We start from the raw sequence: 111,976 nt of genomic DNA, 5'->3' as shown, positions 1-111,976 counted from the left end.
CGCTTCCCTGGGCCCAGGCCGCGCGACGATCCTTGGTGTCGAGCGCGAGAACCAGGGCGCTGTTGAGCTCATAGAGCCCCCAGGCCAAGCCCGCCGCGCGCAATGCCGATTGCTGCGCCGTCTGGACCAGGCCGCGCAGGCTCAGGTGAGGCTCGGAAACCGGCACCTCGATGTCGCGCCCCGCGGCGGCACGCACACAAGCCGCGCGGTCGAAGGAGACATGTCCGCGGCAGGCCAGCGGGCGCACGGGATGGACGATGCAGACGCCGCGCAGGACGAATGGGCATGGCTGGCGCAGTGCCATCCGCTGACGCTCGCCAAGCCCCTTGGTGGCCCGGTTGGCCTGCGCGATGCGCTTGGGCAGGTTGATGGCGGCCCCCGCCGGTGTGGCGTGGATGAGGCCGATATAGTGCGCCAGCAGAAAGATCTCCGGCGCGGTGGCGGTCACGCGCAGCTTGCAGCACGATGGACAGCCGCGGTGGCAAGCCGGCTGCGGCAGGCCCTCGGTCTGAATGGCGATATTGGCGTCGAAAAGCTCGAATGACCGCGCTGTCAATCGGTCGATCAGCACATCGGGCGCGGCGCCGGCGGCGAGGATGCCGACGAAGCCGTCATGCAGGGTCCGGAAAAAATCGAAGGGGCCCATGGGCATGTCCTCGGGAGTTCAGCCCGCGCGGATCAGCGTCCAGCACGTCCGCAGCAACGTCTAGCGCCTCGTCATAGAATTGATCAAGTCTCCATAATGAGAAAGAATCTGAGTTGCTTCTGCCGTGTGGCGCTGACAATGGTTGTTGACTGTCCAATTTAAGACGCGGGTGTCGTGAAGCATACATGCCTGTAGCATAGCGGTCGGTTTCGGGCGCAGCGGCACGACGGGCGGCTACAGGACCAGCAGGCCGATGGAGGCGGCGGCCATGACGGCGGTGGCCAGCCACCCGATCACCAGCATGGGGCGCGGCAGGGTGAGCCGGCCCATGACGCGCGGGTTCATGGCGATCACCATCATCACCGCCATCAGCGGCGCGGCGAGCACGCCGTTGACCACCGCGCTCCAGTAGAGCGCCTTGACCGGATCGAGGGAGGTGAAGTTCAGGGCGGCGCCGCCGAGCGTGGCGGCGGCGATGATGGCATAGAAGGCCTTGGCCTCGCGCGGGCGGCGGCCGAGCCCCTCCGGCCAGTCGAACAGTTCGCTGACCCCGTAGGCCGCCGAGCCGGCCAGAACGGGCACCGCGAGCATGCCGGTGGCGATGATCCCGGTGGCGAACAGGACAAAGGTGAAGGGGCCGGCGATGGGGCGCAACGCCTCCGCGGCCTGCGCGGAGGTCTGGATGTCGGTGACGCCGTTGGCGTTCAGCGTGGCGGCCGTGGCGAGCAGGATGAACAGGGCGACGAGATTGGAAAAGCCCATCCCGACCAAGGTGTCCATGCGGATGCGGAACAGCTCCGGGCCGGCGCTGCGCGGCGTGATGCAGAGCGCCTTCACCTGGCGCCGGCGCAGCTCCTCCACCTCCTGTCCCGCCTGCCAGAAGAACAGATAGGGGCTGATGGTGGTGCCCAGCACGGCCACGAGCGCCATGGCATGGTCGCCATCGAAGGCGATGCGCGGGACAAAGGTGTTGGCGAGCGCCAGAGGCCAGTCCACATGGGCGGCGAAGACGACGGCGACATAGGCGAACAGCGACAGCGTGGCCCATTTGAGCACCCGCGCATAGCGAGCGTAGCTCATGAAGGTTTCGAGCAGCACGCACACCAGTGCGAACAGCATCACATAGAGCAGTTCCGGGCCGCCGATGAGCAGGCCCAGCGCCGCCGCCATCGCTCCCAGGTCCGCACCCAGATTGATCACGTTGGCCACAAGCAGCAGCAGGATGACCACGCGCAGCAGCCAGGGGGAATAGTGCCGGCGCAGGTTGCGGGCGATGCCCCGCCCCGTCACGCAGCCGATGCGCGCGCTCACCGCCTGGATGACCGCCATGAGCGGGAAGCTGAACAGCAGCGTCCAGGCGAACGCATAGCCGAACTGGGCGCCGACCTGGCTGTAGGTGGCGATGCCGCTCGGGTCGTCGTCGGCCGCCCCGGTCACGAGACCGGGGCCGAGGCGGGATACCGTGAGCGTCTTCAGGCGCTGCCATGCCGAGGGCGCCGTCCTCCCCTCGACCGGAGCGGTGGCGCTGTCCTTCAGATCCGTCATGGCCTCACCATTGGGCACGATTGCTATGCGTTTTTGCGGCGCGATCATCCCGCCTGCCGCCATGATGGCAAGTGGAATGTCGGCGACATCCCTCATTCCCCGCCGACGGTGGCCTCGGGGTGAGGAAAACCTGCCGGTGCTAAGGGGCTTTCGAAGGCGTCTCCGCCATCACTGTCCCGTCGGGCCGGGCACCCGCGTCGATGCGCGCCACTTCCTCCAGGCTGCCCAGGTCGATGACCGATATGTAATTGTCGGGGGTGCAGGAGATGTAGGCCCGGTTTCCCTTGGCGTCGATCATCATGCCCGCGCCGTGGCCGATCCTGAGGCGCTTCACTTCCTGGCGGGACTTGGCGTCGTAGACCAGCAGGTCCCCCGTGCGGATGGAGACCACGAGGACGCGCTGGCCGTCCGGCGTGAACTTCAGGCGGTGCAGGCCGGGGACATGAGCCTCGATCGTCGCGGCGGGCGCCTTGGCGACGAGGTCGATGATGCGGACGGCGCCGCGCGGCGTGGCGGCCCACAGCTCGCGGCCGTCCGGAGACACGTCGAAACCCTCCGCGCCCGTTTCGCTGGGCACCAGCGTCTGCACCCATTCCATGCGCGGCCTGGCCACGGCCGGCACCACGCCGGAGGGGGGAATGCGCTGCGGAAGCTCCTGGAATTCCAGCAGGCTGACGGTGCCGGAATCCACGTTGGTGGTGTAGATGCGCCGCGCATCCTGCGAGACGTGGATCATGTGGGTGACGTCCTGGCCGGTCCCGATGGTCCAGTCGACCCTACGGGCTTCGGGGTCGTAGCGGGCCACCGCCTTGGCGCCCTGGGCGGTGAACCACAGCTTGCCGTCCACATAGGCCAGCCCGTGGGGCCCGAGGAACGGGCCGGTGTCGATGGAAGGCAGGACCTTCCTCGCGTCCAGGTCGATCACGTCGATCTGGTGCAAAAGCCCGGCGCCGGTATTGGACACATAGGCCGTCCTGCCGTCGGCCGACACCGTCACCTCGTGCGGGTCCGGCCCCACGGGGAAGCGCGCCGCCACCTGGAGGCTGCCGGGATCGACCATGGCGAGGGTATGGTCGGACTTGGAGATCGCCAGCAGCCAGCGCTGGGATGTCTGCGCCCGCGCTGGGGAAGGGGGCGAGAGCAGGACAAGGAGGCCCGCGCACAAAGCGGCGGCGGCCATGCGATCAATCATCCGTCTCCTCCATCCGCCGCGCCGCGATTGGCGCAGGCGGCCATGGTCGCGGTGCCGCCCTTTCGCGATCCGCGTCAACCTATCGCTTGGCGCCGACGCCGGCGTGGCCTCCGGCGCTGTCGGCCGAGGGATCACGCCAATGTGAAAGCCTCGTGCACGGCGGATTGCAATGCGCCGCCCAGGACGGCGCCGCCGCCCGCCACATGGATGCGATCGCCGAGCACGGCTGCGCCCACCGCGTGCCGTGGCGTCGGCATCGGGGCATGCTGCTGCCAAGTGTCGGTCTTCGGGTCGTAGCTCTCGGTCTGGCCGAACACTTTGGCCTGCTGCGGCACGCCACGGGTCAGGATGCCGGCTTCGCCGCCCATGGCGAACAGGCGTTCCCGATAGACCACCAGCCCGTGGCCGGAGCGGGTGGTCGGCATGGGCGCGCGCGCCTCCCAGGTATCGCGCTCGGCCAGGTACACGTGGTGGAGGTCGGTGTTGTATTCGAAGGTGTTGAAGCGCCCGCCGATGACGTGGATGACGCCGTCGTAAGCGACGCAGCCCACATGGTCGCGCGCTCCGGGGAGTGCTTTCCGCATCGTCCATTGGTCCGCCTGCGGATCATAGACCTCATGCCAGCCGACGCTCGCCCGTTCGGCGGTGGGCGCGCCGGCACCGCCGATCAGATGGATCCGCCCCGCCAGCACGACCGCCGCTGCCGCGCCGCGTGGCCGTGACAGGGGCGCGATCACGCTCCATCGGTCCGTGGCGACGTCATAGGCATAGGCGTTGGTGTCGGGATTGCGGTTCTGCTCGATGAAGCCGCCGAAGGCATAGACCCGGCCGGCATGGGCTGCGACGGCCACGTGATTGGCGCCGCGCGGCAGAGGGGCGGCATCGAGCCAGAGGTCCGTGCCAGGATCGTAGACATGATGATAGGCGCGGTCGACGCGTCCCTCGCCATAGCCGCCGATGATGTGCATGCGGCCGGCCCAGGCCGTGGCCCAGGCCATTTCGCTGCGCGGCAGCGGCAAGGGGGCGAGCGTGGTCCAGCGCCCCTCGGGGCCTTTCGGCGCGGGGCTGTCGAAAACCCGCTGCGCCTCCTGCGCCGGCTCAAGGTGATGCACGAAGCCGCCCCCCTGAAGCCGCGAATAGGGCGCGGGCGAGGGCGGGGCTTCCTTGAGCGGCGGCGGGCCGGGCTGCTGCGCGAATGCGCCTGGCCCCAGAGCGGCGACTGCCAGTCCGGTGGCGAGAAGGGCACGGCGATCCACGACGACCTCCCGGATGCGCGCAGCGCGGGCAGGAGGCATGAAACCGGCTTCAGCCGGCGGATGCAAGAGGCGCCCGGCAACGGCCTCTGATCAGCCCGCAGGGCGGCGGAACCTGCAAAGGGTGGCTGAGCGGCCGGTTATCGATGCCCCCACGTACCGATCACGCACCGATGCGGGAGAGTTGAGGAATATTCTGAGCAATATAGCCCTTCCCGGCGGCATCCGGATGCCATGCCCTACCAAATCGGTACCCGGCTCATCTCCGGTGTTGCCATTTCGGATCTGAAATCTCTCTCGGAGAGTGCTAAAGTGTGCCAGTTCACGGTGTAACGAAACCGATTTGTGGATCAGCCGGGCCAACCGACGACACCAGATCGCGGGGGAGAGCGTGGGCGAAGTTTCGGAGAGCCGCAAGAGTGAAGGCGTGTCGCCGGATGTCGGCGGCACGCGTTCGGGCCTTGGCTCCTGCGAGGTCTATCTGCTCTGCCGGGAGTATGCGCGCATCCGCAGCATGAGCGCGGAGGACCGCGCCGCGCTCAGAGCCCTCGTCGCCGCCGTGAGGGACTGCGCCCGGCCGAAGCGGCTCTGACCGCCCTCCGGGCGCCGCCCGGCGGGCCTGCTCGCTTGGATCATCCGGCGAGCGCTTCCAGCTTCGCCGCCAGGGCTTTCGGAATGCTTACGCCCTCGCGCGCCGTGCGCACCCGCGCCGCCGCCCGGCGCATGCCCGGCAGGCGGGCGCCCTCCTGGCCGGTGATGGCGGCGAACAGATGGGCGAGCCGCGCGCCCGCCTCCGGCCCTGCCAGCGGACCCGGATCGATGGCGATGAAGAACTGGCCGGTGCGCGGCGAGCCGCCCGCATTGTCGGCGAAGGAGGAGGCGTCGATGGAGAGGTTGGCGCCGGTGAGCCAGGCGGCGAACATCTCCACGATCAGCGCCATGCCGGCGCCCTTGTGGCCGCCGGACGGCACCATGGTTCCGCCCGCCAGCGCCGCCTTGGGATCGGTGGTGGGAGCGCCGTCCTTGTCCAGCGCCCAGCCCAGCGGAATGGCCTCGCCGCGCTGGTCGTGCACCACGATCTCGCTCTTGGCAATGACGCTGGACGACTGGTCCAGCACCAGCGGGTCCGCGCCCGCCTGGGGTACGGCGAAGGCGATGGGGTTGGTGCCGAATACCGGCTTCGTGCCGCCCATCGGGGCGATGGAGGCCGGGGCGTTGACGAAGCCGAGCGCCATCAGGCCGGCCTTGGCGATGCGCTCCACATGGTAGCCGACGACGCCGCAATTGTACGAGTTCGTCACCGCCAGCGCCGCGATGCCTTGCGTGCGCGCCGCCTCGAATAGGGCCGGCAGGCCGATGTCGATGGCCGGATGGGCGAAGCCGTCCGCCGCGTCCACCCGCACCAGGCCGGGACGGGGCCGGGTGAGCGTGGGCAACGCCTTGCCGTCGATCTTGCCCACGCTGGCGTGGGCGCAATAGGTGGGCAGGCGGGCGAGGCCGTGGCTGTGCACGCCCTCCGCCTCCGCCGCCACCACGGATGCGGTGACGGAATGTGCATTGTCGAGGCTGAGCCCGCTCGCCACCAGCGCGGCGAAGGTGAGGTCCTCCACCTGCTGGAGCGAGAGGGTGACCATGGGGACAGGAGACGGCGCGCTCATGCCGCCACCCCGGTCTTCGCGGGGGCCGCCTTCGCTCCGGTTCTGGCCGAGCCAGCCTTGCCGCAATTCACCTTGGTGCTGGCGGCGGCCGCAAGCTCCGGCGCGCCATAGAGCGTGCGGGCCGCCTCCGGCGTCACCAGGCCTTCGGCGAGATCGTCCGCCAGCTTGGCGCGGTCACGCTCCCGCGGGTCGCCATAGCCGCCGCCGCCGGAGGTGGCGATGGTGACGAGATCGCCCGCCGCCAGCGGGATGCCGGAAACCTTGGAATTGAGGCTTTCCGTGCGGCCGTCCTTATGGGTCACGGTGGTGCTGGAGAGCGAGCCGGGGAGGCCGCCCTTGATGCCGTAGGGCGGGAAGCGGAAGCGCTCGAAATTGGTCGAAAGCGAGCCTTCCCCCGCCTCCAGGCGGAACTCGCGCACCAGCCCGAGGCCGCCGCGGTGGGCGCCCGCGCCGCCACTGTCCGGCAGCAGGCCGTAGCGGGTGAACAGCACCGGATACTTGGCCTCCACCATCTCGATGGGGGCGTTGGTGTTGTTGTGCAGCCCGCAGGACAGGGCGCTGGCGCCATCGCCGCCCGCATGGCCGCCCCAGCCGCCGACCTCGATGTCGAAATAGACCTGCCGCCGCGCGTTCGGACGCACGATGGACAGGGCATAGACATAGGAGATGGCGTAATAGGCCGCCGGAATCCGCTCCGGCATGATTTGCGCCAGCGCGCCGAATACGCAGGTGGCGATGCGGTGGTTCACCACCATGCGGCCGGCCACGGGCGCGGGGAATTGCGCATTCACCACGCTGCCCTTGGGCAGGTTCACGCGCACCGGCCGGTAGCAGCCGGAATTGGCCGGGATGTCGGAGCCGAGCGCCGCCAGCAGCGCATAATAGACCGCCGAGCAGGTCATGGCCGGGGTATTGTTCACCGGCCCGCGCACCTGCGGGCTGGAGCCGGCGAAATCGAGCGAGATGGTGTCGCCCACCTTGGTGATCGCGATCTCAAGACGGATGGGCGTCTCGGACTGGCCGTCGTCGTCCACCGTCTCCACGAAGGAGGCGGTGCCGTCCGGCAGCGCCGCGATGGCCGCGCGCATCATGCGCTCGGAGCCGTCGAGGATGGCGGACATGGCGGCGGCGAGGTTGGCGTTGCCGTACTTCTTCGCGATCCGTGACACCGCCCGCGCGCCGATGCCCAGCGCCGCGATCTGGGCGTTGAGGTCGCCCCGCGTCTCGTCCGGCTGGCGCACGTTGTAGAGCAGCATCTCGAACACGCCGGCGTTCAGCGTGCCCTGGTCCACGAGGCGCAGCGGCGGGATGCGGATACCCTCGTGGAACACTTCAGTCGCGGCGGCATAATAGGAGCCGGCGGCGCCGCCGCCCACGTCCACATGGTGGCAGAGGGTGCCGACGATACCGACCCGCTCGCCGTCCACGAACACCGGGCGGAAGGTCTGGATGTCGGGCAGATGCTGACCGCCGGCATAGGGGTCGTTGGTCACGATCACGTCGCCGTCGTTCCAGCTGTCCAGCGGGATGTACTGCTCCAGGATGGTCTTGAGGCAGTCCGACATGGAGTTGAGATGCACCGGGATGCGCGCGGACTGGGCGATGTTGCGCCCCTGCGCATCAAACACGGCGGTGGAGAAATCGAGGATCTCGCGCACCACCGTGGAGCGGCTGGTGCGCCAGATGGTGATGCTCATTTCCTCGGCGGCAGCGACCAGGGCATTGCGGATCACTTCCAGGCGGACAGGATCGATGGGGCTCATGACGGTGGCTCCTTGCGGGCTCAGTGGGTGGCCGCGCGTTCGGCGATCAGGGCGCCGGAGGCGTGGGAGCGGATGGTCCAGCCGGCCGGCAGATAGGTGGCGGTGTAGGTTTCCTCGATGACGGCCGGGCCGGGCACGCTGGCCCCCGTCACCGCCGCGCGCGGCCACACCTTGGTGTCGACGAAGCCGCCCCGCCCATAGACGGGCCGGGTCGCGGGCGCGCCCGCCACAGCCGTGCCGGAGGGCGCCGGGGTGGGCTTGGCGAGGCGGCCGATGGCGGTGAGGCGCAGCGCCACCACCTCCACGGGCACGCTCGGCTCGTCATAGGAGAAGCGCTGCTTGTGCAGGGCATGGAAGGCGTCGGTCGCCGCCGCCACGCCCTTCGGCGACAGGTCCACCGTGGCCAGCGGCACGCGCAGGTCGAAGGCCTGGCCCGCATAGCGCAGGTCCACCGCCCATTCGAAGGCGCAGTTCTCTGGCCGCACGCCATCCTCGGCGAGCAGGCGGTTGGCCTCGGCGGCGAGGTTCTGCGCCTTCTGCGCCAGGGCCGGCGCCAGTTCGCTGAACAGGCCGATCTGGGTGGCCGACAGGTCGTGGGTGATGTCCGACCACAGGATGCCCCAGGCGGAGAGCGTGGAGGCGTGGGCCGGGAAGATCACCTTGCGCATGCCCAGTTCCTCGGCCACCTCGCAGGCATGCACGCCGCCGGCGCCGCCGAAGGAGAGCAAAGCGAAATCCTCCGGGTCCATGCCCTTCTCGAACAAAGAGAGGCGGATGGCGGTGGCGAGGCTCGAATTGGTGACGGCGATGACGCCCGCCGCCGTCGCCTCAGGCGACAGGGACAGCTTGCCAGCCACGTCTTCCGCCGCCTTCGCCGCCGCTGCGCGGTCCAGGCCCATCTTGCCGCCCATGAAGCTGGAGCCGTCGAGGCGGCCCAGCAGCAGGTTGGCGTCGGTGACGGTGAGCCGCTCGCCGCTGCGCCCGTAGCAGGCCGGTCCGGGCTCGGCGCCGGCGCTGTGCGGGCCAATGCGCAGGCGCCCGCCGTCGTCCACCCAGGCGATGGAGCCGCCGCCGGCGCCGATGGTGCGCATCTCGATCATCGGCAGGCGCACCGGCAGGCCGTCCACCTCGCCCTCATTGACCATGGAGACCGCGCCGTCATGCACCACGGAGACGTCGAAGGAGGTGCCGCCCATATCCACGGCGACGAGGTTCGGCTCGTCCAGCTCGGCGGAGAGCCGCTTGGCGGCGGCAGCGCCGCCCGAGGGGCCGGAGAGCAGCAGGCGGGCGGGTTCGCGCCCGGCCTTGGCGAGGCCCGAGACGCCGCCGTTGGACTGCACCAGATAGACCTGGGTCTGCGGCACCTCCTCCTTCAGCTTGCCGGCGAGGCGGTCCGTATAGGTCTGCACCACCGGCACCAGCAGCGCGTTCAGCACCGTGGTGGACATGCGCTCGTATTCGCGCAGCTCCGGCGAGATGTCGCTGGAGAGTGACACGGCGACGCCGGGCAGAAGCTCGCGCAGAATCTCGCCGGCGCGGCGTTCATGGGCCGGATTGGCGTAGGCGTGCAGGAAGCACACCGCCACCGACTTGACGTTCGCCTCGCGCAGCTTGCCGGCCAGGAAGGCCACCTGCCGGTCGTCCATGGGAGTGACGATGCGCCCGTCCGCGCCCATGCGCTCGGGCACGCCGAAGCACAGGCGGCGCTTTACCAGCGGCGCCTGGGGCGAGGCGGTGATGGCATAGACGTCGGTGCGGCCGTGGCGGCCGATCTGCATCACGTCCTCGAAGCCGGCGGTGGTCACCACGGCGCCCAAGGGCAGCTTGCGCTCCAGCACGGCATTGGTGGCGATGGTGGTGCCGTGCAGCAGGTATTGCACCTGATCCAGCGAGAAGCCGAAGCGTGCGCTGGCCTCGCGGATGCCGGTCAGGAGGCCGATGGACGGATCGGACGGCGTGCTCGGGGTCTTCATCTGGTGGATCTCGCCGGTGGCGGCATCCAGGATCTCGATGTCCGTGAAGGTGCCGCCGATATCGACGGCGATGCGGATGGGCGCTGCGGAGGTCATGATGGGTCTCAACGTCCGGGGATCAGAGAAGGCCTTCGGCGGCGAGGCCGTCCACGAGGCCGCGGAAGGCGGTGCGGATCAGCGCGTATTGCGCGCCGACCACGGTGATGTCGGCGCCGTGCGCCTTGCCGAAGGCGCGCTCCGGCGCGGTCCAGGCGGGCAGCACCCAGGGCTTGCCGGCGGCCTTGGCGGCCGCGCCGATGCGGGCGATGTCCTTCTGGTCGCTCTCGCTGAAGGTGTAGCGGGGATTGCCCGCCGCCATGGACAGGTCGGTGGGGCCGGCGAACAGGCCGTCCACCGTGGGCAGCGCGGCGATGGCTTCCACCTCGTTCAGCGCCTCGCGGCTCTCGATCATCGGCCAGCACTTGGTGCGGGCGTTCTGGTCGGCACTGAAGCTGTCGCCCACGGGGCCGTAGCCCATGGTGCGGCCGCCCGCATAGGAGCGCACGCCGAGCGGGGGATATTTGGTGGCGGCGGTCACCTGCTTGGCGTGCGCCAGGGTGCCGATGTGCGGGATGATGATGGCGTCGGCGCCGAAATCCAGCGCCTGTTGGATCGGTTCGGTCAGCGGGCCGAGCACCTTGGCATACACCTTGATGCCGAGCGCCCGGCAGAACGGGATGACGCGGTCGAGATCGTCGAGATTGAAGGTGCCGTGCTCGACGTCGAGCACCACCGCCGTGAAGCCGGCGTCGCGGGCGATCTCGATGTGCGGGAAGGACGGCGAGGAGAGCCAGAAGGCGAACTGGGCCATGGACGCAGTCATGTGGGAACTCCGGGCGAGGGGTGAGCTTCCCCGTTCCCGCGCGGGGGCGCGGGTCGGGCAAGGCGGTCGTGGCAAAGGGCAGACGGGGCGGCGTCAGCCGCGGGCAGAGGGGCCGTGCGGTCCGGCTGGGATCATGCGGCTCCCTTCGGTCCGGTCATTTCACGAAGGTCGGTCATTTGACGAACGTCGGTCATTTGACGAACGTCTTGGCGAGGCCGGCGGTGCGGTCCACGATCACCACCACGGCGAGGGTGAGGAACACCAGCAGCACGGAGAGCGCGGCTACCATGGGGTCGGCCTGCTGCTCCACATGGTGATACATGGCCACCGGCAGCGTGGAGATGCGCGGGCCGGTCATGAACAGCGACAGCACCACCTCGTCGAACGAGACCAGGAAGCAGAGCGCGGCGGTGGACACCATGCCCGAGCGCATCATCGGCAGCGTCACCCGGAAGAACACGGTGAGCGGCGGCGCACCGAGGGTGGAGGCGGCTTCCTCCACCGGGATCGGCAAGGTGGCGAGCGCGGTGGAGAGCACCCGCACCGCATAGGGCAAAGTGACGATGAGATGCGCGGCCACCAGCCCCTGGAAGGTGCCCAGCAGGCCGAGCGGGGCGAACACCAGCAGGATGGCGAGGCCGAGCACGATGGTGGGCAGCAGCAGCGGCGCGGTGAACAGGCTGCCCAGCGCCTCCGCGCCCGGCGGCTTCAGCCGCACCAGCGCATAGGCCGCCGGCAGGCCGATCAGCAGCGACAGCACCGTGACCACCAGCGCCAAAGCGATGCTGACCGAGAAGGCCGCCGTCATCTGCTTGTCGGCGAAGATGGCGCCGTACCACTTCACGCTCCAGCTCGACGGCGGGAAGGCCATGTAGGCATCGCCGCTGAACGAGATGGGCAGCACCACCAGGAGCGGCGCCAGCAGGAAGATGAACATCACCAGCGCGGACGCCTTCAGCGCCGGGGAGATGGGGCGTTCGTCCATGGTCCGGCCTCCGTCAGGCGATGCGGCGCAAGGCGCGGGTGTAGAGGGCGAGCGCGGCGCCGAACAGCACCAGCACGATCATCGACAGCGTCGCCGCCACCGGCCAGTTCAGCGTCACGATGGCCTGGTCGTAGATCTCGGTGGCCAGCAGGAACACGCGGCCGCCGCTCAGCAGCTTCGGCGTGACGAAGGAGGAGATGGCGAGCACGAAGCAGAGCAGGCAGCCGAGCGCCATGCCCGGCGCGGTGAGCGGCACCACCACGCGCCAGAAGGTCTTCCACGGCGTCGCGCCCAGCGTCAGCGCCGCTTCTTCGAAGCGCGGGTCGAGCCGCCCGAAGCCGGAGAGCAACGCCAGGATCATGTAGGGCATCAGGATCTCGGTGAGCCCGATCACCACGCCGGTCAGGTTGAACATCAGCCGCGGCGGGGTGATGCCCAGAAAGAGCAGCGCGTTGGCGATCAGCCCCTGGCTGGAGAGGATGGCGATCCAGCCATAGGTGCGCACCACGGCGGAGGTGAGCAGCGGCGCGATGACCAGCACCAGCAGGATGGTGCGCCACAGCCCGGTGGAGCGGTGCAGGTAGAGGGCGATGGGATAGGAGGCAACGAGCGTCAGCAGGGTGATGAACAGGCTCACCCCGACGCTGTTGGCGATGAGGTCCAGCGTGAAGCTGTCGCTCAGCACGGTTGCCCAGGTGGCGGTCGAGACCGTGTCGATGAGCGCGCCGGTGGCCTGCGTCTCCTTGAACGACATGCGCAGCAGGTTCACCACCGGCCACAGGAAGCCGACGGCGTTCACCAGCGCGATGGGCAGGAGCAGCAGCATGACCACGCCGGTCGGGCCGATGCGCCGCGCGCTGCGGGCGGGGAGGGCGATGGCGCTCATGACGCGGTGTAGACGAAGGTGTCCTGGGGCCGCCAGGACAGGGTGACCGGGGTGCCGGGCGCGTGCACGGTCTCGCCGCCGCGCGTCGCCGCCTCGGTCTTCATCAGCACGCCGCCGGCCTCCACCTCATATTCGAGGATGTCGCCGGCGAAGGTGGCGCGGGCGACCGTGCCGGAGAGCTGGTGGAGGTCGCCGCCCGCCGGCGCGGCGCCGGCGGAAAGGACGATGCGATGCGGGCGCACCATCACTTCCACCGGGCCGGTGAAGCCGGGAGCGGCGACCTTCACGCCGGCCGCCTCGGCGATCCCCCCCGAGGCGGTGCCGGCCAGGCGGTTGATGCGGCCGACGAAGCCCGCCACGAAGGCGGTCTTGGGATGCTCGTAGATCTCCAGTGGGGTGCCCACCTGCTCCAGCCGGCCGTGGTTCATCACCACCACCTTGTCGCAGATGGTCAGGGCTTCCATCTGGTCGTGGGTCACGAAGATGGCGGTGATGCCGAGCCGCTTCTGGATGTCGCGGATCTCGTTGCGCATCTCGTCGCGCAGCTTGGCGTCGAGGTTCGACAACGGCTCGTCCAGCAGCAGGATGGAGGGCCGCACCACCAAGGCGCGGGCCAGCGCCACGCGCTGCTGCTGGCCGCCGGACAGCTCGGACGGGCGGTGATGCTCCTTGCCGGTGAGGCGCACCATGGCGATGGCCTCGCGCACGCGGGCCGCGGCGTCGGCCTTGGCGACCTTGCGCATCTCCAGACCGAAGGCGACGTTCCTCGCCACGTCCATGTGCGGGAACAGGGCATAGGACTGGAACACCAGCCCCATGTCGCGGCGATAGGGCGGCACCTCGGTGATCTCGCGCCCGTTCACCACGATGTGGCCGGACGAGGAGGGCACGAGGCCGGCGATCATCCGCAGCGAGGTGGTCTTGCCGCAGCCGGACGGGCCGAGGAAGGCGACGAGCTCGCCCTTGGCCACGTCGAGATTGAAATCGTCCACGGCCACGAACGGGCCGTAGCGGCGGGTGAGGCCGCGCAGGGAGAGGAAACCCTCCCCCTGCTTCAGGCCCGCCATCTCGTCGGGTGCGGTGCGGATCATGCCCGGTCCGCCTTCAGCGGCTCGCCGGGACGACGCGGCGGCGCCACTGCTCGCCGATGGCGTCGCGCACCTTGGCGAGCGCGATCCAGTCCACCGGGATCACCTTGTCCATGAACTTCACCGCCGTGCGGTCCAGCGCGTCCTGGGAGATCGGCGCCTTGGCATTGGTGGGAGCGTAGAACATGCTCTCGGTGAAGGCCTTCTGCGCCTCCGGACCGAGGGCGTAGTTGACGAAGGTCTTGGCCGCGTCGCCGCCGGGGCCGTTGGCGATGAGGTTGATGGTGTTGATCTGGAACACCGTGCCTTCCTGCGGGATGGTGGCCTTGAGCTTGCCGCCGGAGGTCTGGTTGTTGACCTGGGCGCGGGCGTTCCAGCCGGCGCCGACCGAGGCCTGGCCGGTGACGATGGGCGCGTAGACTTCCGGCTTGGGTTCCCAGGTCTGGATGTTCGGGGCGATCTCCACCATGGCGGCGATGCCCTTGCTCACGTCCTTCAGATAGTCGGTGCCGCCGTTGGCCTTGTTGAGGATGATGACCAGCGACAGGCCTTGGATGTCGGGCATGCCGGGGATCACCACCTTGCCCTGGTAGGTCTTGTCGGCCATGGCCATCCAGGACTTCGGCGCCTCTTTCACGGCGTCGGAATTGTACAGCATGACGAGGTTGTCGAAGGTCACGGCCACGCCCGCCACGTCCGGGATGCGGGCGGTGGGATAGAGGTCCTTGACGTTCGGGGCGTTGGCCTCGTCGATCTTGGTGAACAGGCTCTCGTCGGTGCCGGCCTTGGAGACCGACACGTCCATGATGACCACGTCCGCCTGCGGCGCGGCCTTCTGGGCGCGCAGGTTGCCGAGCATGGCGGCGGAGCTGTTCACCGGGAAATAGGTGACCTTGATGTCCGGGTGGGCCTTCATGAAGGGCTCCACCACCGCCTTGGTGTAGCGCTCCTGGAACAGGCCTGAATAGGCCATGAGGGTGACGGTGCTCTCGGCCGCCGCCGCCTGGGTCAGCAGGCCGAGTGCGAGGGCGGCGGCCCCGAGCTTCACGGTATTGCGCTTCACGGCACCGAACTTCAGTTCATGCGTCATCTGGTTCCCCTCTGGAAAGGTTGGCCGGGCCGGTGGTCCGGCCTCGGTCGCGGTGACGTTGGGCGCTAAAAATCAGGGCGCGAGCTTGGCTTCCACCAGCGCGCGGGCGCCGGTGATGTCCGGCAGCTTCTCGCCGGCGGCGAGGCGGGCCAGCAGCTTGATCTCGTTCTCCTGCATCTGGATGGCGCGGGCGGCGACGGCGGGGGCGTGGGCGGGCTTGAGCACCACCACGCCGCTCTCGTCACACAGCACGGCGTCGCCCGGCTCGATGGTCTGGCCGCCGACGCTCACCGGCACGTTCATCGCGCCTTCGAGGCCGAGCAGCTTGGTGGTGATGGGCGAGGGGCCCCGGCACCACATGGGCATGTCCACCTTCACGATTTCGGAGAAATCGGTGGCCGGGCCGTCGATCACGCCCGCCTTCACGCCGGCGCTCTTCATGGCGTTGGTGATGACGCCGCCCCAGCAGGCGTGCTTGTCGTCGCCGCAGCGCTCGATCACCACCACGTCGCCGGGGCGCACATAAGCGGTGAGATAGTGCAGCAGGGTGGAATCCGCGTGCGGGATGCGCAGCGTGACGGCGGTGCCGGCGACGCGCTTGCCGGGCAGGACGGCGCGGATCTCGCGATCCACGAAGCCGGAATGCAGCACATGCCCGATGGTGGCGACCTCGCACTTCTCAAGCTCGGTCACGAGCTCCGGCGAGATCTGGTCGGGCATGGGTTTGACGATGAACATGATTGCGCTTCCGCTCAGCCGAGGACGTGGTGGTTGGCGACCGGCACGTTCGCGCGCGCCTTGTCGGTATAGGCGAAGTCGAGCTTGCCGGTGGTGATGCCGACGCCGTCCGAACACTGGGCGGTGATGTGGCCCCACGGATCGATGACCATGGAATGGCCCCAGCACCACTTCTTGCCGCCGGCATGCGAACCGGTCTGGCCGACCGCGAGGAACCAGGTCTGGGTCTCGATGGCGCGGGCGCGCGCCAGCACTTCCCAGTGGTCCTTGCCGGTCATCAGCGTGAAGGCGGCGGGCAGGACGATCACGTCCGCACCCTTATCGCGCAGCTTGCGGAACAGCTCGGGGAAGCGGATGTCGTAGCAAATGGCGCAGCCGACCGTCTTGCCGCCGAGCTCATAGGTGACCACGTCCTCGCCGCGCGAGACGGTGTCGCTCTCGCGATAGACGGTGCCGCCGGTGATCTCCACGTCGAACAGGTGGATCTTGCGGTAGCGGGCCAGTTCCTCGCCGTCGGGGCCGAACACGACGGTGGTGTTGTAGAAGGAGTTGCCGTCCCGCTCCGCCACGCTGCCGGCGTGGATCGCCACCTTCAGCTTCTTCGCCAGGCCCTTCATTAGCTGGTAGGAGGCACCGTCCGGGAAGGTCTCGGCGGCGTCCTGCGCCTGGGCCGGGGTGTCGCCCATGAAGGCGTAGTATTCCGGCAGGACCACGAGGTCGGGCTTCTCCTCCATCACGGCCTGTTCGATCAGGGCGGCGGCGGTGGCGAGATTTGCCGCCTTGTCACCCTGCGTATTCATCTGGACGAGCGATACCTTCACGTCGGGTCTCCTGCCGTTGGCTTCAGGGAGCAGACCAGACCTATTCACGCCGGACAAACGCGAAATAATTGTCCGCCGTAACAAGAAATGCTTATGACAGCGGCATGGGCGCCGGGTGCCTATTTTGTGTGCGATGCAATGCGGATCTGGTTGCGGCGCGACTTGGGCGACCCCTGGAGGGCAGCCTTCTCCTCCGCCTTGGCGACATCCGCCGCCATGCGGGCGATCAGCGCCGGCAGGGAACTGCCCGGCTCCTCGCGATAGACCGCATGCAGGTGCAACGGCGGCAGGTCGGCCTCCACGTCGAGCCGCATCAGCTCGCCCCGCTCCACCATGTCGCGGGCGACGCCGGTGGGCAGAACGGCAACGCCCATGCCGTCGCGGGCAAGGCGGGTGATGGTGGCGAGCGAATTGGAATTGAGGATGCGCACCAGGTTGAGGTTGGCATCGAGCCCGGCCGCCTCCATCAGGCGCAGCACGTTCTGGTGCGGCTGCGAGCCCTTGGAGAAGGCGAAGATGGGGTTGGCCACGATGTCCATGAGCGACAGCCGGCGGCCGTGCAGCCCAAGGTGCGGTGCAGCGAACCAGTGGCACTGATAGGTGCACAGATCGATGTTGCGGCATTCCGGCGCCAGCACCGGCCCGGCGATCAGCGCCAGATTGAGCTGCCCGTCCAGCAGCAGGCGGGACACATTGAGGCTGTTATCCACCGTCAGGTCGAGATCGACATCCGGATAGGTTGTCTTCACCGCCTCGATCAACTGCGGCAGCCAGGCATAGACGATGGAATCGATGGTGCCGATGGCGATCCGGCCGCGCAGGTGGTGGGCGTCGCTGACGCCGAGCCGCAGCTCCTCGGTCAGGCGGACGATGGTCTCCGCCTGCCCCAGGGCGCGTTCTCCCTGGGGGGTGAGGCTGACGTTGCGCAGGTCGCGCTCGAACAGCCGCACCCCGAGATCGCGCTCCAATGTGGCGATGCGGTTGGAGACGGCGGCCTGGGTGGTGCAGAGCTTCTCCGCCGCGCTGGAAAAGCTGCGCAGGCGGGCGACCCAGACGAAGGTTTCGAGAAAGCGGACGTTCATGGGCGCAAGGCACTCGGGACAGGCTCGCGGCGGCAAGCCGAGGCGGGATCATGGGCCGCGCCGCGCCCATCTGCAATGCATGCAATCTGGATACAATCCACCAGCACCGCTGCATCCAAAAAGTGCTGCATGGCCGGGGTTGCGGACTTGAGCCCTCCCGCCGTGCGTGCCATGCAAAAGGCTGGGAATCCGGAGCGGCGGCATGGAGCAGATGGGCGAACGGGCAGGCGCGATCTACCGCGCGCTACGCCGTGCCATCCTGGAGCAGGCCCTGGAGCCCGGCACCAAGCTGCCGGAGGATACCATCGGCGAGCAGTTCGGCGCCAGCCGCACCGTGGTGCGCCGGGCGCTGGAGCAACTCTCCAGCGAGGAATTGGTGGACATCCGGCCCAATCGCGGCGCGGCGGTGGCCAAGCCCACGCCGGCGGAAGCCCGCGACCTGTTCAGCGTGCGCCAGGACATCGAGCAGCTGGTGGTGCGCCGGGTGTGCGGCAAGCTCACGCCCGAGCACGTGGCACGGCTGGAAGAGCAGATCGCCAATGAGGAGCGCGCCCAGCAGGAGGGGCGGCAGGACTACATCCGCTATGCCGCCGAATTCCATGTGATCCTGGCGGAGATGACCGGCAGCCCGCTGCTCCACCGCTACATGCGCCTGCTGGTGGGGCGCAGCGCCCTGGTGCTCGGCCTCTACGGTCGGCCGCAATGGTCCAACTGCTCGGTGCACGAGCACCGCGACCTGCTGCGCGCCCTGGTGGAAGGTGATCTGGAGCGGGTGAGCGGCATGATGCACACCCACCTCGACGCGGTTCTGTCCCGCGCCCTCGTCACCGTCTCGGAGGATGGCGAGCGCGGCATCCGCGAGATCCTCGCCCCCTACGCCCAGGTGTCCGCCGAGGCCTGAGCCCAGCCGCGTCAACCGCGCCGGGAGGCGGGCGGCACGCGCACATCCGGCGGGCGGCGATCCTTCATGGCGGCCGCGTCGTCATATTCTGCGTCATTCTCGGCCAAGGGGGCTTTCAGCGGCGGGCGGGATGGGCTCGGCCGGTCGTGCAGCACCGCGTCCACATTGGCGGGATCGACGACGAGCGGGTTCTGGTCGAGCGTGCGGGGATCGCGGGTCATGGGGCCTCCTGGCAGGCATCCGTCTTGCGCCTCTGCTGGGATAACCGACCGCAGTGGCGCTTCGTTCCAGCCCTGCGCCTGGCCTCCCGCCCGGACCGCTTGATCCGCGCGGCAGGGGGCTTAATCTCGTATTATGGATTCAAAGCTCGCCGGACGGCTCGACTTCACCCTTTCCGCGCCCACCCAGCCCACCTTGCCGGCGGGGCATCACCAGCTCGGCCTGTTCGCGGAACGCGACGCGCTGCTGGTGGTGCCGGAGGGCATCGATCCGGCGCGGCCGACGCCGCTGGTGGTGCTGTTCCACGGCGGCGGCGGCAGCGCGCAGAAAATCCTGCCCATGCTGGAGGCCCATGCGCAGCAGAACGGCTTCCTGCTGCTGGTGCCGCAGTCGCTGTATCCCACCTGGGACATCGTCATCGCCGGCAACGGCCCGGACCGCGAGCGGCTGGAGCTTGCGCTGGCGGAGGTGGCCTCGCGCTTCACCATCGACCCCGGCCACATCGCCTTCGCCGGCCATTCGGACGGCGGCAGCTATGCCCTCTCGCTGGGGCTGACCAACGGGCAGTTCGTCACCCATTTGATCATTTCTTCCGCCGGCTTCATGTCGGTGCAGCATCAGGAGGGGGCGCCGCGGGTGTTCATCTCGCACGGCATCAATGACGAGCAGATCCCGATCGGGCGCAGCGGACGCGCCCATTCCGACCTGCTGAAGCGGGCGGGCTATGACGTGACCTATGTGGAATACAACGGCCCGCACGCCTACCAGCCGCCGGTGGTGGCGCTGGCGGTGAATTTCTTCCTGGAGGATCTCTACGCCCCGCAGGGCGCCTGAGCGGCACGGGCGCCGCGGCGCCCGTGCCTTGGCCGAGGATGGCGGGTCGGGCTCAGCCGACGAGGGCGGCGTCGAGCGTGATCTCGGCCTTGAGCAGCTTGGACACCGGGCAGCCGGCCTTGGCCTTGCCGGCCAGTTCCTGGAAGGCGGCGTCGTCCGTGCCGGGCACGGTGGCCCGCAGCGTGAGATGCACGGCGGTGATGGCGAAGCCGTCCGCCTGCTTCTCCAGCGTCACCTCGGCGGTGGTCTCCATGTGGCTGGCGGTCAGCCCGGCCTCGCCCAGGATGAGCGAGAGCGCCATGGTGAAGCAGCCGGCATGGGCAGCGCCGATCAGCTCTTCCGGATTGGTGCCGGGCTTGCCCTCGAAGCGGCTGGCAAAGCCATAGGGGTAGGCATTGAGCGCGCCGCTCCTGGTGGAGATGGCGCCCTTGCCGTCCTTGATGCCGCCTTCCCAAACCGCCGAGCCTTGGGTCTTCATGGAATGCTCCTGATCTGATGGTCGTGGCCGTGGGCGCAGGCCCCAGGGGCCGGCGCATGCGCGGCCGGGAGACAACGCCGGAGGCGTACATCCGGCCGCATCGCCCCGCCGCCATTCTCCGCCGCAGCCATGGGCCGGCATGCGGCCGTGCGCGATTGCGGACCGATGCGGCCAAACTTAGCACGGAGATGATGACGCTTGCGCTGGCGCAACCCATGGTCGCACGACCGGGGTAGGATTAAAGGATATTACGGCCTGTCCGACCGAGGGAGTGAGACCATGCTGCGTGCCCTGTCCCGTTCGCGCGCGGCTGCCGCCGCTTGCGCCTTGGCCCTGTCCGCTCCGGCGGCGCAGGCCTGCACCTCCTTCATCCTGCGGGCGGCGGACGAAGGGGTGGTCTATGGCCGGACCATGGAGTTCGGCCTGCCGCTGCAATCGCAGCTCGCCGTCATTCCGCGCAAGCTGGCCATGGCCGGCACCGGGCCGGACGGCACGGCGGGCGGCGGCCTCGCCTGGACCAGCAAATACGGCGCGGCAGGCGCCAATGCGCTCGGCCTGCCGGTGCTGGTGGACGGCATGAACGAGGCGGGCCTCGCCGGCGGCCTGCTCTATCTGCCGGGGCTGGCGCAGTTCCAGCAGGTCGGCCCGTCCGAGGCGCGCAATTCCATCGCCTCCTTCGAGCTGCTGACCTATGCGCTGACCAATTTCGCCAGCGTGGCGGAAGTGAAGGCGGCACTGCCGAAGATCAAGGTCAGCCAGGCGCCCCAGGCGGCGTTCAAGGGCGTGGTGCCGGTGCACATGACGCTGCACGACGCCACCGGGGCGAGCCTGGTGGTGGAATATATCGGCGGCGAGTTGCAGATGCGGGACAATCCGCTGGGCGTGCTCACCAACGCCCCGGCGTTCGACTGGCACACCGCCAATCTCGGCAATTATCTGACCCTCTCGGCCTATGATCCCAAGCCGCTCCAGATCGGCTCGCTGACCATCGCCCCGCCCAGCACGGGCAGCGGCGCGCCGGGCCTGCCGGGGCAGATGTCCTCGCCCGCCCGCTTCGTGCGCGCCTTCATGTACTCAAGGGCCGCGCCGACCCTGCCCACGAGCACGGACGCGGTGGGCAACGCGTTCCACATCCTCAATAATTTCGATATCGCGCCGGGCATCATCCGCACCTCGGCGGATGCCACGGCGGGTGGCGGGGTGGCCGGCATCGAGACCACGGAATGGAGCGCGGTGTCCGACACCAAGACCAAGCGCTATTATCTGCGCACCTACGCGGACAGCCAGTCGCGGATGATCGACCTCACCAAGGCCGACCTCGACGCCACCGCCATCCGCACCATCCCCATCGACAAGCCCGGCGCGGTGGTCGATCTGAGCCGCTGATCAGGAGCGGGGTATTTCCGCGCCGGCCGGTGATCCGGCGGGCGCGGCGTGGCGTAGAACGGACTGCCGGTCAGGGCGTGTCGCGCCGGCGGGGAGGGGCTTAAGGCCGCTCCTTGCCGGCGCGATGTCCTTCAGCGCCCGGTCCAGGCCGGCGGGCGCTTCTCGCTGAAGGCGGCGATGCCTTCCTTGAAATCGGCGCTGCCATAGACCAGCCGGATCAGGTCCTCGTCCGCCGGCGCCGGGTCGGTGGCGAGGCGCCGCAGCGCCTCATTGGTGGCCCGCAGGGTCAAGGGCGCGTGCCCCTTGAGGCGTGCGCACAGGCCGGCGAGGTGGGCTTCCAGCGCATCCGCGGCCACCACTTCCACATAGCCGGCGGGCATCGCTTCCGCCGCCGGCATCTCCGCCAGCAGCAGCATGCGCTTGACCATGCCGACGCCCAGCGTCGCCGACAGCCGGCGCAGATTGGCGGCGGAGAGGCCGTTGCCCAGCGTGCGGGCGATGGGCACGCCGAAGCGGGTGCCGGGCGTGGCGAGGCGCAGGTCGCAGGCATTGGCGATCGCGAAGCCCCCGCCCACCGCCCAGCCTTCCACCACCGCCAGCGTCGGCACCGGAATGGCTTCCAGCGCCGCCACATAGGTCTCCACATTGGCCTCGTAGGCCACCGCGTCGTCGGCGGTGAAGGCACGGAACTGCTCGATGTCGGTGCCGGCGACGAAGGCCTTGCCGCCGGCGCCGCGCAGCACCACAACGCGGATCTCCCCGGCGCGGCGGGCGATCTCGCGGGCGGCGGCGTAGAGCTCCTCATACATCCGCCAGGTCATGGCGTTGCGCGCCGCCGGGCGGTCGAACAGGATGGTGGCCACGCCGTCGGCGATGGCGAGGCGGGTGGTGCCGGCGTCGGCGGGGGCAGCGGTCATCGGGTGTCCTCAGCCGAGGCGGCGCAGTTCGCGCCGCAGGATCTTGCCCGTGGCCGTCATGGGCAGGGCATCGGTGAAGGAGACATAGCGGGGATATTCGTGCCCCGAAAGCCGCGTGCGCACATGCTGCTGGATCTCGGCGGCCAGCGCATCGGAGCCCAGGTGCCCGGGCTTCAGCACCACCCAGGCCTTGATCGCCTCGGTGCGCACCGGGTCCGGCACGCCGACCACGCCCACCATGGCCACGGCGGGATGGCGCAGGATGCAGTCCTCGATCTCGCCGGGCCCGATGCGGTAGCCGGCCGAGGTGATGACGTCGTCCGACCGGCTCACATACCAGAGGTAGCCGTCCGCATCCTGCACGCCCAGGTCGCCGGTGAGCAGGAAGTCACCGACGAACTTGTCGGCGGTGGCGTCCGCATTGTTCCAATATTCCAGCATCATCACCGGGTCGGGCCGGCGCACGGCGATATGGCCCTCGGTGCCGGAGGGCACCTCCTGCCCGTCCTCGTCCACGATGCGCACGTCATGGCCGGGGATCGCCTTGCCCATGGAGCCGGGGCGGATGGGGAAGAAATTGGAATTGGACCCCACCACCAAATTGCATTCGGTCTGGCCGTAGATCTCGCGCGCCTCGACGCCGAGCCGCTCCTGGACGAAGGCGCCCAGTTCCGCGCCCAGCGTCTCGCCGCCGGTGAGCAGCGAGCGCAGCTGGAGGCCGGGATGGCGCACGTCGGCCTGGCGCAGCAGCTTCAGCGCGGTGGGCGGCAGGAAGACGTTGCGCACCCTGTGGTGCGCCATCAGCGCCATGGCGGCGTCGGGATCGAACTTCTTCGCCCGGTGTGCCAGCACGGGCACGCCGAGATAGAGGGTGGGGAACAGCACGTCGAACAGGCCGCCGATCCAGGCCCAGTCGGCCGGGGTCCAGTGCAGGTCGCCCGGCTGCGGCATGCCCTGGTGGACGAACTGTACGCAGGGCAGGTGGCCGAGCAGCACGCGGTGGCCGTGCAGCGCGCCCTTGGGATGGCCGGTGGTGCCGGAGGTGAAGATGATGATGCCGGGATCGTCCGGTCCCGTGTCCACCGGCGTGAAGGCGTCGGAGGCCCGCGCCATGGCGGCGTCGAAGGAGATGGCGCGTGGGTCGCCCTGGTCGGGGCCGATGACGAAGACATGGGTCAGGTCCGGCACCTCGGCGCGCACCCGGTCGAGCTTCTCCAGCCCGGCGAGGTCGGTGACCAGCGCCCGGGCGCCGGAATTGGCGAGGCGGTAGGAGCGGGCCTCGTCGCCGAACAGCGTGAACAGCGGCACCGAGACGAAGCCGGCCTTGAAGGCGGCGAGATGGGCGATGGCGGTTTCCGGCGCCTGCGGCAGGAACACCGCCACCCGGTCGCCACGCTCCAGCCCGCAGGCCACCAGCACATTGGCGAAGCGGTTGGTCAGGGCCTTCAGGTGGTCGAAGGAATAAGTGGCGACGCCGCCGGCCTCCTCCACGAACACCAGGGCCGGCTTGCCGGAGCCGTCCGCATGGGCGTCGACGCAGGCGACCCCCATGTTGAAGCGCTCGGGGATGGTCCAGCGGAAGGCGCGGACGAGGTCGTCATAGCGCGCGGCCTCAGGCAGCATAGGCGTTGTCCTCCGGCGCCGTCTGGCGGGCGCTCATCGTTCGGTCCGCGCGCTGCTTTGGCAAGCAGCGTCATCCGGCCCGTCCGCCGCCGGACGTTGATCGCCCGCGCGGCTAAAAATCAGAAACGATCGAACGTTTTTTTAATGCGGAGGTCAAGCCGACGCCGCGTTGCCGCGCCCGTCAATAATCGCCGTGGTTGCGTCGCCGTGCGCGGATCCTGGCCGGCTCCGGACCTAGGCCCGCGCCGGCCTTCGCCTCAGGCCACCAGCCCGAGGGCGCTGGCGGCCTGGGCGCGGATGGCGGAGATGTTGGCGCGATAGCCCTCGATGCCGCCCTTGAACACCGCCGAGCCGGCCACCAGAACGTCGGCGCCGGCCTTCACGCACAGTTCGCCGGTGGCCGGGTTCACGCCGCCGTCCACTTCCAGGCGGATGCCGCGCCCGCGGATCATGTCGCGGATGCGCTCGATCTTCGGCAGCACGTCCGGGATGAAGGCCTGCCCGCCGAAGCCGGGGTTGACCGTCATCACGCAGACCAGGTCGAGCTTGTCGAGCACGTAGGAGAGGACGCTCTCCGGCGTCGCCGGATTGAGCGCGACGCCCGCCTTCTTGCCGAGGCCGCGGATCACCTGGAGGCAGCGGTCGAGATGCTGGGTGGCTTCCGCCTGCACGGTGATGATGTCCGCGCCCGCCGCCGCGAAGGCTTCGAGATAGGGCTCCACCGGCGAGATCATCAGGTGCACGTCGAACGGCTTGTCGGTGTATTTGCGCAGCGACTTGATGATGTCCGGGCCGAACGTGATGTTGGGCACGAAGTGCCCGTCCATCACGTCGAGATGGATGTAGTCGGCGCCCGCCGCCGCCACGTCGCGCACTTCCTCGCCCAGGCGGGAGAAGTCCGAGGCGAGGATCGAAGGGGCGATGAGGGGACCGTTCATCGTAAGGCTCCATTCAAGACGGGTTGGACATGGGGGTCCGCCCCGCCCGGCGGACGTCGGATCAGTAGTAGCCGGCGATGTGCGCCACTTCCTCGCGCGAGCCGAACACCAGCGGGATGCGCTGGTGGATGTGCTTGGGCTCGATGTCGAGGATGCGCGTGGTGCCGTCGGTGGCCGCCCCGCCCGCCTGCTCGGTGACGAAGGCGACCGGGTTGGCCTCGTAGATCAGGCGCAGGCGGCCGTCCGCATAGCCCTTCCGGCTGTCGCCGGGATAGAGATAGACGCCGCCGCGGGTGAAGATGCGGAAGGCGTCGGCCACCAGCGAACCGACCCAGCGCATGTTGAAGTCTTTAGCCCGCGGGCCGTCCTTGCCGGCGAGGCAGTCGTCGATATAGGCCTGCGTGGGCTTGGCCCAGTGGCGCACGTTCGACTGGTTGATGCCGTATTCCTTGGTGGCGGCGGGGATCTCCACCCGCGCGCGGGCCAGGATGAAGGTGGAGGTGTCGTGGTCGAACACGAACACCTGCGTGCCCTCGCCCAGCGAGGACACCAGCACGGTGGCCGGGCCGTAGATCAGGAAGCCGGCGGCCACCTGGGCGGAGCCCTTCTGCAGCAGCGCGGCGGCCGGGTCTGGATGCTGCTCCAAATCGTAGGGCAGGATCGAGAAGATGGTGCCGATGGAGACGTTGGTGTCGATGTTGGAGGAGCCGTCCAGCGGGTCCACCGCCACCACCACCCGGCCGTGCGGGTCGAGCGGGATCGGCGTCTCGCTCTCCTCGGAGGCCATGAAGGCCACCGGCGCGCGCCCGAGCGCGTCCACCAGCTCTTCCTCGGCGATCACGTCCAGTTCCTTCTGGGCATCGCCGCCGGCATTGGCTTCCTCGCCGCGCACCTTGCCGAAATCCTCGGCCAGCGGGCCACGGGCCACCAGTTCCGCGATGGCGACCCCGGCTTCCGCCAGCCGTTCCACCGTCGCCGCCACGGCGCACCGCAGCGGGTCGGCACCGGCCCAGTCGTCAAGGAAGGCCTGAAGGGTCACCTCGGTCACCGCGTCTCTCCTCATTACCCATACGGACGGCGTTCTTATGGCCCAAGCGGCGCCGTCCGTCACGCCCGGCGCGGCATAAAGTGGTGTCCGGGCGCCGCCGGGGCAAGCCGGACGGATGCCGGGCGGGGCCTTCAGCGGGTGCGGACGATGTCCACCCCCACGTCGCCGAACACGCCGGTGATGGGCGCGCCGGGCTTGTGGACGGCGATGCGCACCTGGTCCACGGCGGGGAAATGGTCCAGCAGGCGGGTGGCGATGCGTTCCGCCACCGTCTCGATCAGATTGACCGGATCGTCCTCCACCACGGCTTTGATGTGCTCATAGACCTCCTGGTAAGAGACGGTGAGGGCGGCATTGTCCGCCCAGGCCGCGGGGCGGGTATCGAGCCACCAGTCCGCATCCACCACGAAGCGCTGGCCCAGGGTCCGCTCCTCCGCATGCACGCCGTGGCGGGCGAAGAACGGTACGGCGCGCAGGAACAGCCGGTCGGTGTGCGGGCGGCGCGGCGCGGCCTCGGCCTCGGCGGCCTCCTGCGGCGTGGGGTGGGGCGTTTCGGGATCGACGGAGGACATGGACGGTCTCGGGAGGGCGGTCTCGGGGAACGGGCGAGGGGCGGGGGAACGGCGCGGGATCAGCCGCGCAGCCGCACCTCGACGGCGACGGGCGGGGGCAGATGCGGCACGCGGGGCGGGCAGCCCTCGCGGATGAGTTCGGGCAGGAAGGCGGCGGGGTTGATGCCGCGGGCGCGGTGCAGCCCGGCATAGCTCAGGGTGGGGCCGGGCTGGACGGTGGTGACGGCCGCGCCCTCGGGCCGCAGCATCACGTCGATGTCGAAGATGCCGGACAGGCCGGGAACCGCCTTCACCACGGCGGCCGCCAGGGCCTGGAGCGTGCCCTCCGCGTCCGGCCGGGCACCGACGGTGAAGCCGAGCAGCCGGCCGTCGTCGGAGAGGTGGCGGATGTTGACCGCGAGCAGCGTGACGCCGTCCGGCCGCGCCAGCACCGACAGGCTGGCCGGCGTGCCGCCGGCGCCGGGGGTGGCGCGCGGAATGCGCCCGCCCGCCAGGGCCTGGGCCAGCCGCTCGGGCGTGGTGGCGACGGCGAGCGCTTCGGCGCTGCCGCCGATCACGTGCGCGGCGGCGGCCCGCAGGCCGTCCAGCAGCGCCGGCAGGCGGGCGGGGTCCTGCGAGACCGGCCACACCAGATGGGCCTCCCGCGCCAGGTCGCGCCAGATCGTCCAGGGATCGGCCCCCTCCGCCACCGGGGTGGAAAGCCCGACGGGCGTGGCCAGCCGGTCATCGAAGGCGAGCACCACGGTGACACCGGGCACCGCCTCCAGGTCGGCGGCCAGCGCGTCGCGCAGCAGCAGTGCCTCGGCCACGGCATCGGCCGGCAGGGGCTGTCCCCGCAAGCCGCCCGAAGTGAGGAACTCGCACAGGAAAACGCGCATCGATCCCCTTCCGGTGCATCCGGGCCCGCAGGCGCCACGCCCACTATAGCGCGACGGGGCGGGGGGGGCGTCGAGACGCCGGACCGTGCCGCCCGGGTGCCTAGAGCGAGATCCGATCAGAGTGAATCAATCTGCTCGGGAAATCGGCCTCTAACACTTTGATAGAGAACGTTTTACCGTTCAAATGGCGATGCCATTTGAACGGAACGTGCCTAGACCGCCATGTCCACCGTCTCCAGCCCCAGCCAGCCGCGCACCTCGGCGAGGCGGCGGCCGAGCTGGTCCTCGGCGGCCGCCGCCGTGGGGCCGCTCGCGTGCACCGTGCAGATCGGCGCGCCGGCCTTGATGGCGGTGCCCGGCGCCGGGCGGTCGGTGGCGGTCGCCGGCCACTGGCCGTCGGGAATCACCACGGCGTCGGCGGCATAGAGCACGGCGCAGGCGCGATGCTCCTTCGGCGCCGGCAGGGTGTCGGGCATGCGCCCGCCACAGGCGGCGAGGTGCAGGGCGAGCAGCGGCGGCAGCGGCTCGCAGTCGAAGATGTCCAGCATGGCGCTGAGGCGCGGCGTCACCTCCACCAGCCACCAGCCGTCGGCGCCGACCACCAGGTCCACGGAGACGAGGCCCACCAGCCCGCAGGCGGTGGCGATGTCGCGGCCGGCGGCGGTGATGGCGGCGGCGTGGCGGGTGGGCAGGGCCACCGGCCCGACCATGCCGCCATAGCGGTAGGGATGGGCGGCGTCGGGCGCGTGCCACTGCCGGCAGGCGCCCACCACCACGGCCTGCCGGCCGTTGGCCAGCAGCAGCAGGGAATAGATCTCGCCGGTCACCTCCTGCTGGAGGTAGAAGCCGGGCGGCGGCGGGGCGAGGTCGCCGGCGGCGCGGCGGCGGATGTGGCCGCCGCCCGAGCCGCCGATCTTCTTCTCCAGCACCGGGCGGGCGGCGAAGCCGGCGTCGGGCGCATTGAGCGTCGCCTCGGGAAACGGCACCTGGAGCGTGCCGCACAGGGCGGCCAGCGCCAGCGGGTCCTTCAGCACCTGCATCGTGGCGGTGCCATTGCCCAGGATGGGGTTGCGCGCGGCGATGCGCGCCATCAGCGCCGGATCGTCCTCCAGCCCGCCGCCCAGCACCACCGGCAGGCCGGCGGGGGCGAGATTGGTGAGGGCCGCGATCAGGTCGTCGCCGTCGAAGGCGTGGCCGTTGGCCCGGTGCACGCGCACGCAGCGCGCCGCCTTGGCGCAGGTGTCCAGATTGGCGAACAGGTCGAGGGACAGAGGCGACAGCCCGGCCCGCGCCGCGCTGGCGACGAACGGACGGGCACACAAGGCGATAATGGCGAGATCCATGAAATGTCGGTCCATCAATGCCCGGAGCGCCGCAGCACGGCCCTCCGGGGCTGAGGAACAAGAACGGCCGACTTCCGGCCGATGCGATCACGCGGACAGGCGGACCCCCTGGCGATCCGATCCCGTGCGCCCGCGACGGGCGGGCGAGGCGCTACGGCCGGCCAGGGCCAAGGACGGGCACAGGAGGCCCAAGGGAAGGAGGCCCATTGCATGGCATGCCGAGGCGGAACGGCAGGGCCGGGCCTCGCATGCCATGCGCGCACCTCCGTGACGGGAAGCGGATCGACGGGGTGCACACGGCAGGATGCCCTGTCCTGTGTCCGGTCCCCATACGCGGCAGAGCGCCATAATGGCGAAAGCAGCATACCGGAGGTGGCGGCCCGGCAAAAGAACCCTCCCGTGCGGCGCAGCAAAGCGGGTGCGCCGCACGCGGATGGCGCGCCCGCCGGCGCGGTCCTCAGGCGCCCAGCGCGCTTTTCAGCCGGGCGGCGTGGGCGGCGAGCACGTCGCCATTCTCCATCTCGCTGGCCGGCGGCTTCATGGCGACGCCGGCGTGGCGGGGGATGACGTGGACGTGCAGGTGGAACACCACCTGGCCGCCGGCCTCCTCGTTGAACTGCTGCACGGTGATGCCGTCGGCCTCGAACGCGGTCTTGGCCGCCTGCGCCACTTTCTGCGCCACCTTGGCCACATGGGCGAGGTCGTCGGGAGCGATGTCGAGGATGTTGCGCGCCGGCGCCTTGGGGATCACCAGCGCGTGGCCGGGGGCGCGGGGCATGATGTCGAGGAACACCAAGGCGCGGTCGTCCTCATAGACCTTATGCGCCGGCAACTCGCCACGCAGGATCTTGGCGAACACGTTGGTGGTGTCGTAGGCGGGCGTCGCGCTCATGGTCGTCTCCTCTTTGCGCAGAGCGCATCGCAGGCAGGAGGGCGGCGGTCAAGATGCCGGTCTGCCGCGCCCCGGCCGGTGTTCCGCGTTCCGCGCTCGGGCCCGTGGCTCTGCTGTCCCTGGCCCTGCTGTCCCGGGCTATTCCTGGCGCTGGCCCCGGCCTTGCTGCTGGCGCTGGCCCTGCTGCTGGCCCTGGCCCGGGCGGGCGGCCTGGAAGAAGTCGCGGGCGACAGCCGTGTTCCGGGCGATGGAGCCGGTGGAGAGCATGGGGGCCACCGCCTGGGAATCGAGGCCGGCGGCGAGGCGCACGTAATCGTCCGTGGGGCAGAGGTTGCGGCCGCAGTCGAAGCCGACCCAGCCGATGCCGGGCACATGGGCCTCGGCCCATTCGCGGAATGCCGCCGGCGCCTCCAGCGCCGCATAGCCGGACACCTGCCGGGCGGGGACGCGCAGGGCGCGGGCGGCGCTGACGAAGACGTGGGCGAGCTCGGCGGAGGTGCCCTTGCCGGCGGCCAGCGCCTTCGCGGCCGGGGCGGCTGCGGCGTCGGGCGCCGCCGGCACTTCCGCGACGCCCTTGTGGATCGCCACCATCAACGCGTGCAGCCGGCCCAGAGGTTCGCTCACGTCCTTGGCGATCCGCGCCGCCAAGGCGGCGATGGCGGCGTCCGGCTCGGCCAGGCTCGTCTGCCGCAGGAACAGCGAGGGCGGGAAGCGCTCGGCCCCTCCCGCCACCACGCCGGTGGTGTCCTGGGTGTCCACGTCGCCTTCCGCGATCACCGTGATGGCGTCGATGGCGCCTTCCACCGAGAAGGTGTGGACGATGTTGCCGAAGGCGTCCTCCTCGGCCATCAGCCGGCAGTCGGGCGTTACGTCGAGCGCCCAGCGCAGCACGTGCTGGCCCACATGGCTGCGCGGCGTCAGCCGGAGCGTCGCGATGGCGTGCCGGGCGACCGGCTCGAACCGATGCGTGATCTCATGCCGCACGCGAACCCGCATCCCCGTCCCCCTGACCCTGGCCCGCCGCTGCCACCGCGCCGGCGGCCGAACACTAGAACATCCCGAGCCCATGCCGGTTGCAAGCCGGCCGGCCCCGCCTCACGTCAGGTACTGCTCGGTGATCTCGTTGCCCAGCTTGTAGTTGTTGAGAATGAAATCGCTGATGAATTCGTGCAGCCCGGCCTGGAAGATGTCCTCGATGGAATGGTTGGACAGCTTGGCCAGGGTCGAGCGGGCGAGGCGCTGCGCGGGCCCCTGCCGGCCGTAGGCGCCGCCGATGTCGTCCAGGCTGCGCGACACGTTGTCGTAGCAGGCGGCGAGCGAGCGCGGCATCTGCCGGTTCAGGATCAGCAGGTCGGCCACCAGCCACGGTTTCACGCTGTCGCGATAGACCCAGTGGAAGGCGGTGAGCGCGGACACCGAGCGCAGGATGGAGGCCCACTGGAAATAGTCCAGCGGCCCGCCCACGTGCTCCTTCTCCGGCAGCAGCACGTGATATTTCACGTCGAGGATGCGCGCGGTGTTGTCGGCCCGTTCCACATGGGCGCCGACGCGGGAGAACCAGTAGGCGTCGTTGCGCAGCATGGTGCGGAAGGTGGCGCCGTCGAAGCGCAGCGAGGTCTCCTTCACGAAGGCGAGGAAGCGCGCCAGTTCCTCGCGGGTCATCACCTTGTCCGGGAAGGCGCGCAGCTCGATCCAGGCGGAATTGATCACGTCCCACATCTCGGAGGTGAGCGCGGTCCGCACCGAGCGGGCATTGGTGCGCGCCACTTCGAAGCAGTTGCGGATGGAGGAAGAATTCTCCGGATCGAAGGCCAGGAAGGAGACCACATTTTCCTCGGTGGCGTTCTCCACCGGGCCGTGGCGGGCGACGAAGCCTTCCACGCAGCCGGCGGTGAGCACCGCCGAACTCCACTCATTGGTGGAGCCGCCGTAGGTGACCGGCGTGTAGGCGAGGCGCTGCGCCACGTCGAGGATGCGCGCGAGGCAGTCGGCGCGTTCCACGTAGCGGCTCAGCCAGTAGAGATTGTCGGCAGTACGGGAGAGCATGAGCAGCCCATCTCACAGGAACGAAGCGAGCGGCGCCGGGGCGGTGCCGCGACTGTCAAACCGCAGCGTCGGCCCGATGCGCCGCGGGCGCAAGCGGGCCGGCGCCGTCTAGGCGTCGAGAACCCAGGTGTCCTTGGTGCCGCCGCCCTGGCTGGAGTTCACCACCAGGGAGCCCTCCTTCATGGCGACGCGGGTGAGGCCGCCGGGCACGATCCGCACCTTGTCCGAACCGGAGAGGACGAACGGCCGCAGGTCCACGTGGCGGGGCGCGACGCCCTCGTCCACCAGGGTGGGGCAGGTGGACAGGGCCAGCGTCGGCTGGGCGATGAAATTGGCCGGATCGTGCTTGAGCTTGGCGCGGAAGGCCTCGATCTGCGCCTTGTCGGACTTCGGACCCACCAGCATGCCGTAGCCGCCGGAGCCGTGGACTTCCTTGACCACCAGCTCTTCCAGATGCTCCAGCACGTATTTCAGGTGGTCCGGCTCGCGGCAGCGCCAGGTGGGCACGTTGGCCAGCAGCGGTTCCTCGCCGAGGTAGAATTTGATGATCTCGGGCATGTAGCTGTAGACGGCCTTGTCGTCCGCGACCCCGGTGCCCACCGCATTGGTCAGCGTGACGTTGCCGGCCTTGTAGGCGCTCATCAGCCCCGGCACGCCGAGCACGCTGTCGGGGCGGAAGGCGAGGGGATCGAGGAAGTCGTCGTCGAGGCGGCGGTAGATCACGTCCACGCGCTTCGGCCCCTCGGTCGTGCGCATGTAGACGATATTGTCCTTCACGAAGAGGTCGCGCCCCTCCACCAGGTCCACGCCCAGCTTGTCGGCGAGGAAGGAGTGTTCGTAATAGGCCGAATTGTAGATGCCGGGGGTGAGGATGGCGACGTTCGGCTCATGCGCGCCATTGGGCGAGAGCGAGCGCAGCGTCGCCAGCAGGTCGTCGGCGTAATTCTCCACCGGGGCCACCCGGTGCAGCGAGAACAACTCGGGGAACAGCCGCAGCATGATCTCCCGGTTCTCCAGCATGTAGGACACGCCGGACGGGGTGCGGGCATTGTCCTCCAGCACGTAGAAGGTGTCGGGGTCGGTGCGCACGATGTCGATGCCGGCGATGTGCACGTAGAGATCGTGCGGCACCGCCTGGCCGTTCATCTCCGGCCGGAAGGCGGGGTTCTGGTAGACCAGTTCCTCCGGCACGATGCCGGCGCGCAGCACCTCGCGCTTGGAATAGACGTCCTTGATATAGAGGTTCAGCGCCTTGACGCGCTGCTCCAGCCCCTTGGCGAGGCGCGTCCATTCGTCCTTGGTGATGATCCGCGGAACGATATCGAACGGGATCAGCCGTTCCTGCGCGTTCTGCTCGCCATAGACGGCAAAGGTGATGCCGATGCGGCGGAAGATGAATTCCGCCTCCTTGCGCCGATGGTCCAGCACGTCGTGCGGAACATTGGTCAACCAACGGTTCAGCGTTTCATAGGCTTTACGGACGCTGCCGTCGTCACTGGACATCTCGTCGAACGCACGCGCCATCGGGACTGCCACTCCGGTTCGTTTCAGCCTATGTACAAACATCGTGCCAAGGAAGGGCTAACGCGGTGTCGCGTTCCTTATCCCAACGCAATGATGAATGGTTTGAACAAAACATGGGCAATGCCAGACGGTATGGCGCTGCCACGGGCAGGAGAGTGGACCATGACAGAGGCACTCGGCACGCGATCGATCACCTCGGCCTTGCTGGTGATCGGCGACGAGATCCTGTCGGGACGGACGAAGGACAAGAACATCGGCCACATCGCCGAGCGGCTCACCGAGGTCGGTGCCGACCTGCGCGAAGTCCGGGTGGTGTCCGACGTGGAAGAGGACATCGTGGATGCTCTCAACGCGCTGCGCCACCGATACACCTACGTGTTCACCACGGGCGGCATCGGGCCGACCCATGATGACATCACCGCTGACGCGGTTGCAAAGGCATTCGGCGTATCCATCGATGTGGATCCCCGCGCCCGCGCCATGCTGCTGGAATTCATCGCCGAGAAGGACATGAACGAGGCCCGGCTGCGCATGGCCCGCATCCCGGCCGGGGCCGACCTCATCGTCAATCCCGTCTCCAAGGCGCCGGGCTTCCGGATCGGCAACGTCATCGTCATGGCCGGCGTGCCGCGCATCATGCAGGCGATGCTGGAGGCGGTGCTCCCCACGCTGGACACCGGGCCGAAGATGCTGTCGGAGACCGTGCTCGCCAATGCGCGCGAGGGCGACATCGCCGCCCCGCTGCGGGCCATCGCCGAGCGGTTCCCCGGCGTGTCCATCGGCTCCTATCCTTTCCTGTCCGACACCGGCCCCAACACCAACCTCGTGGTGCGCTCGCGCGATCCCGCCTTGCTGCTGGAGGCGCGCGACGCGGTGGCGGCCATGGTCGCGGGCTTCCAGCGGGCCGGGTGAGGTTCTCCCAGACGACAGGCATGCGCGGAAGGCATGGGCCTGCCCGCCCGCATGCGTTTTGGCGTGCTGCGGTGCAGGGCGATCGTGCTACGCCTTGAGACGAAGCAGGAGCACAGGCGTATGGCGGAACTGAAATTCGGTGTCGGTCAGCCCCACAAGCGCGTGGAGGACGCCGCCCTGCTGACGGGCGGCGGCCGCTATGTGGGCGATGCGGCGGCGGCCAGCGATGCCTATGCCGGCTTCGTCGTGCGCTCGCCTTATGCCCATGCCCGCTTCAGCTTCGGCAATCTCGACGCGGTGCAGGCCATGCCCGGCGTGCGGCTGGTGCTGACCGCCGACGACCTCGACGGGTTCGGCGTCATGCCGCTGGCCGCCGTCATCACCGTGGTGGGCGAGGATCGCCTCGCGGTGCCGCCCCATCCCATGCTGGCGCCGGGCACCGCGCGCCATGTGGGCGACCCCGTCGCCTATGTGGTCGCCGACACGCTGGACCAGGCGCGCGACGCCGCCGAGGCGCTGGAGATCGACTGGGAGGCGCTGCCGGCGGTGGCCAACCTCGGCGCCGCGGCGGCCGAGGGCGCGCCCCTGGTGTGGGACGAGCGCCCCGGCAACATCGCCTTCACATCCGAGTTCGGCGACGATGACGCCACCAAGGCGGCGTTCGCCTCCGCCCGCCACGTGGTGCGCCTCACCCTCGTCAACAACCGCATCGTCACCAATTACATGGAGACGCGCGGCGTGCTGGCGGAGGTGGAGGAGGGCGGCCGCATCCGCCTGACGCTGGGCAGCCAGGGCAGCCATCTGCTGCGCAACGCCATCGCCGACAAGGTGCTGAAGTGGGACCGCGAGGAGTTGCGCGTGGTCACGCCCGACGTGGGCGGCGGCTTCGGCACCAAGATGTTCCCGTTCTGCGAATATCCGCTGACCGCGCTGGCCGCCCGCCGGCTCGGCCATGCGGTGGCCTGGATCGGCGACCGCAGCGAGCATTTCCAGGGCGACAGCCAGGGCCGCGACAACATCACCGAGGTGGCGCTGGCGCTGGACGCGGACGGGCGCTTCCTCGGCCTTGAGGTGGACACGCTCGCCAACATGGGCGCCTACCTCTCCTATTACGGCCCCTATGTGCCGTGGGGCGGCGCCTCCATGCTGCCGGGCGTCTACAAGATCGGCGCCTTCCACGCGCGGGTGCGCGGCGTCTATTCCCATTCCGCGCCGGTGGATGCCTATCGCGGCGCCGGCCGGCCGGAGGCGGCCTATGTGATCGAGCGCGCGGTCGATGCCGCCGCGCGCCAGACCGGCATCGCGCCGGAGGACCTGCGCCGGCGCAACTTCATCACGCCGCAGGAGATGCCGTTCCGCACCCGGACCGGCCGGCTCTATGACAGCGGCGAGTTCGACGGCCACATGACGCGGGCGCTGGCGGTGGCGGACCAGGCCGGCTTCCCGGCGCGCGCCGCCAGGGCGGGGGCGGCCGGCAAGCTGCGCGGCTTCGGCTTCGCCTGCTATATCGAGGCCTGCGGCGGCGGCGGGGCGGAGCCGGCCTTCCTCACCCTGGGCACCGACGGGCGTGTCACGGTGAAGATCGGCAGCCAGTCGAGCGGGCAGGGGCACCAGACCGCCTATGCCCAGCTGGTCGCCGCCGAGCTGCAACTGCCGCTCGACCAGGTGCGGGTGCTCCAGGGCGATACCGACGACCTGCCCAGCGGCTCGGGCACCGGCGGCTCGCGCTCCATCCCCATCGGCGGGGCGGCGGTGGCGGGGGCCGCGCGCAAGATGGGCGAGGCGCTGAAGCGGCTCGGCGCCGACGCGCTGGAGACCGACCCGGCGGATCTGGAATTCAGCGATGGCGCTTTGGTGGTGGCGGGCACCGACCGCAAGCTGACCCTGGCCGAGCTGGCCAGCCTGCCGGCGGCGACGCCCGAGCACCTGAATGCCACCGACGCCTTCGCGGCACCCGAGGCGACCTATCCGAACGGCACCCACGCCTGCGAGGTGGAGATCGACCCGGACACCGGGGCGGTGGAGATCGTGCGCTACGTGGTGGTGGACGATTTCGGCATGACGCTGAACCCGCTGCTGCTGGCCGGGCAGGTGCACGGCGGCATCGCGCAAGGGGTGGGCCAGGCGCTGCTGGAGCGCACCGTCTATGACGCGGAGGGCCAGCTCCTGACCGCCAGCTTCATGGACTATGCCCTGCCGCGCGCCGCCGACCTGCCGGACATCCATTTCGAGACCCGCAACGTGCCCTGCCGCACCAATCCGCTGGGCGTGAAGGGGGCCGGCGAGGCCGGGGCCATCGGCTCCTGCCCGGCGGTGATGAATGCGGTGGTGGACGCGCTGTGGCGGGGCTGCGGCATCGGCCATATGGACATGCCGGCCACCCCGCTGGCGGTGTTCGAGGCCATCGCCGCGGTGCGCCGTTCCGCCTGAGGCTTTCCGGGCCGGGCGCGGCCGATGCCGCGCCCGGTTTCCTTGAGGAAACCCTGCGTCAGGCGGGAATCTGTTCTTGGAACTACAATCCGTGGTTGGCCGTGCTGCCTTCCGCCATCACGCTTGCGCGAGGCGCAAGACGTGACCATGGCCGCTGTCATCTTCCCACCTTAGAACGAGACTGGTTCCAACCGACTCGCAGGAGTTGTCGATGCGCTTTGCCTTGCTTGCCGCCGTCCTCGTCCCCCTCGCCGCGACCGCCGTCGTGGCCCAGACCAATGTCATCAAGGACCGCCAGGCGATCATGAAGGACATCGGCGACCAGACGAAGGTGGCAGGCGCCATGGTCAAGGGCGAGGCGCCCTACGACGCCGCCAAGGCCGCGGCGATCTTCAAGACCTATACGGACGGGGCCGCCAAGTTCGGCGCGCTGTTCACCGAGGGCTCCAACGTCGGGGAGACCAAGGCCGCCCCGGCGATCTGGAGCGACCGCGCCGGTTTCGACGCCGCGCTCGCCAAGTTCAAGGCCGACGTCGCCGCCAATGTGGACAAGGTCGGCACCGAGGCCGGCTTCAAGGCCGCCATGGCCGCGGTGGGCGAGGATTGCGCCGCCTGCCATCGCGCCTACAAGCTGCGCTGAGGCCGGCTTCCTCCTCGCGTTTCACGGGCCGGCCGGAGGGATCCCCTCCGGCCGGCTTTTTCATGCCCGCTCAGAGCCTTGTGGCGATCACCCAGGCGATGGCCGCCGCCGCCAGGAACAGCCCGGCCGCCAGCGCGGCGCTGGCCATGCGCGGGGCGGGCAGGCCGGCAGGCAGGCGCTTCATGCCGGTGACCATGGGGCGCACTAGGTCGTGCCGCTTGACCGCCGCATAGGCCAGCACCGCCAGCACGTGCAGCCCCACCAGCGCCAGGATCAGGTTGAAGTTGAACACGTGCCAGCCGCTGATGCGGTCGCTCCAGGCCGAGCCGACGAACTTCGCCAGCGGCCCCTCGGCCATCACCTCGTCGTTCGAGAACAGGCCGCTGCCGGCCTGGAACAGCAGCAGCGCCAGCATCACCAGCACCATCCAGCCGCCGGCGGCATTGTGGCCGATCTCGGTGTCGGGCCCGCGCCGGGTGAAATGCGCCAGGTGCCGCAGCGCCTCCAGCGGGCTCGCCAGGAAGCGGGCGAAGCGCGCCGTGTCGCTGCCGAGGAAGCCCCAGGCGAGACGGAACAGCAGCAGCGCGAGGATGGCGTAGCCCACCCGGAAGTGCCAGTCGATCAGGCCCAGCTCGGCGGTGGCATAGGCGCCCGCCACCAGGAGCACGAGGCTCCAGTGGAACAGGCGCGTGGGCGCGTCCCAGACCTTCACCCACCGCGACGGCGTGCCCGACATGCGCAGAATCCCTTGTGTTGATGGCTTTCGCACTTTGCGCAGCGGATCGGGCAAGCCAACCGACAATCCCGTGAAAAGCCGCGGCCCTGCACAGGTCTCGCCGCGCCCGGCTTGCGCGGGTGCGTGCGCTCGTCTAGAGCACGACTGCGCCCCCGCTCCGGAGGAACGGCCATGAAAATTACAGTATTTCATGACGTTAAGGCAGGTTTGCGGGCGGTGCCCGGAAACCGCGCGCGGGCATCGGGGCGGCCATGACCCGCGGCGATCCGCCCGATCCGCGCGATGCCACCCACGCCCCGGACGCGCGCGAGCTGTTCCTCGGCTTCCTGCGCATCGCGGTGTCCGGCTTCGGCGGCACGCTGCCGTTCGCGCGGCGGGAGATGGTCGAGCAGCGCAAGTGGCTCACCGCGCGCGAGTTCACCGACATCCTGGCGATCTGCCAGCTGATGCCCGGCCCCAACATCTGCAACATGTCCTTCTGCATCGGCGCGCGGTTCGCCGGACTGCCCGGCGTGGTGGCCTCCTTCGTCGGCCTCGTCACCGTGCCCTGCATCATCGGCATCTCGCTCACCTGGGTCTATCTCACCTACGGCCAGTTCCCCGCCGTCTCCGGCATGTTGCGGGGCATCTCGGCGGGGGCGGTAGGGCTGTTCATCGCGCTCGGCATCAAGATGGCGTGGGTGGAGCGCAGGAGCCCGTTCATGCTGATCTTCGCCGCCCTCGCCTTCGTCGGCGCCGGGCTGCTCGGCCTGCCGCTGGTGGCGGTGATCCTCGGGCTTGCGCCCTTCTCCATCCTGGCGTCCTGGCGGTGGGCGAAATGACCGGGCGCGGCTCGCTGACCGACGTGGTCGTGCAGTTCTTCCTGATCTCCTTCCTCGCCATCGGCGGGGCCAATGCGGTCATCCCCGAGCTGCACCGCATGGCGGTGGAGAACCATCGCTGGATGACCGACACCACGTTCGCCGACCTGTTCGCCATCGCCCAGGTGACGCCGGGGCCGAACGTGCTGCTGGTCACGCTGATCGGCTGGTACGTGGCGGGCATTCCCGGCGCCATCGGCGCCACGCTCGCCATGTGCGTGCCGGCCGGGGCGATGGCCTTCGCCATGAGCCGGGTGTCGCACCGCTTCCGCGACGCGCCGCTGCGCATCGCCATCCAGCGCGGCCTGTCGGCGCTGACCATCGGCGTGGTGCTGGCCAGCGCCTGGATCCTGATGCAGGCCTCCGACGTGAACTGGCTGTGCTACGCCGTCACCGCCGTTTCCGTGGCCGGCTCGCTGGCCACGCGCTGGCATCCGCTGTGGTGGATCGGCTTCGGCGCGGCGCTGGGCGCGGCCGGGCTGCTGTAACGGGTGTTGTCCTAAATCAAGGGAAGCGACGTAAGGTTAGTTAGGGTGCCACGATCATTGGAGGCGCACGATGCTCTATAATATCAAGAACCTGTTCGTTGCCCTGTCGTCCGAGACCGAATCGCCCGATGCCCCGTGCGCGGTGGCCTACGGCCTGTCGCTGGCCGGGCAGGCCGGCGCGCGGCTGACCGTCCAGTCCTTCGCGCAGAAGCTGTCGCTGCCGCACAGCCGGACCAGCGACGTGGTGGCCGGCATGGCCGCGGCCGAGAATGAGCGCCTGCTCGCCATCGCCTCCAAGCTGGCGGACGATGCCCGGGCGGCGGCGGCGCTGGCCGGCGTGCCGTGCCGCACCGACGTGGGCCTTGCCCCGCATTCCGAGCTGGTGGCCAATTTCCTGGCCGAGGCGCGGGTGCATGACCTGACCATTCTCGATGCCGAGAGCAACACCATCTCCACCGACCGCGCCATCATCGAGGCGGCGGTGTTCCAGTCGGGCCGGCCAGTGCTGATCGTGCCGCAGGGCTATGAGACGTTCAAGGCCGAGCGGGTGGTCGTGGCCTGGGACGGCAGCGCGCGGGCGGCGCGGGCGCTGAATGACGCCTTGCCCATCCTGCGGGCGGCGAAGAGCGTGGAGATCGTCTCCATCGTCGGCGAGAAGGATCTCAGCGACAGCGTGCCGGGGGCCGAGCTCGCCCCGCATCTGGCCAGCCACGAGATCAATTTCGAGATCACCAGCCTGCCGGCCGTGCATGGCGACGCGGGCGAGACGCTGCGCATCCACGCCATGGGCACCGGCGCCGACCTGATCGTCATGGGCGCCTATGTGCATTCCTGGTTCCGGCAGGTGGCGCTGGGCGGCGTGACCCAGTCGCTGCTGCGCACCTCGCCGGCGCCGCTGTTCCTCTCCTACTGACCGAGCGCCGCCGCCGGCCCGCCGGCGCTCAGGGCCGGCGGGGGATGCGGCGCAGGATGCCGCTCCAGCCGCCGGCCAGCAGCGCCACCGCGCCGACGGTGGCGAACTGCGCCCCGGAGAGCGGGGCGAGGCGGAAGATGGCGGTGAGCTGCGGCACCAGCAGGATCGCCGACACCACCGCCGACGCCAGGGCGCAGATGATCCAGAAGGCGGCGCGCCGCGGGTCGAAGAAGGCGGTGCCCGGCTCGGCGGATTCGGCGAAGGCCAGCACCAGATTGCCCATCATCAGCGCCAGGAAGGCGCCGGCGCGCGCTTCCGCCTCCGGATGGCCGGCCTTCAGCCACCAGGCATAGAGCGCCAGCACCGCCGCCAGCACGACGGCGCCCTGGAGCACGCCGAAGGCGATCTGCCGGGCGCCGAATAAAGTCTCGCCGGCCGCGCGCGGCGGGCGCTCCATGGCGCTGCGCTCGCTGGGCTCGCCCTCGAAGACGAGGGCCGAGAGCGGGTCCACCAGCAGTTCCAGCAGCACCACATGGACCGGATAGAGCACCGGCGGCAGGCCCATCAGGATGGGCAGCAGCGCCAGCCCGGCGATGGGAATGTGGATAGCGGTCACATAGGTGAGCGCCTTGCGCAGGTTGGTGAAGATGCGCCGGCCGAGGCGGATGCCGCCGATGATGGAGACGAAGCGGTCGTCCAGCAGCACCAGGTCCGCCGCCTCGCGCGCCACGTCGGTGCCGCGCAGGCCCATGGCGATGCCGATGTGCGCGGCCTCCAGCGCCGGGGCGTCGTTGACGCCGTCGCCGGTCATGGCCACCACCTCGCCATTGGCCCGGAGCGCCTGGATGATGGCGAGCTTCTGCTCGGGCATGATGCGGGCGAACACCCGCACCTCGCGCGCCCGCGCCCTCAGCGCCTCCGGATCGAGGCCGGCGAGATCGGCGCCGGTGAGCACCCCGCCCGCCGTGTCGAGCCCGGCCTGGCGGGCGATCTCCAGCGCCGTGGCGGGATAGTCGCCGGTCATCATCGCCACCTGGATGCCCGCCCGCCGGGCCTCCGCGATGGCCCCCGGCACGTCGGCGCGCACCGGATCGGCGAAGGCCAGCAGGCCGGCGAGGGCGAAGGGCGCGTCCTGCGGCGCCGGGGCGTCGCCCACCGGGCGGGAGGCCACCGCCAGCACGCGCAGGCCGCGCGCGGCGAAATCCGCCACGTCCCGGTCCAGCGCCGCCCGCGCCGGGGCGTCCAGGCGACAGAGGGCGGCGACCGCCTCCGGGGCGCCCTTGGCGGCGAACATCTCGCCCTCCGGCAGGCGCCAGCGCTGGATGAAGGCGAGCAGGTCGGTGCGCAGCGGATAGGTCTCCACCAGCGCCGCCGCGTTCGGGGGCAGGGCGGGATCGGCCACCGCATGCACCGCGCGGTCCATGGGGTCCACCGGCTGCGGCGCGCAGGCGAGGCGGGCGAGGCCGAGCAGCGGCAGGGCACCGGCCGGCGGACCGGCGGGGGAGAAGGCGAAGGCGTCCTCGCCGGTGGCGGCCACGGCGAGGGCCATGCGGTTCTCGGTGAGGGTGCCGGTCTTGTCCACGCACAGGACCGTGGCGGCGCCCAGCGTCTCGATCACCGCGCCGCGCCGCACCAGCACCTTCTGGCCGGCCAGCCGGAAGGCGCCGATGGCCATGAAGATGGCCAGCACCATGGGGAACTCCTCCGGCACCAGGGCGATGGCGAAGGTGATGCCGGCGAGCGCGCCCTCGATCCAATTGTCGAGCCAGAGGCCGTAGACCACGGTGACCAGGGCGCAGAAGGCGATGGCCAGCACGCCGAGCTTGCCGATCAGCCGGCCCATGCTCTTCTGGAGCACGGTGGGCTCGCTCTCGATGCTGGCCAGCGAGGCGCCGATGCGGCCGAGGCGGGTGGCGGGCCCGGTGCGCGTCGCCTGGACCACGCCCTGGCCGCGCACGTTCAGCGTGCCGGAGAAGACGGCGGGGCTGTGGTCGCCGCCCGGCTCCGGGTCGCTCGTTTCCGCCGCCGCCTCGGGCGCCACGCGCTTGACCACCGGCACCGATTCCCCGGTGAGGGCGGATTCGTCCACGGTGAGCGCATCGCCGGAGATGAGAATGCCGTCCACCGGCAGGCGGTCGCCTTCGCCCACCAGGATGAGGTCGCCGGGCACGAGGTCACGGGCGGGGATGCGCTGCTCCTGCCCGTCGCGCAGCACGCGGGCCATGGGCTCGGCCAGTTGGCGCAAAGCGGCGAGCGCCCGCTCGCTGCGCACCTCCTGCATCACCACGAGGCCGATGGTCACGGCGGCGCCAGCGCTCAGGAACAGGCCCTCGCCGATGTCGCCCAGCAGCAGGTAGAGGCCGGCGGCGACCAGCAGCAGCAGGAACAGCGGCTCGCGCAGGGTGCCGGCGACGATGGCCCACAGGCTGCGGGTGCGCGCTGCGCCGAGCAGGTTGGGGCCGAGCGCCTGAAGGCGGCGCGCGGCCTCCGCGGCGGTCAGGCCGGTCGGGGCGGTGGGGCCGGAGGGAAAGGCCGGGCGCGCGGGCGGCGCGGCATCGGGGGCGGGCGACTGCATCGGCTGGAGCCTCTCGGGGCGGGCGGCAGCCATGCGGCCCGCCCCACCGCCGTCTTGATCGCGCACGACGCGGCCCGGGTCGAGGGGGCGAAGTGACCTGGGGCAGACGGCCTTGCAGGTCACACGGCCTTGCGGGTCGGACGCTCTTGCGGATCAGAGGGCCTTGCGGATCAGAAGGCCTTGAAGGTGATGAGGGTGCGCGTGTCCTGGATGCCGGGCAGCTTCTGCACCTTCTCGTTGACGAAATGGCCGATGTCGGTGGCCTCGGGCACGTAGAACTTCACCAGGAGGTCGAAGTCGCCGGCGGTGGAATAGATTTCCGAGGCGATCTCCGCATCCGCCAAGGCGTTGGCGACATCGTAGGATTTGCCGAGCTGGCACTTGATCTGGACGAAGAAGGGAATCACCGGAACGCTCCATGGATGCACCCGGCCTTGCGGCGCGCGGACGAGGATCCGGGCGGCGTGGACGGCGGCGCGCGACAAGGTGGACAAATCCGCCGGCCGTGACAAGCGGGCGCGGCGCTGCGGCGCGCCGGCCTTGAAGCGCGAGGGTGCGGCGGCTACATCTCAGGGTCTCTCGTCGGGGTGCCGTCCGTCATGGATGGCTGAGAGGCTTAAGGCCAACCCGCGAACCTGATCCGGATCATGCCGGCGGAGGGAACCGAGACGCGGCGCAGGGGCGCCCCTTTTCGCCTTCCGATGCTCTGAGGCGCAGCGTGGCTGACAGCATTTCCACCCCCACCGGCATCCCCTCCGCCGGCATCCCCTCCGCCGGCAACACGCCCATCGCCGTGACCATCGCCGGCTCGGATTCCAGCGGCGGCGCCGGCATCCAGGCGGACCTGAAGACCTTCTCCGCCCTGGGCGTCTACGGGGCGAGCGTCATCACCGCGCTGACCGCGCAGAACACGCTGGGCGTCACCGCCATTCACGACGCGCCGCCGGACTTCATCGCCCAGCAGATGGAGGCGGTGTTCAGCGACCTCGACGTGCGGGCGGTGAAGATCGGCATGCTGTCGCGCCCCGCCACCATCGCCACCGTGGCCGAGGGGCTGGCGCGCCTCGGCGCCCGGCACGTGGTGCTGGACCCGGTGATGGTGGCCGCCTCCGGCGCGCGCCTGCTGGAGGACGCGGCCATCGACACGCTCAAGAGCCGGCTCCTGCCGCTGGCCGACCTCGTGACCCCGAACCTGCCGGAGGCCGCCGCTTTGCTCGACGCGCCGGTGGCCGAAGGCGAAAACGAGACGCGGGCGCAGGGCGAGCGGCTGCTGGCGCTGGGGGCGAAGGCGGTGCTGATGAAGGGCGGCCACGGCACCGGGGCGGAAAGCGTCGACCTGCTCGTGACGCCCGCCGGCGTGGTGCGGCTGCCGGCGCCGCGCCATGTCACGCGCAACACCCACGGCACCGGCTGCACCTTGTCCTCGGCCATCGCCTCCGGCCTCGCCAAGGGTGAGGATCTCGCCACGGCGGTCGCGGCGGCCAAGGCCTACATTACCGGCGCCATCGCCGCGGCCGATCGCCTGCATGTGGGGCGTGGGCACGGGCCGGTGCACCATTTTTACGCGCTCTGGCCGTCCTCCTGACGCCCCGGCACCGCTGGTTTTTCTTGCCCGGCGCTCGGCTTTCCCGCTATCGTCCGGGGAAGCGAACGTGTGTTCGGTAAAAGGGAGAGCAATGGTTCAGCGCGAGAAGCCAGCCGAGCGCGGCAGCGGATTGGAACCGGGCGCCCACGCGATCACCGGCCAGCTGGGCAAGACCATCCAACGGCTGCGCAAGGCCTACAATCTCTCGCTGTCGGACCTTGCCGAGCAGTCCGGCGTCGCCAAGTCGATCATCAGCCAGATCGAGCGCAACGAGACCAACCCGACGCTGGCCACCGTCTGGCGCCTGTCGCAGGCGCTGGACATCACGGTGGAGCGGGTGCTGGCCAATTCCGACGAAGCCCCGTTCGTGGAGAAGCTGACGCGGGCCGACACGCCCATGCTCCAGTCCGAGGACGGGCTGTGCCGTCTGGCCATCATCGGCTGGATCAAGACGGTGGAGTGGCTGCAATATTACGACTTCCACGCCGCGCCCGGCGGGGTGCTGGATTCCGAGGGCCACCAGCGCGGCTCGGTGGAATGCCTGACCGTGCTGGAGGGCGAGCTGCAGGTGGAGGTGGGCGGCGTGACCGAGACCGCCAAGGCGGGTGAGACGCTGCGCTACCGCTGCGACCGCCAGCACATCATCCGCAACGCCACCGCCGCGCCCGCCCATGCCCTCATGGTGTGCCTGCTGAAGGCCGCCGTGCTGGACTGAGGCGCGTCGCCATTTCACCCGCGCCGCAGGGGCGCGGGGCTTCGCCTCAATAGACGTCCCGCTTGTAGCGGCCCTGCTCGGCCAGCGCTTCCAGCTTGTCCGCGCCCAGCACTTCGCCGAGCACCTGATGCACGCCGGGCGCCATGCCCTTCAGGCTGCCGCAGACATAGATCGCCGCGCCGTCCGCCACCCAGGCCCGCAGGATGTCGGCGGCGGCGCGCAGCGCGTCCTGCACGTAGCGCCGGTCCGGATCGCGCGAGAAGGCGAGGTCGAGCCGCTCCAGCGCCCCGGCGGCGGTCCAGCCGGCGATCTCGTCGCGGAAGTAGAAATCCCTGTCCGCATTGCGCTCGCCGAACACCAGCCAGTTGCGGTCGTGCCCCGCTTGGATGCGGGCCTTGAGGTGCGCGCGCAGGCCGGCAAGGCCGGTGCCGTTGCCGATGAGAATCATCGGCCGGCCGTCCGCCGGCGGGTGGAAGCCGGTGTTGCGGCGGATGCGCAGGGCGATCGGCGCGCCCTCGGCGGCGAAGGCGGTGAGCCAGCCGGAGCCGAGGCCGAGGCCGTCCGGCGTGCGGGCCTGGCGCACGAGGAGTTCCAGCCGCCCGTCCTGGGGAATGGAGGCGATGGAATATTCCCGGTGCGGCAGCGGCGGCAGCGTGTCCGCCAGCTTCTGCGCGCTCCAGCCGGCGACGCTGGCGTCCTCCGGCAGCAGGCGCTCCTCCAGAACGCTCCGCAGCGCACGGCTCTCGCCCCCGGCGGTGACCGTCTCCGCGCCGTCGCGGCCGGCGGCGGCGAGGATGGCGTCCACCCGGCGCGGGTCGTTGCGCGGGCCGATCTCGGCGATGTCGCCCGCCGTCCAGGTCAGGTCGGCAGCCTCCACCGGCTCCAGCAGCACGTGGAACGTGGGCAGGCCGGCGCTGCCGGGATTGAGCTCCCGCCGCCCGGCGAGGCGCCAGGCGCCATAGGCCGCCGGCACCCAGTCGGGCAGGGTGCCGGCGCCGGAGAGGGCGCCGAGCTGGGCCTGCCAGTGGCGCAGCGCGCCGGGGTCTTCGCCGTCCATCTCCACCCGGTCGAACAGCGGCGTGGCGCCCTGGGTGCGCAGCCAGGCGTCGAGGTCGCGGCCGAAGCCGCAGAACCGGCCGAACGAACGCTCGCCCAGGGCCAGCACGCCATAGTCGAGCTGGGCGAGGGCGGTGCTGCGGCCCATCACGGTGCGGGCGAAGGCGCGGGCGGCGTCCGGCGGCTCGCCCTCGCCGAAGGTGGAGACCACGAACAGCGCCCGCTTCGCCCCGGCCAGCGCCTCCGGCGCCAGCGCGCCGAGCGCGGTCACCTCCACCGGCAGGCCGGCGGCCTTCAGCGCCCCGGCGCTCTGCCAGGCGAGGCGCTCGGCCGTGCCGCTCTGGCTGGCGAAGGCGACCAGCACCGGCGCCGCGTCGGCGGCGGGCGCGGCCTCGGCCACCGTGGCCTGCGCCTGCCGGGCGATCTCGCGCTTCTTCCGCCGCCGGTCGAGATAGAGCAGCCAGCCGGTGACCGCGAACAGCGGCATCAGCAGGCTGGCGATCATCATCAGGACGGTGCCGGCGATGCCGAAATAGGAGCCCGCATGCAGCGGGAAGATGCTGGCCACCAGCTTCTGGCCGAGCGGCAGGTCGGCATAGCGCCTGTGCTCGCGCACCTGGCCGGCGGGATCGAGCACCAGGGTGTTGCTGGCCCGCTCATGGGCCGGATCGGGCGGCAGGTATTGGATGGTCAGCGGCCCCGCGCCCTGCGGCAGCCGCAGCGTGGCCTGGCTGTAGCCGCCGCTCTCCTTCAGGAAGACCGGCCAGAGGACGGAAAGGTCCGGCCCCGCCGCCCGGTTGCCCTGGGGCCGCGCGCCGCCGCGCTCGCCTTGCGCGCCGGGTTGCCCTTGCGGCCGTGCCGCCTGTCCTTGCCCGCCCTGTGCTTGCCCGCCCTGTCCTTGCGCGCCCTGGGCCTGCGCGCCCGGCTGGGGCGGCGGGGCGCCGGGCGGGCCGCCGCGCTGGGCCGGGCGAGGCGCGCCCATCAGGTCGTAGAAGGCCATGCGGTACCAGTCGTAGGACCAGGTGAGGCCGGTCAGCGCCGCCAGCAGGTAGAAGGGCAGCACCCAGGTGCCGATGACCGAATGCAGCTCCCAGAACAGCGAGCGGCCGCGCCGGCTGAGGTCGAGGGCGAACCAGCGCTTCAGCGACAGCGCGTTGCGCGGCCAGCGCAGATAGAGCCCGGAGAGGGCGAAGAACACCAGCATGGCGGTGGCGGCGCCGACGATCTGCTTGCCCACGTCGCCCGCCGCCAGCCAGCGATGGATGAACATGATGGTGCGCAGGGTATCGACGCCGACCGGCTGGGGCAGCAGCGCGCCGTCATAGGGGTTCACATAGCGCATCTCGCCGCGCCCCTGGACGCCGGGCGCGGGAGCGAACATCACGCGGGCGGAGGCGTCCGGATCAGCGCGCACGGTGAGCATGCTCACGGCGCGGTCGGGCGCGGCGGCGCGCACGCGGGCCAGCAGCGCGTCGGGCGCCAGCGGCGTGCCCTGCGGGGTGACGGTGATGATGCCCGGGTTGAGCGCCCGCAGGATCTCGTCCTCGAACGACAGCATGCCGCCGGTGACGCCGACCACGGCGAGCACGATCCCGGCGGTGATGCCGAGGAACCAGTGAATCTGAAACAGAACAGCCTTGATCATCGACGCCACGCCCCCGACCTGCGTGACTTGAACCCACGCGCGGCGAAAACCCTGCGCATTGCCGCCGAGAAAAAGCGGCGCACCGGGCTTTTTCGCGCGGATATGCTCAAGAGAACCTGAGGATGCATAGCAATGCATCTGGGGCAGCTCAATATGCGGCGCTCTGAATGGAACTATTATAAATAAAAACACTTGGCAGGAGAGAGGCGAACACAGGGGAAGGTGGGGGGCGCTCTAGGTGGGTTAAGGCTGGGGGAAGGAGCCGCGGAAATTGCTGTTCCGTCCGATAGGAAGGCTGTTTAGGTTATCCGAATGCGGGATTTCATTCTTCAAGAGATACGACGGTTAGCTTCGGCAAATGGGGGGCAGGCTCCGGGGCAGAAGCTGTTCGCTAAAGAAACTGGCATTGCTGAACATCAGTGGCGCGGTCGGTTTTGGGCGCGATGGGGTGATGCGTTAAGCGAAGCGGGCTTCCAGCCGAACAATTGGACCAGTAAATCGGATGCAAATGTGGTCCTTTCCGGGGTAGTTGCGGCTTGCCGCTATTACGGACGTTTGCCAACAAACGCAGAACTCGAGATGCTGCGGCGAACAAATCCTTCGATCCCTCATCCAAATGTCATTAAGAGCAATTTCGGGCGTCGATCCGATATGGTCGCTGCACTTGCCAAGCATGTAGCGACCGATGCGGCTTTATCCGATGTTGCAGCTATGTTGCCTGAACAAAGCAACGACGCATTTCAGCGGCAATCTTTATTGCAGTCCATCGAAGGATTCGTGTATCTCATTAAATCTGGCGAATTCTATAAAATCGGCCGCAGCGACGATGCCGAACGGCGTTTTAAGCAAATCACAATCGCTTTGCCCGACAAGGCCGAACTATTCCACACGATCCGAACCGACGATCCGCCCGGCATCGAAGCTTACTGGCATCGGCGCTTCGCGGATCGTCGGGCCAACGGCGAATGGTTCAAGCTGACGGCGCAGGATGTGGCAGCATTCAAAAAGCGCAAGTTCCAGTAAGGTTCGCGGAACATGAAAAGACGATCAGCACTTAGCGACTGGTGACGAAGGAAGCGAAAAAGACGGGGATCGAAGACATCCCCTCACAACGACACCAGCCCCAGCGCCGTCGCCACCGGCAGATAGAGGGTGCGCGGTCGCCGCAGCAAAGGGGTGAAGCCGAAGGCGGCATAGAAGGCCGCCGCTTCGTCGTCGATGGCGTCGGCGAAGATGGCGTGGGCGCCGATGGGCGCGGTCGCCACCGTCCGGATCGCGTCGAATAGCAAGGCCGCGCCAAGCCCTTGTCCGGCATAGTCGCTGTGCCGCCCCAGCCAGCCGATGAGCACCGCCGGGACGCTGGGATAGCGGGGCAGCTTTCGCGCCAGGGGCTCGGGCACCTCGGTCAGCGGCGCGGTGCTGGATGACAAGGTATAGAAGCCGGCCACGCGATCGCTCGCCAGCTCCCGGGCGACGAAACAGGTGGCGTAGTGGCGCTTCACATCCTGCGAGACGGTTTCGCGGAAATAGAGGTCGATCCGCGCGTTGCCGCAGGTGAAGCCGGAGCGCCGGTGCGCCGTCGCCAGCGGCTCGATGGCGAAACGGGCGCTCACCGGCGGGGGCTCATGGACGGGCGCTCACCGGGGCGCGATCAGCTCGGCATGGCGCTTGGCCGCGCGGGCGAGGCGCGCGTTCGGCCGGGGCGGGGCGATCAGCGCCTCGGCGAAGCGGATCTGGTCCTCGCGGGCGAGGCGCATGATCTCGGCCTCCTCGACGACGCGCCGGGCGTCCTCGCCGGCGGTGGCGATGAGATAGCCGGTCAGGGTCATGCCGCGCAGCCGCGCGGCGCGCTGCATCTGGTCATAGATCTGGACCGGAATGCGCGCTTCCAGCCGGGCGGTCTCGGCTTCAACCGGGGGGGTGGAAACGGGCTCGTGCAGGGCCTTGGGCATGGCGGTGTCCTTTGCCACTCATATACGGCAAATTGCCGTATGATCCAAGATGCGCCCCGATGCCGGGACAGGCAGGGCGAGGCGCCGACAGGCCCACCCCCCGCCCGTCACCTCTCCACGAAGGCCTTCTCGATCACATACTCCGCCGGGGTGGCCTGGCTGCCCTCGTTGAAGCCGCGCGCCTCCAGCGCCTCCACCAGGTCTTTGAGCATCGCCGGGCTGCCGCACAGCATCAGGCGGTCCTCGGCCGGGTTCAGGGGCGGCACACCGAGGTCGGTGAACAGCTTGCCGTTCTCGATCAGCTGGGTGATGCGGCCCTGGTTGCGGAACGGCTCGCGGGTCACCGTCGGATAGTAGAGCAGCTTCCGCTTCACCTCCTCGCCGATGAACTCGTTCTCCGGCAATTCCTTGGTGAGGAAGTCGTCATAGGCCAGTTCCGCCACGGTGCGGCAGCCGTGGATCAGGATGATCTGCTCGAACCTTTCATAGGCGTCCGGGTCCTTCACCACGGAGAGGAAGGGCGCGAGGCCGGTGCCGGTGGAGAGCAGATAGAGCCGCTTGCCGGGGGTGAGATTGTCCTGGATCAGCGTGCCGGTGGCCTTGCGGCCCACCAGGATCTTGTCGCCCGCCTTCAGGTGCTGGAGGCGCGAGGTCAGCGGGCCGTTCTGTACCTTGATGGAGAAGAACTGGAGGTCCTCCTCGTAATTGGCGCTGGCCAGCGAATAGGCGCGCAGCAGCGGCTTGCCGTCCACCATCAGGCCGATCATCACGAACTGGCCGTTGAGGAAGCGGAAGCCGGGATCGCGGGTGGTGGTGAAGGTGAAGAGGTTCTCGGTCCAGTGATGGACGCTTGTGACCGTCTCTTCGTTCAGATTGCTCATGGGGACTGGCTCGACATCGGGACAGGCGCCGGCGGGCAGCCGGGGCACGGAAGCGCGCGCACTCAATCACGAGTGCACGCTGTGGTAAGATCGCTTCCACCCTATAACATGCATTTCCCACGCTGCACTGCGGCGGGGTGTCTTTTTAGCGGTTCCGGACAGGCGCGAGGATGAGGCCGATCGATGCGGCCTTCGGAGCATGCTTGTAAAGTCGGCTATCCCTTCATGATATTCCCGCATCGGCATCGGCATCGGCATCGGCATCGGCTGGGGAGGCCCATGTGCAACATGGCAAGGCGCATGTGGAAGCCAAGTATGAAGCCTACAGAAGCGCATCCAGGGATTTTGCCTGCGAGAAGATCGCAACTCGCTTTCCGGAGTTGGCGGGCAACGTCGTGTTCGCCGGCATTTCGGACTTGGCTGTCGGCAAGGCGGAAGGCTTCCAGTTTCCCTGGCGCAAGCTGGTCGGGCAAAACAGGCCATATCTCCGGCGCTTCGAGCTCGCTGTCTGGTATCGGGACAACTTGGCCGCCCTGGCCATCGGGCGCGCGTCGCGGGGGCCAGACAACGTCACGATTCATTTTGTCGAGCGGAGCGGTGGTGCGAACCCTTTGGCCGGATGGGTCGCTCTGTTCGCGGTCGAAGCAGCCGATAGTTATGCGAAAGTCATCGGTCGGCAGCGCGTCAAGCTGAAGGCACCGTTAGCAGGCGTATTGCCGAGGTATCAGGCAATGGGCTTTCGCCTTGCGGAAACCATAAACGGTGCCACATACTATGATCGGAGAGTGCAGCCATGACCGTTCGCGCGAGGAACATCGAATACGCTGGATCGCCGCCTCGTGCGGATGTGGAAGCGTATCGTCGCGCGCGCGCGCAGTTGGCCGGGCACCTGGGTGTGAGCGACGCGCTGAGCGTTGAACAGCTGCGGCAATTGGCCGACACGCCTCCTGGCCAGTGTCGGGAGATTGGCGTCCGTGGGCCTTCCACTGCAACTCTGCCGTCGTCTCGATCGCGCGACTAACCCTCCGGTTCGGGTCCGCCGACGCCCCCCGGCTCTCACGCCGGCGGGTGGAGGTACGGCGCCAGCAGGGCGTCGAGGTCGCCGCCGTCGCACAGCAGGCCGCGGATGCCGGCGGCTTCGCCCGCCGCCACGTCGCTGTCCTTGTCGCCCACCATCAGGCTCGCCTCGCGCCGCACCGGCCAGTGCGCCATGAGGTCGGTCAGCATGCCGGGCGCCGGCTTGCGCCAGCCGGTGGCGGCACGGTAGCGCGCCTCCAGCGCCTCGGGATGGTCGGCGGCGTAGCGGATGTCGTCCAGATGGGCGCCTTGCGCCCGCAGCAAATCGTGCAGGGCTGCATTGCAGGCGATGACGTCCGCCTCGGCATAATAGCCGCGCCCGACGCCGGACTGGTTGGTGACCAGGAACACCGACCAGCCGAGATCGTTGGCCCGCTTCACCGCCGCCGTGGCGCCGGGCAGCAGCACCAGCCGGGTGGGGTCGCTCACATAGCCATAGTCGGCGTTCAGCGTGCCGTCGCGGTCGAGGAACAGGGCCGGGCGCGGCGGGCGGGCCGGGGTGCCGGCGTGGACGGGCCGCACGGCATCCGCCGGCAGGCGCCACAGCGCGGTGCGGGCGTCGGCGGCGAGCCCGCGCAGGAGAGCGGGCAGGTCGGCGCCCGGCGGCAGGGCGTCGCGCCCCAGCAGGGCCAGCCCGGCGGGAGCCGCCGCACTCGCGCCGGCGACGGCCAGGGCATGGCCGCCCGGCGGGGCACGCAGCGCCAGCTCCAGCCAGTTGGCCTCGACCACCTGGCCTGGATCCACCAGCAGAAAGACCGGCTCCAGCAGCGGAGCGACCCGCGCCAGGGCATCGCCGGTGGCTGCCGCTACCGGCGCGAACTGGACCACCGGCGCGAACTGGACCTGGGGCAGGTGGGGCAAAGGCGGCAAGGCGGCGGCGATCGCCTCGGCCCGGTGGGCGAGGGCGGCGGGCACCGGCACCAGCAGGTGGCGGAAGCCGAAGCGGGCGGCGTCGGTCAGCGCCCGGGCAAGCCCCGCCGCATCCTCATGGGCGAACCCCCAGGGGATGACCGCCTGCATCGGCGCCGGGGCGCCGCCCATGGCCTCAGGCCCCCGGCGGCTGGAACAGGGTCGCTTCCACCAGCTCGCAGATGATGTGGGCCGCCGTCATGTGCACCTGCTGGATCAGCGGCGTGGAGGCGGACGGGGCATTCAGCACGAAGTCGGCCAGCGGGCCGAGGTCGCGCGGGTCCTCGCCGGTAAAGGCGACCGTGGTGGCGCCGCGGGTGCGGGCGGCCTCCAGCGCCTTCACCACGTTGGGCGAGCGGCCGGAGGTGGAGATGCCCACCACCACGTCGCCGGGCGTGGCGAGGCCGAGCACCTGGCGGGCGAAGATCTGGTCATAGGCATAGTCGTTGCCGATGGCGGTGATGACCGAGGAATCGACCGTCAGCGCCAGGGCCGGCAGCGGCGCCCGGTCGAAGCGGAAGCGGCAGAGCAGTTCGCCGGCGATGTGCTGGGCGTCTCCGGCGCTGCCGCCATTGCCGCAGATCAGGATCTTGTGGCCGGCGGCGAGGCGCTCGGTCCACAGCCGGGCGATGGCCTCGGTGCGGGCGACGAAGTCCGGGCTCGCCAGCGCCTTGTCCAGCGTGTCGCGTGACAGGGTGTAGTAATCGCGAATTTGCGGGGCGAAAGGGGAGGCGTCGTGGCTCACGGGGGTCTCTTTCAGCACGCGGCCCCGGCGGCGCCCGCCGCCGGGTGAGGATCAGCGCCGCCAGGATGGCCCCCGGGCAGGGCGGGAGAAAGGCGGCCGGCTCAGCCCCCGGCGGCCAGGTTGCCGAGATAGATGCCGTAGTCCGACTTCTTCTGCGCTTCCGCCATGGCCGAGAGCTGGGCGCGGTCGATGAAGCCGGCGCGGTAGGCCACCTCCTCCGGAGAGGAGATGCGAAGCCCTTGTCGCTGTTCGAGAATCTGCACGAACTGGGCGGCCTCCACCAGCGAGGCGGGGGTGCCGGTGTCGAGCCAGGCGAAGCCCCGGCCCATGATGCTCACCTGCAGCTCGCCCAGTTCCAGATAGGCCTTGTTCACGTCCGTGATCTCGATCTCCCCGCGCGGGGAGGGGGCGAGGTTGGCGGCGATGTCGACCACCCGGTTGTCGTAGAAATAGAGCCCGGTGACCGCCAGATTCGACTTGGCCTTCAAGGGCTTCTCTTCCAGCGACAGCACCTTGCCGCTCTCGTCCATCTCCACCACGCCATAGCGCTCGGGGTCCTTGACCGGATAGCCGAAGACGGTCGCCCCAGTCTCGCGCTGCTGGGCGCCCTGGAGCAGCTCCGGCAGGCCGTGGCCGAAGAACAGGTTGTCGCCCAGCACCAGCGCGACCTTGTCGTTGCCGATGAACTCCCGGCCGACGATGAAGGCGTCCGCGAGGCCCCGCGGGGAAGCTTGCACGGCGTAGGAGATGTTGAGGCCGAACTGGCTGCCGTCCTTCAGGAGCTTCTGGAACAGCTCGGAATCGTGCGGCGTGGTGATGATCAGGATGTCCCGGATGCCCGCCATCATCAGCGTGCACAAGGGGTAGTAGATCATCGGCTTGTCGTAGACCGGCAGCAGCTGCTTGGAGACGACGAGGGTGATGGGATGGAGCCGGGTGCCGGAACCTCCGGCGAGGATGATGCCTTTCACGGGGCCTCCACGGGAATGGGGGTGAGCAGAGCGTCGACCACCTCGGCCGTGCGCTGCTGCCAGGGCGCGGCCTTGAAGCCGAACGTCCGCTCGAACAACTGGGAATTCAATTCGGAATTGGCCGGGCGCCGGGCGGGGGTCGGATAGTCCGCCGTGGTGATGGGGGCGACTTCCGGGGTGCGGCCGGTGTGCCGGGCGGCGCGGGCGATGATCTCCTGGGCGAAGCCGTGCCAGGTGGTCACGCCGCGGCCGGCCAGATGATAGGTGCCCCAGCGGGCGGCCCCAGTCACCGCGGGCGCGGCGGCGGCCAGGATGCCTTCGGCGATGTCGCGGGTGGCGGTCGGGCAGCCGCGCTGGTCGGCGACGATGGTCAGCCGGTCGCGGTCGCCGGCAAGGCGCAGCATGGTCTTGAGGAAGTTGGCGCCGTGGACGCCATAGACCCAGGAGGTGCGCAGGATCAGGTGCCGCTCGCCCGCCGCCCGGATGGCGGCCTCGCCGGCGGCCTTGGTGCGGCCGTAGACGCCGAGCGGGGCGATGGGATCGCTCTCCGCATAGGCGCCGGCCTTGGTGCCGTCGAAGACATAGTCGGTGGAGATGTGGATCAAAGGCGTGCGGTAGCGGGCGCAGCGCTCGGCGATCAGGCCGGGGGCGCCGGCATTGACGCGGGCTGCGAGGTCCGGCTCGCTCTCGGCCTTGTCCACGGCGGTATAGGCGGCGGCATTCACCACCACGTCCGGCCGGTTGGCCTCCAGCGCGCGGGCCACGGCGGCGGGGTCGGTGATGTCCACCGCGGCGCGGTTGAGGCCGCGCAGGTCGAGGCCGCGCTCGGCGGCGAGCGCGGTCAGTTCGCGGCCGAGCTGGCCGTCGGCGCCGAACAGCAGGATGCGCATCAGGAGGCGAGCCCCAGGCGCTGGCCGGCATAGCGGTTGCGCAGCGGCTCCCACCAGCCGCGATTGTCGAGATACCAGTGCACGGTCTTGCGCAGGCCGGTCTCGAACGTCTCGCGGGCGGTCCAGCCCAGTTCGGCGGTGAGCTTGCTGGCGTCGATGGCATAGCGCGCATCGTGGCCGGGCCGGTCGGTGACGAAATGGATCAGGCTCTCGCGCTTGCCGATCTTCGCGTCGGGCGTGATCTCGTCGAGGATGGCGCAGATGGTGCGCACCACGTCGATGTTCCGCCGCTCGTTGAGGCCGCCCACGTTGTAGCTCTCGCCCGGCTTGCCGGTGGTGGCGATCAGCGCCAGCGCCTCGGCATGGTCTTCCACATAGAGCCAGTCGCGCACATTCTCGCCGGTGCCGTAGACCGGCAGCTGGAGGCCATCCAGCGCGTTGAGGATGGTCAGCGGGATGAGCTTCTCGGGGAAGTGGTAGGGGCCGTAATTGTTCGAGCAGTTGGAGAGGACGGTGGGCAGGCCATAGGTGTGGTGCCAGGCCCGCACCAGATGGTCGGAGGCCGCTTTCGAGGCCGAATAGGGCGAGTTCGGCTGGTAGGGCGTGTCCTCGCGGAACAGGCCCTCGGCCCCGAGGCTGCCGAACACCTCGTCGGTGGAGATGTGGTGGAAGCGGAAGCCGGCCTGCTCCCCGCCGGGCAGCGCGCGCCAATAGCGCAGCACTTCCTGGAGCAGCACGTAGGTGCCGTTGATGTTGGTGGTGATGAAGGCGCCGGGGCCGTCGATGGAACGGTCCACGTGGGATTCCGCCGCCAGATGCATCACCAGGTCGGGCTTGAAGCCGTCGAGCGCCGTGCGCACCGCTTCGGGGTCGCAGATGTCGGCCTTGACGAAGCTGTAGTTCGGATGGTCGGCCACCGGCGCCAGGGAGGCGAGGTTGCCGGCATAGGTCAGCTTGTCGAAGTTCAGCACCTTGGCGCCGGTGCCGATCAGATAGCGCACCACCGCCGAGCCGATGAAGCCGGCGCCGCCGGTGACGAGAATACGTTGCGCCATGGATGCCACCTCAGGAATAGACGAACGGGCTGTCGAGGTCCTTGAGGCGCGGCAGCTCCGCGTCCTTGTCCGAGACCACGGCCTCCTTGGTCGGCCAGGTGATGGCGAGGTCCGGATCGTTCCAGATGATCCCGCCTTCGCTGACCTTGGAATAGGCGCCGTCCACCTTATAGAGGACCTTCACGTCCGGCGTGAGGGTGCAGAAGGCGTGGGCGAAGCCGTGCGGGATCAGGAGCTGCTCGCCGTGCTCGGCGGTCAGCGTTGCGCCGACCCATTTGCCGAAGGTGGGCGAGCCCTTGCGGATGTCCACCGCCACGTCGAACACCGCGCCCTGGATCACCCGCACCAGCTTGGCCTGGGCGAAGGGCGGGGCCTGGAAGTGCAGGCCCCGGATGGTCCCCGGCGTGGTGGAGAGGGATTCGTTGTCCTGGATGAAGGTCAAGTCGAGCCCGGCCGCGTCGAATGCCGACTTCTTGTAGGTCTCGCTGAAATAGCCGCGGGAATCCTGGAAGCGGGGCGGGGTGATGAGCACGACCTCGGGGATGTCGAGGCGGGTGATCGATGTCATGTCTACTTGCGTCTCCGCCGGCTCCGGTGCGGCAGGCTCCCAGCCGCCGCGGGTGTCATGGTGGGATGTCTTTAGCGCCAAGCGGCCGGTCTGTCTAAACCCGGCTGTAGACGTCCTCGATGCGCACGATGTCGTCCTCGCCCAGATAGGAGCCGGTCTGCACCTCGATCAGCTCGAGCGGAATGCGGCCGGGATTGGCGAGGCGATGGATGCTGCCGAACGGCAGATAGGTGGATTCGTTCTCGTTCATGGTGAAGACGTTGTCGCCGAGGGTGACCTCGGCCGTGCCCTTCACCACCACCCAGTGCTCGGCCCGGTGGTAGTGCTTCTGCAGCGACAGCTTGCCGCCGGGATTGACCACGATCTTCTTCACGTGGAAGCGTTCGCCCCGGCAGATGGTCTGGTAGGTGCCCCAGGGCCGGTGCATCTTCAGGTGCTCGTCCACCTGCTGCGGATGGGTGGCGCGCAGCGTCGCCACCAGCGTCTTCACGTCCTGGCTGCGCTCGGCGGGCATGACCAGGATGGCATCGTCGGTGGCGACCACCGCGATGCCCTCCAGCCCGATGCCGGCCACCAGCGTGCCGTCGGAATAGACGTAGGAATTGTGGCTGTCGACCAGCGTCACCGGGCCGCGGACGACGTTGCCCTCGCCGTCCACCGGGGTGACCGCGCGGACCGAATCCCAGGCGCCGATGTCGGACCAGCCGAAATCGCCCGCCACCACGGCGGCGTGCTGGGTGCGCTCCATGATGGCGAAATCGATGGACTGGGCCGGAGCGCCGGCGAAAGCGTCGGCGCCGAGGGTGATGAAGCCCTGGTCCTCGCGGGCCGTTGCCACCGCCTGCTCGGCGTGGGTGGTCATCTGCGGCACGAATTCCGCGCCTTCGGCCAGCAACTGCTCGGCCCGGAACAGGAAGTTGCCGGAATTCCAGAGATAGCCGTCCGCCACGTAGCGGCTCGCCGTCTCGGCGTTCGGCTTCTCCACGAACCGCGCCACCCGGAAGGCGGCCTCGCCCAGGCCGTCGCCGAGCTTGATGTAGCCGTAGGCGGTGCTGGGCGCGCTCGGCTTGATGCCGAAGGTGACGATCTGCCCCGTCACCGCCACGGCCGCGGCGGCGCGTACGCTGGCCAGGAAAGCGGCGGGGTCCTTCACCACATGGTCGGCGGCCAGCGCCAGCACCAGCGCATCCTTGCCGTAGCGCTCGCGCACATAGGCGGCGGCGGCGAGCAGCGCCGGACCGCTGTCACGGGCCACCGGCTCCAGCACCACGGTGGGGTCGATGCCGATCTCGGCCGCCTGGCGGCGGGCGAAGAAGCGGAAGTCGGCATTGGTGAGGACGACCGGGGCGTGGAACAGCTCCGGGGCAGCGACCCGCAGGAGGGTGTCCTGGTAGAGCGTGTTCTCGGACACCAGCGACAGGAACTGCTTGGGCAGACATTGGCGTGACAGGGGCCAGAGGCGCGTGCCCGTGCCGCCCGCCAGAATCACGGGAACGATCTTCAGGTCCGCCGGCATTCCTGTCCCTCTCACGTCAGTGCAGCTTCTGGTCGCATATCGCACGCGGGGCGTCCACCCGCGCGCGCCGATGTACGCGGCCTCTTAAGGAGCCTCGGCTTCAAGCGCAAATTCGCAGGTGATGCAAACGGCATTGCGGCCGGGCGTCAGCCAGCCTTCGCGCAGCGCGCCGCTCAGGCCGACGATGGCGATCTTCAGGCGCGCCTCCAGCCGCCCGTCGGCGTCCGGCGCCACGTGGCCGTCGAGGACGAGGAACTCGGTTGCCGGATCCTCCAGCGTCTCCGCATCGTCGAACACCGCGCCGATCAGGCTGCCCAGGCTGCCGCGCACCCGTGCGCGGGTGACGCCGTGGCTGCGGCACAGCTCCTCCAGCGCCGCGCCCACCTCGATATTGGGCCTCAGGCGGGCCAGCAGGAGCGGGCCTGCCGGGGGCGGGGCAGATGGGCCCTCCGTCTCGGGCGTGAACAGCGTGAAGTTGGTCTCGGCATCGGGGCGGGCGACGATGCGGGCATCGCGCGTGCCCCAGGCCCTGGCGGCGATCGGCCGGGCGATGCGGGTCTCCAGCGGCAGGATGTGCCCGCCGGCCCGCACCCCGTCCGCGGTGCGCCAGATGGCGTGGCAATGGGTGAAGGGGGCGCCGTCGCGGCTGCCGAAGGTGACGTTGGCCTGCTCGATCTCCACCTCGCCCGGCGGCGAATATGTCCGGCTGTACCAGGCTGCATGGTCCGGGTCGGGGGAGGGGGCGGGCATCACGTAGTGGAACGGCGCGAGGGCACCGTCGGAGAAGCTCACGGTCGCGGCCGTCAGTCCCGCCGCCTGCAACGGCCGGGCGATGGCCTCGTTCAGGGTGAGCCCGGCTTCGAGGACGAAATCCAGCGTCACCAGGGGGGCGGCGAGGCTTTCGATCCGATGCGCGGCCGGCGGCCCCGGCTGCTGCAATGCCCTGATGCCCACGGGACCTCCCCTGATCGCCTGTTCTTGCTTCGGCTGGCGAGGCGAGGCGATCCCGCGTGCCGGGATCGCCTCGCCTTTGTTGCGGGCCAACCCTTAGGTGGCGACCGCCGCCCTGTCCACCACGGCGGCGGTCGTGCGCCGGCTCCACCAGATCCACAGGGCGGACGCCAGCAGCAGGCTGAAGCCGATGGGGCCGTGGGGGGCCGCGTGGCTGACCTGGATCTCCCAGCCGAAGCCGACGAGCAGCAGCAGCGCCGGCCAGGGCGCGCGGGCGGTGAGCGCGAGGGCGAGCGCGGCGGTCACCGCCGCGCCGAACACCGCCCAGGACCCGCCGAGGCTGATGAACGAGCCCATGCCGCCGGTCAGCGGGTCGAGCCAGTCCGTATTCAGGAGCTTGATGGCGCCGGCCGCCTCGTCCGGGGTGAGCGTTCCGGCCGCGCGCATGGTCTCGATATTGAGGATGGAACGGCCCAGCCCGATGCCGCCGATGGAATCGAGCGCCGTATAGAGCACCATGAAGACGAAGGTGAGCGCCCGCGACAGCCAGGCCAGCGATCCGGCGATGCCGCCGTCGATGTCGTCCATGAGGCCCCACAGGCCGATCGAGACGAGGCCGATGAGGGGAAGCTGGATCATGTGCAGCGTCACCCACCACTGCGGGCCGAAATAGGCCAGTGCCTGGAAGGCGGGATCATAGGGCTGGGACGTGCACAGATAGGCGAACATGCCCGGATCGCGGGTGAAGTTGGCGGGATGGAACAGTTCCATGCCCACCAGCACCAGCGGCGCGACAATGAGGCCGAGCCAGAACAATATCGTCTTCGCCAGTCGGTTCGTCACGGCACGCCCCCCTTTGCCTGTTGACCCGGCCGCATCTTATCCAGCCGCGCTCCGCCGCCAAGCGCCCTGGCGGCGGTAAAACATAGCCTGCGATTGAAAGCCGGGGGCGGCGTCCGTTCAATGCATCTTTATTGTGCACTTGCGCCCTGGGCTGTGCCATGTTCCTAACGTCATGGTGGAACGCGTGGGATGGGGACGGCGCTCCGATCGGCATCGTCCGGGGTGGCGCACTTCTTGCCTGCGCCCTGCGGGAGCGCCGCAGGATCCTTGCGCCGTGCGCCGGACCATAGCCAGGCCCGCAGGCTTCGCCGGCGGGACAAAGACAATGGGGACTTCTATGAAAAAGCTTCTGATCGCCGCCAGCCTGGCGCTGCTGGCGGGCACCGTCGCAGCCTCCGCCGACGTGCTGGACAAGATCAAGGAAAAGGGCGTGCTGACCGTCGGCGTGAAGGCCGACTACAAGCCGTTCGGCTTCCGCGATCCGTCGGGCGCCATCGTCGGCATCGAGCCGGACCTGGCGGCCGACGTGGCCAAGCGCCTGGGCGTGAAGCTCGAACTGGTCCCGGTCGTCTCCGCGAACCGCATCGAGTTCCTGCAGCAGGGCAAGATCGACCTGATGATCGCGACGATGTCGGATAAGCCCGAGCGCCGCAAGGTCGTGCTGGCCATCGACCCGCCCTATTATTCCGACGCCGTGAACATCCTTCTGTCCAAGAAGGTGAAGAACGTCACCAAGTGGGAAGACCTGAAGGGCAAGGTGCTCTGCGGCACCTCGGGTGCCTGGTACAACAAGGACGTCTCCACCAAGTACGGCGCCGAGGTGAAGGCGTTCGACGGGTCCGAGAAGCCGCTGTTCGCGCTGAAGGGCGGCGAATGCATCGGCTACCTCTATGACCAGACCTTCGTGCAGGGCAAGCTGCTCGATGCCGAGTGGAACACCGACTTCGCCATGCCCCTGCCGGGCGTGATGGAGGCTCCCTGGATCCTGGCGGTCGCTCCGGGCGAGGACAAGTTCGCCAAGTTCATGACCGACACCACGATCGACTGGATGAAGACCGGCTTCGTGGTCAATGAGGAGAAGAAGTGGGGCATCGAGCCCACCGACTACTCCAAGCGCATGCACGAAGAGCACAAGAAGGGCAGCTGAGCCCTTGGGCGCGCCGCCTGCGGGCGGCGCGCCGTTCCCGTCGCGGCTCCGGTAAGGCGCCAGCCTGCTCCCGCGTGCCGGGTCTGCGCTTCGCGCGGCCGCCGACGGCGAGCACGACGCCCCGTCGTCGGGCGGGCCGGGCGGGGATATTGGGTTCTCCGCGTTCTGTTCCTGCCGATGCCGGCGGCTTTGCCGGCTTCATTCCTGTTTTCTCTCGCTCGACTGGCCTGATCGTATGGATCTCGTCGCGGATTGGTTCCGCCACCTCTACGATACCACCGGCATCAACCTGACGATCGTCTACGACCCCTATGACCGGCAGCGTTTCCTGTCCGGCCTCGGCATGACGATCTATCTCTCCGTGGTCTCGATCATCATCTCCACCATCATCGGTGCGATCGGCGCCTGGGCGCAGGGCTCGCCGGCCCGGGCGATCCGCGCCTTCGTCAACGGCTTCGTGGTCCTGTTCCGCAACACCCCGCCGCTGGTGCAGATCTTCTTCTTCTACTTCGGCCTCGGACAGATCCTGCCGCGGGTGGAGAATGACGACGGCATGATGGTGCAGATGATCTCCAACGTGCAGTGGGCGATCATCTCGCTGTCGTTGTTCGCCGGCGCCTACAATGTCGAGATCTTCCGCTCCGGCATCGAGGCGGTGCCGCGCACCACCACCGAGGCGGCGGAGGCGCTGGGCTATACCCGGCTCGGGGTCTATCGCCACGTGCTGCTGCCTCTGGCCCTGCGCATCTGTCTGCCGGCGCTGAACAACAACCTCGTGAACCTCTTGAAGACCACCACGCTGGCCTATGCCATCGCCGTGCCCGAGACGCTCTATGTGTCCAAGCAGATCTGGAACGACAGCCAGAACGTGCCGGTGATGATGACGGTGCTGCTGATCGTCTACACCGCCCTCGTGGGCATCCTCGTCTACATCATGAACCGCTGGGAGCGCTTCCTGTCCATTCCTGGCTATGGTCAGGGAGCGGCGCGATGATCCGCGACACGTCCGCGCCCGCAGCGCCCGCCCATCCGCTTCCGGTCCTGCTGCCCTTCCGCCTGACGGCGCCGCAGCGCCGGTTCCCGCCGTTGCGGCTCACCCTGCTGCATGCTCTGGGGATCGTCGGCCTCGGCCTGCTGATCGCCGGTGGCGCCCATGCGCAGGCGGGGGTCAACCAGCTCTCGGCCTTCGGTGTCATCATCAAGTGGTTTCCGCTGCTGATGAGCGGATTCCTGTTCAACATCCTGATCTCGGTGCTGTCCATGGCGCTGGGCACGGTGGCGGGCGTCGGCCTCGGCCTTGCCTCCATCAGCCTGTCCACCCCGCTGCGGCGGATCGCGTGGGGTCTCACGCAGTTCTTCCGCAATGCGCCGTGGCTGGTGCTGCTGTTCTTCGCCATGTTCATGATCCCCTTCGAGTTTCGGATCTTCGGCGTGACCATTCCGTTCCCGGATTGGGTGAAGGCGGTGATCGGCTTCGCCTTGCCGGTGATGGCCAACATGTCGGAGATCGTGCGCGGCGCGGTGGGCTCGCTGCCCAGCGGCCAGTGGGAGGCGGCGGAATCGCTCGCCTTCTCGCGCCGGCAGACCATGTGGATGATTATCCTGCCGCAGTGTCTCAAGCGCATGCTGCCGCCGTGGATGAACCTCTATACGCTGGTCACCATGGCCACCGTGCAGGCCTCCATCGTCGGCGTCACCGAGATGCTGACGCTGATCGCCCAGGTGCATGCCGCCGAGGGAGGGCGACCGGACCTGCTGGCGCCGCTCTACGGCTTCGCCATGCTGTGCTTCTTCATCTACTGCTACCCCATCGAGCTCTGGACCCGTCGCCTGGAGCGGCGCTTCCACCTTCATCAATGATCACGTTTTTCGCGCCGGAGACCTGTCTTGGCCGCTGACCCTTCCGTTTCGCAGAATGAATATGGCTGGACCCCGGACCAGCCCTTGATCCGCCTCGTGGACGTGCACAAAGCCTTCGGCTCGCTGCAGGTGCTGCGCGGCGTGTCGCTGGACGTGCGCAAGGGCGAGGTGATCTGCATCATCGGGCCGTCGGGCTCGGGCAAGTCCACCCTCATCCGCTGCATCAACGCCTTGATCCCGGTGGACAGCGGAACCATCCGCGTCGAGGGCCAGGAGGTGAACGACCCCGACCTCGACAAGCTGGCGCTGCGCCGCAAGGTCGGCATGGTGTTCCAGCAGTACAATCTGTTCCCGCACCGGACCGCGCTGCAGAACGTGATGATGGCGCCGGTCCACGTGCTGAAGCAGAACCGCAAGGAGGTGGAGGTGCGCGCCCGGGCGCTGATGGCCAAGGTGCGCCTGCAGGGCAAGGAGGACGTCTATCCCGGCCAGCTCTCCGGCGGCCAGCAGCAGCGCGTCGCCATCGCCCGCTCGCTCGCCATGCGGCCGGACGTGATGCTGTTCGACGAGGTGACGGCCGCGCTCGATCCGGAGACGGTGAAGGAGGTGCTGGTCACCATCCGCGAGCTGGCGGAGGAGGGCATGACCTGCATCCTCGTGACCCACGAAATGGGTTTTGCCCGCGAGGTGGCGGACCATGTCTATTTCACCGACAAGGGCCTGATCGTCGAGCACGGACCGCCGGCGGACTTCTTCGCCAATCCCAAGGACGAACGCACCAAGGCGTTCCTGGGCCAAGTGCTCTGAAGCCAGCCGGTTGGAACACAAAAAAAGCGCGCCGCTAGGCGCGCTTTTCTTTTGTGAGGCCAAGCCCCGGGCGCTTACTTCACGATGAAGGGCACGCGGGTCGCCGGCGGGGTGTTGCGCGAGCGCTCGGTGCGCACGATGCCGTCGATGACGGTCATGCCGATGCCCGGCAGATCGCCGAGCTGCACGCTCTCCAGCAGGTTCCTGCCGGCCGAGTGCTGGGCGGTGTCCATGATGACGAAGTCCGCCGTGCGTCCCACCTCGATGATCCCGCAGTCCAGCGCCCGCATGCGCGCGGTGTTGCCGGTGGCAAGGCAGAAGGCGACTTCCGCCGGCAGGTCGCCCAGTGAGGACAGCAGCGAAACCATCCGCAGGATGCCCAACGGCTGCACGCCCGAGCCGGCGGGGGCGTCGGTGCCGAGGATGACGCGGTTGAGGTCGCCCATCTCCTTGGCGATGCGCAGGGTGTAGAGGGCGGAGCGCTCATTGCCGTTGTGCACCAGTTCCAGGCCGCGCTTGCAGCCCTCGCAGATGCAGCGGATCTGGCTGTCCGGCAGGGCGGTGTGCCCGCCGTTGATGTGCCCGACCACGTCGGTGTCCGCCTCCAGCACCACGTCCTTGTCGATCAGGCCGGAGCCGGGAATGGAGGGGCCGCCGGTGTGGATGGTGGACTGGATGCCGTACTTGCGCGCCCAGCCGACCATCTTGCGGGCGGTGGGGCCGTCCTTGACGCCGCCGAGGCCGACCTCGCCCAGAAGCTTCACGCCGGCGGCGGCGAGCTCCTTGAAGTCCTCTTCCACCATCTCGTGCTCGATCACCGGCGCGCCGGCATGGATCTTCACGCCGCCGGGGCGAAAGTTGGTGAAGGTGCGCTGGGCGGTGATGGCGAGCGCCTTCAGGCCCACCACGTCGCGCGGGCGGCCGGGATAATGCACTTCGCCGGCCGAGATCATGGTGGTGACGCCGCCGTGCAGGAAGCTGTCGATCCAGTTGAGCTGGCTCTGGCGCGGCGTCCAGTCGCCGGCCACGGGATGCACATGGCTGTCGATGAGCCCAGGCGTCACCGCGGCGCCGTTGGCGTCGATGAGCGTAGTGGCGCCCTCGGTGTCCACGTCCTTCAGGCGGCCGATGGCGGTGATGCGGCTGTTCTCGGCGACGATGGTGTCGGCATCGAGGATCGGCTTCTCAAGGTCGCCGCTGAGCAGCAGGCCGATGTTGCGGATGACGAGCTTGGTCGGGCCGGTGGGGCCGCTCGGGGCGTCGTGGGCCATCTTGGTACTCCGGAAAGCATTGCCGGCGACGCGCGGGCGGTCCCGGCCATTTATTTGTAGGCATATGAAAGCTACGCCCGGACGCGGCGCTTGAGAACCGCGTCCGGGCAAAAATTCTCAACGTTCGGCGAACGCCTTTTCCAGCACGAAGTCGCTGGCCTCGCCGTGGTTGCCTTCCTCGAAGCCGCGGGCCTCGAACATGCCGCGCAGCTCCGTCATCATCTGCGGCGAACCGCAGAGCATGATGCGGTCGCGGGCCTTGTCGAGCGGCGGCAGGCCGATGTCCTCGAACAGCTTGCCGCTCTCGATCAGGTCGGTGACGCGCCCCCGGTTGCGGAACGGCTCGCGGGTCACGGTGGGGTAGTAGATGAGCTTGCTGGAGATCTCCTCGCCGAGGAACTCGTGCTTGGGCAACTGCTCGGTGATGAGCTCGCCATAGGCCAGCTCGGCCACTTCGCGGCAGCCGTGGACCAGCACCACCTTGTCGAAGCGCTCGTAGGTCTCCGGGTCGCGGATGATGGACATGAACGGGGCAAGGCCGGTGCCGGTGCCGAGCAGATAGAGGTTCTCGCCGTCCCGCAGGTTGTCGATCACCAGCGTGCCGGTGGCCTTGCGACCGACGATGATCGGGTCGCCTTCCTTCAGATGCTGGAGGCGGGAGGTGAGGGGACCGTCCGGCACCTTGATGGAGAAGAATTCCAGCGTCTCGTCATAGTTCGGGCTGGCCACCGAATAGGCACGCAGCAGCGGCTTCCCGTCGACCTTGAGGCCGATCATGGTGAACTCGCCGTTGCGGAAGCGGAAGGTGCTGTCGCGGGTGGTGGTGAAGCTGAACAGGCGGTCGGTCCAGTGGTGGACGCTGAGCACGCGCTCTTCCATCAGATTGCTCATGGCAGGCTCGGTCGGTTCGCGTTTGCAGGGATCAGGCGGCGGGGGCGGGAGAGAGCAAGGCGAGCTTGCCGTCCTTGCCCTTCCAGTCGTCGGCATCGTCGGGCGGGGTGCCCTTTTCGGTGATGTTGGGCCATTTGGCGGCATATTCGGCGTTCAGCGCCGCCCATGCCCCGGCGCGGGGATCAGTGTCCGGCAGGATCGCCTCGGCGGGGCATTCCGGCTCGCACACGCCGCAGTCGATGCACTCGTCTGGGTGGATCACCAGCATGTTCTCGCCGGCATAGAAGCAGTCCACCGGGCAGACGGACACGCAGTCCATGTATTTGCAGCGGATGCAGCCATCGGTGACGACATAGGCCATGGAACGGGTCCCGATCCGGTGACGTGCCGAAGCGGCATGTCTCATATTGTTTGTATACAAATGAAAAATAGAAATACCGGTCGCGCCTGTCAATCGGCCAGGATGCCGCGATGTGCGGACATTTTGAGCAGGAATGCGGAGATTACGGGCAGGGACGGGGCCGCCCCCGCGGCTAATGGGTTCCGGGCGCGCTCCGCAGCCGCGCCACTGTGCTCTCCACGCTTTCCCACGCCGGCGCGTCGGGGGCGAACTTGGCGCGGATGTAGCGCACCAGGGCAGCCACCTGCCCGTCGTCCAGGCTGTCGCGGAAGGCCGGCATGTCGCCGAGGTCGCGGGCGGCGGGCGAGGGGATGCCGTCGAGAATCACCCGCACCAGATTGTCCGGCCGCGCCGCATGGACATTGGTGTTGAGCGCCAGCGCCGGGCGCACGCCGAACAGCGTCGGGCCGCTCTCCGAATGGCAGGCGGCGCAGGCGCCCTCATAGAGCTTGCCGCCGAGCGTATCGAGCGGGCGCAGCGCAGCGGTCGCCTGCGCCTGGAGCGTGGCGGCCTTCGTCTCGGGATCGGCCGGAGCGGGGCCGGAGAAGGAGGCGAGATAGACCGCCATGGCGCGGATGTCCGCGTCCGGCAGATGCGCCAGTTCCTGCACCACCGGCGCCATCGGCCCGGCTGCCGTGCCGTGGTGGGGCGAAAAGCCGGTGCGCAGATATGAATACAGCTCGGCCTCCGTCCACGGGATCGGCGCCTTGGACAAGGCGGTCAGCGCGGGTGCCTCCCAGCCGTCCACCATGCCGCCGGCAAGATAAGCCGCGCCGGTCTTTTCCGCGCCCAGGCCATTGCGCGGCGTGTGGCACGCGCCGCAATGGCCGAGCCCCTCCACCAGATAGGCGCCCCGGTTCCATTGCGGCGATCGCGCCGGGTCCGCCACCGCCTGGCCGGTCATGAGGAACAGCATGTTCCAGGCGGCCATCAGCGGGCGGATGTTGAAGGGGAAGGCCATCTTCGCCTCCGGCACCGGGGCGGAGGCGGGCGGTTGCGACATCAGATAGGCGTAGAGCGCCTGGAGGTCGGTGTCGGAGGCTTTGGTGAAGGCGGTGTAGGGAAAGGCGGGGTAGAGGTGGCGCCCGTCCCGCGAGATGCCCTCGCGCATGGCCCGCTCGAAAGCGGCATAGGACCAGCGGCCGATGCCGGTGTCCGAATCCGGCGTCAGATTGGTGGCGTAGACCGTGCCGAAGGGGGTCTCCATGGCCCGCCCGCCGGCGTTGGCGACGCCGCCCGGCACCGTATGGCAGACGGCGCAGTCGCCCAGCGCCGCCAGCTGCTTGCCGCGCGCGATCATCTCCGCCGAGAAGGCCGACGGATCGGGCGGCGCGATGGGCGCGATGGCGCCACGGATCGGCAGGGCGATGGTGGCCATGCCGAGCGCCCCGGCCAGCGCCGCGCCGGCCATGGCGAACCAGGAGCGCTTCTTCTTGTGCGGCTTCGGCTCCGGCGGGGGCGTCTCGCCGGTAAGGGCGGCGCGCACGCGGTCCGGGGTGAACGGCGGCTCGCGGAAGCGCACGCCGGTGGCGTCGAAAATGGCGTTGGCGATGGCCGCCGCGCTGGGCACGGAGGCGCTCTCGCCGCTCCCCAGCGGCGGCTCCTCCGGGCGGGGCATCAGCACCACCTTGATGACCGGCACCTCGGGGAAGGTGAGAATGGGATAGGCGCCCCATTCCCGGCTGGCGACGGCGGTATCGGAGAAGCTCACCTCCTCCTTCAGCGCCCGGCTGGTGGACTGGATGACATTGCCGTGGATCTGATGCTCGATCCCGGCCGGATTGATCATCAGCCCTGAGTCCTGGCCGACCACCACGCGGGTCACGTTCACGTCGCCGGTGGCTTTGTTGACCTCCACCTCCGCCACCCAGGCGGACCAGGCGGCGCCGTAGCCGGGGAATTTGGAGTGCACATAGAGCGCGTAGGCAAAGCCCTGACCGCGCACGATGTCGCCCTCCACCACCTCCTGGCGGGGGCCGGTGCGGTGCTCCCAGCCGGCCTTCTCCGCGACCTCCTTCACCAGGTCCACGGCGCGGGGGTCATGCAGGTGGCGCAGGCGGAACTCCACCGGATCGACGCCGGCGGCGGTGGCGAGCTCGTCCACATAGCTTTCGTGGGCGAAGGAATTGGGCAGCGCCGAGACGCCGCGCAGCCAGGCCGCCCGGACGAGGGGCGCCATGTCGTGCACCACCACCCGCATGTTGTCATAGGCATAGGGGGCGATCGAGGTGCGGTCGCCCATCTCGAAAATGGGATTGTCGGCCGGCACGCGGCCGGTCAACAGCAGCGCCAGCGTGGTGGCGGCGTTGGAGGGATAGCGGGTGGAGAAATCATAGGCCGCCACCGTGCCGTCGGCATTCAGCCCGCCCTTCACCTCCATGAGCTGGGCCGCGCCCTTGGGCTCCCAGGCGTGCTCCTGCTCGCGGGTGAGCTGCACCCGTACCGGCCGCCCCACCGCGCGGGACAATAGGGCCGCGTCCGCGGCCACGTCGTCCGCGCAATTGCGGCCGTAGCAGCCGGCCGCCTCGAAGCGGATGATCTCGATGACGTCTTCCGGCAGGCCCAGCAGCAGGGCGATGTCGGCGCGCAGGGGAAAGGGGTTCTGTGTGCCGGACCACACCGTCACGCCCTGAGCTGTCACATCGGCGACGGCGCAGGAGGGGCCGATGGAGGCATGCATCTGGTAGGGCCACACATAGGTGCGGTCCATGGGATAGGCGGCGGCCGCGCGGGCGGCGTCCACGTCGCCGGTGTCCAGCAGCGTGCGGGTGCGGCTGGGGTTGGCGCGCAGGGCGTTCGGGAGGTCCTTCAGGTCCGGCAAGGGCGGCGCCGGCTTCCAGCGCACCACGAGGCGCCGTGCGGCTTCTGCCGCCTGCTCCTCGCGCTCGGCCACCACGCCGACGAAGTCGCCCATGGTGACCACCGCCACCACGCCGGGGAGGCCGGCGACGGAACTCTCGTCCACCCCGATCAGGCTGTGGCCGATGAAATCGCCGGCATCGACGCCGGCATAAGGCGGGCGCACCACGCGACCGTGCAGCATGCCGGGCACGCGCACGTCATGCACATAAGCGAAGGTGCCGGTGGCCTTGGCCGGAATGTCCACGCGGGGCATGCGCTGGCCGACGATGCGATAATCGGAGACCGGCTTCACCGCCACGGTCTCGGCCAGCATCAGCCGCTCCTGCCGGCCGGCCAGGATGGCGGCATAGGACAGGCCCGCATTGCCGCCGGCGCGGGGATGCACCACACCGTCGGTCACCATGAGGTCGTCGGCGGGAACGTCCAGCGCCTCGGCGGCGAGCGCCACGAGGCGGTGGCGCGCCTGGGCGGCGGCGCGGCGCAGCGGGATGGCGGAGACCTGGATGCTGTCGCTGGCGATGGTGGCGCCCTGGTTGGGCGTGCCGCCGGTATGGCCCAGCACCATCACAACCCGGTCGAGCGGCACGTCCAGCTCTTCCGCCACGATCTGGGCGAGGGCGGTGCGGATGCCGGTGCCGAGATCGACGTGGCCGTTGAAGGCCATGACCGTGCCGGCGTCGTCCACGTAAAGGAAGATGTCCAGCGCCCCCTCGGGCGGCGGCGTGGTGGGCACGAGGCCCTTCACATGCTGTGCCGGACGCAGGATGGCGAGCGTGCCGGTGCGCGCAAGCAGATCCGCTGGGGCAGGCGTCGGCTCGGTCATGGGGCAAGGTCCGTCTCGGCCGCGCCCTGGTCCGGGGCGCCGCCCATCTCCTGCGCGGCGCGCATGACCGCACGGAGGATTTCCACATGCGTCCCGCAGCGGCAGAGGTTGTAGCGCAGGGCGTCGCGCGCCTCGGCCTCGGTGGGCGCGGGGTGGCGCATGAGGAAGGAGGTCGTGGCCATGATCATGCCGTTCAGGCAATAGCCGCACTGGGCCGCCTGCTCGGCGATGAAGGCGACCTGCACCGGGTGCGGCGCCTCCGGCGTGCCGAGCCCTTCCAGCGTGGTCACCGCCCGGCCTTCCGCGCTGCCCAGCGTGACCACGCAGGAGCGCGCGGCGACGCCGTCGAGCAGCACCGTGCAGGCGCCGCATTCGCCCAGCCCGCAGCCGAACTTCGGGCCATTCAGCGCCAGATCGTTGCGCAGGATATAGATGAGCGGCGTTTCACGCGGCAGCGTGAACGTATGGTCCGTTCCATTCACCGTGAGCGTCACCGGATCGGGCATGTCAGGCCCGATCCGGTGACGGCAGACGGCTCCCGCCGCTGCGCGCCTGAGGGCGTGCGGCGGGTTTCGGTGTCGCGATCATGTCCGCCCCTCTGTTCGGCTGGCAGCGCGATTGTTTCGCTAGATTGTTTCTATACTAATGAATGGCGTCAAGCGGCGCGTTGCGCCGCGCGTCCACCCTCGACACGCCGCGCCCGCCCGTCCCATGCTGGCGCGGTTCATTGCGGAAGAAGACGTTCCATGCGGGTTTCGACACGTTCCACCATCCCGTCCTCCATCGTGGGAGCGCGCCCATGACGCGCCCGCTGGAGGGACTGAAGGTCCTTGAACTGGCACGCATCCTTGCCGGCCCGTGGGTCGGGCAGCTCCTGGCCGATCTCGGCGCGGACGTGGTGAAGGTGGAGAGCCCGGAGGGCGACGACACCCGCACCTGGGGGCCGCCCTTCGTGCCCGCCGCCGATGGTGGCGACCTGTCCGCGGCCTATTTCCATGCCGCCAATCGCGGCAAGAAGTCCGTGGTCATCGATTTCCGCACCCCCGAGGGGCAGGAAGAGGTGCGCCGGCTCGCCGCCAAGGCGGACGTGCTGGTGGAGAACTTCAAGGTCGGCGGCCTGAAGAAATACGGCCTCGACGCTGAGAGCCTGAAGGCGGTCAACCCGCGCCTCGTCTATTGCTCCATCACCGGCTTCGGCCAGACCGGGCCCTATGCGGAGCGGGCGGGCTATGACTATCTCGTCCAGGGCATGGGCGGGATCATGTCGCTCACCGGCGCGCCGGAGGGCGAGCCGATGAAGGTGGGCGTCGCCTTCGCCGACATCTTCACCGGTCTCTATGCCACCGTCGGCATCCTTTCCGCCTTGCGGCGGCGGGATGCGAGCGGGCAGGGCGCGGTGGTGGACATGGCACTGCTCGACTGCCAGGTGGGCGTGCTGGCCAACCAGGCCATGAACTATCTGGTCTCGGGCCAGGCGCCGGCGCGGCTGGGCAACGCCCATCCCAACATCGTGCCCTATCAGGTCTTCCCGGTGGCGGACGGCTACGTCATCATCGCGGTGGGCAATGACGGCCAGTTCCGCCGGTTCTGCACCGTGCTCGGCGTGCCGGAGGTCGGCACCGACCCCGCCTTTGCGACGAATCGCGAGCGGGTGAAGAACCGGGCTGAACTGGTGCCGCTGCTCACCGGCAAGATGGCGGCCTTCCAGAAGGCGGACCTGCTGGCGAAACTGGAGGCCGAGGGCGTGCCCGCCGGCCCCATCAACACGATCGACGAGGTGTTCGCCGATCCGCAGGTAATCGCGCGCGGCATGCGTCTGGACCTGCCCACCGCCGACGCGGCCTCGGGCACGGTCCCGGGCGTGCGCACGCCGATCACCATCGACGGTGCGCCCATGGTGTCCGACCAGCCCTCGCCGGCGCTGGGTGCCCATACGGCGGCCTTCAAGGCCGGCGATCTCTGGTAATAGGTCAGGCGCGCTGCCCTTTCAGGCAGCGTGCCTGTTCGTTGTGCTTGACATGACTCCATGCGCATATTTCATTAGTACACATATGAACTGCGCTGGGTGACCGGCGCGCCGCCGACGGCCGGTTTTCCCGTGCCCTGGAGCTGTGAGCGCCATGCTTGACGACAAGATCGCCGCGTCCCGGCCCGCCGCGGATGAGAAGATCCGCTGCGATGCCTGCCCGGTCATGTGCTACATCAAGCCGGGCATGACCGGTGCCTGCGATCGCTATGCCAATGACGCGGGCGAACTGGTGCGCGTGGATCCCCACGTGGTGCTCGACCGGACGCTGGCGCAGGGCGGCACGGTGGTGCCCTTCAATCGCGGCGGCGACTGGGACGGCAAGCTGCTCGGCACGCCCGAGACCTTCGTGACCGCCATCGGCGCGGGCACCACCTATCCCGACTACAAGCCCGCGCCCTTCATCGTCTCGTCCCAGGTGGACGGCATCGACATGGTCACGGTCGTGACCGAGGGCATCTTCAGCTATTGCGGCGTGAAGGTGAAGATCGACACCGACCGCTTCCTCGGCCCCGAGCAGGCCACGGTGCGCGCCGCGGGCGAGCCCGTGGGCCATGTGACCACCAGCGAATACGGCTCGCAGATGCTGTCCCTCGGCGGCGTGCATCACCTCACCGGCGGCGGCAAGAAGGAAGGCCGCGTCACCTGCGAGGCGCTGCTCGACCTGTGCAACGGCAAGGCGGTGGAGCTGACCATCGACGACGGCTCGACCGTGGTGGTGCAGGCGGGCAAGGCGCCCGTCGTCAACGGCTTCCAGGAAGAGCGCATGCGTGTGGGCTGCGGCTCCGCGACCATCGGCATGTTCGCCAAGCAGTGGCTGGGCAAGGCCGACGAGGTGGTGGTGGTGGACGACCACATCACCGGCGTGCTGTCCGAGCATCAGGCCGGCAAGCTGCTCGACATTCCCGAGACCGGCATCAAGATGAAGGGCCGCCGCTCGACCCCCGGCCGCTATTTCCAGGTGGCCGAGCCCGGCACCGGCTGGGGCGGCACCAACATCACCGACCCGCTGGCCATCATCGGCCCGTTCGATCCCAAGGTGGCATGGCCGGGCCTGCGCCTGTTCTTCATCTCCACCACCGGCGAGCATTTCGCCTATTACGAGTTGGACGACGCCCTGCTGCCGGTGGCCAAGGACATGCCGGCGGACCTGCTGGCCTCGGCCGAGCGGGTGAAGGAGAATTGCGAGCCTGCGCTCTCCACCGTTCTGTTCATGGCCGGTGCCGGCGGCTCGCTACGCTCGGGCGTGACGGAGAATCCGGTGCGGCTCACCAAGTCGGTGAAGGACGCGCTCACCTATGTCACCAGCGGCGGCGCACCGGTCTATGTCTATCCGGGCGGCGGCATCACCTTCATGGTGGACGTGACCCGCCTGCCGGAGAACGCCTTCGGCTACGTGCCGACCCCGGCCTTGGTGGCGCCCATCGAGTTCACCCTGAAGCTGTCGGACTATGAGGCGCTGGGCGGGCACATGGCCGAGGTTCGGCCGGTGTCCTCCATCCCGCAGGGCGAGGGCCTGCGGCCCCTGGCGCCGCTCGGGGGCAATCCCTGGCCGCTGGCGCCGCAGACCGCCAAACGTTCGCACGGCTGAACCCATGAGCCTCGCCGCGTCTCTTCCCTCCCAGGCCCCGCGGGCGCCCCAGGCGGCCCTGCTGGCCGATGGGCGCCGCCTGCATGTGCAGGACGGTCCCATCGACCTCGTGATTGAGGCGGTGGGCGAGCCCGAGGCGGTGCAGCGGGCCTATGCGGCGGCGGTGCATAGCTTTACCCGCGTGCTCGATGCCTTGTGCGCGGAACTGCCGGCGCTGCGGGCCGCGTCGTCGCCCGACCTCTGCCCGGTTTCCGGTGCCGTGGCGCGACGCATGTGGCGGGCGGTGATGCCGTTCGCCGGCGACATCTTCATCACCCCCATGGCGGCGGTGGCGGGCGCGGTGGCGGAAGAGGTGCTCGCCGCCATGGTGGGGCCCGGCATCTCGCGCGCCTATGTGAACAATGGCGGCGACATCGCCCTTTTCCTGGCGGACGGCACGCGCTTCACGGTCGGCCTCGTCGACCGGCCCGACCGGCCCCGGATCATCGGCACCACAATTCTCGACGCCGCGAGCCCGGTGCGCGGCGTCGCCACCAGCGGCTGGCGCGGGCGCAGCTTCTCGCTCGGCATCGCCGATGCGGTCACCATCCTCGCGCCCACCGCCGCCATGGCGGATGCGGCGGCGACCGTGGTGGCCAATGCGGTGGACCTGCCGGGCCATCGCGGCGTGATCCGCGTGCCGGCGCGCGACCTCCAGCCGGACAGCGACCTGCGGGACCGTGCCGTCACCCGGCACGTGCCGGACTTGTCCGCCGCCGAGCGGGCCGAGGCGTTGGAAGCCGGCCTCGCCTGCGCGCGTGATCTGGCGCGCCGGGGCCTGATCTGCGCCGCCGCGCTGCATCTCCAGGGCGAGACCGTCGGCACCGGCGCCGACCTTGCCCTGCTCTCCGACATGGCGGCGGATGCCTCCGCCGCCCGCATTTTCTCAACGCCACAACCAGAACAAGGGCGCACACATGCCTGAGGTGAAGATCCGTAAGCGTCTCCTGATCATCGAGGAAATCCTCCATGAAGGTGGCCCCGTGGCCGCAACGCCGCGCAAGCGCGGGGCGGTGCTCACCGTCATCGAGAACCCCTTCGCCGGCCGCTATGTGGAAGACATCGCCGGCTTCATGGACGACCTGACCCCGCTCGGGGTCGCCATGGCGGGCGATCTCCTGGCCGCGCTGGGCGGCGACAAGACCGCCATCGACGGCTACGGCAAGGGCGCCATCGTCGGCGCCGCCGGCGAGCTGGAGCACGGCGCGCTGTGGCATGTGCCCGGCGGCTATGCCATGCGCGAGATCCTCGGCGACGCCAAGGCCATCGTCCCCTCCACCAAGAAGGTGGGCGGCCCCGGCACGCGGCTGGACGTTCCGATCACCCATGTGAACGCCTCCTATGTGCGCAGCCATTTCGACGCCATGGAAGTGGGCGTGCCGGATGGCCCCAAGGCGGACGAGATCGTGCTGGTGCTGGCGATGACCAGTGGCCCGCGCGTCCACGCCCGCGTCGGCGGCCTGGCGGCGGACAAGATCAAGGGCGAGGACGGCCTGCGATGAGCGCGAAAATCCGCAAGATCGTTACCTTTCTCGAAGAAACCCATACGGAGATGGGCCGGCCCGTCTCCCCGCCCACGCGCCGCGCGGCGGCGGTGGCGGTGATCGAGAACCCCTTCGCCGGGCGCTATGTGGAGGACCTGTCCGACCTCATCGCCATCGGCGAGGAGCTCGGCGGGCTCCTGACCGAGCGGGCAGTCGCCGCCCTCGGCATCGAGGGCGCGGCCGCGCAGAGCTACGGCAAGGCCGCGCTGGTGGGTGAGAATGGCGAGCTGGAGCACGCCGCGGCTCTGCTGCATCCCAAGATGGGCACGCCGGTGCGCAAGGTGCTGGGCAAGGGCGCGGCGCTGATCCCGTCCTCCAAGCGGCGCGGCGGCATGGGCGCGGAGCTGGACATCCCGCTCGGCCACAAGGACGCGGCCTTCGTCCGCAGCCATTTCGACGGCATGCAGGTGAGCATCAACGATGCCCCGCGCGCCAACGAGATCGTGGTCGCCGTGGCGGTCACGGATTCCGGCCGGCCCCTGCCGCGGGTGGGCGGCCTGGTGGTGGCCGACATCAAGGGCGAGGACGGATTGCGCTAAGCTCGCGCCGGACCCTGACCGGGCCGGAATTTGAGGACGGTACGTCGAAAAACCAGAGGGGATGACCGTATGAAGACGATGATTGGGGTCGCGCTGGCAGCCACGCTGCTGGTGACCGGAATGGCCAAGGCCCAGCAGGGCGAGATCAAGGTCGGCGAGATCAACAGCTATTCGGCGTTGCCCGCCTTCACCGATCCTTATCGCAAGGGCATGGATCTGGCGCTGAAGCAGATCAATGACGCCGGCGGCATCAAGGGCAAGAAGCTCGTGATCATCTCCAAGGACGACGGCGGCAAGCCCGGCGACGCCCTGACCGCCGCCAACGAGCTGGTCTCGCGCGACGGCGTGGTGATGATCGCCGGCGGCTTCCTGTCCAACGTGGGCCTGGCTTTGGCGGACTTCGCCAAGCAGAAGAAGGTGCCCTATATCGCCGCCGAGCCTTTGACCGACGCCATCGTCTGGTCGAAAGGCAATGACTATACCTTCCGCCTGCGCACCTCGAACTACATGCAGGCGGCCATGCTGGCGGAAGAAGCCGCCAAGCTGCCGGCCAAGAAGTGGGCGACCATCGCCCCGAACTATGAGTTCGGCCAGTCGTTCGTGGCCGTGTTCAAGGAACTGCTGACCAAGAAGCGCCCGGACGTGGAGTTCGTGGCCGAGCAGTGGCCGCCGCTGGGCAAGATCGACGCCGGCCCGGTGCTCCAGGCCATCGACGCCGCCAAGCCCGACGCCATCCTGAACGCCACCTTCGCCGGCGACCTGGTGAAGCTGGTGCGCGAGGGCAATACCCGCGGCGTGTTCAAGGACCGCGCCGTGGTCAGCTACCTGACCGGCGAGCCGGAATATCTCGATCCGCTGAAGACCGAGACCCCGGAAGGCTGGATCGTGTCGGGCTATCCCTGGTACGGCATCAACACGCCCGAGCATAAGGCGTTCCTGGACGCCTACCAGCAGCTCAACAAGGACTATCCGCGCCTCGGCTCCATTGTCGGCTATTCCACCGTCATGAGCATCGCGGCCGTCCTGAAGGCCACCGATGACCACAACCCCGACGGCATCGTCAAGGCCATGAAGGGCCTGAAGGTGGACACCCCCTTCGGTCCCATCGTCTACCGCGCGGCGGACCACCAGAGCACGCTCGGCGCCTATATCGGCAAGACCTCGGTCAAGGACGGCAAGGGCGTGATGGTGGACTATGTGTTCCGCGCCGGTGCCGACTACCTGCCGTCCGAAGCGGACGCTGCCAAGCTCCGTCCCAAGGACTGACGCGATCCCTGACGCGACCCCTGGCCGGTGCCTTCCGGTGCCGGCCAGCCATTCTCCGCACCAATAACAAGAAACCAGCCTTCAAGAGCGTTCAACGAAAGGTTGAGCCGTGGAATTCCTATTGGTCCAGGCCCTCAGCGGGCTCGCCAGCGCCGCGTCGTTGTTTCTGGTGGCGTCGGGCCTGTCGATCATCTTCGGCGTGATGCGCATCGTGAACTTTGCGCATGGCGCGTTCTACATGCTCGGCGCCTACGTCGCGTTCACGCTGACGGACCGCTTCGCCGGCCCCCTCGGCTTCTGGGGCGGCATTCTCGTGGCCTGCCTCGTGGTGGCCGCCGTCGGCGCGCTGATGGAGATGCTGCTGCTGCGCCGCATCTATCACGCGCCCGAGCTGTTCCAGCTCCTGGCCACCTTCGGCGTCACGCTGATGGTCGAGGACATCGTGGTGCTGATCTGGGGCGCCGAGGACCTCATGGGCCCGCGCGCGCCCGGCTTCACCGGCGCCGTCACCGTGTTCGGCCGCCTGGTGCCGTCCTACGACTTCCTGCTCATTGCGCTGGGCCCCATCGTGCTCGGCCTGCTGTGGCTGCTGTTCCACGGCACCCGCTGGGGCGTGCTGGTGCGCGCCGCCACCCAGGACCGCGACATGGTGGCCTCGCTGGGCGTCAACCAGAAGTGGCTGTTCACCAGCGTGTTCGCGCTGGGCGTGTTCCTGGCGGCGCTGGGCGGAGCCTTGCAGATTCCGCGCACCACGGTCAGCCATGCCATGGACCTGTCGATCATCGTCGAGGTGTTCGTGGTGGTGGTGATCGGCGGCCTCGGCAGCGTCACCGGCGCCTTCGTGGCCGCCATCCTGGTGTCCGAGCTGAATGCCTTTGGCATCCTGGTGCTGCCCAAGATCTCCATGGTCATGGTGTTCCTGGTCATGGCGGTGGTGCTGGTGGTGCGGCCCTGGGGCCTGTTCGGCAAGCCGGAGGGCACGCCGCGTGCCGCCGCCGGCCTCTCCATCCGCCCCTGGCGCCCCATGTCCGCGCTGGAGCGCATGGGCGTCGCCGTCGCCATTCTGGTGGCGGCGAGCCTGCCGGTCTTCGCCGGCAACTATGCCTTGAGCGTGGGCACGGAAATCCTCGTCTTCGTGCTGTTCGCCGCCAGCCTGCATTTCCTGATGACCGTGGGCGGCCTCGCCTCCTTCGGCCATGCGGCCTATTTCGGCCTCGGCGCCTATGGCGCGGCCTTCATGGTCAAGTTCCTGGGCGCCCCCATGGAGCTGGCGCTGTTGGTCGGCCCGCTGCTCGGGCTGGCGGGTGCGGTGCTGTTCGGCTGGTTCTGCGTGCGCCTGTCCGGGGTCTATTTCGCCATGCTGACGCTGGCTTTCGCCCAGATCGCATGGTCGGTGGCGTTCCAGTGGGTGGAGGTGACCGGCGGCGACAACGGCATGCTGGGCATCTGGCCGTCCAAATGGGCCTCCAGCCCGCAGGGCTTCTTCTGGCTGACCCTGGCGATCGTCGTCATCGGGGTGGGCGTGCTGCGGATGCTGGTGTTCTCGCCCTTCGGCTATGGCCTCAGGGCGGCCCGCGACAGCACGCTGCGCAGCGAGGCCATCGGCATCGACCGCAAGAGCACGCAATGGGCCGCCTTCATCGTGGCCGGCACGTTCGCGGGCATCGCCGGGGCGCTGTTCGCCTTCCTGAAAGGCAGTGTGTTCCCGGAGAACCTGGCCATCCCGACTTCGGTGGACGGCCTCGTCATGGTGCTGCTGGGCGGCATCGAGACGGTGTCCGGCGCGGTCATCGGCGCCATTGTCTACAAGGCCCTGGCCATCTGGCTCATGAGCAAGACGGAATTGTCCAAGCTGGTGCTGGGCGGGGTGATCGTGGTGCTGGTGGTGGCCTTCCCGAAGGGCATCGTCGGCTTCCTCGAGGACCTGCGCCATCGCCGCCGCCGCCCGCCCGCGCCCGACGGGGCGGGGCCTGAGGCGGCCGGCTACGTCGCCAAGGTGGAGGCCGCGGAATGAGCGCGCTGCTGCAAGTGGAAGGGCTCGCCAAGTCCTATGGCGGGGTGCATGCGGTGCGGGGCGTCTCGTTCGCGCTCGACGCCGGCACCATCCTCGCCCTGATCGGCCCCAACGGCGCCGGCAAGAGCACCTGCTTCAACATGCTGAACGGCCAGATCCGGCCCAATGCCGGCTCCATCAAGCTGGAGGGCCAGGAGATCGTCGGCCTGCCGCCGCGCGCGGTGTGGCGGCGCGGGGTGGGGCGGACGTTCCAGATCACCGCCACCTTCCCGTCCATGACGGTGCGCGAGAACGTGCAGGTGGCGCTGCTCTCCTTCCACCACAAGCTGTGGGCCATGGTGGGCTATGCGGGCGCCGCCCATCGCCCCGAGGCCGACCGCCTGCTGGCGCTGGTGGGCATGGAGGCGCAGGCCGAACGGCCGTGCGGGGAACTGGCCTACGGCGACCTGAAGCGGCTGGAGCTGGCCATTGCCTTGGCCAACAATCCCAAGCTCTTGCTGATGGATGAACCCACCGCCGGCATGGCGCCGAAGGAGCGCGTGGACCTGATGCGCCTCACCGCCAAGATCGCCCGCGAGAAGGGCATCGGCGTGCTGTTCACCGAGCACGACATGGACGTGGTGTTCGAGCATGCGGATGCCGTGATGGTGCTGAACCGGGGCGAGCTGATCGCCACCGGCACGCCGGAACAGGTGCGCCGCGACCCGCAGGTGCGGGCGATCTATCTGGGCGAGGGCCTGCTGTACGACGCCAAACACCGCGAGGGGAGCGCCGCATGAAGCTCGAAGTCTCCGGGCTGAACAGCCATTACGGGCCGGCCCACATCCTGTTCGACGTCGGCTTCGAGGTGGGCGCCGGCGAAGTGGTGGCGCTGCTCGGCCGCAACGGCGCCGGCAAGAGCACCACTTTCCGCTCGGTGGTGGGCCTCGTCGCCCAGCGCACCGGCCAGATCCGCTTCGAGGGCGAGGACGTCTCGCGCCTGCCGACCTATGAGGTCGTCCGTCGCGGCCTCGGCTATGTGCCTGAGGACAGGCGCATTTTCACCGAGCTGACGGTGGAGGAGAATTTCACCGTGGGCCGCCAGCCGCCCCGCGCCGGGGTCGCCACCTGGACGCCGGAGCGGATCTACGAGCTGTTCCCCAACCTCGGCGAGATGAGGAAGCGTCCCGGCGGGCAGATGAGCGGCGGCGAGCAGCAGATGCTGACCATCGGCCGCACATTGATGGGAAATCCTTCGCTGGTGCTGCTGGACGAGCCGTCCGAGGGCCTGGCGCCGAAGATCGTGGAGCAGATGGCCGACGCCATCCTGACCATGAAGCGGGAAGGGCTCTCCATCGTCATCTCCGAGCAGAATCTGCATTTCGCCAAGCTCATCTCGGACCGGGCCTATATCATTGAAAAAGGTCGCATTCGCTTCTCCGGCACCATGGCGGAGCTGGAGGCCAATCCGGAGGTCCGCGACGCCTATCTCGCCGTCTAGGCGGGGCGGGCGATATAGATGACACGACGCCAGGGGAGGCCAGGGGTGAGCACCATGCCAGCAGCCGGCGCCCGCCGCCGGCGCACCAAAACGCCGGCCCCGCCGGCCTATGTGCTTGATACGCAAGTAGGTTTCCTGCTGCGGCAAGTGATGCAGCGGCACACCATCATCTTCGGCGCGCGCATGGGGGAGGAGTTGACCTCCACCCAATGGGCGGCGCTGGCCAAGCTCGCCGAGAAGGGGCCGTGCTCGCAGAACCTGCTGGGCCGCCTCACCGCCATGGATGCGGCCACCATCAAGGGGGTGGTGGACCGTCTGGTGAAGCGCGCCCTGGTGGAGACGCGGCCCGACCCCGAGGACGGCCGCCGGCTGGTGGTGGCCCTGACGGCAGAAGGGGTTGCGCTGGCCGAGCGGGCGGCGCCGACGGCGCTCGGGATCACCGAGGAGACCCTGGCGCCGCTGGACGCGGCCGAGCGCGCGCAACTGCTCGCCTTGCTGTCGCGACTGAAATAAGCGCCGGTATTTCAGGATCTTAGTGTGTCATGGCCCTGGTCTTTCAGGGCCTTGGCGCGGCGATCCCGGCGGTCTCGTCGGGCAGGGCGATGACCACGAGGACCTGCGCCTTCTCGCGCCCGAGGCTGCGCACCTCATGCTTGATCTCGCCTTCGAAATACAAGCAATCCCCGGCACTTAGCTCAAGCTCCTCGGGGCCGAGGCGGATCGCCACCCGGCCGGAGACGACGAACAGGAACTCCTCGCCGCCATGCGCCCAGCGCGGGTCCGAGCGCAGCGCCGGCTTGGTGGCCGGCGTCATCAGGAAGGGCTCCATCATCTTGCGCGAGCGGCCCGCCGCCAAAGGGAACAGGCCGAAGGTGCCGTCCACCTGCTGCGGCCCCTCGCCATGCCGCGTCAGCGTGTAGCGCGCGGTGGATATGGCATTCAGATCAAACAGTTGAGCGATATTGACATCGAGCGCGGTGGCCACCCGCAGCAGCGCGCTGATGGACGGGGTCTTCAGCCCGCGCTCCACCAGTGAGAGGTATCCCCGTGTGAGGGCGCTGGCGGCGGCGAGGCGGTCCAGCGTCATGCCCTTCTCAAGGCGGAGCTGCCGCAGGTTCGGTCCCAGACGATCGGCCTTGCTGGCGTCGAGCACGCAAAATCCCCTGTTGCGCCCTTCAATTCCCCATTTGCGCCACCGTGTCTTAGGACGCGGCCGGCGGCGCCTCAACTGTTTCTAGCAGAACACCTTTCGTTTGCGGAAATTGTCGTCAGCCATGCGCGCGAATTTGTGCAGACACGCATGAACGCACCGTGTCGTGAATGAAAAATATGCAAACGACTGTCATCCGCATCCGCCGGCCGGATCGGCACCGTTTCGCGGCTATTGATTTCTGTCAGTAAACATGGTGCCGTTGGGTATGGACGGGTACGGGCGCGGCTTCGCGTCCCGCCCTCCGCTCCAGATCAGGCAAGAGGACAGCCCGCATGATCGTGCGTCCCGGCACCGGCCCGAGCGGCCTCCTGCCCCCCGCCGCATCGCGCCGCGCCCCCGGGCGCGGCCGCCGCCCACCTCCCGCCTGAGCCGGCGGCTCAGGCCCGCCGGACGCTGACCGCGAGGTCGGCGGCCGCGGGTCAGGCCCCGTGCCGGCCGCGCGCCCCGCCGATGGCGGGACCGGCGCGGCGGGCAGGTGAGCAGGTGAACATCACGTCCCCGGCGCCCGCCTTGCGCGCGCCGGCCGGCGGGCCCGTGTCCGCAAGACCGTTCCGGGTACCTCCCGCCGCCGGCCGCGCCGGCCGGGGAGGGGGCGCCCGCCCCGGCCGGCGTGTCCGGCCGTCTCCAGGTCCAAGAAGTTCCGCCCCTCCGCCCGGACGCAGAAGCCGGACGGGGACCGGGCAGGCGTGTGCGTCCCCCCAGACCTTCCAGAGAGGCACGATATGACACTCACCGGAACCATCGCGTCGCCGGCCGCGACCGCCGAGCGCAGCGACATGCGGCGCATCGTCTGGTCCTCGGTCATCGGCACCGCCGTCGAATGGTACGACTTCCTCATCTATGCGGCGGCCACCGCTCTGGTGTTCAACAAGCTGTTCTTCCCCGTGGCCGATCCCGCGCTCGCCACCATCGCCGCCTTCGGCACCTATGCGGTGGGCTTCCTCGCCCGGCCCTTGGGCGCGGCCATCTTCGGCCATTATGGCGACAAGCTCGGCCGCAAGGCCATGCTGGCCACCACCATCGTCATCATGGGGCTGGGCACCTTCTGCATCGGTCTCCTGCCCACCTATGAGCAGATCGGCGTCGCCGCCCCCATCCTGCTGCTGATCCTGCGCTTCCTCCAGGGCATCGGCATCGGCGGGGAATGGGGCGGGGCGGTGCTCATGGTGGTGGAGAACGCGCCGGCGAAGAAGCGCGGCCTGTTCGGCTCCATGGTGCAGGTGGGCAATCCCATCGGCAATCTCGCCGCCATCGGCATCTTCGCTTTGGTGTCGCAACTGCCCGACAGCGCCTTCCTGTCCTGGGGCTGGCGTCTGCCCTTCCTGTTCTCCATCGTGCTCATCGCGGTCGGCCTGTTCATCCGCCTCAAGCTCGACGAGACCCCGGCCTTCCGCGAGATGAAGGCGAAGAACGCCTGCGCCCAGGCGCCGCTGGTGGAGATCTTCCGCGATCACCGCCGCCCCTTCTTCACCGCCGTCGGCCTGAAGATCGCGGAAATCTCCTACGCCTCTATCGCCGGCGTGTTCGTCATCTCCTATGCCACGGCTCAACTGGGCATGCCGCGCGCGACCATCCTCAACGGCGTGTGGCTGTCCTCCTTCATCGCTTTGTTCACCATCCCGCTGTTCGGCTGGCTGTCGGATCTGGTCGGCCGCAAGACCATGTTCTTCCTGAGCTGCCTGTTCTGCGCGGGCTTCGCCTTCCCCATGTTCGCGCTCTTGGAGACCCGCGATCCGGCCATCGTGACGGCGACCATCGTGGTGGCCATCTCCTGCGGCCAGATGGTGATGTTCGGCATCGGCGCGCCCTGGTATTCGGAGCTGTTCACCGCCCGGCTGCGCTATTCCGGCGCCTCGCTGGGCTTCCAGATCGGCGCCGCGCTCTCCGGCGGCCTCACGCCCTTCATCGCCGCGGCGCTGATGACCTGGAGCGGCGGCGCCACCTGGCCCATCTCCATCTATCTCATCGGCTGCGCGCTCATCACCGCGTTCGCCACCTTCATGGCGCCCGAGACCGCCCGCAAGGACATGATCTGACGCCGTTTCCCCCTGTCTTCCCCGGGGGCGGCGCCCCCGGGGACCTGCCTGAAAGACCCAAGGACATGCTGAGCCTTCAACCCACCATCGAGGCCACCGCGACCGCTTTCGCCGGCGTGGTGCGCCATTTGCACATCACCGCCCGCGCCTTCCTGCCCATGCGCGCCATGGACGAAGTTCATCTCATTCCCGGCAAGGGCATCGAGGGCGACCGCTACATGATCGGCCGCGAGGAAGGCTTTTATTCCGACCGGCCGGAGGACGGCCGGCAGGTGACCTTGTTCGAGATCGAGACGCTGGAGGCGCTCCGGCGCGACCACAAGATCACGCTGAAGCCGGAGGACCACCGGCGCAACGTCACGGTGGAGGGCGTGCCGCTCAACCATCTGGTGGGCCGCCGCTTCTGGCTCGGCGAGACGCTCTTGGAGGCCACCCGCCTCTCCGTGCCCTGCCGGCATATCGAGGAGATCACCGGCCAGGCGATCTTTGATCCCTTGATCAACCGCTCTGGCCTCAACTGCCGCATCCTGGAAGGCGGCACGGTGCGTGTCGGCGATCTGGTCAGGAACGCCTGATGCGCCGGCACGGAGCCATCCTCACCCGCGTCACCGCCATCGAGGATGCGGGGGCGGGGGTCAAGCGCTTCACCCTTCAGGACCCGGAGGGGTGGGCGCTGCCGCCCGCCCGGCCGGGCGGGCATGTGGACCTGTTCCTGCCGGGCGGCCTCACCCGCACCTATTCCCTGTGCGGCGACCCGGCGCGGGGCGACCGCTACGTGATCGCGGTGAAGCGGGAGGCTGAGGGGCGGGGCGGCTCGGCCTATCTGCACGATCAGGTGGAGGTGGGAGACGAGATCCAGGTCGGCCTGCCGCGCGGCGGGGTGCCGCTGGGGCCGGGCTTCCATCTGTTCGTGGCCGGCGGCATCGGCGTCACGCCCTTCCTGTCGGCGGCCGCCGCGCTGCTGGCGCAGGGGCGGCGCGACTTTCGCCTGCATGTGCTGAGCCGGGGCGCGCCGCCCCTGGGCGACCAGATCGCTCCCCTGATGGATGCCGGCCTCGCGCGTCTGCACGACACCGCGCGCACCGTCCGCCCGGCGGTCGCCGACCTGCTGGCGGCCCTGCCGGAGGGGGCCAGCGCCGCCTGTTGCGGCCCGGCGCCGCTGCTGGCGGATTTCGGCGCGGCCACCGACCATTGGCCGGCGGAGCGGGTGCATCTGGAACTGTTCGTGCCGCCGCCCCTGGTGCCGGACCCGGACGCGCGCGCCTACAAACTGGTGCTGGCGCGGACGGGCGTGGAGATCGACGTGCCGGCGGGCGCCGGCATGGCGCAGGCCCTGGCCTCCGTGGGCGTGGAGGTCCCCGTGTCCTGCGGCGGCGGCATTTGCGGCACCTGCGCCGTCACCTATCTGGAGGGCACGCCGCTGCACCGCGACCGCTGCCTGTCGCAGACCGAGCGGGCCTCGAAGCTGATGCCCTGCGTGGCGCAGTCCGCCGGCGCGCGGCTGGTGCTGGACCTGTAGGGAGGGGCGCGTCAGGCCGCCGCCGCGCCGGAGACCTCCCGTGCCACCTCGCCCACCAGGGAGCGGAGCCACAGGTGGGCGGGATCGTGCCGGTGGCGCACGTGCCAGGCCATCTCCACCGGGAAGGTGCCGAGATCGACCGGCGCAGGCAGCACTTTCAGGCGCGGGTCATGGGCGAGGCGGCGGCAGAGCAGCGCCGGCAGCGTGGCGCAATAGTCGGTCACCGCGACCATCTCCGGGATCGACAGGAAATGCGTCACCGAGACCACCACCTCCCGCTTGAGCCCCTGGCGTTCGAGCGCCTGGAACAGGCCGACCCGCAGCCGGCCGGGCGGCAGCATGTTCACGTGCTTGAGGCGCTCGTACTGGGCCCGGGACAGCGTGCCCGACACCTCCGGATGGTCGGCCCGCACGATGCAGGCGAGGCCGTCGTCCATCAGGTGCTGCACCACGAGATTGTCCGGCGGGTCGACGATGCGGCCCAGCGCCAGAGCGGTGGTGCCGGAGGTGACGCCCGCCTCGGCCAGGTCGCTGCCGAACGGGGTGAGCCGCAGGCGGATGCCGGGGGCGACGGCGCGCAGCCGGGCGACGATCGCCGGCACCAGCACCAGCTCCGCATAGCTGTTGGGGGCGATGGTGAGCAGCCGCTCGGCGGCGGCCGGGTCGAACGCCTGCTGGCCCAGCACCACGTCGTCGATCTTGGCCAACGCGGCGGCGATCACCGGCGCCAGTTCCTCGGCCATGGGGGTGGGCTGGATGCCGTAGCGCTCGCGCACGAACAGCGGGTCGCGCATCACCACCCGGAGGCGCGCCAACGCGTTGGACAAGGCGGGCTGCGTCATCCCCAGCCGGTCCGCCGCGCGGGTGACGCTGCGCTCCTCCATCAAGGTGATGAAGACCGGCAGGAGATTGAGGTCGTATCGCATGAGTTATATGTATCGCCGTATATCTAAAATCATAGAAATAAATTAGTGAAATATGTCCCGCCGGCGCATGGTCCGCCCATCCGAAAGGAGCCAACCCCTTTCACCGGAGGCAATCATGAGCAAGGGACAGGTTCTGGTGGTCGGGTCGAACGCGACCCGGCTCGAAGTCCAGGGCGGCGGCACCGTCGCCACGGGGCAGTATCTCAACGAGACCGTCGTGCCGGTCCTGGCCCTGATCAAGGCCGGCTATGACGTGGTGCTGGCCACGCCGGACGGCACCAAGCCGCATCTCGACGCGGTGTCCGAGAGCGCCGACCATTTCGGCGGCGACACCGCCGCCTACGAACAGGCCAAGGCCTTCTATGCCGAGGCCCCGGCCATGAACCGGGTGCGCACCCTGCGCGCCGTGGTGGAGGAGGGGCTGGAGGCCTATGCGGGGGTGTTCGTGCCCGGCGGGCATGCGCCGATCATGGACCTGATGCAGGACCCCGACATGGGCGAGATCCTGCGCCACTTCCACCAGCGGGCGAAGCCCACGGCGCTGATCTGCCACGGCCCCATCGCCGTGGTCGCGGCCCTGCCGCACGCCCGCGAGTTCCGCGCCGCGCTCGTCGCCGGCGCCACGGACGCCGCGCGCGAATGGGCCAAGGGCTGGCAATATGCCGGCTACCGGATGACCATCTTCTCCAATGCCGAGGAGGATGTGGCGGAGGATTATATCCTGCACGCGAAGCTCCGCTTCAGGATGGCCGACGCCCTTGAGGCCGCCGGCGGCGAGGTGATCACCACCGCGGTCAATTTCGCCCCGCACGTGATCATCGACCGCGAGCTGATTACCGGGCAGAACCCGGGGTCCGACCATCTGGTCGGGGCGAAGCTCGTGGAGGCGCTCGACCGCGCGGCGGTCGCGGCGTGACCTCACGGGCCCGCGGCGGGGCGCGGCATGGCCTGCACCCCGCCGCGGGCCCATTTTCCGAAAGGACCAGGACCCATGTCGACCCAAGTGAAAATCGTCGCCATCCTCGCCGCCCGGCCGGGCAAGGCCGATGAACTGAAGGCGCTGCTGTTCGGCATGGTGGACGCCTGCCGCGCCGAGCCCGGCAACCTGCGCTGGGACATCTGGGAGGACCAGGCGGTCCCCGGCCGGTTCGTGCTGGATGAGCTCTATGTCGATGCGGCGGCCATCGCCGTGCACCGCCAGACGCCGCACTTCCTCGACTATATCGGCAGGATCAACGATCTGGCCGAGCGGACCTCGCAGCTGCTGGACCCCGTGGACGTGGCCTGACGCGCGCCGCGCCGGCCCGTTCGACCCCATAGCGTCGACGTGCGCGGCGGCCGCCGGCCGCCGCGCGGACACATCGCCCACCCGGACAGAGGACAGGACCATGGCACTCAAGGATATTCTCCCCAGCCGCCTCGGCTTCGGCGCCGCGCCGCTGGGCAACATGTTCCGCGACATCCCCGAAGCGGAGGCGCGGGCCACCGTGGAGGCGGCCTGGAACGACGGCATCCGCTATTTCGACAACGCGCCCTTCTACGGCGCGGGCCTGGCGGAAATCCGCATGGGCGCGGCGCTGGCCGGCCGCCCGCGCGGTGACTATGTGATCAGCACCAAGGTGGGCCGGGTCATCCTCGACGAGATCGAGGACGTGAGCGCGCGGGACCTCGGCGAGAAGGGCGACGTGTTCAAGTACGGCCGCCCCAACAAGATCATGAACGACTATTCGGCGGACGCCACCCTGCGCTCCATCGAGGACAGCCTGAAGCGCCTGAACACCGACCATATCGACATCGCCTTCGTCCATGACGTGGCGCAGGACTTCTGGGGCGACGCCTGGCTGAGCAAGTTCGAGGAGGCGCGCACCGGCGCGTTCAGGGCGCTGGACCGGCTGCGCGACGAGGGCGTGATCAAGGCCTGGGGCCTCGGCGTCAACCGCGTGGAGCCGATCGAGCTGCTGCTGGGGCTGGAGGAGCCGCGCCCCGACGCCTTCCTGCTGGCCGGCCGCTACACGCTGCTCGACCATTCCCGCGCCCTCCAGCGGGTGATGCCGCAGGTGGCCGAGCGCGGCCTCGGCATCGTCGTGGGCGGGCCCTACAGTTCCGGCGCGCTGGTGGGCGGGCCGAACTTCGAATACGCGCCCATCACCCCGGCCATGGCGCAGAAGGTGGCGCGCATCAAGGCCATCGCCGACCGCCATGGCGTGAGCATGAAGGCGGCGGGGCTGCAATTCTCCCTCGCCAATCCGGCGGTCGCGGCGGTCATCCCCGGCGCCAGCCGTCCGGAGCGCATCGCCGAGGACGGCGCGGCGCTCCGGGAGAGCGTCCCGGCCGACTTCTGGCGGGAGCTGCGCGCCGCCGGCCTCATCGATCCCGCCGCCCCGCTGCCCGGCGGGGCGTGAGGGGAGCGGTTCAGTCCTCGGCGGGCTCGCGCTTGAGGCCGCCGAGGAAGCCGAAGCCGTGCGCCGGGCAGTCCGGCGCGCGGCACTGCGCCTCCAGCGCCTCCGGGTCGGCGATCTCGCACTTGAAGGTGGCGACGAGGTCGTCCACCTGCGCCCTGGTGAGGGCGCGCGGGTTCAGGTTGCGGGTGAGGAGATAGAGCTTGGCCGTCTCCTCCAGCTCCTCCATGGCGAACACCGCCGCCTCCAGGCTGTCGCCGGCCACCACCGGGCCGTGGTTGGAGAGCAGGACGGAGCTGTATTTCCCCGCCAGGCCCTTGATGGCGTCCGCCACCGCCGGGTCGCCGGGCCGGTAATAGGGCACGAGCGCGGTCTGGCCGGCGCGCATCAGATAATAGGGGGTGAGCGGCGGCAGGGCGGCGCGCGGGTCGATCTCCGGCAGCAGGGTGAGCGCCACCGCGTGGGTGGAGTGCAGGTGCACCACCGCGCGGGCCGCGCCGCGCGTCTCGTAGAGCGCGGCATGCAGCGGGATCTCCTTGGTGGGCGGATCGCCGGAGAGGAGCGCGCCGGCGGCATCCAGCCGCGCCAGGCGGGCGGGGTCGAGATGGCCCAGCGAGGCGTTGGTGGGCGTCACCAGCCAGCCGCCGTCCTCCAGCCGCACCGAGATGTTGCCCGATGAGCCGGGGGTCAGCCCGCGCTCGAACAGCGAACGGGCGAAGCGGCAGATGTCCTCGCGCAGCCGGGTCTCGGCGGCATCGGTGGGGCTCATGGCGTTCGGTCCCTCTCGTGGTGCGGCGGCGCTCGTGTCGGTGGCGGGCGCTCGTGTTGGCAGCGGGCGTTCACGTCGGCAGGTGCCTCAGGCGGTGCCGCCGGGCACCAGCTCGAAGCCGAGGTCCACCCGCTGGGCGGGGGCGTTCTCCGTGGCGAGGCGGGCGGCGGTGGCGCCGATCTCCACCCGCGGCGTGCGCACGGTGGACAGAGGCTGCGGCAGCACGCGGCCGATGGCAAGGCCGTTATAGCCGAAGATGGCGAGGTCGCCGGGGATGGAGATGCCCCGCGTCATGCACAGGAAATAGCCGCCGAAGGCCATGTCGTCATTGGAGAAATACACCGCGTCGAGGCGCGGCGCGCGGGCCAGCACCCGCTCCAGCCCGGCCTGTCCGGCCTCGATGGAGGAGGCGGTGGGGATGGTCTCGCGGTCGACCAGGGCGAGGCCGGCGGCGTGCAGCACCTCCTCGAACCCCGCGATGCGCTTGGCGGCGCGGGTATCGACGGCAAGGTCGTGGCCCACATAGGCGATGCGGCGATAGCCGCGCGCCAGCAGGTGGCGGGCGCTGGCGCGGCCCACCTCGCGATTGGAGAAGCCGACCGCGATGTCGATGGAGGGGCCGTCCAGGTCCATCAGTTCCAGGATGCGGGTGCCGCTGGCCGCCAGCAGGGCGCGGGCGGCGGGGGTGTGCTCCAGCCCGGCCACCATCAGCGCCGCCGGCCGCCAGGCCAGCATGGAGGCGATCATCGCCTCCTCGCGCGCCATGTCGTACTCGCTCACCGCGATCACCGCCTGGTAGCCTTCCGCCTCCAGCGCCTGGCTGGCGCCGCGCAGCACGTCGGGGAAGACGATGTTGGCGAGAGAGGGGATGACGATGCCCACCAGCCGCGAGCCGGCGGAGGCCAGCGTGCCGGCGATGCGGTTGGGCACGTAGCCGAGCCGGGTGGCGGCGGCGAGCACGCGCTCGCGGGTCTTCTGCGAGAACGAGCCGTGGTTGCGCAGCACGCGCGACACGGTGCTCTCGCCGACGCCGGCGGCGGCGGCCACGTCCGCCAGCGTGGCGGTGGAAGGGCGGAGCACGCGGTCGTCCAGGGTCGCCTCCAGTTGCGCCTCTCGGGGCAGTTGCGCTTTTCGGGCCGGTTGCGCTTTTCGGCCAGTTGCGCCGCTCGGGCCGGGCGATGCCGGCCCCACGGGTGTCACGCACCGACTGTCCCACCTCGGCACAGGGATCGCAAGAAAAATTGGCAGCGCTGCCAATTTCCGGTTGAAAACGGGGCAGGCTCGGGTATGTGTGCTTTGGCAGCGCTGCCAATCGGGCTGGATCGCAGGGGAGACGCACCACATGGGCACTTCGGACACCGCATCGCCGGCGGACGGCGCCGCCCCCGTTGCGGTCATCGGCCTCGGCGCCATGGGCCTTGGCATGGCCGGCGCGCTGCTGGCCGCCGGCCTGCCGGTGCGCGGCTTCGATCTTTCCGCCACCGCGCTGGAGGCGCTGGCGCGCAAGGGCGGCACGCCCGCCGCCAGCCCGGCGGACGCGGCGCGCGGCGCGGCGGCGGTGGTCAGCGTGGTGGTCAATGCCGACCAGACCGAGCAGGTGCTGTTCGGCCCCGGCGGCGTGGCCGAGGCGATGGCCCCCGGCGCCGTCTTCATCTCCTGCGCCACCATGGACCCGGAGCGGGCGCGGGCGCTGGCCGCGCGGCTGGAGGCCACCGGCCGGCTCTATCTGGACGCGCCCATCTCCGGCGGCGCGGCGCGCGCGGCCGCGGGCGAGCTGACCATCCTCGCCTCCGGCAGCCCCGCCGCCTTCGCCCAGGCCGGGCCGGCGCTGAAGGCCATGTCCGCGAAGCTCTACGCTTTGGGCGACGCGGCCGGCACCGGCGCCGCCTTCAAGATGATCAACCAGCTGCTCGCCGGGGTGCATATCGCCGCCGCCTGCGAGGCCATCACCTTTGCGGCGCGTCAAGGCCTCGACCTGGAGAAGGTCTACGAGGTCATCACGGCCTCGGCGGGCAACAGCTGGATGTTCGAGAACCGCATCCCCCACGTGCTGGCCGGCGATTATCGGCCCTTGAGCGCGGTGGAGATCTTCGTGAAGGACCTCGGCATCATCCAGGACATGGCGCGCACCGCGCGCTATCCGGTGCCGCTGGCGGCGGCGGCGCTCCAGCTCTACCTCGGCGCGGCCGGCGCGGGCATGGGGCGCGAGGACGACTCGTCACTGGCCCGGCTTTATGCCAGCATGTCGGGAGTGTCCCTGCCCAACGGCCCGGAAGAGGTCGTCTGACATGCCCCGCTTCGCCGCCAATCTTCATTGCCTGTTCCGGGAATGGAGCTTCCTGGATCGCTTCGCCGCCGCGGCCGACGCGGGCTTCACGGCGGTGGAGTTCGACTTTCCCTATGACGTGCGGCCCGACCGCGTGGCCGAGCGGCTGCAACGCCACGGCCTCCAGCCGGTGATGCTGCATCTGCCGGCCGGCGACTGGGCGGCAGGCGACCGGGGCCTTGCGGCGCTGTCCTGCCGCTACGGCGAGCTGAAGGCCAGCGTCGAGGAGGGCCTCGCCTATGCCAAGGCCATCGGCGCCGGCAAGGTGGTGATGATGGCGGGCCTCGCCGCGCTGGACGACCCGGCGGCGGTGGCGAGCTTCCGCCGCGCGGTGCGGCATGCCGCCGAGCGCCTGGGGCAGGAGAATATCGGCCTGCTGCTGAAGCCGCTCGATCCGCGCGAGATCCCCGGCTATTTCCTCACCAACTTCTGCTACACGGCCAGTTTCGTGGCGGCGGCGGGCCAGCCCAATGTGAAGATGCTGTTCGACATCTACCAGCGCCAGCTGGCGAGCGGCGACGTGGCCATGGCGCTCGGCCGCCATGTCAAGCATGTCGGCCATGTGCAGGTCGCCGCCGTGCCGGACCGGGGCGAGCCGGACGGGGAAGGCGAACTCTCCTTCCCGTTCCTGTTCTGCAAGCTGGAGCGGCTCGGCTTCAAGGGCTTCGTGGGCTGCAACTATCATCCCCGCGGCGGCTCCACCGGCGCGGGGCTGGGCTGGTTCCGGCCCTATGCCACCCAGATCAGGGCCTCCGCCTGAGCCTCGTTCCGTGAGCCTTGTCCCATGAGCCTTGTTCTCGGCTGCATCGCCGACGATTACACCGGCGCCTCCGACCTCGCCAACACGCTGACCAAGGCCGGGCTGCGCACGGTGCAGACCATCGGCGTGCCGCGCGGCGGCTTCGCCGTGTCCGGCGTGGACGCGGTGGTGGTGGCGCTGAAGAGCCGCTCCATCCCCGCCGCCGAGGCGGTGGCGCTGGCGCGCGGCGCGCGCGACTGGCTGGCCGGGCAGGGCGCCCGGCACATCCTGTTCAAGATCTGCTCCACCTTCGATTCCACCGATGACGGCAATATCGGCCCGGTGACGGACGCCCTGCGCGCCGATGCCGGCGCCGGCCCGGTGCTGGTGACGCCGGCCTTCCCGGAGACCGGGCGCACGGTCTATTTCGGCCACCTGTTCGTCGGCACCGTGCCGCTGGCGGAAAGCCCGCTGAAGGACCACCCGCTCAATCCCATGCGGGATTCCAACCTGATGCGCGTGCTGGCCCGCCAGTCGCGGGCGCCGGTCGGGCTCATCGACCTTGCCGCCGTCAGCGGCGGCGCGGAGGCGGTGCGCGCCCGGCTCGCCGCGCTGGCGGGGGAGGGCAAGGGCGCCGCCATCATCGACGCGGTGTTCGAGCGCGACCTGGAGACCATCGGCACCGTCGCCCTCGACGCGCCGCTCAGCGTCGGCGCCTCGGGCCTGGGGCTGGGCCTCGCCCGCGCCCTGGTCAAGGCCGGGGCCGGCGGCACGCGCGGCGCGGCCGGCGCGCCGGTCGCCGGTGCCGTCGCCGCCATCGCCGGAAGCTGCTCGGCCGCCACGCTGGAGCAGATCGCCCGCGCCGAAGCCCTCATGCCGGTGCTTCGCCTCGCCCCCGAGGCGCTGATCGCCACGCCCGACGCGGCGGTGGCCGAGGCCCTGGCCTGGGCCACGCCACGCCTCGCGGCTGGCCCGCTGCTCATCGCCACCAGCGGCACGCCGGAAGAGGTGGCCGCCGTCCAGGCCCGCCACGGCCGCGCCGCCTCGGGCCTCGCCATCGAGCATGCCTCCGGCGCGCTCGCCGCCGCCCTGGTGGCGGCCGGGGTGCGCCGGCTCATCGTGGCCGGCGGCGAGACGTCGGGCGCCTGCGTCGACCGGCTCGGCATCCAGGGCTTCGAGGTGGGGCCGGAGATCGCCGCCGGCGTGCCGCTGCTGCGCACCGTGGCGCACGATCCCGGCATGCTGCTGGCGCTCAAGTCCGGCAATTTCGGCGGCCCGGACTTCTTCGCCAAGGCCGTCGCCGCCATGGCCACCCCCGCCGTGACGACCGCGCCCGCGGGCTGAGGGGACCGCACGTCCTGCCTCCGCTGTCCCTCGGCGGGGAGAGTGCGCGCGTCGCGGCAACGTCAAGTTGCATAGGAACGTCAGAGACATTCCAGGCGCGGCGAGGCTAATTCCCGTCTTCGCCTGCGATGACCCTGCCGCCGGGCGCGATTCCGGGCGCTGCGATATCGCGCGTGGCGGCCGCGATTTCTTGAATCGTCCTGCGTTTCCTCCGAAATGGTGCAGGTTCATCGCGCGGTATGGCTGTCCGGCACCATAATTCTGCTACAATGAACAAACCTACATAAAGGCCGTTACCGGAGTTTGCCGTGCCCGACGCCATCGATTGCCGCATCCTCGACCTGCTCCAGGAGGATGCCCTGATGTCGGCCGCCGCCGTGGCGGAAAAGGTCGGGCTCAGTCCCACGCCGTGCTGGCGGCGGATCAAGAAGCTGGAGGATGACGGCGTCATCCTGAAGCGGGTGGCGCTGCTGGACCGCCGCAAGGCCAACGTGCCGCTGACCGTGTTCGTGGCGGTGAAGGCGCCGCGCCACGCCATGGAATGGCTGGAAGCCTTCCGCAAGGTGATCGCCGACATTCCCGAGATCGTGGAAGCCTGGCGCCTCACCGGCGAGACCGACTATCTGCTGCGCCTCGTGGTGCCGGACATCGACACCTACGATGCCGTCTACAAGCGGCTGATCTCGCGGCTGGAATTCTCCAATCTCTCGTCCTCCCTCGCCATGGAGGAGATGAAGTTCACCACCGCCGTGCCCACCAGCTACATGCTGAAATAGGCCCGCCGCCGTCTCAGAGCCGCTGGCCGCCGCTGGCATCCAGCATCTGGCCGGTGACCCAGCCGCCGTCGGGCGAGGCGAGGAAGGCGACCACGCGGGCGATGTCCTCCGGCTCGCCGACGCGGCCGAGCGCCACGGTCTTCGCCGTCGCCTCCCGCGCCTTGGGATCACGCGACACCGGGTTCATGTCGGTGGCCGTGGCGCCGGGCAGCACCGCGTTGACCGTGATGCCGCGCGGCCCGTAATGCACCGCCAGCAGCCGCGTCAGCGCCTCCAGCCCGGCCTTGGAGGGGGCGTAGACCGGCGAGAAGGCGAAGGCTGCGCGCGTGCTCATGGACGAGATGTTGATGATCCGCCCGCCGTCCGCCAGCAGCGGCGCGAGGCGCCGGATGAGGAAGAAGGGCGCCTTCAGATTGACCTGGAGCACGCGGTCGAACTCCGCCTCGTCCACCTCCTCGATCAGCATCCGCCGCGACACGCCGGCATTGTTGACGAGGATGTGGAAGCGCTCCAGCCCCCGCGCCGCCAGCGCGGCGGCAAGGCCGTCGGCGAGCGTGTCCCAGGCCTGCGGCGCGCCGAGGTCGGCGGCGATGAGGAAGCCGTCGCCGCCGGCGGCGCGCACCGCCGCCAGGGTCTCCTGGGCTGCGTCCGCCCCGGCATTGTAATGCACGCCGACGAGGGCGCCGCGCGCGGCCAGCGCCACGGCGATGGCCCGGCCGATGCCCCGGCTGGCGCCGGTGACGAGCGCCACCTTGCCCGACAGATCGCCCTTCGGCGGCTCGCCGGCGATCACGTCGCCGGCGATCAGCGTTCCCACGGTTTCCGAGCCAGCCATCACTTGCTCCACCCGCTCGAGGCTTCCAGCTCGCGGGCGCGGGCGATCAGCGCCTTGCGATCGATCTTGTTGGTGCCGGCCCAGGGCAGGTCGTCCACCACCTCCACCCGGCGGGGATGCTGGTAAGCGGGGCCGTTGGCCAGCGAGAAGGCCTTGATCTCCGCATAGGTGGGGCTGGTGCCGGGGCGCCGCACGATGAAGGCCACCGGCATCTGCCCGCGCTCCTCGTCCGGCAGCGGCACCACGGCGGCCTGCTGCACGGCGGGATGGCGCTCCAGCATCTTCTCCACTTCCACCGGATAGATGTTCTCGCCTGAGCAGACGAACATGTCGTCGGCGCGGCCGACGAAATAGTAGAAGCCGTCCTTGTCCTTGCGCAGCACGTCGCCGGAATAGTACCAGCCGTCGCGCAGCGCCTTGGCGGTCTGCGCCGGCAGGCCGTGGTAGCCGGCCATCAGCGAGGGGTTGCGCATCATCAGCACGCCCTCGTCCGGCGTGCCCTCCACGAGGCGCACCTCGCTGCCGGGCACCGGGTAGCCGAGCGAGCCGGGCGGGGTGGAGCGACCGTCCGGATGCGGGCCGAAGATGGCGGGGCCGGCCTCCGTGGTGCCGAAGCCCAGCGCGATGGCGGCGTTGGGGAACAGCTCCTTCACCCGCTCGAACAGCGCCAGCGTCACCGGCGCCGAGCCCATCATGATGCGCTTGAGCGAGGTGGTGTCGAGGGTGCGCACATAGTCCGCATCCTTGACGATGCGGGCGAACATGGTGGGCACCGAGCCGAGCGCCGTCACCTTCCAGTCGGAGATGGCCTTCACATAGGGCCGCACGTCGAAGCCGGGCATCATGACGATGGAGGCGTTCAGCGCGAAGGCGGTCTTGGCCGAGAACAGGCCGTTCATGTGGAACAGCGGCTGGGCGATGAGGTAGCGCTCGCTCTCCTGCCGCTTGCCGTTGTTGGTACGCATGTAGAGCGCCCAGAGCTGGCCGGAGTGCGACAGCGGCACGCCCTTGGGCTTGCCGGTGGAGCCCGAGGTGTAGAGCATCTGCCCGATCTCGCCCACCGCCATGGGCACGGTCTCGAACGCCCCGGGCTTGATGGTGGCGGCGAACCCCGCCCCCGTGGTGTCGTCGAAATCCAGGAACGGCACCTTCCCCGCGACGAAGGCGTGCCCGCCGGTGTCGACGAAGGCGAAATGCACGTCGGCGTCGGCGAGCACGTAGTCCACCGTCTCCTGCGGCAGCTTCACGTTGACCGGCACGGCGACGAAGCCGGCGCGCATGATGCCGAAGAAGGCGATGAGATATTCCGCCCGGTTGAGCGAGAGGATCGCCACCCGGTCGCCGCGCTTCAGCCCGCGCGCGGTGAGGAAGCGGGCGACGCCGTTGGCGAGGCCGTCCACCTGCGCGTGGGTGTAGCTGCGCGGCGCCGGGGTGGACAGGTCGATGAGGGCGGTGCGGGAGAGGTCCCCGCCGCGGTCGATCAGGTCGCCGAGGTTGGTCCAGCGGTTGGGCGGGGCCGGGGGAGGGGCAATCAAGGACGCTTCAAGCACTGACATAGGCCGTTCCCGTCGCCGTGACATCCGGCGTTCTCTGATGGTCCACGAGGTCGAAATGGCAGGCAACCTGCCGGGGCGCCGCACCCTGGCCGGCGAGGCCGCGCAGCAGCGGGCGCTCGGCCGCGCAGCGCGGCTGCGCCAGGGGGCAGCGGGTATGGAAGGCGCAGCCCTGCGGCGGGGAGAGCGGGCTCGGCAGCTCGCCTTGCAGGGTCTTGTGGGCGCGGGTGCGCGCCAGCCGCGGGTTGGCCACGGGCGCCGCCGCCAGCAGCGCGGCGGTGTAGGGATGGGCCGGCCGGCGCCAAATGTCCTCGGCCCGCCCGCTCTCCACCACCCGGCCGAGATACATCACCAGCAGCCGGTCGCAGATATGCTCCACCACCGACAGGTCGTGCGAGATGAACAGGAAGGACACCCCGGTCTGCGCCTGGAGGTCCTTCATCAGGTTGATGACCTGCGCCCGCACCGAGACGTCCAGCGCCGAGACCGGCTCGTCGCAGATCACCACCTTGGGGTTCAAGGCGAGCGCGCGGGCGATGCCGATGCGCTGGCGCTGGCCGCCGGAAAATTCGTGCGGGAAGCGGTCGAGCGCGGCCTCCGGCAGGCCCACCTTGGCGGCGAGTTCCGCCACCCGCGCCTTGATGTCGGCCCGCTTCCAGCCGGCCACCGACAAAGGCTGGCCGATGATCTTGCCGACGGAATGGCGCGGGTTGAGCGAGCCGTAGGGGTCCTGGAAGATCATCTGCACTTCGGAGCGGATGGCGTCGATGGCCCCCTTGCCCAGGCGGGTGATGTCCCGCCCGTTGACGAAGATGCGCCCCTCGGTGGCCGGGGCGAGGCGCATCAGCGCCTTGCCGAGCGTGGACTTGCCGCAGCCGCTCTCGCCCACGAGGCCCACGGTCTCGCCGGCCTCCACGTCGAGGTCGACGTCGTTGACCGCCTGCAGCGTGCCGCGCGGCGTGTCGAAATGCACCGAGAGGCTACGCGCCGACAGGATCGCCATGGCGCACCCCTTCCTGTTCCACGGCGAAGCACGCGACGGAGCGCGCCGGCGCCGGCATGGTGAGGCCCGGCCGCTCGGCGAAGCAGCGCGCGAAAGCGATCGGGCAGCGGTTGTTGAAGGCGCAGCCGGCCGGCAGGTCGGCCAGCGCCGGCACGCTACCGGGGATCTCGGCGAGGCGGCCGTGCGGCTGGAGCGTGGCGGAGGGCGTCGCCCCCATCAGGCCGCGCGTATAGGGATGCAGCGGACGGTCGAACACCGCGTCCACCGTGCCGTCCTCCACCTTGCGGCCGGCATACATCACCAGCACCCGGTCGGCGGTCTCGGCCACCACGCCCAGGTCGTGGGTGATGATGATCAGCCCCATGCCGGTCTCGGCCTGCAGCTCCTTCATCAGGTCCAGGATCTGCGCCTGGATGGTGACGTCGAGCGCGGTGGTGGGCTCGTCCGCCACCAGCACCTTGGGCTGGCAGGCGATGGCCATGGCGATGACGATGCGCTGGTTCATGCCGCCGGAGAGCTGGTGCGGATAGTCGTTGAAGCGCCGCTCGGCATCCGGGATGCGCACCTTGCGCATCAGCTCCAGCGCGCGCGCCTGCATGGCCCGGTGCGAGGCCGGGTCGTGGCGGGCGATCACCTCGACGATCTGCCGGCCGACCGTGAGCACCGGGTTCAGCGCGCTCATAGGGTCCTGGAAGATCATGGCGAGGTCCTTGCCCCGCACCCGCTGCATCTCGCCCTCCGACAGGCGGGTGAGGTCGCGGCCGGCGAGGCGGACGGAGCCGCCGGTGATCTTCGCCGGCGGCTCCGGCAGCAGGCGCATCAGCGCCAGCGCCGAGATGGACTTGCCGCAGCCGCTCTCGCCGACGATGGCCAGCGTCTCGCCGGCGGCCACCTCGAGCGACAGGCGGTCCACCGCCTTCAGCTGCCCGGCGCGGGTGAACAGCGTGACCTCCAGGTCCGACACCGACAGCAGGGCCGGGGCGGGCGGGAGCGGGGTCAGGGGCGGGGCGTCGATGAGCGCCATCTCAGCGGTCCCTCAGCTTCGGGTTGAGGGCGTCGTTGAGCCCGTCGCCCACCAGATTGAGGGCCAGCACGGTGAGCATGATGGCGACGCCAGGCACGGCGCAGATGTACCAGGACGAGCGGATCAGCGTGCGGCCCTGGCCGATCAGGCCGCCCCAGCTCGCCACGTTCGGGTCGCCGAGGCCGAGGAAGGAGACCGCGCTTTCGAACAGCACCGCGCTCGCCACCACCAGCGAGGACAGCACGATGACGGGCGGCAGCGCGTTGGGCAGGATCTCGCCCAGCATGATGCGCACGTCGCCCATGCCCATGGCGCGGCAGGCCTGCACGAACTCGCGGTCGCGCAGAGCGAGGAACTCGGCCCGGGTCATGCGGGCGATGGGCGTCCAGGTGACCACGCCGACCGCGATGGTGATGTTGCCGATGGACTGGCCCAGCACCGCCACCACGGTGAGGATGAAGATGATGTTCGGCACCGTCTGGAACAGTTCGGTGACGCGCATCAGCACCTCGTCCACCCAGCCGCCGAAATAGGCGGCGGTGGCGCCGACTCCGACCCCGATGAGGGTGGCGGTGAGGCTGGCGAACAGGCCGATCATCAAGGTGGTGCGGGCGCCGTGCGCCACCACCGCGGCGATGTCGCGCCCGAGCGAGTCGGTGCCCAGCGGGAAGCGCGGGTTGGTGAACGGCCACAGCTCCGGCCGCCCGACGATGCGCAGCGGATCGCGCGGATAATAATAGGGCGCGGCGAGGGCCACCGCGACCAAGGCGAGCACCAGCACGAGGCCCACCAGCGCCGCCGGGTTGCGGGCGAAGCGGCGGCAGAAGTCGAGCACCGGCGAGCGGCGCCTGCCCGCCAGCACCACCGGCGTGACCAGGGGCGCGGGGGCGGGCGCGGCGGGGGAGGTGGTCGAGGGAGATGTGGCCAGGGGAGATGTGGTCAAGGAAGACGTGGTCAAGGACATGGCGCGCCTCCTCACCGGGCCCGGATGCGGGGATCGAGACGGAAATAGGCGATGTCCACCAGCGCGTTGGCCACCGCCACGATGAGCGAGGACAGGACCAGCACGCCGAGCACCACCGGATAGTTGCGGCTCATGACGCTGTCGAGCATCAGCGAGCCGATGTCCGGCCAGGAGAACACCGTCTCGATCACCACCGAGCCGCCGAGCACCGTGCCCAGCTGCAGGCCGAGCAGGGTGACCACCGGCAGCAGGGCGTTGCGGAACACGTGGCGCACCACCACCTGCGCCCCCGACAGGCCCTTGGCCCGCGCGGTGCGCACGAAATCGTGCCGGAACACCTCCAGCATGGAGGCGCGCATCACGCGGGTGTACATGGCGGCATAGAACAGGCCGAGCGAGAGCGCCGGCAGCGCCAGGTGGCGCATCACGTCGAGGGCGATGCCGATGACGCCGTGGTCCACGCCGATGTCGCGCATGCCGCCCACCGGCAGCCAGCCCAGGCGCACCGAGAACACGATCATCAGCATGATGCCGAGCCAGAAGGTGGGCGCGGCGAAGAAGAACACCGCGCCCACCGAGATCAGATTGTCCCACAGCGTGTTCACCTTCACCGCCGCCACCACCCCCGCCAGCACGCCGACGAGGAGGGCGATGGCGATGGAGGCCAGCATCAGGATCACGGTGGCCGGCAAAGCCTGCATGATCACCGCCAGGACGGTCTCGTTCTGGCGGTAGGAATAGCCGAAATCCAGGGTCAGGACCGACCAGATGTACTTCAAGAGCTGGATGATGACCGGCTTGTCCATGCCGTAGAGCACGCGCATGCGCTCGATCATCGCCGGGTCGCTGACCTGCTGCTCAGCGGTCATCACGTCCAGGAAGCTTCCCGGCGACATCTGGATCAATGCGAAGTTCAGCACGATCACCCCCAGGATGAGGGGGATGATCTGTGCGAAGCGGCGCAGGAGGATGCGGCGCATGGCGTGTCCTCCTCAGCGGTCGAGCCAGACCCGGGACCAGCTTTCGCCCATGAAGTCGGCGTCCTGGGAATGGTCGCGGACGTCGGCGCGGGCGATGGTGACGGAGCCGATGTCCACCAGCGAGGTGATCGGCAGCGCCTTGGCGACGCCCTGCTGGAATTCGACCGCGAGCGCCTTGCGCTTGGCCGGGTCGGTCTGGGTGGTGAGCTGCTCCACCAGCGCATCGAGCTTGGGGTCCGAATTGCCGTTGGCATTGCGGAACGCCGCGCCCTTCACGATGCCGTCCGTGGTCACGAACTGCGTCCAGTTGGGCACCAGCTCGATGGGGCCGGAATTGTTGGAGATGGCGATGTCGTATTCGTAGTCCGAATAGATCCGCTTCAGCGAGGTGGCGCGGTCGGGAATGGCGAGGTCCACCTCGACGCCCACGTCCTCCAGCGCCTGCTTCAGGTACTGGCCCATCTTGACGTTCTCTTCGAACCAGCCGGCCGAGACCACGCTGAGCTTGAAGCGGCTCTTGCCCTTCAGCGGGAAGCCGGCGGCGTCCAGCTTCTTGGCGGCGAGCTTGGGGTCGAAGGGGTATTGCTCCACGTCCTTGGTATAGAACAGCGTGTTGCTGGCCGGGATGAAGCCGGTGGAGGGCGTGGCGAGGCCGAAGAAGATGGTGTCGCCGATGAACTCGCGGTCGATGGCGTGCATCAGCGCCTGGCGCACGGCGACGTTCTTGACGATGTCGCGGCGGCTGTTGAACTCCACCGTCGCCACCCAGGCGGAATTCTCATAGCCCTTGGTGGTGGAGACGAATTTCTTGGTCGCCTCCAGGCGCTTGATGTCCGGCACCGGGATGGGGTTGAAGCAGCCGATGTCCAGCTGCCCGGCCTCGAAGGCGGCGGAGCGCGAGGCGGGGTCGCGCCACCAGCGGATGACGAGGCGGTCGATATAGGGCCGGCCGGCGTCCCAATAGGCTTCGTTGCGGGTCATCTCCACATGCGAGCCGCGCACCCATTCCTTGACCTTGAACGGCCCGGTGCCGATGGGGGCGTTGTTGGCCGGGTTGGTCAGCAGTTCCTTGCCGTCATAGATGTGCTTGGGGATGACGAGGCCGGACTTGCCCGCCAGCACCGACTTCAGGAAGAATTCCGGCACGGTGGTGTTGAAGGTGAGCTTCACCGTCAGCGGGTCCACCGCCTCGGCCCCGGTCAGCGCTTTCAGCGCGAGGCCGGCGGAGACGGGTTTCCAATAGCTCAGCGCGTTGAACACCACGTCGTCGGCGGTGAAGGGCTTGCCGTCGTGCCAGGTCACGTTGGGCCGCAGCTTGACGATGTAGCTCTTGAAGTCGGCGGCGGGGGTGACCTCCAGCGCCAGCACCGGCTGGAAGTTCAGCGCGCCGTCCAGGCGCAGCAGGCGCTCAAGGATCTTGGTGGAGGTGAAATAGGGGCTGGAGCCGCCGCCGGGCGGCACGAACAGCGCCTGCGGCTCGAAGCCGCCCCAGGTGCCGGTGAGCGTGCCGCCGCGCTTCGGCGTCGCCTGGGCGAGGGCGGGCAGCGGCAGGCTCGACGCCAACGCGAAGCCGGCGGTCGTGGTGAGGAAATCACGCCTGGAGATCATTGTTCAGCTCTACCTTCTGCTGGTCATGGGCCTCATCTGGTAGATCCTCCGCGTATCCCTAAAGTCATAGATTTATTGATGTTTTTTATAATGTCTTGGCGGCGGGCGGCGGGGTCGCCGCCCGCCATCTTGCTTGTCTCGTCACTGCGTGGCGTAGGCCGCCCGGCCGATGGCCAGGAGCGCTCCCGCCTCGTTGAACACGTCCACGTCGGCGATGCCGACGGTCTTGCCGAGCCGGCGCACCTTGGCGACCACGATCAGGTCGGTGTCGATGGCCGGGCGCAGATAATCCACCCGGAAGTTCATGGTGGGAAGGCCGCGCCCGACCATCATGCCCACGGCGAAATCGCCCACCGTATCGATGACGAAGGCCAGCGGCCCGCCGTGCCACTGCCGGGAGCCCGCGCGCCGCTCGAACTCGGGGCGCATGGGGCAGCGCATGGTGATTTCCTGCTTATCATGGTCCAGAGCCGTGACCCGGAGCCCGGAGAAGGCGATGCAGGGCGAGCCATCCAGATAGGCCTGGACGCCGGCGGCATCGAGCCGCGCGGGTCCGGACGCCTTCGTCTCGGGAGCTTCGGCCCCGGGCGCCGTCCCGCCGGTGTTCGCTTCGCTCATGGCGCCACCACCACCTTGCCGATCACTTCGCGGTCCTCGATCACCCGCAGGGCCTCGGCAGCCTCCTCCAGCGCGTAGGTCTTGTCCACGATGGCCTTGAGCTTGCCGGAGCCCACCAGCTCCAGCAGCGTGGTCACGTCCTCCGGCTCCCAGCCGTTGGAGCCCTTGATGTCCAGCTCGAAGGTCCAGATGTAGCGCAGGTCCTCGGGCGGGGAGAAACCCGCCGTGGCGCCGCAGGTGAGCTGGCGGCCGCCGAGGCGCAAGGTGCGCAGCGACTTCACCCAGGTCTCGCCGCCGGTGAAATTCACCACCACGTCCACGCCGCCGCCCTTCTGGCTGCGGCGCCGGCTCGCCTTGCCATGGCGCTCCTGCACCGCTTTGAGAAAATCCTCTTCCTGGTAGTAAATGATTTCGTCGGCGCCGATGTCCAGCAGCCGCTGGCCCTTTTCGCGCGATCCGGCGCAGGCGATCACATAGGCGCCCGCCAGGTTGGCCAGCTGCACGCAGCACACGCCGACGCCGCCGGAGGCGCCGAGGATCAGCACCTTCTCGCCCGCCTTCACCTGGCCGCGCGTCACCATCATGCGGTAGGCGGTGCCGTAGGCGACGGGAAGGGCGGCGGCCTGCTCGAAGCCGATGCCGTCGGGAATCCTGAACAATTGGTGCGCCTTGCAGACGCAATATTCGGCGAGGCCGCCGTTCTGGGTCTCGCCCATCAGCCCGCCTTCCACGCGGTTGATGGGGTCCACCAGCACCCGGTCGCCCACCGACCAGCCGCTGACGCCTTCGCCCAGCGCGACGATCTCGCCGGCCACGTCGAGGGCGATGACCAGCGGCATGGGGATCTTGATGCCGGGCATGCCGCGGCGGGTAAAGACGTCGTGATAGTTCAGCGAGGCGCCGCGCACCCGCAGCAGCACCTCGCCCGGCCCCGCCTCGGGGGTCGGAAAATCAGCCTCCAGGACGAGCTTTTCGAGCCCGCCGTGTTCCCGCATGACCACGGCCCGCATGACACCCCCTTTTTCTGGTGATGAGGCCCGGCGCGCGCGGCGCGCCGGATGGTTCAAGCCGGCTCAGGCGGCCGGGACGAAGGCGGTGATCACGCCCGAGGCGAGGGCCGGCGCCACCACGACGCCCGCGCCATAAGGCGCGAAGGCGACCCCGGAGGCGGCCAGCGCGCCCTTGGCCTGGTCCACCGACCGGGTGAGATAGACCAGGGCCACCATGTGGTCGGTGCCGTCCGGCCCCAGTTCCGGGGCGATGCCGAAGCGCGCCGCGATCACCTCCGGCTTGAGGATCGAGACGGTGGGCACGCCGGCGGAGAAGGCGAGGCCGCCCTCCACCGCCTTCAGCAGGCCGGGGCCGAACATGCGCTCGTAGATGGCGCCGGTGCGGGCGGGATCGGTGCTGGCGATGACGAATTCGGCGATGCCGGCGACGCCGTTGGGATGGACCTGCTGGGCCGGCTGCCACACCAGATCGGGCGTGTAATGGTGGCAGAAGAAGGTGCGGCCGTTCTCAACCTCGGCGGCGCCGATGCGCAGCACGCGGAAACGGGCGTCGCGGCTGCCGCCGGGCACGTCCACCGGCCGGCTGAACTCCGCCGGCCGGTCCACCGGGACGCCGCGCCGGGTGAGGTCGGCATAGCGCGCCTCCGGATCGCCCGGCTTGAACACGAGGCCGGTGAGGCCGGGCGGGTGGCGCCACAGGTCCGCCCGGTTGCCCGCATTGCCCGGCTCATAGCCGAGCAGTTCCATGTAGTCCGTGCCGAAGATGGCGAGATGGTTGGCCGAGCCGAGCGAATGGTGGCCGCGCGGGGTGAGCTGGAAGCCGAGCTTCTCATAGGCGGCGAGGGCCGGATCGAGCCGGTCCATCACATTGATCACCACGTGGTCCAGGACTGGCCCCGGCAGGGACGTCGCGACATCGGTCACAGCCACATCTCCTTCTCTCCGCGGCAAGCTCTCCGGCACCCGGCGGCCGCTGCGAGGAATACTATGCTAGCTATATTGCAATTAACACCATAGGAAAGGTCAAAAATTAATTTTCCATCGAATTTATGGAAAGAGTGTGGTTCCACGCGACGTCCGCCCGGCTTCCACAGCGGTTATTGTATTAGACGGAACCTCCGGCGAAAAATCATTGCAAATTTTCGGGCAACGGCGGTTTTTTGCGAAGCCGCCATGGCGCGCAGCCGCGACTTTCTAGCATGGCTTCCCGCGCCATGGGCCGAAGGCGAGCATGAGATTGCACAATATGCCCGGCGCGGACATGGGCCGGTCGCCATGCCGATTGTCCGTCCCCCCGCCGGGCCCTATCGTGCGCGCCGGGCGCCGGCCGGCCCCGTTCCCGGTCCGTCCTTGCGCACCCCCAAGCGCCCGTCATCCTTCCAAGAGGTCTGCCCGTGGATCTGTCGTCGCTCGATTATCGCACGTCCTACCAGATGGTCCGCCAGCCGGTGCTCGGGCGCAACGTGGTCTCCACCTCGCAGCCGCTGGCGGCGCAGGCCGGCCTTGCCATGCTGGCGCGCGGCGGCAATGCGGTGGACGCCGCCATCGCCACCGCCATGACCCTGGTGGTGGTCGAGCCGTCCGGCAACGGCCTGGGCTCGGATGCCTTCGCCATATTGTGGGACGGCGAGACGCTGCACGGCCTCAACGCCTCCGGCCGTTCCCCCGCCGCCTGGACGCCGGAGCGCTTCAAGGGCCGCGCGGTGATGCCGGAGCGCGGGTGGGACGCGGTCACCGTGCCCGGCGCGGTGTCCGGCTGGATCGCGCTGTGGCGCAAGTTCGGCTCGCTGCCGCTCGACGTCATCGCCGCCCCGGCCATCCATTATGCCCGCGCGGGCTATCCGGTCTCCCCCTCCGTGGCCAAGCTCTGGGCCAATGCGCAGACGCTGCTCGCCGGCCAGCCGGGCTTCGCCGAATGCTTCCTGCCCGAAGGCCGGGCGCCGAAGGCGGGCGAGCTGTTCCGCTCGGAGGCCATGGCGCGCAGCCTGGAGCTGATCGCGCAGACCGAGGGCGAGGCCTTCTATCGCGGCGAACTGGCCGACAAGATGGTGGCGCACGCCGCCGCCCACGGCGCGGCCATGACGCTGGACGACCTCGGCGCCCACCAGGCGGATTTCGTCGAGACCCTGTCGCAGCCGTTCGGCGACGGCGTGGTGCACGAACTGCCGCCGAACGGGCAGGGCATCGCCACCCTCATCACGCTCGGCATCCTGGAAGCGCTCGGCCATGACGGCGCGGACGTGGATTCGCCCGAGGGCATCCATCTGGCCATCGAGGCCACCAAGCTGGCGCTGGCCGACCTGTTCCAGTACGTGGCCGACCCGGCCTACATGAATATCGATCCCGCCTCGCTGCTGGACCCGGCCTATCTGGCCGGACGCGCCAAGCTCATCGACCGCTCGACCGCCGGCCTGCCCACCTATGGCGCGCCGAAGCAGGCCGGCACCGTCTATCTCTCCGTGGCCGACGCCAAGGGCATGATGGTGTCCTTCATCCAGTCCAACTACATGGGCTTCGGCTCCGGCGTCGTGGTGCCGGGCACCGGCATCAGCCTGCAGAACCGTGGCGCCGGCTTCGTGCTGAAGCAGGGCCACGCCAACGAGGTGGCGCCGCGCAAGCGGCCGTTCCAGACCATCATCCCCGGCTTCGCCATGGACCGCGCGGGCGCGCCGCTGATGTCGTTCGGCGTCATGGGCGGGCCGATGCAGGCGCAGGGCCACACCCAGATGGCGCTGCGCGTGCTGCGCCACCGGCAGAACCCCCAGGCCGCCGCCGACGCGCCGCGCTGGCGCGTGGTGGCCGGCCGCAAGGTGGCGATCGAGGCCGGCGCCGGCCCCGCCGTGCTGGAGGGCCTGAAAGCGCTGGGCCACGAGATCGTGCTCGATCCGCCGGAAGCGGTGTTCGCCTTCGGCGCCGCCCAACTGGTGGTGCGTGGCGACAACGGCTGTTATGCCGCCGGCTGCGACAGCCGCAAGGACAGCCAGGCCGCAGCCTTCTGAACCATCCGCCGGCACCGCCCCGCCGCCATGCCGCGGCGGGGCATCGCCGCGCCGCCGGGCGCTCCTGATCGATTGAATGACACGACGCCGCGCGCCTGCTTGCCGGTGCGCGCCCTCGCGCCCGCGCATCCCGGGTAGTGCGGTTTTTTAGTACCGTCGATGATTTATAGACTGCATGATATGTATAGCTTCGAAAGCATATCGCCGAATAACTTGAGCTTTAGGCCTTGTGGCCCTGCCGGCTATTTGTTTGGCTGGCTTATGGTTCAGTCAATACGCGTGAATACTGTCAAGTCGTAGAAATTCCGTATTGACGTAAGATCTTCAGCGCTCCTACATTCCTGAACGGCATGCGGACGCGAGCATGCAGACGCGCCGGCCGCCGTTTCGCGCAGCCGGCGTTCCTCATGCGGGGCGCGCTGCCGCAGGGCGCCGCCAGGCCAACCGGGCGAGGTCCCCATGACGGGACGGTCGAAGCGGGCGGGCGCGTCTCCGGCGTCGCTCGGGATCGCGCACCAGGTGCAGATCGACCAGCGCACCGGCACGCTCAACGTCTCCGTTCCCTTCGAGGTGACCGCCGGGCGGCGCGACCTGCACCCCGCGCTCGGCATCGACTATCGCAGCGGCGGCGGCAACGGGCCGTTCGGCCGCGGCTGGGCGCTGGGCGGCCTGCTCTCGGTCTCCATCCATACGGCGCGCGGCCTGCCGGCCTATGACGGCGGCGACGTCTATGCCTTCTCCGGCGCCGGGGAGCTGACCCCGAGCCCGGCGGGCTGGGAGGACCGGGGCGCGTTCCGCGTGCTGCGCCATCGCCCGCGCTTCGAGCGCGGCTTCCTGCGCATCGAGGCCTGGGCCGAGAAGGCCACCGGCGCGCTGCATTGGCGCACCCGTGACGCCCGCGACACGCTCACCCTCTATGGTCTCGACGCCAGTTCCCGCATCGCCGATCCGGCCGATCCGGCGCGGGTGTTCTCCTGGCTGCCGGACTGGCAGATCGACGTGGCGGGCAATGCCGTCCGCTTCCTTTACAAGGCGGAGGATTTCGCCGGCGTCGACCGCGCGAAGCCGGAGGAGGCGGGGCGGCTGCGCGCCGCCTTGCCTCCGGCGCAGCGCTACCTGAAGAGCGTGCTGTGGGGCAATGTGCTGCCCGTCGCCGCGCCGGGGCCGGATGCGGCGGGCCAGCGCTGGTCGTTCCGGCTGGTGTTCGACTATGGCGACCACGCCGCGCCCGCGCCCGCGCCGGACCAGCCCTGGCCGGTGCGGCCCGATCCCTTCTCGCTCTACGCGCCCGGCTTCGACCTGCGCAGCTACCGGCTGTGCCGCCGCCTAATGCTGTTCCACGACATCGCCGCGCTGGCGCCCCAACCGGTGCTGGTCAACGACTGGCGGTTCGAGCACGAGGCCCGGCCGCAGGGGGCGGAGCTGATCCGCGTGCGCCAGTTTGGCCATCGCCTGGGCGGGGAGACGCTGGAGCGCCCGCCGCTCGTCTTCAGCTACACCGCGCCGCGCATGGGGGCGGCGTTCGAGGCCGCGCCGCGCCGCGCGCAGGACGTGCCGGCCGGGCTCGGCGGGGCGCGCCACCGCCTCGTCGACCTGCTCGGCGAGGGCCTGCCCGGCCTGCTGCTGGAGCAGCGCGACGCCTGGACCTACCGGCCCAATGAGGGTGGCGGGCGGTTCGGCGCCGAGCGCATCGTGGTCGAGCGGCCGTCCCATGCGGTGGCGGCGATGGCGGTGCAGGATTTCGACGGCGACGGCAATCCCGACCTCGTGGTCACCGGCAGCCGGGGCGCGGGCTATTATGCCTATGATCGCCAGAGCGGACGCTGGAGCGGCTTCACCCCCTTCCCGCAGGTTCCCCATCTGGACGCCCTCGGCCACAAAACCCAGTGGCTGGATCTCGACGGCAACGGCCATGCCGAGCTGGTCATCGGCGGGCCGGACAGCCTGACCTATTATCCCTCGCTCGGCCGCCAGGGCTTCGGGCCGGGCCGGCAGGCCCGCCCGGCGCGCGGCGGCGATGCCACGGCGCCCTGGCGCGACGCGCCGCAGCTCGACTTTTCCTTCGCCGACATGACCGGCGACGGCCTGCCCGACCAGGTGCTCGCCCGCAACGGCTGCGTGGTCTACTGGCCCAATCTCGGCCATGGCCGCTTCGGCCCGCCCATCGCCATGGACCAGGCGCCGCACTTCGCCCACGAAGGCCAGTTCGACGCCGGGCGCCTGATCTTCGCGGACATCGACGGCTCGGGCACCAGCGACCTGCTCTATCTCGGCACCGGGGAGATCGCGTGGTGGATCAATGCGGGCGGCAATGGCTTCCTGCCCGGCGGCACGCTCAAGGGCCTGCCGGTGATCGACCAGCGCGCCACGGTGCGGGTGCTGGACTTCCTCGGCGACGGCACGCCGTGCCTCGTCTGGAGCGCCGGCGCGGGCGCGGGGCAGGGGCCGCTGTCCTATCTGCCGCTCACCGACGGGGTGAAGCCGGGGCTGGTCGTGGAGACCGACAATTCCATGGGGCTGCGGCGGCGGGTGTCCTACGCCACTTCCGGCCAGCACTATCTGCGCGACCAGGCGGCGGGGCGGCCCTGGACGCGCAAGCTGCCGCGCCACGCCACCGTGGCCGACCGGCTGGAGACCATCGACGAGATCGGCGGCGCGCGCTCGGAAACCGTGTTCTTCTACCACGACGGCTCCTATGACGGGCGCGAGCGCAGCTTCCGCGGCTTCGGCCATGTGGAGATGCTGGACGCGGAGCTGGACGGCGCGCTGGGGGTGGAGGCGGCGGCGACGGCGCCCGCGCTGACCCGCACCTGGCACCATCTCGGCGCCGAGGGCGTATCCTCGCCCGCGCGCATGTGGGCTGGCGACCCGGCGCAGCCGCGGCTGGCGCCCCTCGCCTTCGAAGGCGCCGAGGCGCTGCTTCCGGACGAGGCGGAGGACGCGCCGGCCGCCGTCGCCGGCACCGTCGTGCGGCAGGAGCTGTTCGCGGTGCGCGACGGGCAGGTGGCGGCCCATCCCCTGTCGGTGACGCTGACCGGCGTCAAGGTCCGCCGCCTCCAGGCGGCCGGGCCCCGCGCCAGGGCGAGCTTCATCGCCCTCGCCCGGGAGACCGTGGCCTGCCTCTATGAGGAGACGGCGGGCGATCCGCGCATCGTCCACCAGCTCGCCTTGGCCCATGACGCCTTCGGCATCGCGACCCTGTCGCTGGACGTCGCCTATGGGCGTCGCGGCGCCCCGGCCGATCCCGCGCAGCAGATCACCTGCGCCAATCTCGCGCGCCTCACGCTCGCCCATGTGGACGAGGCCGAGCGGGTGGAGCGGTGCATCGCCCTGGAGGCGGAGGATTTCGCCATCGAGGGGCTGGTCCCGCCCGTGGGCCGGATCTGGAGCTGGCAGGAGGCGCAGGGCCTCGCTGCCGCCGCGCTCAGCCAGATCGTGCCGCACGACGCCCCCTTGGCGCCCGGCGCGGCGCGCCGCTCCGCATGGGGCCGGACCTTCTACTGGAACGCCGCCGGCACCGCAGTGCTGCCGCACGGCCAGCACGCCGCGCCGCTGCGGCTGCACCATGTGGAGACGGCGGCCTTCTCGCAGGCCCATGTCGCCGCCGCCTTCGGCGGGCAGGTGGACGCGGCGCGGCTGGGCGCGGCCCTCTACCAGCCGGGCGACGGGCATTGGTGGTGTCCGGGCGAGGTCTTCCATTATGCCGGCGCGGACGGGTTCCTCCGCCTGGAACGGATCGTCCGCGCGGACGGCGGCGAGACCGCTTATGCCTATGACGCCGCAAGCCTCATGCCGGTCGAGACCGTGGACGCGGTGGGCAACCGCAACCGCCTGGAGATCGACTATCACGTGATGGCCGCGCGCCGCATCACTGACGAGAATGGCGGCGTCACCGAAGTCCTGTTCGATGCCCTAGGCGTGCCGGTGGCCACCACCCGCCGCGGCACCGTGCGCGACGCGGGCGGCGTCGCCCAGGCGCAGGGCTTCGGGCCGCTCGGTCTGCCGGCCTTGGCCACGGTGGAGACGGCGCTGGCCGATCCCGCCGGCCATGTGGGCCAGATGGCCGGCGCGGTCATCTACGACCTCGACCGCTGGAAGACCAAGGGCGAGCCGCCGGTCACGGTGGCGCTCACCCGCGAGAGCTTCGTGCATGACGGCACCGGCGCCGCGCCAGCGCCGTCCGCCGTGCTGACGGCGGTGTCGCATCTGGACGGGTTCGGGCGCGCGGTGCAGGAGAAGGTCCGGGTGGAGCCGGGCCTCGCGGTGAAGCGCGGCGCCGGCGGGGCGCTGGAGCTGGGGCCGGACGGCCGGCCGCTGCTCGCGGCGGCGGCCGAGCGCTGGCTGGTGGCGGCTTACACCCTCCATAACCTCAAGCAGCAGGCGGTGCGCACCTACGAGCCGTTCCACTCCACGCTCTGGCGGTTCGAGCCGGAGGCGGAGCTGGCGCGCTTCGGCACCTTCACCAGCCTGACCTATGACGCCATGGGCCGGACCATCCGCCAGGACGATCCTAACGGCACCCACAGCCGCAGCGAGCTGCTGCCCTGGCGGACGCGCCAGTTCGACGCCAACGACACGGTGGCGGATTCGCTCTACCGCATCGCCCGCGAGGGGCTGCCGGCCGCCGATCCGCAGCGGCGCGCCCTGGACGGCGCCTTGCAGCATAAGGACACGCCGGCCG

The 111,976-nt window shown here is 69.6% G+C and carries 103 protein-coding genes and 1 riboswitch (2 of these 104 running past the window's edge); of the genes, 40 read left to right on the top strand and 63 right to left on the bottom strand.

Going from position 1 to position 111,976, the window contains the following annotated elements; translation table 11 throughout:
* The 4 genes from YU1_RS0101855 to YU1_RS0101840 form a co-directional block, all read right to left on the bottom strand.
* Window positions 1–646 carry the 5' portion of a hypothetical protein gene (locus YU1_RS0101855; RefSeq protein ID WP_035713218.1) on the bottom strand. 80 nt of this gene lie to the left of the window's left edge, so 646 of the gene's 726 nt are visible here — the first part of the coding sequence; the start codon lies at window positions 644–646; its stop codon lies off the left edge, out of view.
* 234 nt (window positions 647–880) lie between these two features.
* Window positions 881–2,191, bottom strand: a complete 1,311-nt coding sequence (locus tag YU1_RS0101850) for an NRAMP family divalent metal transporter (RefSeq protein WP_084539586.1) — start codon at window positions 2,189–2,191, stop codon at window positions 881–883.
* Window positions 2,192–2,330: 139 nt separating this feature from the next.
* Complete coding sequence (locus YU1_RS27445; protein ID WP_198018792.1) at window positions 2,331–3,383, bottom strand: YncE family protein; 1,053 nt, start codon at window positions 3,381–3,383, stop codon at window positions 2,331–2,333.
* A 131-nt stretch (window positions 3,384–3,514) separates the two neighbouring features.
* Window positions 3,515–4,639 (bottom strand): Kelch repeat-containing protein, encoded by a 1,125-nt coding sequence (locus tag YU1_RS0101840; RefSeq protein ID WP_029002624.1) that lies wholly within the window; start codon window positions 4,637–4,639, stop codon window positions 3,515–3,517.
* 424 nt (window positions 4,640–5,063) lie between these two features.
* Between YU1_RS0101840 and YU1_RS0101835 the strand changes: the two genes are divergently transcribed.
* Window positions 5,064–5,228 (top strand): hypothetical protein, encoded by a 165-nt coding sequence (locus YU1_RS0101835; RefSeq protein WP_210163749.1) that lies wholly within the window; start codon window positions 5,064–5,066, stop codon window positions 5,226–5,228.
* Between the two features lie 40 nt (window positions 5,229–5,268).
* Here the strand turns inward: YU1_RS0101835 and YU1_RS0101830 are convergent, their stop codons facing one another.
* From YU1_RS0101830 to YU1_RS27435, 11 genes are all read right to left on the bottom strand, one after another.
* A complete protein-coding gene (locus YU1_RS0101830; RefSeq protein ID WP_029002622.1) occupies window positions 5,269–6,294 on the bottom strand; it encodes an Ldh family oxidoreductase in 1,026 nt (341 codons plus the stop codon).
* A complete protein-coding gene (locus YU1_RS27440; RefSeq protein ID WP_084539584.1) occupies window positions 6,291–8,057 on the bottom strand; it encodes a hydantoinase B/oxoprolinase family protein in 1,767 nt (588 codons plus the stop codon). The genes YU1_RS0101830 and YU1_RS27440 overlap by 4 nt, the downstream gene beginning before the upstream one ends.
* Window positions 8,058–8,077: 20 nt before the next feature.
* Window positions 8,078–10,126, bottom strand: coding sequence for a hydantoinase/oxoprolinase family protein (locus YU1_RS0101820; protein WP_029002621.1), 2,049 nt, complete (start codon window positions 10,124–10,126; stop codon window positions 8,078–8,080).
* 22 nt (window positions 10,127–10,148) lie between these two features.
* Window positions 10,149–10,892 (bottom strand): HpcH/HpaI aldolase family protein, encoded by a 744-nt coding sequence (locus tag YU1_RS0101815; RefSeq protein ID WP_156921900.1) that lies wholly within the window; start codon window positions 10,890–10,892, stop codon window positions 10,149–10,151.
* 190 nt (window positions 10,893–11,082) lie between these two features.
* Window positions 11,083–11,877 carry an ABC transporter permease gene (locus YU1_RS0101810; protein ID WP_029002619.1) on the bottom strand — a complete coding sequence of 265 codons (795 nt, stop codon included), beginning with the start codon at window positions 11,875–11,877 and terminating at the stop codon, window positions 11,083–11,085.
* Between the two features lie 13 nt (window positions 11,878–11,890).
* The gene (locus YU1_RS0101805) at window positions 11,891–12,763 is read right to left on the bottom strand and encodes an ABC transporter permease (RefSeq protein ID WP_029002618.1); all 873 of its coding nucleotides are present in this window, start codon (window positions 12,761–12,763) and stop codon (window positions 11,891–11,893) included.
* Complete coding sequence (locus tag YU1_RS0101800) at window positions 12,760–13,854, bottom strand: ABC transporter ATP-binding protein (RefSeq protein ID WP_245263200.1); 1,095 nt, start codon at window positions 13,852–13,854, stop codon at window positions 12,760–12,762. The genes YU1_RS0101805 and YU1_RS0101800 overlap by 4 nt, the downstream gene beginning before the upstream one ends.
* A 13-nt stretch (window positions 13,855–13,867) precedes the next feature.
* Window positions 13,868–14,941, bottom strand: coding sequence for an ABC transporter substrate-binding protein (locus YU1_RS0101795; RefSeq protein WP_035713209.1), 1,074 nt, complete (start codon window positions 14,939–14,941; stop codon window positions 13,868–13,870).
* 72 nt (window positions 14,942–15,013) lie between these two features.
* Window positions 15,014–15,679: an RraA family protein gene (locus tag YU1_RS0101790; protein WP_029002615.1), complete on the bottom strand. Its 666-nt coding sequence runs from the start codon at window positions 15,677–15,679 to the stop codon at window positions 15,014–15,016.
* A gap of 14 nt (window positions 15,680–15,693) precedes the next feature.
* Window positions 15,694–16,500 carry a carbon-nitrogen hydrolase family protein gene (locus YU1_RS0101785; protein ID WP_029002614.1) on the bottom strand — a complete coding sequence of 269 codons (807 nt, stop codon included), beginning with the start codon at window positions 16,498–16,500 and terminating at the stop codon, window positions 15,694–15,696.
* Between the two features lie 119 nt (window positions 16,501–16,619).
* Window positions 16,620–17,582 carry a LysR family transcriptional regulator gene (locus tag YU1_RS27435; protein WP_084539583.1) on the bottom strand — a complete coding sequence of 321 codons (963 nt, stop codon included), beginning with the start codon at window positions 17,580–17,582 and terminating at the stop codon, window positions 16,620–16,622.
* Window positions 17,583–17,784: 202 nt separating this feature from the next.
* Here YU1_RS27435 and YU1_RS0101775 point away from each other — a divergent pair, with 202 nt between their 5' ends.
* A complete protein-coding gene (locus tag YU1_RS0101775; RefSeq protein WP_035713207.1) occupies window positions 17,785–18,483 on the top strand; it encodes a GntR family transcriptional regulator in 699 nt (232 codons plus the stop codon).
* An 11-nt stretch (window positions 18,484–18,494) separates the two neighbouring features.
* Here the strand turns inward: YU1_RS0101775 and YU1_RS27430 are convergent, their stop codons facing one another.
* Window positions 18,495–18,704 carry a hypothetical protein gene (locus YU1_RS27430; protein ID WP_035713204.1) on the bottom strand — a complete coding sequence of 70 codons (210 nt, stop codon included), beginning with the start codon at window positions 18,702–18,704 and terminating at the stop codon, window positions 18,495–18,497.
* Between the two features lie 133 nt (window positions 18,705–18,837).
* On the opposite strand from YU1_RS27430, the gene YU1_RS0101765 reads away from it, so the two are divergent.
* Window positions 18,838–19,536 carry an alpha/beta hydrolase gene (locus YU1_RS0101765; RefSeq protein ID WP_035713201.1) on the top strand — a complete coding sequence of 233 codons (699 nt, stop codon included), beginning with the start codon at window positions 18,838–18,840 and terminating at the stop codon, window positions 19,534–19,536.
* Between the two features lie 52 nt (window positions 19,537–19,588).
* On the opposite strand, the gene YU1_RS0101760 is transcribed toward YU1_RS0101765, so the two are convergent.
* On the bottom strand, window positions 19,589–20,014 hold the full coding sequence (locus tag YU1_RS0101760; protein WP_029002611.1) for an OsmC family protein: 426 nt from the start codon (window positions 20,012–20,014) through the stop codon (window positions 19,589–19,591).
* Between the two features lie 279 nt (window positions 20,015–20,293).
* Here YU1_RS0101760 and YU1_RS0101755 point away from each other — a divergent pair, with 279 nt between their 5' ends.
* Complete coding sequence (locus tag YU1_RS0101755; protein WP_029002610.1) at window positions 20,294–21,400, top strand: linear amide C-N hydrolase; 1,107 nt, start codon at window positions 20,294–20,296, stop codon at window positions 21,398–21,400.
* A gap of 131 nt (window positions 21,401–21,531) precedes the next feature.
* Here the strand turns inward: YU1_RS0101755 and YU1_RS0101750 are convergent, their stop codons facing one another.
* The 11 genes from YU1_RS0101750 to YU1_RS0101700 form a co-directional block, all read right to left on the bottom strand.
* Window positions 21,532–22,317, bottom strand: coding sequence for an enoyl-CoA hydratase (locus tag YU1_RS0101750; protein WP_029002609.1), 786 nt, complete (start codon window positions 22,315–22,317; stop codon window positions 21,532–21,534).
* A gap of 9 nt (window positions 22,318–22,326) precedes the next feature.
* Window positions 22,327–23,940, bottom strand: coding sequence for an acyl-CoA synthetase (locus YU1_RS0101745; protein ID WP_029002608.1), 1,614 nt, complete (start codon window positions 23,938–23,940; stop codon window positions 22,327–22,329).
* Between the two features lie 257 nt (window positions 23,941–24,197).
* On the bottom strand, window positions 24,198–24,878 hold the full coding sequence (gene rpe / locus YU1_RS0101740; RefSeq protein ID WP_029002607.1) for a ribulose-phosphate 3-epimerase: 681 nt from the start codon (window positions 24,876–24,878) through the stop codon (window positions 24,198–24,200).
* A gap of 61 nt (window positions 24,879–24,939) precedes the next feature.
* Window positions 24,940–25,926, bottom strand: a complete 987-nt coding sequence (locus YU1_RS0101735; protein WP_029002606.1) for a class 1 fructose-bisphosphatase — start codon at window positions 25,924–25,926, stop codon at window positions 24,940–24,942.
* 131 nt (window positions 25,927–26,057) lie between these two features.
* A complete protein-coding gene (gene folB, locus YU1_RS0101730) occupies window positions 26,058–26,498 on the bottom strand; it encodes a dihydroneopterin aldolase (protein WP_084539582.1) in 441 nt (146 codons plus the stop codon).
* Window positions 26,499–26,557: 59 nt separating this feature from the next.
* Entirely contained in the window at window positions 26,558–27,376 is an 819-nt protein-coding gene (locus tag YU1_RS31690) for an ATP-grasp domain-containing protein (RefSeq protein ID WP_029002604.1), read from the bottom strand.
* Between the two features lie 212 nt (window positions 27,377–27,588).
* Window positions 27,589–28,719, bottom strand: a complete 1,131-nt coding sequence (locus YU1_RS27420; RefSeq protein WP_198018791.1) for an ATP-grasp domain-containing protein — start codon at window positions 28,717–28,719, stop codon at window positions 27,589–27,591.
* A 457-nt stretch (window positions 28,720–29,176) separates the two neighbouring features.
* Window positions 29,177–29,611 (bottom strand): HIT family protein, encoded by a 435-nt coding sequence (locus tag YU1_RS0101715; protein ID WP_029002603.1) that lies wholly within the window; start codon window positions 29,609–29,611, stop codon window positions 29,177–29,179.
* Between the two features lie 138 nt (window positions 29,612–29,749).
* Window positions 29,750–30,607 (bottom strand): transglutaminase N-terminal domain-containing protein, encoded by an 858-nt coding sequence (locus YU1_RS27415; protein WP_198018790.1) that lies wholly within the window; start codon window positions 30,605–30,607, stop codon window positions 29,750–29,752.
* Window positions 30,608–30,706: 99 nt separating this feature from the next.
* Window positions 30,707–31,657: an alpha-E domain-containing protein gene (locus YU1_RS0101705; RefSeq protein WP_029002602.1), complete on the bottom strand. Its 951-nt coding sequence runs from the start codon at window positions 31,655–31,657 to the stop codon at window positions 30,707–30,709.
* 108 nt (window positions 31,658–31,765) lie between these two features.
* A complete protein-coding gene (locus tag YU1_RS0101700; protein ID WP_029002601.1) occupies window positions 31,766–33,181 on the bottom strand; it encodes a circularly permuted type 2 ATP-grasp protein in 1,416 nt (471 codons plus the stop codon).
* A 162-nt stretch (window positions 33,182–33,343) separates the two neighbouring features.
* Between YU1_RS0101700 and YU1_RS0101695 the strand changes: the two genes are divergently transcribed.
* The 3 genes from YU1_RS0101695 to YU1_RS0101685 all read left to right on the top strand — a co-directional run bounded on the left by YU1_RS0101695 (window position 33,344) and on the right by YU1_RS0101685 (window position 37,163).
* Entirely contained in the window at window positions 33,344–34,093 is a 750-nt protein-coding gene (locus tag YU1_RS0101695; protein ID WP_029002600.1) for a competence/damage-inducible protein A, read from the top strand.
* Window positions 34,094–34,213: 120 nt separating this feature from the next.
* Window positions 34,214–36,523 (top strand): xanthine dehydrogenase family protein molybdopterin-binding subunit, encoded by a 2,310-nt coding sequence (locus tag YU1_RS0101690; protein ID WP_029002599.1) that lies wholly within the window; start codon window positions 34,214–34,216, stop codon window positions 36,521–36,523.
* 211 nt (window positions 36,524–36,734) lie between these two features.
* Window positions 36,735–37,163, top strand: a complete 429-nt coding sequence (locus tag YU1_RS0101685; RefSeq protein ID WP_029002598.1) for a c-type cytochrome — start codon at window positions 36,735–36,737, stop codon at window positions 37,161–37,163.
* A gap of 70 nt (window positions 37,164–37,233) precedes the next feature.
* Here the strand turns inward: YU1_RS0101685 and YU1_RS27410 are convergent, their stop codons facing one another.
* A complete protein-coding gene (locus YU1_RS27410) occupies window positions 37,234–37,899 on the bottom strand; it encodes a cytochrome b/b6 domain-containing protein (RefSeq protein ID WP_035713195.1) in 666 nt (221 codons plus the stop codon).
* A 251-nt stretch (window positions 37,900–38,150) separates the two neighbouring features.
* On the opposite strand from YU1_RS27410, the gene YU1_RS27405 reads away from it, so the two are divergent.
* The 3 genes from YU1_RS27405 (at window position 38,151) to YU1_RS0101665 (ending at window position 40,160) form a co-directional block, all read left to right on the top strand.
* Window positions 38,151–38,720, top strand: coding sequence for a chromate transporter (locus YU1_RS27405; protein ID WP_035713193.1), 570 nt, complete (start codon window positions 38,151–38,153; stop codon window positions 38,718–38,720).
* Window positions 38,717–39,247, top strand: coding sequence for a chromate transporter (locus tag YU1_RS0101670; RefSeq protein ID WP_029002597.1), 531 nt, complete (start codon window positions 38,717–38,719; stop codon window positions 39,245–39,247). The genes YU1_RS27405 and YU1_RS0101670 overlap by 4 nt, the downstream gene beginning before the upstream one ends.
* A 70-nt stretch (window positions 39,248–39,317) precedes the next feature.
* A complete protein-coding gene (locus YU1_RS0101665; RefSeq protein WP_029002596.1) occupies window positions 39,318–40,160 on the top strand; it encodes a universal stress protein in 843 nt (280 codons plus the stop codon).
* 28 nt (window positions 40,161–40,188) lie between these two features.
* Here YU1_RS0101665 and YU1_RS0101660 read toward each other — a convergent pair whose 3' ends face one another.
* Window positions 40,189–42,768, bottom strand: coding sequence for a cation-translocating P-type ATPase (locus tag YU1_RS0101660; protein WP_245263199.1), 2,580 nt, complete (start codon window positions 42,766–42,768; stop codon window positions 40,189–40,191).
* A gap of 137 nt (window positions 42,769–42,905) precedes the next feature.
* A complete protein-coding gene (locus YU1_RS0101655) occupies window positions 42,906–43,142 on the bottom strand; it encodes an Lrp/AsnC ligand binding domain-containing protein (protein ID WP_029002594.1) in 237 nt (78 codons plus the stop codon).
* Between the two features lie 166 nt (window positions 43,143–43,308).
* A riboswitch (TPP riboswitch) is annotated at window positions 43,309–43,415 on the top strand.
* A gap of 83 nt (window positions 43,416–43,498) precedes the next feature.
* On the opposite strand from YU1_RS0101655, the gene thiD reads away from it, so the two are divergent.
* Both thiD and YU1_RS0101645 read left to right on the top strand, forming a co-directional pair.
* Window positions 43,499–44,320, top strand: a complete 822-nt coding sequence (gene thiD, locus YU1_RS0101650; protein ID WP_029002593.1) for a bifunctional hydroxymethylpyrimidine kinase/phosphomethylpyrimidine kinase — start codon at window positions 43,499–43,501, stop codon at window positions 44,318–44,320.
* Window positions 44,321–44,411: 91 nt separating this feature from the next.
* Window positions 44,412–45,035: a helix-turn-helix domain-containing protein gene (locus YU1_RS0101645; RefSeq protein ID WP_029002592.1), complete on the top strand. Its 624-nt coding sequence runs from the start codon at window positions 44,412–44,414 to the stop codon at window positions 45,033–45,035.
* Between the two features lie 46 nt (window positions 45,036–45,081).
* Here the strand turns inward: YU1_RS0101645 and YU1_RS0101640 are convergent, their stop codons facing one another.
* Window positions 45,082–47,736, bottom strand: coding sequence for a PepSY domain-containing protein (locus YU1_RS0101640; protein WP_029002591.1), 2,655 nt, complete (start codon window positions 47,734–47,736; stop codon window positions 45,082–45,084).
* 312 nt (window positions 47,737–48,048) lie between these two features.
* Here YU1_RS0101640 and YU1_RS0101635 point away from each other — a divergent pair, with 312 nt between their 5' ends.
* On the top strand, window positions 48,049–48,759 hold the full coding sequence (locus tag YU1_RS0101635; protein ID WP_051356358.1) for a GIY-YIG nuclease family protein: 711 nt from the start codon (window positions 48,049–48,051) through the stop codon (window positions 48,757–48,759).
* A gap of 83 nt (window positions 48,760–48,842) precedes the next feature.
* Here YU1_RS0101635 and YU1_RS0101630 read toward each other — a convergent pair whose 3' ends face one another.
* The 3 genes from YU1_RS0101630 to YU1_RS0101620 form a co-directional block, all read right to left on the bottom strand.
* Window positions 48,843–49,349, bottom strand: a complete 507-nt coding sequence (locus YU1_RS0101630) for a GNAT family N-acetyltransferase (protein ID WP_029002589.1) — start codon at window positions 49,347–49,349, stop codon at window positions 48,843–48,845.
* Between the two features lie 24 nt (window positions 49,350–49,373).
* On the bottom strand, window positions 49,374–49,688 hold the full coding sequence (locus YU1_RS0101625; protein ID WP_051356357.1) for a type II toxin-antitoxin system TacA family antitoxin: 315 nt from the start codon (window positions 49,686–49,688) through the stop codon (window positions 49,374–49,376).
* A gap of 107 nt (window positions 49,689–49,795) precedes the next feature.
* Window positions 49,796–50,569 carry a ferredoxin--NADP reductase gene (locus YU1_RS0101620; RefSeq protein ID WP_029002587.1) on the bottom strand — a complete coding sequence of 258 codons (774 nt, stop codon included), beginning with the start codon at window positions 50,567–50,569 and terminating at the stop codon, window positions 49,796–49,798.
* Window positions 50,570–50,850: 281 nt separating this feature from the next.
* Here YU1_RS0101620 and YU1_RS0101615 point away from each other — a divergent pair, with 281 nt between their 5' ends.
* On the top strand, window positions 50,851–51,366 hold the full coding sequence (locus tag YU1_RS0101615; RefSeq protein ID WP_029002586.1) for a hypothetical protein: 516 nt from the start codon (window positions 50,851–50,853) through the stop codon (window positions 51,364–51,366).
* Between the two features lie 259 nt (window positions 51,367–51,625).
* On the opposite strand, the gene YU1_RS33285 is transcribed toward YU1_RS0101615, so the two are convergent.
* The 9 genes from YU1_RS33285 to YU1_RS27400 all read right to left on the bottom strand — a co-directional run bounded on the left by YU1_RS33285 (window position 51,626) and on the right by YU1_RS27400 (window position 60,094).
* Window positions 51,626–52,687, bottom strand: a complete 1,062-nt coding sequence (locus YU1_RS33285) for a D-glycero-alpha-D-manno-heptose-1,7-bisphosphate 7-phosphatase (protein WP_245263198.1) — start codon at window positions 52,685–52,687, stop codon at window positions 51,626–51,628.
* 4 nt (window positions 52,688–52,691) lie between these two features.
* Complete coding sequence (locus YU1_RS0101605; RefSeq protein WP_029002584.1) at window positions 52,692–53,300, bottom strand: D-sedoheptulose-7-phosphate isomerase; 609 nt, start codon at window positions 53,298–53,300, stop codon at window positions 52,692–52,694.
* Between the two features lie 101 nt (window positions 53,301–53,401).
* Window positions 53,402–54,271, bottom strand: a complete 870-nt coding sequence (gene rfbA / locus YU1_RS0101600) for a glucose-1-phosphate thymidylyltransferase RfbA (protein ID WP_029002583.1) — start codon at window positions 54,269–54,271, stop codon at window positions 53,402–53,404.
* The gene (gene rfbD / locus YU1_RS0101595; RefSeq protein WP_245263197.1) at window positions 54,268–55,161 is read right to left on the bottom strand and encodes a dTDP-4-dehydrorhamnose reductase; all 894 of its coding nucleotides are present in this window, start codon (window positions 55,159–55,161) and stop codon (window positions 54,268–54,270) included. Before rfbD ends, rfbA begins: the two co-directional genes overlap by 4 nt.
* Complete coding sequence (gene rfbB / locus YU1_RS0101590) at window positions 55,161–56,216, bottom strand: dTDP-glucose 4,6-dehydratase (protein WP_198018789.1); 1,056 nt, start codon at window positions 56,214–56,216, stop codon at window positions 55,161–55,163. Before rfbB ends, rfbD begins: the two co-directional genes overlap by 1 nt.
* Window positions 56,217–56,226: 10 nt before the next feature.
* Window positions 56,227–56,784, bottom strand: a complete 558-nt coding sequence (gene rfbC / locus YU1_RS0101585) for a dTDP-4-dehydrorhamnose 3,5-epimerase (RefSeq protein ID WP_029002580.1) — start codon at window positions 56,782–56,784, stop codon at window positions 56,227–56,229.
* A gap of 94 nt (window positions 56,785–56,878) precedes the next feature.
* Window positions 56,879–58,300 carry a mannose-1-phosphate guanylyltransferase/mannose-6-phosphate isomerase gene (locus YU1_RS0101580; RefSeq protein ID WP_029002579.1) on the bottom strand — a complete coding sequence of 474 codons (1,422 nt, stop codon included), beginning with the start codon at window positions 58,298–58,300 and terminating at the stop codon, window positions 56,879–56,881.
* An 84-nt stretch (window positions 58,301–58,384) separates the two neighbouring features.
* Window positions 58,385–59,254: a PPC domain-containing DNA-binding protein gene (locus YU1_RS0101575; protein ID WP_245263196.1), complete on the bottom strand. Its 870-nt coding sequence runs from the start codon at window positions 59,252–59,254 to the stop codon at window positions 58,385–58,387.
* A 93-nt stretch (window positions 59,255–59,347) separates the two neighbouring features.
* Window positions 59,348–60,094, bottom strand: a complete 747-nt coding sequence (locus tag YU1_RS27400; protein WP_051356355.1) for a hypothetical protein — start codon at window positions 60,092–60,094, stop codon at window positions 59,348–59,350.
* A 337-nt stretch (window positions 60,095–60,431) separates the two neighbouring features.
* On the opposite strand from YU1_RS27400, the gene YU1_RS0101565 reads away from it, so the two are divergent.
* The 4 genes from YU1_RS0101565 (at window position 60,432) to YU1_RS0101550 (ending at window position 63,908) form a co-directional block, all read left to right on the top strand.
* A complete protein-coding gene (locus YU1_RS0101565) occupies window positions 60,432–61,241 on the top strand; it encodes a transporter substrate-binding domain-containing protein (RefSeq protein WP_245263195.1) in 810 nt (269 codons plus the stop codon).
* Between the two features lie 235 nt (window positions 61,242–61,476).
* Complete coding sequence (locus YU1_RS0101560) at window positions 61,477–62,235, top strand: amino acid ABC transporter permease (protein ID WP_029002576.1); 759 nt, start codon at window positions 61,477–61,479, stop codon at window positions 62,233–62,235.
* Complete coding sequence (locus YU1_RS0101555) at window positions 62,232–63,101, top strand: amino acid ABC transporter permease (RefSeq protein ID WP_029002575.1); 870 nt, start codon at window positions 62,232–62,234, stop codon at window positions 63,099–63,101. The genes YU1_RS0101560 and YU1_RS0101555 overlap by 4 nt, the downstream gene beginning before the upstream one ends.
* A 27-nt stretch (window positions 63,102–63,128) precedes the next feature.
* Complete coding sequence (locus YU1_RS0101550; protein WP_029002574.1) at window positions 63,129–63,908, top strand: amino acid ABC transporter ATP-binding protein; 780 nt, start codon at window positions 63,129–63,131, stop codon at window positions 63,906–63,908.
* Window positions 63,909–63,982: 74 nt separating this feature from the next.
* Here YU1_RS0101550 and YU1_RS0101545 read toward each other — a convergent pair whose 3' ends face one another.
* The 5 genes from YU1_RS0101545 to YU1_RS0101525 all read right to left on the bottom strand — a co-directional run bounded on the left by YU1_RS0101545 (window position 63,983) and on the right by YU1_RS0101525 (window position 70,661).
* Window positions 63,983–65,179, bottom strand: a complete 1,197-nt coding sequence (locus YU1_RS0101545; RefSeq protein ID WP_029002573.1) for an amidohydrolase family protein — start codon at window positions 65,177–65,179, stop codon at window positions 63,983–63,985.
* Window positions 65,180–65,296: 117 nt separating this feature from the next.
* A complete protein-coding gene (locus YU1_RS0101540; RefSeq protein ID WP_029002572.1) occupies window positions 65,297–66,070 on the bottom strand; it encodes a ferredoxin--NADP reductase in 774 nt (257 codons plus the stop codon).
* A 31-nt stretch (window positions 66,071–66,101) separates the two neighbouring features.
* Entirely contained in the window at window positions 66,102–66,431 is a 330-nt protein-coding gene (gene fdxA, locus YU1_RS0101535; protein WP_029002571.1) for a ferredoxin FdxA, read from the bottom strand.
* A gap of 172 nt (window positions 66,432–66,603) precedes the next feature.
* Window positions 66,604–70,155, bottom strand: coding sequence for a molybdopterin cofactor-binding domain-containing protein (locus tag YU1_RS0101530; protein ID WP_035713188.1), 3,552 nt, complete (start codon window positions 70,153–70,155; stop codon window positions 66,604–66,606).
* Window positions 70,152–70,661 carry a (2Fe-2S)-binding protein gene (locus tag YU1_RS0101525; RefSeq protein ID WP_029002569.1) on the bottom strand — a complete coding sequence of 170 codons (510 nt, stop codon included), beginning with the start codon at window positions 70,659–70,661 and terminating at the stop codon, window positions 70,152–70,154. Before YU1_RS0101525 ends, YU1_RS0101530 begins: the two co-directional genes overlap by 4 nt.
* A gap of 293 nt (window positions 70,662–70,954) precedes the next feature.
* Between YU1_RS0101525 and YU1_RS0101520 the strand changes: the two genes are divergently transcribed.
* From YU1_RS0101520 to YU1_RS0101475, 10 genes are all read left to right on the top strand, one after another.
* On the top strand, window positions 70,955–72,121 hold the full coding sequence (locus YU1_RS0101520; RefSeq protein WP_029002568.1) for a CaiB/BaiF CoA transferase family protein: 1,167 nt from the start codon (window positions 70,955–70,957) through the stop codon (window positions 72,119–72,121).
* A gap of 154 nt (window positions 72,122–72,275) precedes the next feature.
* A complete protein-coding gene (locus YU1_RS0101515) occupies window positions 72,276–73,772 on the top strand; it encodes a hypothetical protein (RefSeq protein ID WP_029002567.1) in 1,497 nt (498 codons plus the stop codon).
* Window positions 73,773–73,776: 4 nt separating this feature from the next.
* Window positions 73,777–74,736: a UPF0280 family protein gene (locus YU1_RS27395; protein WP_084539579.1), complete on the top strand. Its 960-nt coding sequence runs from the start codon at window positions 73,777–73,779 to the stop codon at window positions 74,734–74,736.
* Window positions 74,729–75,313, top strand: coding sequence for an amino acid synthesis family protein (locus YU1_RS0101505; RefSeq protein WP_029002566.1), 585 nt, complete (start codon window positions 74,729–74,731; stop codon window positions 75,311–75,313). The genes YU1_RS27395 and YU1_RS0101505 overlap by 8 nt, the downstream gene beginning before the upstream one ends.
* Window positions 75,310–75,894, top strand: a complete 585-nt coding sequence (locus YU1_RS0101500) for an amino acid synthesis family protein (RefSeq protein WP_029002565.1) — start codon at window positions 75,310–75,312, stop codon at window positions 75,892–75,894. The genes YU1_RS0101505 and YU1_RS0101500 overlap by 4 nt, the downstream gene beginning before the upstream one ends.
* 69 nt (window positions 75,895–75,963) lie before the next feature.
* Window positions 75,964–77,160, top strand: coding sequence for an ABC transporter substrate-binding protein (locus YU1_RS0101495; RefSeq protein WP_029002564.1), 1,197 nt, complete (start codon window positions 75,964–75,966; stop codon window positions 77,158–77,160).
* Window positions 77,161–77,269: 109 nt separating this feature from the next.
* A complete protein-coding gene (locus YU1_RS0101490) occupies window positions 77,270–79,174 on the top strand; it encodes an ABC transporter permease (protein ID WP_029002563.1) in 1,905 nt (634 codons plus the stop codon).
* Complete coding sequence (locus YU1_RS0101485; RefSeq protein ID WP_029002562.1) at window positions 79,171–79,953, top strand: ABC transporter ATP-binding protein; 783 nt, start codon at window positions 79,171–79,173, stop codon at window positions 79,951–79,953. Before YU1_RS0101490 ends, YU1_RS0101485 begins: the two co-directional genes overlap by 4 nt.
* Complete coding sequence (locus YU1_RS0101480; protein WP_029002561.1) at window positions 79,950–80,654, top strand: ABC transporter ATP-binding protein; 705 nt, start codon at window positions 79,950–79,952, stop codon at window positions 80,652–80,654. Before YU1_RS0101485 ends, YU1_RS0101480 begins: the two co-directional genes overlap by 4 nt.
* A 54-nt stretch (window positions 80,655–80,708) precedes the next feature.
* Entirely contained in the window at window positions 80,709–81,167 is a 459-nt protein-coding gene (locus tag YU1_RS0101475; RefSeq protein WP_051356378.1) for a MarR family winged helix-turn-helix transcriptional regulator, read from the top strand.
* A 43-nt stretch (window positions 81,168–81,210) separates the two neighbouring features.
* On the opposite strand, the gene YU1_RS27390 is transcribed toward YU1_RS0101475, so the two are convergent.
* Window positions 81,211–81,807: a helix-turn-helix domain-containing protein gene (locus YU1_RS27390; RefSeq protein WP_051356354.1), complete on the bottom strand. Its 597-nt coding sequence runs from the start codon at window positions 81,805–81,807 to the stop codon at window positions 81,211–81,213.
* A 782-nt stretch (window positions 81,808–82,589) separates the two neighbouring features.
* On the opposite strand from YU1_RS27390, the gene YU1_RS0101465 reads away from it, so the two are divergent.
* From YU1_RS0101465 to YU1_RS0101455, 3 genes are all read left to right on the top strand, one after another.
* A complete protein-coding gene (locus tag YU1_RS0101465; RefSeq protein ID WP_029002559.1) occupies window positions 82,590–83,903 on the top strand; it encodes an MFS transporter in 1,314 nt (437 codons plus the stop codon).
* 65 nt (window positions 83,904–83,968) lie between these two features.
* The gene (locus YU1_RS0101460) at window positions 83,969–84,478 is read left to right on the top strand and encodes an MOSC domain-containing protein (protein ID WP_051356353.1); all 510 of its coding nucleotides are present in this window, start codon (window positions 83,969–83,971) and stop codon (window positions 84,476–84,478) included.
* Window positions 84,478–85,422 carry a PDR/VanB family oxidoreductase gene (locus YU1_RS0101455; protein ID WP_035713181.1) on the top strand — a complete coding sequence of 315 codons (945 nt, stop codon included), beginning with the start codon at window positions 84,478–84,480 and terminating at the stop codon, window positions 85,420–85,422. The genes YU1_RS0101460 and YU1_RS0101455 overlap by 1 nt, the downstream gene beginning before the upstream one ends.
* Before the next feature lie 11 nt (window positions 85,423–85,433).
* On the opposite strand, the gene YU1_RS0101450 is transcribed toward YU1_RS0101455, so the two are convergent.
* A complete protein-coding gene (locus YU1_RS0101450) occupies window positions 85,434–86,348 on the bottom strand; it encodes a LysR family transcriptional regulator (protein ID WP_029002556.1) in 915 nt (304 codons plus the stop codon).
* Window positions 86,349–86,463: 115 nt separating this feature from the next.
* Between YU1_RS0101450 and YU1_RS0101445 the strand changes: the two genes are divergently transcribed.
* The 3 genes from YU1_RS0101445 (at window position 86,464) to YU1_RS0101435 (ending at window position 88,750) form a co-directional block, all read left to right on the top strand.
* Window positions 86,464–87,264, top strand: coding sequence for a type 1 glutamine amidotransferase domain-containing protein (locus YU1_RS0101445; RefSeq protein ID WP_029002555.1), 801 nt, complete (start codon window positions 86,464–86,466; stop codon window positions 87,262–87,264).
* 75 nt (window positions 87,265–87,339) lie between these two features.
* The gene (locus YU1_RS0101440) at window positions 87,340–87,636 is read left to right on the top strand and encodes a putative quinol monooxygenase (RefSeq protein ID WP_029002554.1); all 297 of its coding nucleotides are present in this window, start codon (window positions 87,340–87,342) and stop codon (window positions 87,634–87,636) included.
* A gap of 100 nt (window positions 87,637–87,736) precedes the next feature.
* On the top strand, window positions 87,737–88,750 hold the full coding sequence (locus YU1_RS0101435; protein WP_029002553.1) for an aldo/keto reductase: 1,014 nt from the start codon (window positions 87,737–87,739) through the stop codon (window positions 88,748–88,750).
* Window positions 88,751–88,760: 10 nt separating this feature from the next.
* Here YU1_RS0101435 and otnC read toward each other — a convergent pair whose 3' ends face one another.
* On the bottom strand, window positions 88,761–89,516 hold the full coding sequence (otnC, locus tag YU1_RS27385) for a 3-oxo-tetronate 4-phosphate decarboxylase (RefSeq protein WP_084539578.1): 756 nt from the start codon (window positions 89,514–89,516) through the stop codon (window positions 88,761–88,763).
* Window positions 89,517–89,603: 87 nt separating this feature from the next.
* Window positions 89,604–90,596 carry a LacI family DNA-binding transcriptional regulator gene (locus YU1_RS0101425; protein ID WP_035713179.1) on the bottom strand — a complete coding sequence of 331 codons (993 nt, stop codon included), beginning with the start codon at window positions 90,594–90,596 and terminating at the stop codon, window positions 89,604–89,606.
* Window positions 90,597–90,858: 262 nt separating this feature from the next.
* Here YU1_RS0101425 and ltnD point away from each other — a divergent pair, with 262 nt between their 5' ends.
* The 4 genes from ltnD to YU1_RS0101405 all read left to right on the top strand — a co-directional run bounded on the left by ltnD (window position 90,859) and on the right by YU1_RS0101405 (window position 94,701).
* Complete coding sequence (gene ltnD / locus YU1_RS27380) at window positions 90,859–91,803, top strand: L-threonate dehydrogenase (RefSeq protein WP_035713176.1); 945 nt, start codon at window positions 90,859–90,861, stop codon at window positions 91,801–91,803.
* A gap of 1 nt (window position 91,804) precedes the next feature.
* Complete coding sequence (locus tag YU1_RS33280; protein ID WP_029002551.1) at window positions 91,805–92,602, top strand: hydroxypyruvate isomerase family protein; 798 nt, start codon at window positions 91,805–91,807, stop codon at window positions 92,600–92,602.
* Window positions 92,603–92,626: 24 nt separating this feature from the next.
* Window positions 92,627–93,925: a 3-oxo-tetronate kinase gene (otnK, locus tag YU1_RS33275; protein WP_029002550.1), complete on the top strand. Its 1,299-nt coding sequence runs from the start codon at window positions 92,627–92,629 to the stop codon at window positions 93,923–93,925.
* A 308-nt stretch (window positions 93,926–94,233) separates the two neighbouring features.
* Entirely contained in the window at window positions 94,234–94,701 is a 468-nt protein-coding gene (locus YU1_RS0101405; RefSeq protein ID WP_029002549.1) for an Lrp/AsnC family transcriptional regulator, read from the top strand.
* 13 nt (window positions 94,702–94,714) lie between these two features.
* On the opposite strand, the gene YU1_RS0101400 is transcribed toward YU1_RS0101405, so the two are convergent.
* The 10 genes from YU1_RS0101400 to YU1_RS27370 all read right to left on the bottom strand — a co-directional run bounded on the left by YU1_RS0101400 (window position 94,715) and on the right by YU1_RS27370 (window position 105,220).
* Window positions 94,715–95,536 (bottom strand): SDR family NAD(P)-dependent oxidoreductase, encoded by an 822-nt coding sequence (locus YU1_RS0101400; RefSeq protein ID WP_084539576.1) that lies wholly within the window; start codon window positions 95,534–95,536, stop codon window positions 94,715–94,717.
* A complete protein-coding gene (locus tag YU1_RS0101395; RefSeq protein WP_245263194.1) occupies window positions 95,536–97,071 on the bottom strand; it encodes a class I adenylate-forming enzyme family protein in 1,536 nt (511 codons plus the stop codon). The genes YU1_RS0101400 and YU1_RS0101395 overlap by 1 nt, the downstream gene beginning before the upstream one ends.
* A gap of 7 nt (window positions 97,072–97,078) precedes the next feature.
* Window positions 97,079–98,092: an ABC transporter ATP-binding protein gene (locus tag YU1_RS0101390; protein ID WP_029002546.1), complete on the bottom strand. Its 1,014-nt coding sequence runs from the start codon at window positions 98,090–98,092 to the stop codon at window positions 97,079–97,081.
* Window positions 98,070–99,116 carry an ABC transporter ATP-binding protein gene (locus YU1_RS0101385; RefSeq protein WP_035713173.1) on the bottom strand — a complete coding sequence of 349 codons (1,047 nt, stop codon included), beginning with the start codon at window positions 99,114–99,116 and terminating at the stop codon, window positions 98,070–98,072. Before YU1_RS0101385 ends, YU1_RS0101390 begins: the two co-directional genes overlap by 23 nt.
* 1 nt (window position 99,117) lies before the next feature.
* Window positions 99,118–100,080, bottom strand: a complete 963-nt coding sequence (locus tag YU1_RS0101380) for an ABC transporter permease (RefSeq protein ID WP_084539575.1) — start codon at window positions 100,078–100,080, stop codon at window positions 99,118–99,120.
* A gap of 11 nt (window positions 100,081–100,091) precedes the next feature.
* Window positions 100,092–101,060, bottom strand: coding sequence for an ABC transporter permease (locus YU1_RS0101375; protein WP_029002543.1), 969 nt, complete (start codon window positions 101,058–101,060; stop codon window positions 100,092–100,094).
* Window positions 101,061–101,072: 12 nt separating this feature from the next.
* Complete coding sequence (locus YU1_RS0101370) at window positions 101,073–102,668, bottom strand: ABC transporter substrate-binding protein (RefSeq protein WP_029002542.1); 1,596 nt, start codon at window positions 102,666–102,668, stop codon at window positions 101,073–101,075.
* A gap of 141 nt (window positions 102,669–102,809) precedes the next feature.
* Window positions 102,810–103,286: a PaaI family thioesterase gene (locus YU1_RS27375; RefSeq protein WP_084539574.1), complete on the bottom strand. Its 477-nt coding sequence runs from the start codon at window positions 103,284–103,286 to the stop codon at window positions 102,810–102,812.
* Window positions 103,283–104,296: a quinone oxidoreductase family protein gene (locus YU1_RS0101360; RefSeq protein WP_029002541.1), complete on the bottom strand. Its 1,014-nt coding sequence runs from the start codon at window positions 104,294–104,296 to the stop codon at window positions 103,283–103,285. Before YU1_RS0101360 ends, YU1_RS27375 begins: the two co-directional genes overlap by 4 nt.
* 63 nt (window positions 104,297–104,359) lie before the next feature.
* Complete coding sequence (locus tag YU1_RS27370) at window positions 104,360–105,220, bottom strand: VOC family protein (RefSeq protein WP_035713171.1); 861 nt, start codon at window positions 105,218–105,220, stop codon at window positions 104,360–104,362.
* Window positions 105,221–105,729: 509 nt separating this feature from the next.
* Here YU1_RS27370 and YU1_RS0101350 point away from each other — a divergent pair.
* Together YU1_RS0101350 and YU1_RS0101345 are read left to right on the top strand one after the other, a co-directional pair.
* Complete coding sequence (locus tag YU1_RS0101350; protein ID WP_051356376.1) at window positions 105,730–107,295, top strand: gamma-glutamyltransferase family protein; 1,566 nt, start codon at window positions 105,730–105,732, stop codon at window positions 107,293–107,295.
* 459 nt (window positions 107,296–107,754) lie between these two features.
* Window positions 107,755–111,976: the 5' portion of a SpvB/TcaC N-terminal domain-containing protein gene (locus tag YU1_RS0101345; protein ID WP_084539573.1), read on the top strand. Its footprint extends 4,076 nt past the window's final position; the window shows 4,222 of its 8,298 coding nt (coding positions 1–4,222); its start codon is at window positions 107,755–107,757; the stop codon falls past the right edge of the window.

This window comes from Azorhizobium doebereinerae UFLA1-100 (genome assembly GCF_000473085.1).
In the GTDB taxonomy this organism is placed as follows: domain Bacteria; phylum Pseudomonadota; class Alphaproteobacteria; order Rhizobiales; family Xanthobacteraceae; genus Azorhizobium; species Azorhizobium doebereinerae.
The sequence above is the reverse complement of the archived record's forward strand: the minus strand, read 5'-3'. Positions and strand labels throughout refer to the sequence as shown.

What these genes read in the sequence shown, in the direction of transcription:
- YU1_RS0101850 (WP_084539586.1), bottom strand. Translation starts at nt 2,191, where the DNA reads ATGACGGATCTGAAGGACAGCGCCACCGCTCCGGTCGAGGGGAGGACG.
- YU1_RS27445 (WP_198018792.1), bottom strand. Translation starts at nt 3,383, where the DNA reads ATGATTGATCGCATGGCCGCCGCCGCTTTGTGCGCGGGCCTCCTTGTC.
- YU1_RS0101830 (WP_029002622.1), bottom strand. Translation starts at nt 6,294, where the DNA reads ATGAGCGCGCCGTCTCCTGTCCCCATGGTCACCCTCTCGCTCCAGCAG.
- YU1_RS27440 (WP_084539584.1), bottom strand. Translation starts at nt 8,057, where the DNA reads ATGAGCCCCATCGATCCTGTCCGCCTGGAAGTGATCCGCAATGCCCTG.
- YU1_RS0101820 (WP_029002621.1), bottom strand. Translation starts at nt 10,126, where the DNA reads ATGACCTCCGCAGCGCCCATCCGCATCGCCGTCGATATCGGCGGCACC.
- YU1_RS0101815 (WP_156921900.1), bottom strand. Translation starts at nt 10,892, where the DNA reads ATGACTGCGTCCATGGCCCAGTTCGCCTTCTGGCTCTCCTCGCCGTCC.
- YU1_RS0101810 (WP_029002619.1), bottom strand. Translation starts at nt 11,877, where the DNA reads ATGGACGAACGCCCCATCTCCCCGGCGCTGAAGGCGTCCGCGCTGGTG.
- YU1_RS0101805 (WP_029002618.1), bottom strand. Translation starts at nt 12,763, where the DNA reads ATGAGCGCCATCGCCCTCCCCGCCCGCAGCGCGCGGCGCATCGGCCCG.
- YU1_RS0101800 (WP_245263200.1), bottom strand. Translation starts at nt 13,854, where the DNA reads ATGATCCGCACCGCACCCGACGAGATGGCGGGCCTGAAGCAGGGGGAG.
- YU1_RS0101795 (WP_035713209.1), bottom strand. Translation starts at nt 14,941, where the DNA reads ATGACGCATGAACTGAAGTTCGGTGCCGTGAAGCGCAATACCGTGAAG.
- YU1_RS0101790 (WP_029002615.1), bottom strand. Translation starts at nt 15,679, where the DNA reads ATGTTCATCGTCAAACCCATGCCCGACCAGATCTCGCCGGAGCTCGTG.
- YU1_RS27435 (WP_084539583.1), bottom strand. Translation starts at nt 17,582, where the DNA reads ATGAACGTCCGCTTTCTCGAAACCTTCGTCTGGGTCGCCCGCCTGCGC.
- YU1_RS0101775 (WP_035713207.1), top strand. Translation starts at nt 17,785, where the DNA reads ATGGAGCAGATGGGCGAACGGGCAGGCGCGATCTACCGCGCGCTACGC.
- YU1_RS27430 (WP_035713204.1), bottom strand. Translation starts at nt 18,704, where the DNA reads ATGACCCGCGATCCCCGCACGCTCGACCAGAACCCGCTCGTCGTCGAT.
- YU1_RS0101765 (WP_035713201.1), top strand. Translation starts at nt 18,838, where the DNA reads ATGGATTCAAAGCTCGCCGGACGGCTCGACTTCACCCTTTCCGCGCCC.
- YU1_RS0101760 (WP_029002611.1), bottom strand. Translation starts at nt 20,014, where the DNA reads ATGAAGACCCAAGGCTCGGCGGTTTGGGAAGGCGGCATCAAGGACGGC.
- YU1_RS0101755 (WP_029002610.1), top strand. Translation starts at nt 20,294, where the DNA reads ATGCTGCGTGCCCTGTCCCGTTCGCGCGCGGCTGCCGCCGCTTGCGCC.
- YU1_RS0101750 (WP_029002609.1), bottom strand. Translation starts at nt 22,317, where the DNA reads ATGACCGCTGCCCCCGCCGACGCCGGCACCACCCGCCTCGCCATCGCC.
- YU1_RS0101745 (WP_029002608.1), bottom strand. Translation starts at nt 23,940, where the DNA reads ATGCTGCCTGAGGCCGCGCGCTATGACGACCTCGTCCGCGCCTTCCGC.
- rpe (WP_029002607.1), bottom strand. Translation starts at nt 24,878, where the DNA reads ATGAACGGTCCCCTCATCGCCCCTTCGATCCTCGCCTCGGACTTCTCC.
- folB (WP_084539582.1), bottom strand. Translation starts at nt 26,498, where the DNA reads ATGTCCTCCGTCGATCCCGAAACGCCCCACCCCACGCCGCAGGAGGCC.
- YU1_RS31690 (WP_029002604.1), bottom strand. Translation starts at nt 27,376, where the DNA reads ATGCGCGTTTTCCTGTGCGAGTTCCTCACTTCGGGCGGCTTGCGGGGA.
- YU1_RS27420 (WP_198018791.1), bottom strand. Translation starts at nt 28,719, where the DNA reads ATGGATCTCGCCATTATCGCCTTGTGTGCCCGTCCGTTCGTCGCCAGC.
- YU1_RS0101715 (WP_029002603.1), bottom strand. Translation starts at nt 29,611, where the DNA reads ATGAGCGCGACGCCCGCCTACGACACCACCAACGTGTTCGCCAAGATC.
- YU1_RS27415 (WP_198018790.1), bottom strand. Translation starts at nt 30,607, where the DNA reads ATGCGGGTTCGCGTGCGGCATGAGATCACGCATCGGTTCGAGCCGGTC.
- YU1_RS0101705 (WP_029002602.1), bottom strand. Translation starts at nt 31,657, where the DNA reads ATGCTCTCCCGTACTGCCGACAATCTCTACTGGCTGAGCCGCTACGTG.
- YU1_RS0101700 (WP_029002601.1), bottom strand. Translation starts at nt 33,181, where the DNA reads ATGGCGCGTGCGTTCGACGAGATGTCCAGTGACGACGGCAGCGTCCGT.
- YU1_RS0101695 (WP_029002600.1), top strand. Translation starts at nt 33,344, where the DNA reads ATGACAGAGGCACTCGGCACGCGATCGATCACCTCGGCCTTGCTGGTG.
- YU1_RS0101690 (WP_029002599.1), top strand. Translation starts at nt 34,214, where the DNA reads ATGGCGGAACTGAAATTCGGTGTCGGTCAGCCCCACAAGCGCGTGGAG.
- YU1_RS0101685 (WP_029002598.1), top strand. Translation starts at nt 36,735, where the DNA reads ATGCGCTTTGCCTTGCTTGCCGCCGTCCTCGTCCCCCTCGCCGCGACC.
- YU1_RS27410 (WP_035713195.1), bottom strand. Translation starts at nt 37,899, where the DNA reads ATGTCGGGCACGCCGTCGCGGTGGGTGAAGGTCTGGGACGCGCCCACG.
- YU1_RS27405 (WP_035713193.1), top strand. Translation starts at nt 38,151, where the DNA reads ATGACCCGCGGCGATCCGCCCGATCCGCGCGATGCCACCCACGCCCCG.
- YU1_RS0101670 (WP_029002597.1), top strand. Translation starts at nt 38,717, where the DNA reads ATGACCGGGCGCGGCTCGCTGACCGACGTGGTCGTGCAGTTCTTCCTG.
- YU1_RS0101665 (WP_029002596.1), top strand. Translation starts at nt 39,318, where the DNA reads ATGCTCTATAATATCAAGAACCTGTTCGTTGCCCTGTCGTCCGAGACC.
- YU1_RS0101660 (WP_245263199.1), bottom strand. Translation starts at nt 42,768, where the DNA reads ATGGCTGCCGCCCGCCCCGAGAGGCTCCAGCCGATGCAGTCGCCCGCC.
- YU1_RS0101645 (WP_029002592.1), top strand. Translation starts at nt 44,412, where the DNA reads ATGGTTCAGCGCGAGAAGCCAGCCGAGCGCGGCAGCGGATTGGAACCG.
- YU1_RS0101640 (WP_029002591.1), bottom strand. Translation starts at nt 47,736, where the DNA reads ATGATCAAGGCTGTTCTGTTTCAGATTCACTGGTTCCTCGGCATCACC.
- YU1_RS0101635 (WP_051356358.1), top strand. Translation starts at nt 48,049, where the DNA reads ATGCGGGATTTCATTCTTCAAGAGATACGACGGTTAGCTTCGGCAAAT.
- YU1_RS0101625 (WP_051356357.1), bottom strand. Translation starts at nt 49,688, where the DNA reads ATGCCCAAGGCCCTGCACGAGCCCGTTTCCACCCCCCCGGTTGAAGCC.
- YU1_RS0101620 (WP_029002587.1), bottom strand. Translation starts at nt 50,569, where the DNA reads ATGAGCAATCTGAACGAAGAGACGGTCACAAGCGTCCATCACTGGACC.
- YU1_RS33285 (WP_245263198.1), bottom strand. Translation starts at nt 52,687, where the DNA reads ATGGGCGGCGCCCCGGCGCCGATGCAGGCGGTCATCCCCTGGGGGTTC.
- rfbD (WP_245263197.1), bottom strand. Translation starts at nt 55,161, where the DNA reads ATGCGCATCCTGCTGTTCGGCGCCGACGGCCAGCTCGGCCGCGAACTG.
- rfbB (WP_198018789.1), bottom strand. Translation starts at nt 56,216, where the DNA reads ATGGCGCAACGTATTCTCGTCACCGGCGGCGCCGGCTTCATCGGCTCG.
- rfbC (WP_029002580.1), bottom strand. Translation starts at nt 56,784, where the DNA reads ATGACATCGATCACCCGCCTCGACATCCCCGAGGTCGTGCTCATCACC.
- YU1_RS0101580 (WP_029002579.1), bottom strand. Translation starts at nt 58,300, where the DNA reads ATGCCGGCGGACCTGAAGATCGTTCCCGTGATTCTGGCGGGCGGCACG.
- YU1_RS0101565 (WP_245263195.1), top strand. Translation starts at nt 60,432, where the DNA reads ATGAAAAAGCTTCTGATCGCCGCCAGCCTGGCGCTGCTGGCGGGCACC.
- YU1_RS0101560 (WP_029002576.1), top strand. Translation starts at nt 61,477, where the DNA reads ATGGATCTCGTCGCGGATTGGTTCCGCCACCTCTACGATACCACCGGC.
- YU1_RS0101555 (WP_029002575.1), top strand. Translation starts at nt 62,232, where the DNA reads ATGATCCGCGACACGTCCGCGCCCGCAGCGCCCGCCCATCCGCTTCCG.
- YU1_RS0101545 (WP_029002573.1), bottom strand. Translation starts at nt 65,179, where the DNA reads ATGGCCCACGACGCCCCGAGCGGCCCCACCGGCCCGACCAAGCTCGTC.
- YU1_RS0101540 (WP_029002572.1), bottom strand. Translation starts at nt 66,070, where the DNA reads ATGAGCAATCTGATGGAAGAGCGCGTGCTCAGCGTCCACCACTGGACC.
- fdxA (WP_029002571.1), bottom strand. Translation starts at nt 66,431, where the DNA reads ATGGCCTATGTCGTCACCGATGGCTGCATCCGCTGCAAATACATGGAC.
- YU1_RS0101530 (WP_035713188.1), bottom strand. Translation starts at nt 70,155, where the DNA reads ATGACCGAGCCGACGCCTGCCCCAGCGGATCTGCTTGCGCGCACCGGC.
- YU1_RS0101525 (WP_029002569.1), bottom strand. Translation starts at nt 70,661, where the DNA reads ATGCCCGATCCGGTGACGCTCACGGTGAATGGAACGGACCATACGTTC.
- YU1_RS0101520 (WP_029002568.1), top strand. Translation starts at nt 70,955, where the DNA reads ATGACGCGCCCGCTGGAGGGACTGAAGGTCCTTGAACTGGCACGCATC.
- YU1_RS0101515 (WP_029002567.1), top strand. Translation starts at nt 72,276, where the DNA reads ATGCTTGACGACAAGATCGCCGCGTCCCGGCCCGCCGCGGATGAGAAG.
- YU1_RS27395 (WP_084539579.1), top strand. Translation starts at nt 73,777, where the DNA reads ATGAGCCTCGCCGCGTCTCTTCCCTCCCAGGCCCCGCGGGCGCCCCAG.
- YU1_RS0101505 (WP_029002566.1), top strand. Translation starts at nt 74,729, where the DNA reads ATGCCTGAGGTGAAGATCCGTAAGCGTCTCCTGATCATCGAGGAAATC.
- YU1_RS0101500 (WP_029002565.1), top strand. Translation starts at nt 75,310, where the DNA reads ATGAGCGCGAAAATCCGCAAGATCGTTACCTTTCTCGAAGAAACCCAT.
- YU1_RS0101495 (WP_029002564.1), top strand. Translation starts at nt 75,964, where the DNA reads ATGAAGACGATGATTGGGGTCGCGCTGGCAGCCACGCTGCTGGTGACC.
- YU1_RS0101485 (WP_029002562.1), top strand. Translation starts at nt 79,171, where the DNA reads ATGAGCGCGCTGCTGCAAGTGGAAGGGCTCGCCAAGTCCTATGGCGGG.
- YU1_RS0101480 (WP_029002561.1), top strand. Translation starts at nt 79,950, where the DNA reads ATGAAGCTCGAAGTCTCCGGGCTGAACAGCCATTACGGGCCGGCCCAC.
- YU1_RS0101475 (WP_051356378.1), top strand. Translation starts at nt 80,709, where the DNA reads ATGCCAGCAGCCGGCGCCCGCCGCCGGCGCACCAAAACGCCGGCCCCG.
- YU1_RS0101465 (WP_029002559.1), top strand. Translation starts at nt 82,590, where the DNA reads ATGACACTCACCGGAACCATCGCGTCGCCGGCCGCGACCGCCGAGCGC.
- YU1_RS0101460 (WP_051356353.1), top strand. Translation starts at nt 83,969, where the DNA reads ATGCTGAGCCTTCAACCCACCATCGAGGCCACCGCGACCGCTTTCGCC.
- YU1_RS0101455 (WP_035713181.1), top strand. Translation starts at nt 84,478, where the DNA reads ATGCGCCGGCACGGAGCCATCCTCACCCGCGTCACCGCCATCGAGGAT.
- YU1_RS0101450 (WP_029002556.1), bottom strand. Translation starts at nt 86,348, where the DNA reads ATGCGATACGACCTCAATCTCCTGCCGGTCTTCATCACCTTGATGGAG.
- YU1_RS0101445 (WP_029002555.1), top strand. Translation starts at nt 86,464, where the DNA reads ATGAGCAAGGGACAGGTTCTGGTGGTCGGGTCGAACGCGACCCGGCTC.
- YU1_RS0101440 (WP_029002554.1), top strand. Translation starts at nt 87,340, where the DNA reads ATGTCGACCCAAGTGAAAATCGTCGCCATCCTCGCCGCCCGGCCGGGC.
- YU1_RS0101435 (WP_029002553.1), top strand. Translation starts at nt 87,737, where the DNA reads ATGGCACTCAAGGATATTCTCCCCAGCCGCCTCGGCTTCGGCGCCGCG.
- otnC (WP_084539578.1), bottom strand. Translation starts at nt 89,516, where the DNA reads ATGAGCCCCACCGATGCCGCCGAGACCCGGCTGCGCGAGGACATCTGC.
- ltnD (WP_035713176.1), top strand. Translation starts at nt 90,859, where the DNA reads ATGGGCACTTCGGACACCGCATCGCCGGCGGACGGCGCCGCCCCCGTT.
- YU1_RS33280 (WP_029002551.1), top strand. Translation starts at nt 91,805, where the DNA reads ATGCCCCGCTTCGCCGCCAATCTTCATTGCCTGTTCCGGGAATGGAGC.
- otnK (WP_029002550.1), top strand. Translation starts at nt 92,627, where the DNA reads ATGAGCCTTGTTCTCGGCTGCATCGCCGACGATTACACCGGCGCCTCC.
- YU1_RS0101400 (WP_084539576.1), bottom strand. Translation starts at nt 95,536, where the DNA reads ATGGCTGGCTCGGAAACCGTGGGAACGCTGATCGCCGGCGACGTGATC.
- YU1_RS0101390 (WP_029002546.1), bottom strand. Translation starts at nt 98,092, where the DNA reads ATGGCGATCCTGTCGGCGCGTAGCCTCTCGGTGCATTTCGACACGCCG.
- YU1_RS0101385 (WP_035713173.1), bottom strand. Translation starts at nt 99,116, where the DNA reads ATGGCGCTCATCGACGCCCCGCCCCTGACCCCGCTCCCGCCCGCCCCG.
- YU1_RS0101380 (WP_084539575.1), bottom strand. Translation starts at nt 100,080, where the DNA reads ATGTCCTTGACCACGTCTTCCTTGACCACATCTCCCCTGGCCACATCT.
- YU1_RS0101375 (WP_029002543.1), bottom strand. Translation starts at nt 101,060, where the DNA reads ATGCGCCGCATCCTCCTGCGCCGCTTCGCACAGATCATCCCCCTCATC.
- YU1_RS0101370 (WP_029002542.1), bottom strand. Translation starts at nt 102,668, where the DNA reads ATGATCTCCAGGCGTGATTTCCTCACCACGACCGCCGGCTTCGCGTTG.
- YU1_RS27375 (WP_084539574.1), bottom strand. Translation starts at nt 103,286, where the DNA reads ATGAGCGAAGCGAACACCGGCGGGACGGCGCCCGGGGCCGAAGCTCCC.
- YU1_RS0101360 (WP_029002541.1), bottom strand. Translation starts at nt 104,296, where the DNA reads ATGCGGGCCGTGGTCATGCGGGAACACGGCGGGCTCGAAAAGCTCGTC.
- YU1_RS0101350 (WP_051356376.1), top strand. Translation starts at nt 105,730, where the DNA reads ATGGTCCGCCAGCCGGTGCTCGGGCGCAACGTGGTCTCCACCTCGCAG.